This is a genomic window from Cytobacillus spongiae, assembly GCF_021390075.1.
In genome coordinates this window covers 2,421,170-2,536,512 of record NZ_CP089997.1, presented here as the reverse complement: position 1 = coordinate 2,536,512, position 115,343 = coordinate 2,421,170, and the positions used below count along the sequence as shown (strand labels likewise).

The following is a 115,343-nucleotide window of genomic DNA, read 5'->3' as shown; positions in this document are numbered from 1 at the left end:
TAAAATTCATAAAGATGAAAGTGTAGAATTCGAGGAAAAATCGCCTGATCGATTGAAAGAAATGCTCGGTCACCAGCCTCAAGAAGTGATTGGTGGAGCTTTGTTAGGTGTTGTCACGGGGACGGTCGGTCACCTCCTTACAAAAAAAGATAGAAAGTTGTCGAAATATAAGGTAAAATTTAGAAAGGAATGATTGGGAGAGGAATGGGGAACGTTGCAAACCGTGGAAGAGTATTTGCGTTTTCTACAAAGTAAAGGCTTTCAATTTCAGGAAGATGCCATCGGGTTTATCTACTTTGGGAAGCACTATACGAGTGCTTCAGATGAGTTAATCAATACGGCGATTGAATTCACCTTAAAGGCTCAACGAACATTTGATGGAAGTTTCTATATTTCCCTACTTGAAACCTTTGTTTCAAACAAAGTTAAAACCCGAAAACAAGCATTTCAGCTTGTTAAAGACAGGCAGATCATCGGCATATAAGTTAACAGGCTGCACATGTTGCAGCCTGTTTTTGTAAGTCCTTCCAAAGGCAACTAATTTAACGTTTTAGGCTTTATGGATAGCCGTGTTTTTTTCGGGAGTTCAGCAAAGATCATTCCGACAAAAATGAGTAGGCAACCGAAAAGGGCACTAGTCGACAGCCGTTCATCAGCCCAAATAAAAGCGGTTATGGCAGCGAATACAGGCTCCATCGCAAAGATTAATGCAACTCGTGTGGGTGTCGTGTATTTCTGGAAATTGGTTTGTGCAAAAAAAGCAAGTGCTGTTGCAAAAACGGATGTAATGATCAAGGCAACCATCACTTCTCTTTGTTGCAAAACCTCTGTTTGAAAAGCTAATTGCCAGTTTTCGTAGAAAAAGGCAAATAGAAAAGATAAAACTGACACGGTTACCACCTGTACGATTGTTAACAAAAGAGAAGGAAAAGATGCACTAAATTTTCCCGTAAAAATGATATGTAAGGCAAATCCAATCGCACAGAAAAATACAAGTCCATCTCCTATATTAAATGATGTAATACCCGTCATCGTTAATAAATACAGCCCGATTGTTGCAACTAATACACCTAGAATAGCGTTCATACTCGGACGATGCTTTAAGAAGATAAGAGAAAGCACTGGAACTAAAATAACACTTAAGCCAGTGATGAAGCCTGCTTTCGATGATGTTGTATATAGTAAGCCGACTGTCTGAAATGCATATCCTGTAAAAAGCCATAATCCAATAAAAGAGCCTGAGAGAATTACCTTTAGGTTCAATTGCTTCAGTTGCTGGCGTTCAAATAGCAATAACCATACCAATAACAGCAAAAACGCAAAAAAGAAACGAATCCCATTAAAGGTAAGCGGTTCTAAAAAGGAAATCGCTTGCTGGACGATGACAAAGGTGGCTCCCCAGATCAATGCAACCAGCAATAAACTTGCGTCAGCTCCCACCTTATGTTTCAAAGCTTGACTCCCCTTTCTCTTTGCTCCTTTTGACAGCTGCCCTTGCAAGCTCATCAGCCGCTTTATTTTCTGAACTCGGAATCCATTTCATAAAAAATAAGTCAAGTGTTGAAGCAAGTTCAAGAGCTTGCTCTAAGAGAGGAGCATAGGTTCGATTTTTAACAAACTCTTTTTCAATCGCCTGATTGACGAGCTGAGAATCGGTCCGAAAGGAAACAATAGAATAGTTCTTCTCAATGCATATTTTTAATGCGTGAATGAGTGCATAATATTCAGCTTCGTGGTTAGACATATTGGGAAGAGGGAGTGCATAGCGCTCGACCGTGCCGTTGACCTTAATGAAAATACCAGCACCACTTGGCCCAGGGTTACCTGCACTGGCACCATCAATATATACTTCAATCAAAATATAGCTTCCCCTTTCATCGAGCTTCATGAATTGTGTTTCTGAATAACGTTATTTAGGAAGGCAACAAAATCAAAAAAACAGATTACCGTCTATTATAACGGAATAAACTATAAATAGTGTATCATAATCCATGGAGAATTTTGTTTTTTACCCATGAAAAAGGAAGGGTTGAAGGCCATGAAATATAGACTTGAATGGAAATATAAAATAAAGGGTAAAAAGAGTATTCTTTTTACTTCTGAATGGTTGGACAAAGACCTAGCTTTGCTAGCTGGGCAAGATATTGAAGGCTCAGGAAAATGCGCGGAACTTTTCTATTATGACGAAATGGAGTCTTCCTGGACAACGAAAGAAATGAAGAAGCTTCTGTCTGAATTGGAGGATGAGCCTCATGATCTAGTGATTTATTTTGATGGGGGCTATCAGAAAGAAACATATCAAGGGGGGCTCGGAGCAGTTATCTATTACAAGCAAGGGAATAAAAAGTACCGAATTCGGGCAAACGAGCTATTTGATGAAATGGAAAGTAATAATGAAGCTGAATATGCTGCTCTCTATTTCTCGTTAAATGTATTGGAGGAAATGGGTGCCCATCATATGCCATGTGAAATTAAAGGGGATTCACAAGGTCTATTGATGCAGCTAAAGGGTGAGTGGCCTTGCTATGAGGAAAATCTCAATAAATGGCTAGATCGAATTGAAGAAAAGCTAAAAAAACTTTCGTTACTTCCAACCTACACGAATATATCACGGAAAGAAAATAAAGAAGCCGATCAGCTCGCAAGTCAAGCCCTTGAAGGGATAGAAATAAATAGTAAAATGCAAATCATCTAAACGTTGATTATGGAGGGTGGACTGATTTGAATCGAAGAAAGGTTCTCTCAGAAGTAGCAGAGCTAATGACAACCTACTGTGAAGGTTGTTTCTTACATAAGCATTTAAAAAATGAAAATGGTCGCAGGAATGCACATCGATTTTGCATTACTCAGTGCACAATTGGTGAAAGAATAAAGAAATATGGAGAAAAGCTGTAAGCACAAGAAAAATACTTTAGAGCGCCTTGGCTAGGGAAAGTAAGACAGTTTAGAATAGAAGGCGTTCTTTGCCTTCCATTTTGAAATGGCTAATGACCGGGTGATTGGTACTGGAGCTGGATGTTCAGGTACGTATTTACGATTGATAAAATTGCACAATTCCAAACAAATAAAAAGGCTGGCACGGATACCAGCCTTTGAACATTTATATGGACAAAAAATTAAAGTTTAACTACGTTAGAAGCTTGTGGTCCACGGTTTCCATCAACGATTTCAAAAGAAACTTCTTGACCTTCCTCTAATGATTTGAAACCATCACCTTGGATAGCTGTGAAGTGAACGAATACATCGTCTCCGCCTTCTACTTCGATGAAACCGAAACCTTTTTCATTGTTGAACCATTTTACTTTACCGTTTTGCATGTAACTTTTCCTCCTAAGCCTTACGAGACACTATTCTGTGTCTAAGCGAAAATATTATCATTTAAACAGGATATGTTTCACTATTATTTTCTAATATCGGAAATAAATTCTGTTAAATGATAACACTAATATACATGAATCTCTATTTTCAGTCAACAAATCCAGACCTATTTTACAAAAATGTAATATTTCTTTTAAAATTCAGATAATTTCTATATCTATAAATATATTATAATGAATGAATAGGAGAAAAGGTGTGGGTAAGAAGTTCGGCAAATTAAAAATGTCCTTTTAGAGGGGGATGAATCTTTACACTCGCTTTCCAAACAAAAGAAAGTTCTTTTGAAAACGCTCTAAGTTTGTTATCCTTTACATAAATGTAATATATTACAAGGTAGGTGTTCTTTTTGAAAAGAACTCAGGTTCAACCACATGGGAAACTAACTCCTTTAACTGTACCAGAAGTAGATGAATTATTAAATTCTTTCAAAATAGACCCACTTGATCAAGTTACGAATAAAAAGTCTATTCGAATTGAAGAAATCTGTCAGAAAATTGACGAGGCATCTCACCAAATGGAAATGATTTTTCAGGAGATTGCTAGAACGCGTTTGGTTCCTATTCAGGAGATCAAGCGAGAGATCCTCCCGACGATCATTCAAGCGGCTGAAATTCCTCATTTGTATCACTTATTCTATGAGCTAAATGAAAAAGATGAGTATACTTATCGACATACGATTTGCGTAGGGATTATTGCCACAATTATGGGGAAATGGCTTGGTTTAAACACAAAGGAAATGGAAGAATTAACACTTGGTGCAACATTACATGATATCGGAAAAACGGTGGTTCCAAAGGAAATTCTGAATAAGCCTGGTCCCTTAACACAAGAAGAATATGAAGAAATGAAAAAGCACACGATGTACGGGTATGAGCTATTAAAGCAAATTGATGGAATATCGGAGCGTGTGGCACTTGTCGCTTTACAGCATCATGAAAGGGAGGATGGAAAAGGCTATCCATTCCAATTGCAAGGACATGAGCTGGATGTGTTTTCAAAAATCGTTGCAATTGCGGATGTTTTCCATGCAATGTCATCTGCCAGAGTTTATCACCAAGCGGAGCCTTTTTATGTAGTTATTCAACAAATGAAAAAAGATGTATTTGGTAAATTTGACCCGAATATTATGCTGATCTTCCTCTTTAAGATGATGGACAGTCTTGTTGGAAGACGTGTGTTACTCACGGATGGGTCTATTGGCTCCATCGTAATGATCCACCCTTACGATCCTCTTAAATCATTGATACGATTGGATGATCAACTCATTGACTTACGCTATAATACCAGCCTTCAAATCGCGAGAATTTTAGATGACCGCTAAAAAAACATAAACATATTTCCTTCCTTATCACATATCTTTTAATAAATATGAGATAAAAGGGTGAGGATATGTATCGATTTTCCATTGAAGAAGAGGATTGGATATTGAGGTTCTCTCCCAATCTACAAATGGAAGAAGCCATAAAAAAAGCTGTTATTCACAGCATTATGCACTTAAGTAAACAGCTACCTAAGATTCCACATGGTGAATCATTCGCGATCTTTAATGATGAACAAGGATTGATGATTTTTAACGTGGAAAAAATTCCTTCGCTGATTCTTACTCTTGCTCATATCATTCCGAGAGATCGCTGGTATAAACAACAGAATACCCATCTCTTTCCATATGTAGATTAGCGCGAAAAGGGTAAACTAGAGTTATTCAACATCAGGTTTACCCTTTTTTCTCCAGAAATGCTTCACTCGATTTAAAGTGATAGTTAGCTGCTTCACCACACTTGATGACTTCGATTCTTTTTCCTCATACAAATGATTTGTCCGAACAAAGATGAACTGACTGATCTCTTCAATTACAATGAGTGTGACAAAACCAACAATTATCCAAGTGATCCACATAGCCATATTCTACCCTCCTAAAAGACAATACCTGTCCTCTATTATTCTATTTACATTCCCTTTTTTTAGAACCAGTAATCAGAAAGAACTTTACTCTTGTTATATGTTAAGCTTAAAATAGAAACTTAGATTTTTAACTGAAAATGACCTTGAAAAAAGAGCGAAATTAGTGGCATGTTGCCATTTAAATACATTCAATAGGATGAGTTAACTCTATCGTAAGTCGCTAATCGAATACTATTTTTATTATAGGAGCATAAAGATATGAAGTTAATAATTGCTGAAAAGCCTGATCAAGGATCGACACTCGCTTCTGTTTTTAAAACGAAAAAACATCAAGGATACATTGAAATTGTTCCGAATGATGTCTTTGTAAATGGTGCCTTCGTCACATGGGCAGTCGGGCATCTTTGTCAGCTTGTACCTCCTGAAGCATACGAAGCCAGCTGGAAGAAATGGTCGTTAGACACGCTGCCAATTGTTCCTGATCAATTCCAATATGAGGTTACACGGTCAAAAGCGAAGCAATATTCCATCATAAAAAATTTATTAAACCATCCTCAGGTTTCTGAAGTGATACATGCCGGTGATGCTGGGCGTGAAGGGGAACTCATAATACGCAATATCATCAGGCTTTCAGGCATTCGTAAACCGATGAAGAGACTTTGGATTTCCTCCTTGACACCGAAAGCCATCCTCGATGGATTTCGCTCTCTTAAGACCGAAGAAGATACAAGAAGCTTGTATTACGAGGCGTATACGAGAGCGTGTGCTGACTGGGTGGTTGGGATGAATGCTTCTCGCTTATATAGCTTGCTGCTACAAAAGCTAGGATTTTCTGATGTTTTTTCCGTTGGGAGAGTGCAAACCCCCACATTAGCATTAATTGTGAAGCGGGAAAAGGAAATTGAGAGCTTCCTTTCAGAGCCTTTTTGGGAAGTACAAGCCCAATTTAATGTAGAAGGGAAAAAGTATAAGGGGAAATGGGAGAAGGATGGCGATTCAAGGATTACCGATCAAGCATTGGCTAAAAAGATTGCCGCCTTTTGCGAACAAAAAGAAGCGGAAGTTATCTCGGTCGAGTGCGAAAAAAAAGAGTATATGCCACCTATGCTTTATAACCTTTCTGCCTTGCAAGCAGATGTCAACCGCAGGTATAAATTCTCTCCAAAGAAAACCCTCGATATTCTTCAAAAGCTATATCAAAAAGGGATCGTCTCTTATCCAAGGTCGGACTCTAGATTTGTAACGGAAGGGGAAGCAGAAGCATTTCCAGATATTCTACAGAAGCTGAACAATTTAAATGACTATGAGCATTTATTTCCTCTTCCGAATCCTTCCATTCAGGACAATAAACGATATGTGAATGATAAAAAAGTGACCGATCACTATGCCATCATTCCAACTGAACAGGTTCCTAACCTCGAGAAGCTGAACGCCGAGGAGCGAAAGCTATACGATTTGATTGCTCGAAGCCTAATTGCCGCCCACTATGGAAAAGCAATAACAGAATATACGACAGTTACAACTAGTGTAGATGGTAGAGCGCTTTTTGTTTCAAAAGGAAAGGTTCAAGTAGAGGAAGGCTATAGAAAGGTCATTCCATCGCAGGATAAAGAGAAAGACCCTCTTTTACCGCCATTAGAAAAGGGAGAAAAAGGGAAGGTCCAAGCGGTTGAGGTAAAGGAGAGTAAAACACAGCCTCCTAAGCGTTTTACAGAGGGTCAGTTAATTACATTAATGAAAACGGCTGGTAAGCATATTGAAGATAAGGAACTAGAAAAGGTGCTAATGAGTACTGAGGGGTTGGGAACAGAAGCAACTCGTGCAGGAATTATTACAATGCTGAAAGAGCGTGCCTATATCGAAATTAGTAAAAATATTGTTTATCCAACGGCCAAGGCGAAAATTTTAATTGAAGCGATTGGTGAGGAAATTCTGGCTTCACCTGAAATGACAGCAAAATGGGAGCAGCGTCTGAAGGAAATTTCGGAGGGGAGCGCAAACCCGAAGCAATTTATGGAGCAAACAAAGAAGATGATTGCGCATTTGATTTCCAGTACGATAGAAACATCAAACCAATGGGAATTTGCAAATGAAGACAAAGAGGAGTTTGTGCCTAGGAAGTCAAAGCAGAAACGAGCAGTCAATTTAGGGGCGTGTAAGAAATGCGCTGGCAGGGTTATTGATAAAGGTAGCTTCTATGGGTGCTCATCCTATAAAGAATCTAAATGTGATTTCACCATTTCAAAGAAAATTCTCGGAAAATCGATCACTCAAAAAAATGTCAAGCTGTTACTGACAGATGGGGCGACCGAAATGATTGAAGGGTTTAAGGGGAAGGAAAAATCTTTCAATGCAAAGTTGATATGGGATGAAAAGCAGCAAAAATTAAACTTCATGTTTGAAAATAGTCACAATTAATTGGTTTCATTACGTTATAACCTTGTTTCCAATTTGTGTGTATAGTAAAATTTTATTGATTATCTGTATTTTTTCGGCTCTGATTTAGGATATAGTTGTATTTACCTTCTAATAGACTCATGTTGGAGGCTAAAACAGAAGAATAAATAGACCATATTTTTTCAGTGCGTTAAGTAAATTAGGAGGTACGGAATGCCAACACCAAGTATGGAAGATTATATTGAACAAATATATTTATTAATAGAAGATAAAGGGTATGCTCGAGTTTCAGACATTGCGGAAGCATTATCCGTTCACCCCTCCTCAGTAACGAAAATGGTTCAGAAGCTGGATAAGGACGAATATCTTGTGTATGAGAAATACCGAGGGCTAATTCTTACACCAAAAGGAAAGAAAATAGGGAAAAGATTAGTTTATCGTCATGATTTATTAGAGCAATTACTTCGTACGATTGGTGTAAAAGAAGAGCAAATTTATGAAGATGTAGAAGGAATCGAACATCATTTGAGCTGGGACGCAATCGATCGAATTGGAGATCTAGTTCAATTCTTTGAGGAAGATGCTACAAGAGTAGATGAATTAAGAGAAATCCAACGTAAAAATGAAGAACAGCAAGACACCTAATCCTTTTGGATAGGTGTCTATTTTCTTTTTTTAAATGTGTAGCAGCACTTTTTTATGGCGTCAAGTGTGAAGAAAGAGTCGATTAGTGATAATTGGGGAGATCGTCAAAGCTTTTATTTTCGCTTAAGGAGACGACCGGCAGTTCATATGACTCACTATGCTGTTCATTCACAAAGGCCCCGCCAATAATACCTTCCTCTATTTCTTGAATGGCTTTTCGATAGGAGATTATTCGCCCCTCTGAGGTTTGAAAGCTGATTAAGTCTCCATAGTGATTGCGATAAACACCTACAATTTGCTCCTCTAGCATATAAATTCACCTTTCTATAATGGAAAATATCTAGTTATTTCTATTGTTACACGTTTATGATGAATATAATCAAAGGAAATCGCTATTCTATCTCGAATTGTAAGAGAAGACAACTATTTGCAGGGAGGAAGGACATGGCGCCATTTGATTGGAAAGAAGAATCAGAACGTGTGTGGAATCAGAAATCAGATTATTGGAGCTCCAATAGTAAAGAGATGTGGGATGCAGGTAGCCGTAAGGATATTGTTCCGTTTTTTATGAAGCATCTTCCAACTGGTAGTCATATTTGTGATCTTGGCTGTGGAGATGGATATGGATCATTAAAGCTTGTACAGGGAGGATACAGGGTTACGGGTGTAGATGTATCAGAAGAGATGATTGAGAAAGCAAAAATCGTGACAGAAGGAATGGATATATCATTTATCAAAGGGGATATTGCTCATTTACCGTTTGAGGATGAAGCATATGATGGAACCATGGCTATTAATAGCTTAGAATGGACAGAGAGCCCCTTGGCAGTAATTACGGAAATGAAAAGAATGGTTAAGACAGGCGGAGTGGCATGTATTGGGATTCTAGGCCCCACGGCTAAACCACGAGAAAATAGCTATCAAAGGCTATACGGAGAAAAGGTTGTATGTAACACGATCATGCCTTGGGAGTTTGAAAGGCTAGCCACCGAAAATGGTTGGGAGAAGATCGATGAACTAGGAGTATTTAAAAGAGGGGCAGATCAGCTCCCAAAAGGCTCGTTGTCAGGCGAACTCCAGCAGGCACTGTCCTTTATGTGGGTGTTTGTCTTAAGAAAGTCCAATTAATAGCAATTGACAAATTTGTATGAGGTGAACAATATGAACCGTTATTCAATTGAAGAATTTGTGAAGCAAACGAAGCAGCAAGATAAGGGTGAAGGCTTATTTGAGCTTGAAACCGAAAGAATGCTTGAAATTAACCTTTCGAATCAAATATGGGCAAAGTCGGGTGCAATGGTTTCTTACCGTGGACAAATAAAGTTTGAACGGGAAGGAATTCTTGAGCACGGGCTTGGAAAAATGTTTAAGAAAGCCCTGACTGGAGAAGGAACTTCACTTATGAAAGCAACAGGAAATGGAAAGCTATATCTTGCGGACCAAGGGAAGAAAATCTCTATTCTCCAGCTACAAGGTGAATCGATCTTCGTAAATGGAAACGATCTTTTAGCGTTTGAGCCATCCATCAACTGGGATATTAAGCTAATGAAGAGAGTGGCCGGTATGCTTGCAGGGGGACTATTCAACGTAAGACTTGAAGGAACAGGTATGGTAGCTATTACCTCACATTATGAGCCATTAACGCTACTCGTTACTCCAGACAATCCAGTATATACAGATCCAAACGCAACAGTTGCTTGGTCAGGCACATTAGAGCCAGAATTTGTAACAGACATCTCTTTTAAAACATTTCTTGGAAGAGGGAGTGGTGAATCCATTCAAATGAAATTTCAAGGAGAAGGCTTCGTAGTCGTTCAACCGTTTGAAGAAGTCTACTTAAGCCAGCAGTCCTAGAAAATCATCCGTTCGTATAAATAGAGCCTTACATATTCAAAAGAAATTCAGACAATAGGAAAGCTCATAGTGTATTGAGCTTTCCTATTGTCATTAATCACATTTTTTAGTGAGAGTTATTCCAATGAAGTAAAAATACCAAACTGACTGATTGGAGAGGAAGAAGCTTGAAGAACGCCCCAAGGAGTCAAGCGCCAGGAGCGGAATTCACGTTATTCCTCCAACCACTCTAGATCAAAAACGAGAATATCAAATTGTACATATTAAGGTTTGAAGAATTATGGTAAAGTGAAGACACATTGAAATAAGCGATGGATATCTATTTAAGAGGCTTTTAGAACGGGTTACTAGACGCTGCTAATTCCTCTATACATTACTGGGGGTACACATGAACGAATTAACGTATACAAAACTATTGAATTTAACCATTGAGAAATATTTAAATGAGAGTAGCTTAGAAGCTTATCAATTTATAACAGAAAATGAAAAAAAAGTGCCAGGGAAGCATGCGCAGATCTTTAATTTTAAATACGCTCTAGCAAGTGCTGCGGGACTAGAAAAAGAAGCATTAGATATTATGAAGGAAGCAGTGATTGACCATGGCTTTTGGTATTCATATGAATACCTTATGGATGATGACGATCTAAAGCCTCTACACCAATATGAAGAATTTCAACAGCTAGCACTTGTTTGTAAAGAGCGCGAGGAGGAAGCCAAAGCTAATTCAAAACCGATAGTAAAAGAGATCTCACCAAACAATGAAAGCGAAACCACACCCGTATTAGTTGCTTTACATGGAGATCAGGAAAATATCGAGCTTACTGAAAAACAGTGGGGAAGTGCTGTTCAAAAAGGGGCGAAGCTCGTATTGCCTCAATCGTCACAAATTCAATTCTCAAATGGGTATGAATGGAGTGATGTAGAGAAGGGAGCGGGGGAACTTCTCCAACATATTAGTAATTCAGAGAATAATCCTGTCTTATTAGGTGGATTTTCAGCAGGTGCACAAGTAGCCTTATACACGGCGCTCCATGAACAACTACATGTAAATGGATTAATTTTGGTTGCCCCTTGGCTTCCAAACGTAAAGGAATGGGAAGACAAGATCGTAAGGCTGAAAGAACAAAACATTCCATGCTATGTGATTTGTGGAGATCAAGATGAGGATTGCTTCGCTTGCACAAATACTTTTGTACAATTGCTTGAAGATCATCAGATTCCATACACCTATCAATTGCTTCCTGACTTAGATCATGATTATCCGAGTGATTTTGATGAATTATTAGCCGAGGCACTTACAATGATGATGAAATAATATGTATGAAGAAATGCCAGCTATTTCAGCTGGCATTTCTTTCTGTATATTCGAACTTGGTGGCTTTTCATAAGCAATTAGGCTGAATCATGTTGATTTTGAAGCTTTTTCATGGTTTTCTTGTACTTCTTTAACGAATAAAACCAGTCAGAATAGGAAGCTTTTGTTTGAAAATCCGTTGACACAAACATGACAGCGAAATAAGGGAGGAAACGATAATGTATAGACAAAGTCAAAATCAGGTGCATTTGAAGCAATAGAAGTACCCAATATCAATAAAACAGCTTGAGACATGGCAGCACTTCCGCTAACGGCTGGGTCAATTTGTGCCAAAGCTGCAAGCCCATTGCCAATAACAATATGTGAAGTTGTATCCAAGCTTATCCCTCCTTGACTTCCAATTGGGTAAAACTTTCACCATATTGATCTGCCATATATACAATTTTTTCGGCGGCTCCTTGTTGATATATACGAGAGAGATTCCGCTTAATTGATTGGGAAATGTGTTCATTTGCTATGATTTGTTGGACAGCATTCATCGTCTCTGAATGAGAATGAGCGATTAGAGCAGCTCCAATCTCAGAAAAATAATTGGCATTCTCCTCTTCTTGCCCAGGAATCGGTCTATACAATATTAAGGGAGCTTGTAAGGCTGAAACTTCTGTTAATGTAATTCCGCCAGGTTTAGTAATTATACAAGAAGAGATGGAAAGGAGCTCATGAATCCCTTCTACGTATGGATAAAGGCGGAAGTGTTTTGGATGTTTTAATAAAATCGGCTGCAGCTTCTCGAATAGCCCTTCATTTTTTCCACATACTGCAACAACTTGCAACGAAGGATTTTGTAAAAGTTGATGACATAACATTTTTACATCACGTAACACTCCATAGGCTCCTGCAAGAATCGTCACGATTTTCTTATGGGTAGAGAGGAAATGCTTTTTGTGTACCATCTCTTTGTCGATTTCTTGTTCAAACTCGCGGCGAATTGGAATACCAGAAACAGTGACCTTTTCTTTTTCCACTCCATACCATTGTAACGTTTGAGACACTTTCTCCGAGCTGACAAAATACTGATCTATTAGTGGATTAATCCAATATGGATGCGCACAGTAGTCTGTAATAACGGTAAAGGTTGGGATGGACATATTGAACTTTTTTAACAAATAGGGAGCGACGTGGATTGGAAATGTAGTGATGATAAAAGCTGGCTGATAAGTTCCTACTAAATGCAGAAATTTCTTTTGGCCTAAGTACTGAGAGAATTGTGTTAAGCCTTTGTCATGAAGCTTATTTGTACCATAATAAAACCATTTATAAAACTGGGTACCATAAGAAAAACTTTTCATTAATAATGCTTGTGTAATCGTTGAAAAAGCAGGGTAAGATTCTCCAAAAAGATCAGAAACGATCGGAGTGTAGCCTTTTTCCTTTAATTCTGCTGCTAGAACTTTGGCGGCTTGAACATGTCCGCTGCCGTAATGAGCTGTTAGAATTAATACAGTAGGACCCTTCAACATAAAAACCTCCATCACTTTTTCTACAGCTTACCATTCAGTTGTAAGGGAAATATGAAGGGACAACCATAAAATGTAAAGAAAATGAAAAAATTATTTAAATTTTCAGAGGAAAGAAATGAGTAGAATTAGTAGGGGATGAACCTACTAATTCCATTCATATGGAGTAGCTTGATACACAAAGTAATTTAACCAATTTGAAAAAAGAAGATGGGCATGTGAGCGCCAACTATTTATAGGCATTTCATTTGGATTGTCGTTAGGAAAATAATATTTGGGAAAGGGAATGGTTTCAAGCCCTTTTTCTCGATCTCTATTGTATTCATCCTCCAGTGTGCCTGTATCGTATTCTAAATGACCAGTAATCATAATATGTCTAGCATCTTTGGAACGAATGATAAGTGCACCTGCTTCATCTGATGAAACAAGTAACTGTAGTGCTGGATTGGTGAGAATTTCTTCGATAGAAACGTCTGTATATCTCGAATGAGGTGCGAAAAATACATCATCAAACCCTCTAAGTAGCTTATCCTTTCTATGCCTTATTGTATGAGGAAACACGCCAGTACATTTTTGAGCAAGCTCATATTTGTCGACACCGTAATGGTAATAAAGTGCGGCTTGGGCTCCCCAACAAATATGTAAAGTAGAAGTGACATTCTCTTTGCTCCAGCTCATAATTTTAGTCAGTTCATTCCAATAGGCGACCTTTTCAAAAGGAAGATGCTCGATGGGTGCACCGGTAATAATCATCCCGTCAAAGCGCCGGTCCTCCACTTCTGAAAATGCACAATAAAATTGATTTAAATGATATTTACTTGTATTTTTTGACGTATATGTTGATGTCTTGAGGAATGTTACATTCACTTGAAGGGGTGAATTTCCTAATAAACGCAGAAGCTGAGTCTCTGTTTTTTCTTTTTCTGGCATTAAATTTAGTATCAGGATATTTAACGGGCGTATATCTTGCCTTATGGCTCGATCTTCATCCATTACAAAAATATGCTCTGATTCTAAAATTTCACGGGCTGGAAGAAGCTTTGGAATCTTAATTGGCAACGCGTCATCCTCCTTATTTTTTTAATATTCTTATTATATAGACGATTGGGCGATGCCGCAATGCTTGAACTGAGTAAACACCAAGAATCGGCAATAATTGATACTTATAACAATCTGCTGGTGGTAAAATATATAAGAAAGGCTGTTTTCCTATACATGGTTGCTTTAGATACATGGGCAGTTTTCCGCTTCTTGATTGTCGCTTGACGAGGGGTGGGCGGTGAGCCTCTTCTTCTTTATCTGCGGGAGCTCACTTTATTATTGCTTTCGTATCCTTCCGCTCCAAACGGCTTGCCTTCGTTTGAAGAAGGGAATCTTACAACAATTCAATAGAAAATAGCCATAGGATTAGTCACTCGTAGGACAGAATGGGGGATCATAATGAAGACCAAGGTCAAATCAGATTTAGAAATTGCACAACATTCGAAGATGGAACCAATTAAGACAATTGCTGAAAAGCTAGGATTACATGAAGATGATCTTGAATTATACGGAAAATACAAAGCGAAAATCTCGTCTTCTGCACTAAAGCGAATTGAAACGAATACTAGCGGAAAGGTCATTCTCGTGACGGCTATCAATCCCACTCCAGCTGGGGAAGGGAAATCGACTGTGACGGTAGGGCTTGGTGATGCCTTCAATCGCCTTGGAAAGAAAGCGATGATTGCAATGCGTGAGCCTTCACTAGGACCAACGATGGGAATAAAAGGTGGTGCAGCAGGGGGCGGCTATGCTCAAGTCCTACCAATGGAAGATATTAACCTGCATTTCACTGGTGACCTACATGCAATTACGACTGCAAATAATGCATTGGCAGCCTTAATAGATAACCATTTACAGCAAGGAAATCAGCTTGAAATTGATCAAAGAAGAATTGTATGGAAACGTGCAGTTGACTTGAACGATCGTGCCTTAAGAAAAGTGGTTATCGGTTTAGGTGGTCCTATTCAAGGAGTGCCAAGGGAAGACGGATTTGATATTACTGTCGCATCTGAGATTATGGCTGTTCTTTGCTTAGCAAAGGATCTCCAAGACTTAAAGAGACGGCTTTCTAATATGGTCATTGCCTATAACCATCAGAAACAACCTGTTACGGCTGGAGATCTGGGTGTAGAAGGCGCCTTAACCCTCCTTTTAAAGGAAGCGGTGAAGCCGAATCTCGTTCAAACAATTGAACATACCCCAGCATTGGTTCATGGGGGACCGTTTGCAAATATTGCCCATGGCTGCAACAGTGTCATTGCCACGACAGCTGCTGCTAAGCTTGCCGATTATGTCGTTACAGAGGCTGGTTTTGGCGCAGATCTTGGAGCGGAGAAATTTCTACATATTAAAGCTAGAAGTGCTGGGATAAAACCAGAGGCAGTTGTAATTGTTTCAACTATTCGAGCATTGAAAATGCATGGAGGTGTAAAAAAGACCGACCTTGCAAATGAGAACGTAGAGGCATTAAGAGCAGGCTTTGCCAATTTGCAAAAACATGTTGAGACGATTCGTAACTTTGGACTCCCATTTGTTATAGCGATTAATAAATTTGTTACAGACACGGAAGAAGAAATCAAGACCTTATTAAGCTTGTGTGCCGAGGAGAATATGCCTGCTGCATTAACCGAAGTATGGGAGAAAGGGGGAGAGGGTGGCCTAGAATTAGCCGAAAAATTAATTGAAGTAACAGAGAAACATACAGATACCTTTACCCCTTTATATGAATTAAGTGATCCAATTGATGAGAAAGTGAGAGCGATTGTCCAGAAGGTTTATGGAGGAAAGGAAGTAGAATTCTCATCAAAAGCCAAAAAACAACTTGAGGACTTCGAAAAATTTGGCTGGAGTCACCTCCCAATCTGTATGGCAAAGACACAGTATTCACTTTCTGATGATCAAACGAAGATTGGAAGACCTGATGATTTCACCATTACTGTTAGAGAGTTTAAGCCAAGTATCGGGGCTGGTTTTATCGTCGCCTTAACTGGTGATGTAATGACCATGCCTGGACTGCCAAAGGAACCAGCTGCCCTGAAAATGGATGTCGACGAACAAGGGAATGCGGTCGGCTTATTCTAACTTGTAGGCTCTGTTTGAAAACAACGTATGATCTTGACGATGCGGCGCATCAACTAGATTCGTTTGATTCTGGAAGAAGTAGTTCACAGCAATTGCGTTTCTGTTTTTATAAATGAGGTGAAACCATGTTTGATCCGACAGCTTTTGAAAATATGAAGGTTGTACTAGAAGGTGCTGTATATGATAGGGATTTGAGTGGAGAGATTCTTGTGATCGATCGAAACGATCTGATCAATACCGCTAAGCTTTCCAGACGATATGAAATACAGTTTCGATTAAACCGGCAAAAGGATAACACTAATACGTGTACAATTATGTTGCACGCAGGTCTTGAACATATGGCAGCAGAGCTCTTGCCATCCGCTTTAAACGATAGGTTAGTAGGCTGTATGTTACAGATTCGTTTCTCTGCTCAGCATGTAAATAATAGGCAAGTCATAGAAAAGTTAAGGGCTACCGTCGATGAGATTTGGCAAGGAAGATCCATTCAGCAGACGATCACTTTCAATCCGATGAAACCGTCTGACCTTGTGACAAGTGAATTAACGGTTGATTTTAACCGGCTGATTCTTGAAGAACAAATCGATGATCTAGTGGATATGGTTGACTATATGCTGAAGACTCTAGCGCGTATCCCCGCAATCATCTAGCATATTCATACTCGTCTTTTAGCGAAATAGGGTATAATCTATGGACAGGAGGTGTTTGATTTGAGTATTTATCAATTTGAAGCAGATAAAGTAAACGGTGAGAAGGTATCCCTTCAAGATTATGAAGGAAAGGTTCTTTTAATTGTGAATACAGCTAGTAAATGCGGCTTCACTCCTCAATATAAGGGCCTGCAAGAGCTATATGAGACCTACAAGGATCAAGGGTTCGAAGTACTAGGTTTTCCAAGTAATCAATTTATGAATCAAGAGCCTGGAACCGAAGCAGAAATCCAAGAGTTCTGCCAACTAAACTTTGGGGTTTCTTTCCCTTTATTCGCAAAGGTAGATGTGAATGGAAAGGATGCGCATCCCCTTTACAATTACTTAACGGTTGAAGCACCAGGGATGCTTGGTGTCAAAGCGGTTAAATGGAATTTTACCAAATTCTTAATTGACCGAAATGGCAAGGTCATCAAAAGATTTTCTCCAAACACCAAGCCAGAAGAACTGAAAGACGATATTGAAAAACTATTATAAACAAAAAGCATCGAGGAAAAATCTCCTCGATGCTTTTTATTTCACATACCTTCTCTCAAAATGGGAAATTTGTAGAAAAAAGAAAATAATAATTTTTCAGAAAAATATTTACAATTTAACCAAAGAGAAATACGATTAAAGTGGAAATCATTCCTAATAAGGATGAGGGGAGAAGGTTCGATTGACATTAACGAAAAGCATTCAAGTTGTAGAATATCATGAAGGACTGGCTGCAGGAATTGCGAAAATGTGGAATATGAGCCGTGATAGCTGGGGCGGAGATTCACGTATACATACTGAAGAAGAGATTAAGAGAAAAGAAGAGAATTCGGGAAACATAGCATTATATTTAGCTGTTGAGGGGGATGAAGTTGTTGGGTATTGCAGCCTATGCCCATATAAAGAGGATGTTGGATCTTTATATATTCCTTTACTAAACGTACGGCCTGACTATCATGGAAAGAAAGTAGGCAAGCTGCTCGTATTAAAGGCTTTAGAAAAAACAATAGAGCTCAATTGGCCCCGATTAGATCTATACACTTGGCCAGGAAATACAAAAGCGGTCCCACTATACAAGAAAACAGGTTTCTTCTGGGAAGATCGTGACGATGTGACACACCTTATGAATTTCATCCCTTATGTTCTTCATACGCCGCTCTTAAAACCAATTTTTTCCGAGTTAGATTGGTATAAAGACAGTGTAAGAGAAATAAAGGTTCAGCCTGACGGCGCTGTAACAAATGGGTTTACCTTCTATGAATATGAATGGAAGAAGGGTGATCATTATGCTCGTGTTCAGTTTGAGCGTTCTGGCAGAGGAATGCGATTGATTGAGACCAATGATTTGGAAGTTGAACTTGCTTTAAGCGATCAAGAAGTGATTGAGGACGACACCGTACCATTCACACTTAGAGTGAAAAATAAAAAGAATACGCCATTCCCATTAAAGGCTGTTGCTCATTCACATGAGCGGATTGGGTGCGACTTCAAAGTTGAGAGATTAGTAGAGGACGAACTAACCATCACAGGAGATTGTCATATTCTCCATGGAGAGGAAGTCAGTATTTGGCACACACACCCAACACTTACTATAACGGTTTGGATTGATGGAGAAGCATGTGAATTAAAGCTAGGAATGAACCCGAAAAAACCAGCAAAGCTTAAAGGAAAGAAAGCTGGCAATCTGGCTTTCTTAGCAAAGAAAACTCATTTCCAAGTAGAAATTCAGAATAATTTTAAAGAAGCTGCACATTATCAGCTCTATTTCCCTGAGGATGAATTACTAGAGCTTGAGGTGGGTGTGTTCCAAGTAGAGTTAGCTGGAAATGAACGAAAAACGATTACCATTCCAGCGGTTATAAAAGAGTTTGGGTTTTACCAGCCGACAATTACCGTTGAAGCAATGAAAGCAAATGGTACGATTCTAAAATATACCGATAAAATCGGTATTCCGTTTAAAGGCTTTGGGGAAAAGTTTGGCGGTGAAACAGATGAATTCTGGAAAATTTGCAATGGGAATTATGAGGTGAATGTTAGAAAACGGGACGGACTCATTACTGCTTGTAGAGATTCTAAGCAGCAACAAGATGTTGCGTTCTTCCCATTGAAGCTAGGAAAGCCTTTTTCAACAGAGTTTACGAAGAAAAAGCCTACAAAGGTTGATTGGGATTATGATCATACCCAAATTACTTCTAAGCTTCAATATGATTCAGAAGCATTTCCAGGCCTTACACTCACATTAAATCTATCCCTATACGGGGAGGGGCTACTAAAGCTTAGTGGAGAAGTCGTCAACGATGGTGAAGTCGATTATGAACAAGTATTTACCGATCAAACCTTCTATCAAGAGCTTTCTGAGCCAGTTCTTCCAATTGAGAATGATGTGGTTAGCTTTAGCGAAAAGAAATTGCTAGGATTTGAAGAATTACGTTCACATAGTTTTACAGAGAATTGGGGCTTTTTTAACAATGAAGGGAACCCTTTTGGCTTTTGCTGGTCATCTGATAGTAAAGCATTTATCGAGAGCTGGCAATTCCATTTTGAAAACGAGCTTGGTGCTATTAAGAAAGGTGAAACAAAGACGATCCCTCCTGTCTATCTCTCAATCGGAGCTTTTCAAGAGTGGGAGGAGTTAAGAGTCTTTGCTACTGAAGGCGATACACTTGCCGGGAGTCGACTCGTTAAAGAGGGAGAAATCCAACTTGAGCCGATCGCGAAGTCCGATACAGAAGCCATTTCGATTAAACTTAAAAATTATCGAAACCAATATTTATCTGGTAATCTATCTCTCTATTTGGATGATGAGCACCTGAAAACTTTCCAATTCCATGATGATCATGAACAAACGGAATTTCATACGAAATTGCCAAAGGGAAGGAAGCAAGGTGCCACCATTCTTAAAGGGATTTTTACTGGAAAAAGCACAACCGTGTTAGCGGAAGAATTACTTCTTCTTCCGGGTGAATCTAAATTGTCACAACGCATAGAAGAAGGTGAAAAGAAAACATATGTCGTAAATAATGGGTGTATTACGATAAAAGCAGCTCCGGACTTTTTCCCTGGAATCTATTCCATGACTGTAAAAGGAGAGGAGTGGCTTGATACGTCATACCCACAAACCATCGCAAAAGGCTGGTGGAATCCATGGGGAGGGGGACTTAAAAATAGTCCTACGCAAGTAAGTACGTTTTCCCTTGTGAAAGAACCAACTGCTGTCGAGTTTGCGCAATTGCAGGATGAGCTTGGGAATGTGTGGAGTGGTGTCTCCTTAACGACAAAAATCAGCGAGCACAAAGACTGGAAGGGACTTGAGTTTGTGCAGTACTACGTTATGCTTCCAGACATCCCTGTTCTAGCAAGCTATACGGTAATTAACCAATCTGGCGGGAAAGATTTACAGGACCTTCAGTGGGGAACAGACCTCTTTTTACGTGGGGAAGAACATAATAAGCTTAAAGTCAATCATTTAGATCCATCCATTGAAAAAAGCTACTCAGCCGGAAATGAGGAATTTTTGATTCGTTTAAAAAACATGGCAATTGAATGTGAAGGACGAGAAGAGAAGCTTTATTTCATCCATCAAAACAACATGCACGCATATATGAATAAAGAAGTGTTTGAGGTTACGTTAGATCAAAAGGTAATGCAGAAGGAGACTGGAACATACACACTATCGCCGATGTTTATGTTCTTTGATCAGAGGGAATTGTCAAATGATAGCTTTGAAAAGCTAGCGAAGTTGAAATTTGTTAGGAAATGAAGGAGTTTTCATGAAAATCATTGATGCACACTTACACTATTCCAATATTCAATCCTTTAAAGAAACAGCAAGGGATCTTTCATTTGTTGAATATTCATATGAAGGAATCCAAAAAGAATATCAAGAAGCCAATGTCGTTCTAGGAATTGCTATGGGTTTGACAGAGACAGATGGGATGGGCTTTCCAGATGAAAGAGCCATAACGCCAATGGGATTAGATTTAGAAAGCGAAATCCCTGAAAATATAGTATATTGTGCTGGTATCAATCCTTACGATCTAAATGAGCAATCATTAAAACGATTGGAAGAGGAAATCCAAAAGCCAAATGTTGTTGGAATGAAAATCTATTTAGGCTATTACCCTTTTTATGCATATGATGAGGTCTATGAGCCGGTATACGAGTTAGCAGAGAAGTATCGCTTACCAGTTGTATTTCATACAGGAGATACCTACTCAGAACGTGGGTTATTAAAATATGCCCATCCACTAACAATCGACGAAGTTGCCGTCAAGCATCGAAATATTAATTTTATGATGGCTCATTTCGGTGATCCATGGGTATTGACTGGTGCAGAGGTCATTTATAAGAACCGGAATGTGTATGCTGACCTATCTGGATTAATTGTGGGAACAGAAGAGGTTCTAGAAAAACGTAAAAATGATTGCTTTATGGATCACTTACGCCATGCTCTCGTATTTGCAGATTCCTATGACAAGTTGTTATTTGGAACAGACTGGCCACTTATTCCAGTTGCACCCTATATCGAATTTATCAAAGGCTTCATCCCGCCAAAATATCATGAAGCCGTATTCTATCAAACTGCGATAAAGGTTTTCCCGAAAATCGAACCATTCTTAAAGTAAGAGGATAGACATTTATTAGAAAGCTGCAAAGAATGGGCACGGATGAAAGCAAATGAACCTATTCGTATAATATTGCGGAATTGAAAAAGGCACTTATGTAAAAAGGAATTCCTTTTTTACATAAGTGCCAATTCTATTTACTAGCATCAATAATTAGGACGTGATTTTCCAGCTAAGGTCGTAAGGGGAAGATAATCTCTTTGGTAGTGGAAATGCAGCTTCGATAGCTTCTGTTATTTCTTCTGCCATATTTAAAACAACGGATAATTCCGTGTTCTGCAAGACTTGATCTGCCAAAAAACCGCCAACATTGACGACGCCGGCAATTGAAAAATCCCCAATATGCGGTAGATTTTTACCAACTCCTGCACCAGGCTTTAATCCGCCTTCCTCAACATAAAACTTTCCAATGGAGCTAACCTTCCCAAGCATTGAGTCTATCACAATGATTATTTTGTTCTTAGGAATCTTTGCTAGTTTATCCTCTATATTTGTACCGTGAACGGTATCATTAATCGTACCAATGACATTTTGGTAGCCTCTCTTTTTTAAAAACGAGCCAACTAATGGCCCTAATGAATCCCCAGTTGAGCGATCCGTTCCAATACACAAAAAAACTACTTGATAATAACCTAACTGCTTTGGAATGACGTCCTTTAACGATTGAGATAATGCTAAAGCATTTAAGGGCTTTCGTAATGTGTTCAACTGGATCTACCCCCTTTTAATTTAAGAGAACGCGCTGTAAATAGACTAACTGATTTACATAAAATTAATATACATATAATAATATTAACATATATAATAAGAGAAAAGGTTTAATATTTTTAAATATTCAAAAAACTTTTCTGCACAATTCGCCAACATCATTTAGAAAAGTCATGATTCATGTTTACACACAGATTTGAATAGTATGGGAAAAAGGGGGTTGCATGATGAAGAAAATTGCGTGGGTTACCGATAGCACGGCCTTTCTAGATGAAGAATTATTTCACCATCCTGATGTATACGTTGTTCCAATGACTATATTAATTGATGGAATGGAATACGTGGATGGGAAGGATCTTACTCCAAGTCAATTGTTCGAGAAAATAAAGCAGTGTAAAACTCCACCGAAAACCTCCCAGCCATCTGTAGGAGCCTTTACAAAGCTCTATCAACAGCTTGCAAAGAACTATGATCAGGTCATTTCACTACTCGTTTCTGCCAAATTAAGTGGTACCGTATCGTCAAGTAGACAAGCCGCAAAGTTAGTTTCCATTCCAGTTCTCACCATTGACTCTAAGATCTTATCTTATCCTCTTTCAGTGTTAATTAAGCAGAGTATTAGCTGGAACTCTAAGGGGGTTGAAGGGTACGAAGAGGAAATCCATAAACTGATTGATACAAATGAGGCATATGTTCTCGTTGGGAGTTTAGAGCAACTTCATCGAAGCGGGAGAATGTCAGGATTAACATATGTAATGGGAAGTCTATTAAATGTAAAGCCAATTATATCTGTTGAAAATGGCCTGCTCCAGATGAAAGAGAAAGCAAGAACGATGCGAAGTGCCAAGGAAAAAATATACTCATATATTCGGAAATCACATCATGCGAATCAATTGAAAGAAATCTATCTTTTATATGGCCTGAATGATGCATTGGCAGAAGAATGGAAACAGGAACTTAAAAGAGAATTTCACGATGTCACAATAAATTGTTATCCACTTGGTTCAGTGATCGGCGTTCATGCAGGAGAACATACGATTGGTGTCAGTTGGTTTAACGGATTGGTATGAGTCAGTATTTTTGACTATAGATGGGAAGGAAACGGTGTTTTCAGTTCCTGGGGCTTGCTTTCAGAGGGGGCTTCATGCGTCCTAATCGGATGCTACTGTAGAAGCTTAGTGAACCGCCAATTCTTTTACTTACAATCACTAGATTTGGTTAGGTGCTACATTAAATTACCAATGGTCAAAAAAGTGCAGAAATGCACTTTTTTATCATTTTAATTGTATATTTAAGCAAAAGTGAGCGAACGCTCCTTTTATGAGCGAACGCTCCATCTCTTTGATATTTCGCTCCATTTTCGTGGATTTCGCTCCTATTCGACAAAAAGCCGCTCCATTTTAACTCATTTTCGCTCAGAGGAGGGTGTTTTTCGCTCAAAATCGGGTTTTTCAATTGATTTCTTCTTATCATTAGGGTGATTTATCCAAAGAAAGAGTCTGTTTACATGAAAAGAACCCTTAGCTTGATACCATTCTCACGTTTTTCACCCGAATCATTTACCTCATTAAGACCCTTCATGGTAAAATAGAAAGCATGTGAAAGTGGGGTATTCAAATGAAAGAACAGATACATAAGACAGAGCTATTCGTTCAACAAGCGCTAGCAATGGATTCTACAGGACATGATTGGCATCATATTGAAAGAGTAAGAAGAAATGCACTTTACATATGGGAAAAGGAAAAGCAAGGTGATCGCTTTGTAATCGAAATGGCAGCGCTTCTACATGATATACCAGATGAAAAGCTAAATGAATCAGCAGCATCAGGGGAAAAGAAGTTAATGGATTTTCTGCAAACGTTACATTTAGAGAAGGAGCTTCAGCAGAAAATAGTGGAAGTAATCGATTCTATATCATTTAAAGGAGGGCATAACCCGCCTCCATTATGGACGGAAGGAAAGATTGTTCAAGATGCTGATCGACTGGATGCGATTGGTGCAATTGGGATTGCAAGAACCTTTGCCTACGGAGGAAAGAAGGGGAGGTCAATGTATGACCCTTCAAAGAAAGCTAGGGAGCAAATGACAATGGAAGAGTACCGAAATGGAGACTCCTCAACGGTTCAACACTTTTATGAAAAGCTATTCAAGCTAAAAGACTTGATTCATACAGAAACGGCACGAGCGATGGCGGAAAAACGCCATCTATTTATGGAACAATTTTTAGAAGAATTTTACGAAGAATGGAATGGTCAGTTTTGAAAATGATATCGATAGAAAATGTGTCAAAGACCTACGGTGAAAAGGATTTATTCGATTCCATTTCCTTTACAATAGCTGAAAAAGAGCGTGTCGGCTTAATTGGAGTGAATGGTACAGGGAAATCCTCCCTCTTAAAAATAGTAGCGGGTATCGATCAACCTGACTCAGGTGAAATCTCTTGCGGGAAGGATTATAAAATTGCCTATTCCTCACAGCAGCCTGAATTAAATGGGGAGTTAACCGTGCTAGAGCAATTATTTGAAGGGGATGCTCCGATCCTTAAGCTTTTAAAGGAATACGAGCTGACACTACACGAGCTAAATAGCTTCCCAAATGATTCAGCCATTCAGGATAAGCTTTTTCAGTTACAAAAGCAGATGGATGCCCAGCAAGCATGGGATGCAAGTACAAATGCAAAAACGATTTTAACAAAGCTTGGCATTGAGGATTTTTACAAAAAGATTGGCGAATTATCTGGCGGGCAGAAGAAGCGTGTTTCACTAGCACAGACGTTAATTCAAACGGCTGATTTACTAATATTGGACGAGCCTACCAACCATTTAGACTTCGACTCAGTCAAATGGCTAGAAGAGTATTTAGGAAGGTATCAAGGAGCAATTCTTCTTGTTACCCATGATCGTTACTTCTTAGACCGCGTCACGAATCGGATTTTTGAATTAGATGGCGGGAATTTATATAGCTATAAAGGGAACTATGCCGCATTTTTAGAGGCAAAAGCCATTCGTGAAGAGAACGAAGCAGCAACGATTGACAAACAGAGGAACTTGTATCGCCGTGAACTAGAATGGATTCGCCGTGGCGCGAAAGCAAGAACAACGAAGCAGAAAGCCCGTATCCAGCGATTTGAAAAGCTTGATGATACATTAGCAGGTGTCAAAACGAGTGAAAAGCTAGACCTTTCCTTAAACGGCAGTCGTCTTGGAAAACAAGTATTTGAATTAAAGGATGCATCAAAATCATACGGGGGACAAGTACTATTAAATCATTACGACTTGCTTGTGAAGCCAGGAGACCGATTCGGGATTATTGGTAGGAACGGAGCTGGAAAATCAACGTTATTAAATATTTTAGCAGGCAACATTCCATTAGATGCCGGCGAGCGTGTAATTGGGCAAACGGTGAAAATTGCCTACTATACTCAGGAAAATGAGAACCTTGATGAAAATAAACGGGTTATCGAATATTTAAAGGAAACGGCGCAAGTAATTGAGACATCTGATGGAAAGACAATTTCAGCCACACAAATGCTTGAACGCTTCTTGTTTCCTTCCTATACACATGGAACAATCATTCGAAAATTGTCAGGGGGAGAAAAGCGCCGTCTGTACTTACTTAAAATCCTTATGACAGAACCAAATGTGCTGCTGCTAGATGAGCCGACAAACGACTTAGATACGCAAACGTTAACCGTGCTTGAGGATTATCTAGAGGAGTTCCCTGGCGTCGTCATAACTGTTTCCCATGATCGCTATTTTCTAGATAAAGTAGCAGAACAGCTAATCGTGTTAAATGGAGAAGGAAATATTGACTCATTCTACGGAAATTACAGCGATTACTTAGACAAGCAATCAGAAAAAGCAGTCACTAAGGAAGCGCGCAAAAAAGAGGAACCTCCCGTTGAACAAGTAAAGCAAAAGAAAAAGAAACTAACTTACAACGAACAGAGAGAGTGGGCAGAAATGGATGGGAAAATCGAGGCGGCCGAAACAAGACTCGAAGAAGTAGCGAAAGAAATGGAGAGCATTGGCAGTAATTTTGAAAAAGCTCAACAGCTCATGGCCGAAGAAGCAAGCTTAAATGAAAAGCTCGAGCACTTAATTGAGAGATGGAGTTACTTGTCTGAAATAGTAGAAAATAGCTAATCCTGCCTCCTCATCATGAGCACAACATATGATACCTCTATGTCGTTATGCTAAAATGAACGAAGATAACAATGTATTAATAGTGTAAAGGATGAGCGGAAATGAAGATTCAATCAATTGAACCGACACCAAGTCCCAATACGATGAAAATTATCCTAGATCAAGAGCTACCAATGGGAAAAAGCAATAATTATAAAAAAGACGCAAGCGATGGGGCTCCCCAAGTCATTCAAGATATTCTTCAAATTGAAGGGATAAAAGGAGTCTATCATGTAGCAGACTTCTTAGCTGTTGAACGTAATGCAAAATACGATTGGAAGGACCTTTTGCCTAAAGTAAGACAAAGCTTTGGTGAGTCGACTGAAGATCTACAACAGGAGAAGCAAACGATTGATGAGCATTTTGGAGAAATCAACGTCCAGGTTCAAATGTATAAAGGGGTTCCGATGCAGGTTAAGCTCTCTGATGGAACCGAAGAGCATCGCTTTGGCTTGCCAGAAGCATTTGCTAAAGCAGTTGCCGAAGTTCAAAATCCGAATGATAATGTTGTAATGACCCGTCGCTGGAAAGATTTAGGGGTTCGTTATGGTGAATTCCAAGAGGTTGGGAAGGATATTGTGGAGGAGCTTGCTGCTGCATATCCAGATGATCGATTGCAATCGATCATTCAGCAAGAGAAAAATCCGGAATCGAAAGCAACAATCACTTCAAGAAGTCGTCAGAGACTTTCAAATACAGATTTAGATCATCCAGATTGGCGCAAACGTTACCAGCTTCTCGAGCAAATGGAGGATCCGACAACAGAGCATCTTCAATTATTGGAAAAAGCTTTGCAGGATGAAAAGGCTTCGATAAGACGCTTAGCAACTGTATATTTAGGGATGATTGAAGACCCGTCCGTACTCCCATTGCTGTACAAAGCACTTAATGATCCTTCAGTTACGGTACGCCGAACAGCAGGAGATTGCCTGTCAGATTTAGGGTTTAAGGAAGCAATGGAAGAAATGATGGACGCCTTAAAAGATACAAGTAAGCTCGTGCGTTGGAGAGCAGCGATGTTTCTTTATGAAGTAGGAGATGAACAGGCTTTACCAGCGTTAATAGCTGCTGAAGATGATCCAGAGTTTGAAGTAAGCATGCAAATTAAATTGGCCATTGAACGGATTGAACACGGTGAACAAGCTAGAGGCTCTGTATGGAAACAGATGACTGAAGCAAGAAAGCAATGATAAGAAAGCACGCCTTAATGTCACAACAACATTAAGGCGTGTTTTTTAGTTGAAATTGGAGTGGTTTTTCTTCCAGTGAAAGGGGCTTAAATTGATAGCCTAACTCTTGAAGGGTATGGATTAGTTCAGGTAATGCTTCCATCGTCATTTTTGTATCATGCAGGAGAATAATAGGGGAGGTATCGTGCTTTTTAAGCTTGTTCACTTGACTTACGATTGAATGAACCATTTGTTTAGGCGTTTGACCATTCTTCCTCCAGTCATGGCTATCCACGTTCCAATCCCAATAAATATAATGAGCTTTATGTAAGTTGTGTTGCTGCTCCGGTGTTAAATGCGGATAGCTCCCAAATGGGACTCGAATTAACTTTGTTCCGGTTCCAGTAATCCGCTGTAATTCCTCGTTACAATCATCCATTTCGATAACAGGCGACATAGAATCCTTATAAAAGTCTTCTACTGTATGTGTGACGCCATGACAGCCGATGGTGTGTTTTTTTTCCCCTACAGTCCGAACAACATTCGGATAGTTAATCATATTTCCTTTTAGTAGGAAAAAAGTTGCTTCCACATTCAGCATGTCCAAAATTTGAACAATTGAATCTGTAAAACGCGTTGGTCCATCATCAAAGGTTAAATAGATAGTAGGCACTTCTTCAATAGAGAATCCATCGAGCATTTTAGTCGTTAGAGAAACTTCTTTTAAATGGTGTGTAAGACTAGGAGACTCAGCTTCTACTGTTTCCTCAAACGATATTTGCTCTGCAAATGAGGAGCTGAAAAACATGAAAAAAGTCATTAGAATTAAACTCAAGTATGTAGCTATTTGTCGATGGAATGCTTTCACTAGTGTCAAACTCCCTCTCTTATGCTAGTACTATATCATCATATGATAATTAAATAGGCGATAATAGGGAAAATTGTCGCATTTTGCAAGATATTTTTTTATTGTAAAAATTTTATGAAAATTATTGAAATTAGTAAATAAAAGGTCTATATTGGTAAGAAACTATTTTGGGGGAGGACGTTTCATGGCTAGAGACTTAAGAATTAAAAGTAAGGTGTTTAGTGAGGGAGAGAGGAAAGCGCCCAATCGAGCCATGCTTCGAGCAGTCGGGTTTACAGATGAAGACTTCTTAAAGCCAATGATTGGAATAGCGAGCACATGGAGCGAAGTAACTCCATGCAATATACATATTAATGATCTTGCATTTAAGGCGAAAGAAGGGGCGAGGGAAGCTGGAGGAGCACCACTTGTTTTTAATACGATAACAGTATCAGATGGAATTTCGATGGGGACAGATGGAATGAGATACTCATTGCCTAGTAGAGATCTTATTGCGGATTCAATTGAAACCGTTGTAGGTGGAGAGAGTCTAGATGGGTTTGTCGCGATTGGTGGATGTGATAAAAACATGCCAGGATGCATGATGGCAATTGCGCGAATGAATCTTCCGGCTGTCTTTGTCTATGGTGGAACGATCAAGCCAGGAAACTTGAAGGGGAAGGACATAGATATTGTCTCTGCTTTTGAAGGGGTCGGACAGTATAACAAAGGCTCGATTGACCGTGATGAATTACATCAAATTGAATGCCATGCCTGCCCTGGATCAGGTTCATGTGGAGGAATGTATACAGCAAACACGATGGCAAGTGCCATCGAAGCACTTGGAATGAGTTTACCTGGTAGCTCGTCAAATCCAGCGGAAACACCTGAGAAGCAGCAAGATTGCTATGTAGCAGGATCAGCCGTTTACAAGTTATTAGAAAAAGATATTCGACCTAGAGATATTCTAACGAAAAAAGCATTTGAAAATGCGATTACAGTAGTGATGGCCCTAGGCGGATCGACGAATGCAGTTCTACATTTGATGGCGATCGCACATGCAGCGGAGGTTGATTTGTCATTAGAAGATTTTAATAGACTTCAGAAAAAGGTTCCTCATATAGCCGACCTAAAGCCAAGCGGCAAATTCGTCATGCAGGATTTGTTTGAGGCAGGAGGCGTTTCGGCGGTTATGAAGATGCTCTTGGAAGAAGGTTTCCTACATGGAGATTGCTTAACAGTAACTGGAAATACATTAGCAGAAAATTTACAAGAAGTGAAGGACTTAAAGGAAGGGCAAAAAGTGATTTATCCAGTAAGTCAGCCATTAAAGGAAAAGGGACCGCTTGTTGTGTTAAAAGGAAATCTGGCTCCAAATGGTGCAGTTGCTAAAGTATCTGGACTAAAGGTAAAATCGCTAACAGGGCCTGCAAAGGTATTTAATGATGAAGAGTCAGCAACCGAAGCTGTGATCAGCGGCAGGATACAGGCGGGAGATGTATTAATTATCCGTTATGAAGGGCCAAGAGGTGGACCAGGAATGCCGGAAATGCTGTCCATTTCAGCTATTTTAGTTGGAAAAGGACTTGGGGAAAGTGTAGCTCTTCTAACTGATGGACGTTTCTCGGGAGGAACTCATGGGTTAGTTGTTGGTCATATTGCTCCAGAAGCGCAGGTAGGTGGTCCGATTGCATTCATTGAAGATGGTGATATCGTTACCATTGATAGTGAAAAGCAAGAGCTATCAGTCGCATTATCTCCTGGACAATTAGCGGAAAGAAAACGACTTTGGTCTCCTCCGCCGCTGTTAAAACGTGGAACATTGGCTAAGTACTCTAGACAGGTATCTTGTGCTTCGAAGGGTGCTGTAACCGATCTCTTTGAAGAAGTTTCGGAAGAAGTTCCCCTAAACGTATAAGTTAGCTCTCCTTCGTTGCATAATGGCTATTTTTTATAGTATGCTTACAATGCAATGCAAGTATGGGAGGGATGATGATATGTCAATGGCATATGAAGAATATATGAAGCAAATGGTGAAACCGATGCGAGAAGAGCTTGTTCGTACAGGATTTCAGGAGTTGTTAACACCTGAAGAGGTGGAACAATTTATGGAGAAAGCTGAGGGGACTACATTAGTTGTGGTGAATTCGGTATGTGGTTGTGCAGCAGGACTCGCAAGACCAGCAGCAACACAAGCTGTCCTGCGTGCTGAAAAACGACCAGACCACCTTGTAACGGTATTCGCTGGACAGGAAAAAGAAGCGACAGCTAAAATGCGCGAGTACTTTGAAGGGCTTGAGCCATCGTCTCCATCAATGGCGCTATTAAAAGGAAAAGAGGTTGTTCATTTCATCCATCGCTATGATATTGAAGACCATTCAATGGAAGCCATTATGGAGAACCTATTAGCAGCGTTTGAAGCACATTGTTAACGACAAAAGGATGTCATTTGACGTCCTTTTTGTTTGTCTATGAGGAATAGTTTTCTTTATTTCTATGTCAATTTTATACGGAAGAGTAGGTTATAATAAATGATCGTCACGACATCAGCAAGAGCAGATGAACAAACGGAGCAATATGCGAAGCACGTAGCAAACATATTAAGCTCCACCTATGTAACAAGAAAAAAGCAATCGGTGACCTCCATTCAATCGGTCTATCAAAGTGATGTCATAGTGGTTGGAAAAGGCAGAATTGAATTATTTCCATACGGAGAGGCGGATCCATTCTTTTTCCATCCCAATTCGGCCATGTTTCGATTGAAACGGCTTGTCAGAAATGAGCATGATCCATTTATTGAAGTGGCACAGCTACAAGAGGGCTCAAGTATTCTTGATTGTACATTAGGGCTTGCATCAGATAGTGTAACAGCAAGCTATGTTGTAGGTCCCACTGGGAGAGTAGTAGGAATAGAAGGAAATCCATACATAGCCTTTCTTGTTCAGAAAGGGTTACAGGATTGGGATTCTGGCATTCAATCAATGAATGAAGCGATGCGAAGAGTAGAAGTGATATCAGGTTTTGCAGAGAATTTCCTTAAAGAGCAGCCGGATAATAGCTATGATTGCGTCTACTTTGATCCAATGTTTGAAGAAAGTATCGTAACCTCAGTTGGAATCAAGGGTTTATCCAAATTTGCCGTCTATCATGAAATGACGGATCATCTCGTAAATGAGGCATTAAGAGTGGCAAAGCGGCGAGTCGTTTTAAAAGACCATTATCAAAGCAGCCGTTTTCAGAAGTTTGGTTTCAACGTAATCACAAGAAAATCAGCCAAATTCCACTACGGGTTTCTTGAGAAACCCCGAGACTGAAAGTTTTTAAAAAGTGAGTCGAGTCATTGAGGAAAATGGAGTGAGCTAGATACTATATGCATCTTCCTTGAAATGAGAAAGAGTGAAGGCTTCAAAAAACACGAGTGCCTTCCTCTTCTCCTCTAGCAACATTGGAATGAACTTCCTCGCTCGTAGATTCATAAAAAATATGGGAATCCCCGATTGACGTTCGCCACCCACACGATGATAATGAATTCACATGTTAATCTGTAAAAGCTAAAAATACAAAGTAAGCTAGAGAAATCACGCTTACGATCGTCATAAGAACCGATAATTCCATGCAATCCCACCTTTCGTTTTTCTTCGCGTAAATCCATTCATAGCTTTACCTGTTTTGTATAAAATATCAGAACGAATATGAAGCAAGCTTTGTAAAGTAGATATAATCTTTATATTCCCAATGAATTCATTTGCTAAACATTCAAATCACTTTTGTATTTGTCTATAAAAGGAGTATAATAGAATATATGAATCATTAAATGGTTTTCTTTCTAATAGTCTTTTAAATAGGCTATTTTCTAAAAGATTGTTGATTTGTGCTAGGGGAAATCCCGTTCTTTATACGAAGGCAAGCAGTTTGGTTCGGAAGGATACGAGACCTCTGCTGAGGCAGTGGGACAAGTGAACCCACGGGCGAAGCCGAGGGAGGCTAACTCGCCCGCCCCGGGGCAAGCTGTACCCTGGAGCGAAAACTGCCCATGTTTCAAAGCAACCATGTATACGGAAACAGTCATTAATAAAAATCTATAACTTCTGAAGAAGAAAGTGAAAAAGGGGAAGAAAGTTATGCCGATTTGGCTTCGTAAATCATTAGTCGTAATGGTAACCATTCTAACCTTTGGAATGGTTACACCGTCACAGGACTTTCTATTTGAAACTTCAAATCCAAACAAACCGACGAAACGTGATATATTCGAATCAAAAGGGACTGAAGTATATAAAGAAAGCATATATAGCACACAGGCCGAGATCCCAAGTCGACAAGATTATATGAGCCAAATATTAGTTGAGGCAGAAAACCAGTCCTATTTGAAATTTGGTCAGAGAATTAAACCGGTAATTGAGGACGAATTCCGCGGATACATTTTGCCAAAAATAGAAGAAGCCATCTCAAATGTAACAGCTACTTATACAGATGAAGAAATGTTGAAATTAACCATTTCTGAAGTGCCAGGTCGAGGACTTTCTGAGAAAATCTTTCATATCAAAAATGAAACAACTGAAGAAGACATCATTCGCTTCCATGTAAGGAGAGACAACCCTCCACAACAAGGACACTGGTTCAATTTTCATTATCACACATACCAAGATCAGTTTCAGACACATCATGATTTAGGCTCAATCTATTGGAATAAAAACACCCCGCCTAAATGGATGAGCTGATGTGAGGAGTAACCTCATCGGAAAGAAAATGCTATTCTTCTTTCTATGCTTTTTGCTATAGTAATTTTAGATGAACAAGGGAAACAGAAAGACTCGGCTTAATTTTCCGAGTCTTTCTATTCGTTAAAAATGCGAGACATTCGGGAGGAACAAAAGAACATGGCCATATTGCAAGGAATCATCGATACATATGCTCAATTTTTTAATTGGGAAATGTGGGCAGAAGTATTAACAAATCCGGTTAGCTGGGGATTGATCGGTACATTAGTCATATTAGAAGGTCTATTATCGGCAGATAACGCATTAGTTCTTGCTGTGATGGTAAAGCATTTACCACTGGAGAAACGGAAAAAAGCGTTATTTTACGGTCTGCTTGGTGCGTATGTTTTCCGCTTCATTGCAATAGGAATTGGTGTATTTTTAATAAAACTCTGGTGGGTGAAAATTCTAGGAGCTGGTTACCTAGCATGGCTGTCCATCAAGTACTTTATCGATAAAAAGAAGCATGCTGAAGCAGAGCATGAAGATGTCGAAGGAATTAATCAAAGTGGTCTGTTAATTCGCTTATTTGGAACATTTTGGGGGACCGTAGCAGCTGTCGAGCTGATGGATATCGCTTTTTCCGTTGATAGTGTGTTAGCTGCCTTTGGTATTAGTGAAGAAATCTGGGTGCTCTTACTCGGCGGAATGCTAGGTGTCTTAATGATGCGTGGTGTAGCTGGAGTATTTCTTAACTTAATTGATCGTATTCCGGAGCTTGAAACAGCTGCTTATGTATTGATTCTTATTATTGCAGTAAAGATGCTATTAAGTGTCTTTGGGGTTCATATTGATCATATTTATTTCTTTATGTTACTGGCGCTTACATTTGCTGGAACATTTGTGGTTCATGCTAGAAACAAAAAGAGAGCCGCTCAAGAGAGTAATGGATAAGAGGGGACAGGCGACACTCTAATTGTATAGTTATAGTCAGAAAAAGGAATCGAGAGCATATTCGGTTCCTTTTTGGTATATTTTTAGATGGGTTGTGAAAATTTCCGCTCCTGTTGCTTGCATTCCTGGGGAGCGTTCGGCAAGCCTCCTCGTCATTCGGCCTGTGGAGTCTTGGCTGTAACACTATTCAAGCGCCTTCCGCTCCAATCACCTAGCTTGGCTTTCGATATGGGAAAAAAAACCCCCAATCCACAAGCTCGTTCATTTAAGATAAATTGAGTTTTTCCAGAGTCTTATCAGAAATCTTTCCGCTCATTTTTTAGGTAAATCTTTCTTTATCATGTAATAAAGGAGCATATATACACCGCTTCCAATGAGGTAGATGAAACAGAACCATAAAATGGAATAAAGAAGTGATTGGTGAAATGAAAAGGAAAGAAATGAAATAATAAAGGACAATACAAATAAGTCTAGAAATACAAAATAGCTAGAACACATCACGTCTAGAACAAGCTCCAGATCTCGGTTAGTTTCTTTTTCAAATGGTCGTTTCATCCTTCCCACCTACCTTATGTGTGTACTTCACCATATGCAATAATCGACTTACATGTGAAGTGAATAGCAAATTTCTTAAGACTGGTGGAGAACGGAGAGAATGTGTGTGTGGGTTTGAAACCTTTTCTATGAATAATCGTAGTAAGTAGTATTCGAAATCGTACTATTTTCGACACGTTCGGTACAAATTGGAGGATGATCATGATGGGAACATATATGCATAAAGGGGAGATAGCCCATTTAACGGAAGGGATTTCCAATATTACGGTTGGACTAGGATGGGATCCAGCTATTCCTGCTAAGAGAGGATTTTTCCAAACATTTTTTGGATATTCCGATGAGGAAAATATTGATTGTGATGCTTCTGTTATTATGCTAGGACATGATGAGAAGCTAGCGGGTAGTAAAGATGTGATTACATTTGGGAATTTCATTAGCATAGACGGAAGTGTTCATCATACAGGTGATAACTTAACGGGAACAGGAGGAGGAGATGATGAGCAAGTCATCATTGACTTGAGTAGAGTCGCTCCACACATTCAAAAGCTCGTGTTTGTTGTCAATATCCATGATTCTAATAAGCGAAAGCAGCATTTTGGGTTAATCCAAAATGCCTATATTCGCATTGTTGATTCAGTAACGAACCAAGAATTGATTAAGTATAATTTAACAGATGATCAAACCCTTCATACGAGTTTACTAGTTGGTGAGATTTATCGGAAAGAAAGCGGTTGGGAATTTTTGGCTGTTGGAGAAGGAATGAAAGCAGCTACCATTAATGAGCTGGCAAGGATGTATCTATAAGAAAGGTGCATAGAAAGACTGCCTTTTCATAAACGGAAAATGAGCCTTCGCTAGCACTTAGCTGATGAACTCATTTCCCGTTTATTTAGTATTTGGGCAGCTAGTTTCCCCCTACGAAGATTAAATGGGACCGGCACTTACAGTCAGAGGACCCAAACCCTTTAACAGGATATTCTCCGTTATAATCCTTCCTTAATTTGTCAGACAATTGGCACTCTTCTAAAGAACTCTCATATGTTATAATTTTAGTAATTTCACCAAAAGGACGCAAATAATCAAAGTGCCACCTGAACCTTTTATGTAAGCGTTTATGTCTCTCAATTCGCTTTTCGATATGGCGTTTGGCGCTACCAACATATATATAAGTCCCTCTTTGAAAAAGAAATTCACCTAATTTTCCAACTTGAATCAATCTATTAGACTCTATTTCAAGAAAAATGGCATACAATGTGTGCGTAGGATCCATGTTTTTTTTCATAAAAAATTACCTCCATGAAAAGTCAGAAAGGGAGAGTGTCCATGAAAAGATGGCTCCTTATATTGGTAGTCTTCGTCATCTCCCTGACGTTATTAGGGAACTCACAGGCTTCCATCGACGGAATCTATTTAAAGTATTATCCAAAACATTCGGAGTTAAAGCAAGCTCTTGTGCTAAATTCCCCCAAATCGTTAGGGCATATTGTTATTTTACCAGATGAACCATTTGATCAAATAGAGGCAGCTTCCATCATCTCGAGAGTGGATAATCTCCCTTCCACATTATTAGAGAAGGTGCATGAGCACCATATAAAGCTGAAGTTGTTTCTTGGCAAGTTAACCGATAATCCTACTGCGCAGCACCTTCGTGGGATTATTCCAAGAGGCTATCAAGGAAACACTACATGGGATGATGTTCCTGGAATTGGTGGATCCAAAACAGTTCTAGTAAAAATTGGTCATAGCGAACAGGGGATGGGACATGGATCCGTTAATCTAGAATTACATGAGCTTGCGCATTCTATTGATCGCTATGTTTATCAAGAAATCCGCTACAATCAAGAATTTTTATCGATATGGAAGGAAGAAAAGAGGAAGCTATTTGAAAATAGACCGTACTTCCTTACATTCCCTGAAGAGTACTTTGCTGAAGCTTTTGCCATGTATTATTTAGGGGGAGCACCCCGGAGACATTTGAAAAGTACAGCGCCGAAAACATATGAATTTATGAAGACATTAGACTAGAAAGGATAGAATTCTAGTCTTTTTTTTTTAGCTTATAAAAGTTAAAATAAGTAGATAGTTTTGTCGAAAAGGGCGGGATGACATGAAACAATATCTACAATTATGTGAGCATGTGTTAAAGAATGGTGTAAGAAAGGAAGATCGGACAGGTACAGGAACGATTAGTACATTTGGTTATCAAATGCGATTTAACCTACAAGAAGGATTTCCGATCGTAACGACAAAGAAGCTTCATCTTAGATCAATCATTCACGAGTTGATATGGTTTTTAAATGGAGACACAAATGTGAAATATTTACAAGAAAATGGTGTCCGTATTTGGAATGAATGGGCAGACGAAAAGGGTGAATTAGGGCCGGTGTACGGTCATCAATGGCGCTCATGGACAGGGGCTGATGGCCAAACCATCGACCAAATCTCAGAGCTGATTCACCAATTGAAAACGAATCCAGATTCAAGACGATTGATCGTAAACGCATGGAACGTAGGGGATATTCCTAAAATGGCACTACCGCCATGCCATTGCTTATTCCAATTTTACGTTTCGGAAGGGAAGCTATCCTGTCAGCTCTATCAACGATCAGCAGATGTATTTTTAGGAGTGCCATTTAATATTGCTTCATATGCACTGCTTACGATGATGATTGCACAAGTGTGTGAATTGGAGCTTGGAGAGTTTGTTCATACATTCGGAGATGTTCACATTTATCAAAATCATCTAGAACAGGTAGAGCTTCAGCTTACAAGAGAGCCAAAGCCCCTACCAAAGATGAAAATCAACTCAGAAGTGAAGGATATCTTTAGCTTTTCTTATGAAGATTTCACGTTAGAAGGTTATGAAGCACATCCTCATATTAAAGGTGTGGTGAGTATATGATTTCGTTAATGTGGGCAATGGATGAAAATCGTGTCATCGGGAAAGACAATCAGCTTCCTTGGCATTTACCAGAGGATTTGAAATTTTTCAAACGAACGACGATGGGCCATCCTATTGCAATGGGGAGAAAAACATTTGAATCGATTGGAAAACCCTTGCCTGGAAGAGAAAATGTGATTATTACAAGAAACCAAAATTATGAACAGGAAGGATGTAAGATCCTTCATTCCATTGAAGAGCTTCTACACTATTCACAGACTCAAAACGAACTATTTATTATTGGTGGGGCAGAGATTTTTAGAGAAGCTCTCCCATATGCAGACCGTCTCTATTTGACGCAAATTAATCATTCCTTTGATGGGGATACTTTTTTCCCAAGCTTTGATAGGAACGAGTGGAAGCTCGTCTCAAAAGAGAAAGGTATTAAAAATGAGCAAAATCCTTATGATTATGAGTTTCAAATCTACGAAAAAGCATAAGGGGAAAGCAGTCGAAATCAGGCTGCTTTTCTTGCTGTTATTAGTAGGTGTTTCATGATTCAGTCAATTATGTTGGTGGAATGGGGTAAGTGCATTTCACTTCATACATGGTTTTCAGCTATTATTTTCATCATTCAGCATCAGGAGGAATCATATGCTTCGATTAATTACATGTTTTTTGTATATGAGTGGGTATTTAATTTATAGCCTACCGAAATTAGCGAAAATGAAAAGATTAAACCCACAATTGTCTGTTGCGGAAAGAGATCAAATCATTCACACGGTTCCAAAAAAATGGTCAAGAGTGATTATGCGCATAACTGGATCAGATGTGACGGTAAACGGAGAGCATCACATCCCTGAAGGTCCTGTTGTATTTATATGCAATCATGAAGGAAATTTCGATATTCCAGTACTACTAGGTTTTATTAATAAACCTTTTGGCTTTATATCAAAAATGGAAGTTAAGAAAGTGCCAATCATCTCAGCATGGATGGAAGTAATGAATTGTGTTTTTTTAGATCGAAAGGATCGCCGCCAAGCCATTCGTTCCATTCGTGAAGGGGTCAGTCTGTTAAAGGACGGTCACTCCATTGTCATCTTCCCTGAGGGGACTAGAAGTAAGGGAGGAGAAATGGGTCAATTTAAAGCGGGAAGCTTTCGTCTAGCAAAAGATGCAGGTGTACCAATCGTTCCTATTTCAATCAAGGGAACGTCAAATGTCTTTGAGAAAAACGGTCGTTTCATTAAACCAGCTGCCATCGAAGTATCCGTTCTCCCCGCTATTACAAGCTATGAGGACAAGGACTTAAAGGAGCTTGCATTTGAGGTTCAACAACTGATCATGAATGACCTCGCAAAGGAAAAGAAGGCATCGTGAAAAAAGAGACTCTACAAGGAGAGTCTCTTCGAAGGGTATCGAGTGGATTCTCGATACCTATTGTTATAATGGGTGAAGAAATGCAAAGGCGCTTATGTTTTTATAGTGTAACTAGTCAGCTACATACGTACTCAATTGATTCATCATCTCGTAGTATTCTGTTGGGTCACAAAATTCATCAACCTTTAAATTCGCGCGAATCCATTCAATCAACTCACTAGCTTCATTGAAAAACTCCCCGCTCGTATCGCTCTTACGGATCATATATCTCCCATTATCCTCATCAATCGTAATTTCCACAGGCAAAGCACTTTCTAAACTACAAAGGTTAAACTCCATTTATTAACGCCCCCTATGTTCCATATTCCTTATTTTGCTTATTATATGCGGGAATAAACCTAAACTATTCAGATTAGTAGTTTGAATTATGTAAATTTTATAAAAATAATCTTGTTTCATGGAATTTCCATGTTATAATTTACAAATTAAATGGATTAGAAATGAGGGTGGGATCTATGGAGCAGAAGGTGATGACAGGTCAGAAAAAGGTACAGCTAGAGGATATTTTAATCGCCTACCAGCAATTGAAGGATATTGTAGCCCACACACCGTTACAAAAAAATGAGCGGCTATCTGAAAAGTATGAATGCCAAGTTTACTTAAAAAGGGAAGATCTACAGCATGTACGTTCCTTTAAGCTAAGAGGCGCATATTATTCGATGAAGTGTTTGGTGGAAGAAAATGTCGTAGAAGGAGTTGTCTGTGCAAGCGCTGGAAATCATGCTCAAGGTGTAGCCTATGCATGCAGACAATTAGGGGTGTTTGGGAAAATATTCATGCCCACGACAACCCCCCGGCAAAAAATTAGCCAGGTTGAAATGTTTGGCAAGGAATACGTCGAAATCATTTTAATTGGTGATACCTTCGATGATGCTTATATTAGTGCTGTCGAGTGCGCAGAAAAAGAAAATCGAACCTTTATTCATCCTTTTGATAACGAAAAAGTCATCGCAGGCCAGGGAACTGTAGCTGTTGAAATATTGAATGATTGTGATGAGAAAATGGATTACCTGTTCGGAAGCATTGGCGGTGGAGGTTTGTTAGCTGGTGTGAGTACTTACATAAATAGCGTTTCCCCACAAACAAGCATCATAGGAGTGGAGCCTGAAGGGGCATCCTCAATGAAAGAATCGATAGAAAATGGGACAATTACAGTACTAGACAATATTGATAAGTTTGTCGACGGCGCTGCAGTTAAATGTGTTGGGGAAAAGACCTTTGCCATTTGCAAGGAAACCGTCGAAGATATTGTATCCGTTCCCGAGGGAAAGGTTTGTACAACCATTTTGGAGTTATATAATGAGCATGCAATTGTAGCGGAGCCTGCAGGAGCTTTATCAATCGCCGCACTTGAGTTCTACAGAGAACAAATCAAAGGGAAAACGGTGGTATGCATTGTAAGCGGTGGAAACAATGACATTGGTAGAATGCAGGAAATTAAAGAACGCTCTCTCCTTTATGAAGGCTTACTCTATTATTTCATCGTTAATTTCCCCCAGCGTGCAGGAGCCTTAAGAGAATTCTTAGATGAGGTGTTAGGTCCAACAGACGATATCTCAAGATTTGAATACACGAAAAAGAATAATAAAGAAAATGGACCTGCATTAGTAGGGATAGAGCTAAAGCACCCATCTGATTATCAAGGGTTGCTACAAAGAATGGAGAAAAAGGGATTTACTTTTATGGAAGTAAATAAAGATAGTAATTTATTTCATTTGCTTGTATAAGCAAAAGGATGATAAGAAAAGGCTGTTCTCTTATTTATTGTTGGAATTGACACATGGGCAGTTTTCCGCACCAGGATACTAGCTTTCCGCGGGGGAAGGAGGTTATCCTCTTGGGGCTTTCGACTTTGGGTTCTCTCAGCTGTCCCACTGCTCTCGCAGGCGCTTCTCATTCTTCCGTTTTAAGCTGCTAGCAAGGTAATTATACCTGGTATAAACTAACAACCACTAAGAAAAGAGCCTAAAAAAAGAGTGATAAATAGTTACTTCGGGCTGTAAGCAAATCCTGTTGCTTACAGTCTTTTTGGTGTGCCCCGGACGAACGTTGGACAAAATCGTGTCCGAAAATCAAACGCTATACCAAATACCCAAATGGTATGGAAAGCATGCTCATGACTCCTTTTGTCAGTGATATCCCTCACTTTTACACTTCTAATTTTAGATAAAAGGACTTGAAAAGCTGGTAAATATTCTGAGATGTGAACTTCTTATGAACATTAATAAGAAATTCCCAAACAATTGAAGAAAAGTACTATAATCAATGTAGATTCACTAGTCTATTAAAGGGAGATGTTCTACATGTTTTCAAACATCGGAGTTCCTGGATTAATTTTAATTCTTGTATTGGCATTAATTATTTTTGGACCGAAGAAATTACCAGAAATCGGACGTGCTTTTGGCCAAACACTGAAGGAATTTAAAAAGTCCACGCGTGAACTGACAAGTGACGTAATGGAAGAATTTGAAGATGATAAGAAGAAGGACCTTACTAAATAGGTGTGAGATTTATTCTTACACCTTTTTTTAACTAGAAGTTTTTTCTTCTATTCTTTCATAACGAATAGTACATCACTTAATTGGAATGAACAGGGGATTTGATTATGGAAGATAAAGAACTAAATTTAGTAGACCATTTAGGAGAATTAAGAAAAAGGCTGATAATTACAGTCGGGTTTTTCTTGGTTTTTTTCATAGTTGGATTTATATATGTAAAAGACATTTATAAGTGGTTCGTTCGTGACCTCGACGTGAAGCTGATTGCACTTGGGCCAAGCGATATCATCTGGGTTTATATGATGCTCGCCACCGTTTTTGCTGTGGCTATAACGATACCAGTAGCCGCCCTGCAAATTTGGTTATTTGTAAAGCCAGCATTAAAGCCGCTGGAAAGAAAAATCTCATTATCCTATATCCCAGCTCTGTTCGTCCTTTTCCTTGTTGGACTTGCATTTGGATACCTTGTCATTTTGCCATCTATTTTAGATTTTTTAGTGACACTTGGCGAGGATATGATGGCGACAAACTTTACAGCGGAGAAATATTTTAAGTTTATTTTTAGCATGACGATTCCATTTGGTATTCTATTTGAATTACCTGCAGTGGTAATGTTTTTAACTTCAATCGGAATCATTAATCCTTACGTGTTAAAAAAAGTTCGAAAGTATGCGTATTTTGCACTTGTCATTGTTGCGGCCGTTATCACGCCACCTGACTTAATGTCCGAAATTATGGTTGCCATCCCATTATTTTTACTTTATGAAATTAGCTTAAGCTTATCAAGGGTTGTGTATAAGCGGAAGCTGAAAAAGGAGCAAAAATGGACGGAGGAATTCGGCCTTGCAGAAGAAGAAAAGGAAGTAAGCTAGACTAACTTTCAATTGGATCGCAGGGGCATGGAATCTGGTTTGATTCTATGCCCCTGTTGTCTTTTCTATCATTCTCTAATAAAAATGCTGTAATCAATTTGATCTATCGCCTCTACAGCATCATAAAAATACCCCATTTTCATTTTATCCTCATTGGTTAGTTCAGTTTGTGTAGTCTGAATAAAATCTAACCAATCCTTTTCTAATCCATTTAACTCTTTTCCATAAACGTCTTTTATTTTTTCAGACAAGCGATCTTGATTGTATATTTCCTCAAACTTCTTCAATCCATATGTATCAATTAAATACGTAATAAAGGAACATGAATGTGTATAGTTCATCCATTGTAGCGTGTAGTCTTTCTGCTCTACTAAAGCAGGACGGAAATAGGCTTCGTCTTGGTTCAGGTCAGTTAATTTACTCAGTGGAATGACTTTGTTTGAATCGGTAAAATACTTCATTAACTTATGGGAATAAGAGAATTGTCCCCCGTGTTGATCTTCCATATAGGTCGCAAATCCCTCTTGGGTCAAATACCCCATATTATCGTCAAAATTGTTTCCGTAGCCAAGCAAGGAATGTGTGAGTTCATGTACGAGAGGATATTCATTTCTTCTATCAGAAAAGAGGATAATTTCTGATCTAAACCCCCATGATGGTTGGTTTCCTTTATTGAGAATGACGTTAATATGTTCTGATGGAATGTAGCTCGTTTGAATCGAGCTCTGAATGACATGATATGCGTCACTAATTTCTTGCTTGAAAGTTTCAATTCTTTCTTCTGAAACCTTGGCCGTATTATAGATTTTGAAGGTGACCATCCCATCCTCCGTCACGATGATCTGCTCATCCTCAGTTTCCTTCTCTTTTGGAACGGCTGAATCCTCAGAACAAGCAGACACAAATAAGAATGATAGAAAAAACAATCCTCGTAAATTGTACTTAAATCCTCCTAAAAAAAGTAAGTTTTTTACCTATACGTCCATGGTGGTTCAAAAGTTTCGTTTTACTCCTAGCTCAAGTGACTTTCCTAACTAGAAATACCTATTGTTTTGAGAACTTCAATTTTTGGTAAACAGAGGCTTTCTTGATTTCTGTTACAACAACTTCTGTTATCAGAGAATGTAATACAATCACCTTGTTGATATAGTTAAGAAAACTTTGTGAATTATTAGAAAATTAACAGACTAGATTGTGAGAGTATGCTAAATTATCGCTGATATCTGTTTTCTGATTTTTTTTGTTATGGGGGAGGGGGAATTGGGATGAAGAAAAAAACGGTATATGAAACAGTATTAGAAAAAGGATTTACTAGACGTGACTTTCTCAAAATGTGCACAGCTCTTTCAGCAACGCTTGGTTTAGATTTTTCCCAATCGGATCAACTAGTAGCTGCAATGGAAACGAAAGGGAGATTGCCGGTCATTTGGTTGCAATTCCAAGATTGTACGGGCTGTTCTGAATCGTTTATTCGTTCAACACACCCAAAAACTGAAAGCGTTTTACTGGATATGATTTCCTTAGAGTATTCAGAGGTGTTATCCGCTGCATCAGGTCATCAAGCAGAGGCGGCCATGAAGCAGGTGTTAAAGGATTATGAGGGAGAATATGTTCTTGCTGTTGAAGGAAGTATACCAGGTGATGCTGGGTATTTAACGGTTGCTGGCCATGATGCGAAAGAGACATTTCTTGAAATGGCAGAAGGGGCAAAGGCAATCATTTCATATGGAAGTTGTGCCTCTTGGGGAGGAATCCCAGCTGCATATCCTAATCCGACTGGGGCAAAGCCAATCACAAGCTTTGTTCAAAATAAACCAGTGATCTTAGTGCCAGGCTGTCCGCCGATTGCAGAGGTCATGACTGGTGTAATTGCTCATCTAATTACATTTGGACAGATGCCAGAACTCGATCATCTAGGCAGGCCGAAAGCTTTTTACAGACACCGTATTCACGATAAGTGTAATCGCCGTGCCTATTTTGATGCAGGCTTATTTGCTGAATCATTCGATGATGAAGGGGCGAAACAAGGCTATTGCCTTTATAAGCTAGGCTGTAAAGGACCAACCACTTATAACTCTTGTGCTGAAATGCGTTGGAATGGTGGCGTAAGCTATCCGATCCAATCTGGAAATCCATGTATCGGCTGCTCTGAAAATGGTTTCTGGGATAATGGACCTTTCTTTGTACGAAGAGCGAAGATTCCAAGCTCACAAACGACCATTAATCCTGACCAAGTTGGATTAGCGGCAATGGCAGCAACTGCAGTAGGTGTTGCTGCACATGCTACAGCGACTGTAATTAAGAAAAAGAGTGATGACAAACGGAGTGAAGAAGAATGAGTGAACGTATAGTAGTAGATCCAATTACGAGAATAGAAGGTCATTTACGAATAGAAGCGGATATAGATGAAAAAGGAATGATTCAAGATGCATATAGCTCTGGAACAGCGATACGTGGAATTGAACTAATCGTTAGAGATCGGGATCCACGAGATGTATGGGCATATGTGCAAAGAATTTGTGGAGTTTGCACAACCGTTCACGCACTTGCTTCGATTCGATCTGTTGAAGATGCTTTGCAGATTCAAATTCCTCGGAATGCTCATCTCATACGCGACATAATGAATGAGGCTATTTTTGTACATGACCATGTAGTGCATTTCTATCATCTTCATGCCCTAGATTGGGTGGATGTTGTCAATGCATTAAAGGCAGACCCAAATGAAACATCGAGAATTGCCCAGTCGATTTCAAGCTGGCCAAAATCTTCTCCAGGGTACTTTAAAGATGTTCAGAATAAAGTGAAGAAAATTGTCGATAGTGGGCAGCTAGGAATTTTTGCGAATGGATATTGGGGTCATAAAGCTTATAAGCTTCCTGCAGAAGTCAACTTATTGGCAGTGGCCCACTATTTAGAAGCCCTTGATTGGCAAAAAGAAATTGTAAAGATTCATACGATATTTGGAGGGAAGAATCCACATCCGCATTATGTAGTAGGCGGGATGGCGACACCTCTTGATATTAATAGCGATAATGGAGTACATGCTGAGAGACTTATGCATGTGTCGCAAATTATCGATCAAGCTAGGGAGTTTGTGAATCAGGTCTATATTCCAGACTTGTTGGCAATCGGTTCGTATTACAAAGACTGGACACATGGTGGAGGGCTGAACAACTACCTATGCTATGGTGACTTCTCAACAGGAAGCATCTATGAAACGGAGAAATATAGATTCCCAAGAGGAATTATTTTAGATGGTAATTTACAAGAGGTTCATGACGTTGACTTAAAGGACCCAGAGCAAGTTCAAGAGTTTATCGATCATTCCTGGTATACGTATGACGGGAAAGAAGGTGGGCATGGATTGCATCCTTGGGAAGGGGAAACTTCTCTGAACTACACAGGACCAAAAGCGCCATTTAAAACCTTAAATACAGAGGATAAGTATAGCTGGCTAAAATCACCACGCTGGAAAGAGAAACCAATGGAAACAGGTCCATTAGCTCGAATGATTGTAGGCTATGCAGCAGGAAAGGAAGAAATCGTTCAGATTGTGGATGAGACTCTGCAAAAGCTAGATATTCCTCTTACCGCACTGCAATCTGCCCTCGGAAGGACAATCGCGAGGGGGCTTGAAAGTGTCCTTGTTTCCAATTGGATGCGAAATGACATGGATGAATTATTTAATAATATTAAGAATGGCAATCAAGTTACCTTTGATCGAACAAAATGGGAGCCAAGCACATGGCCGAAGCAAGCGCAAGGAGTTGGCTGGATGGAAGCCCCCCGCGGTGCATTAGGTCATTGGATTGAAATTGAAAATCAAAAAACGAAAAATTATCAAGCTGTTGTACCAACGACTTGGAATGCATCTCCTCGAGATCATCAAAATCAAATAGGTGCATATGAAGCGGCCTTAAAAGGTACGCCGTTGTTAAATAAAGAACAGCCATTAGAAATATTACGAATTGTCCATTCATTTGATCCTTGCTTAGCTTGTGCCGTGCATTTAACAGATCTCGAAACGAAACAATCTACCGAAATTAGAATCGGTTAGGAGGGCTGACGGATGCCAAACCCGAATCCAATGCCAAATCAAAGCAGTGAAGTGATCTATAAGCCTGAGCGAGCACCGAAAGTAAGACCTGTAGATAAAAAGGTTGTAAAAGTCTATGTATGGGAGCTGCCTGTTCGAGTATTTCACTGGATCAATGCGTTAGCGATTGTATTACTCATGATAACTGGAATCTATATTGGCAACCCATTTTTAGGTGCTACCGTACCAGAAGAAGCCTATTACTCGAATGTCATGGGGTGGGCAAGATATATTCACTTCTTTTCTGCATTTATATTCACGATTAATTTAGTTGTTCGGTGGTACTGGGTATTTAAAGGAAATAAATATGCTACTTCTAATCCATTTCGCCGAGTGTTTTGGGAAGAAACATATGAAACGATTAAATATTATCTATTTATGAAAAATAAGAAGCATCATTACGTAGGGCATAACCCGCTAGCACAGTTAAGCTATTGGATTTTCATCGGAATCGGTTCACTAGTCATCATGTTTACAGGCTATTATTTATATTTTGAACCACAGCCTGAATCAATCTATGGCAAGTTTTTCTTTAGCTGGGTTCCCCTTTTATTTGGAGGGGATAGCTTTAGCATTCGATCCTTACACCATCTGGTCGCATGGGGATTTATGATTTTTATGGTTGTTCATATATATATGGCATTTCGTGAGGACTACCTACAACGCAATGGTACGATGTCATCGATTTTTACAGGATACAAAGTAGAACCAAAAAAAGCAGTTGGTGATGATAAAGATGAGTAAGCAGCTAGATAACAAGATAACGATATTAGGAATAGGCAACACACTCTACAAGGATGAAGGGATTGGTGTTCATAGCTTGCCAATGATAGAGGCAGCCCTCAAATCTGTGTCTAATATAGAGATCATCGAAGGGTCGACCGATGGAATGAGACTGCTTGGACCGATAGAGGACACAAACTACTTAATTGTCATAGATGCGATTAATGCTGGAAAAAAAGGCGGTACCATTATTTCACTTGAAGGTGAAGAGATTCCAGCATATTTTGGGATTAAAATGTCCATTCATCAGCTTGGATTTCAAGAGGTGCTGTTCGCGGCCAAAATAAGAGAAAAATACCCAAAAAATATTATGATGTTTGGCATGCAGCCAACAAGTTTAGAGCTAGGGGTAGAACTTTCCGAAACAAATCAACAAAAGCTCCCCACTTTAGTGGATCAAATTGTTAAGCAAGTATACCAGTGGAGAAGTGTCTCGTGAAACGGATTGATTTCTTTAGAGAAATGAGATTGGGTTTCTTAAAAACGGTACGATCAGTCTATGAACCTTTCGTTGAAGAAGACGTGGAAAGGCTCGGACATCTTGCCAATCGTGTTCTACAGATGAAATGGTATTTCTTATTTACGGAAATTATTCAGACCTCAAAAGTAGAACAAGTATTTATAGGCGGAAACCCATATTTTTTAACCTATGATGGTTGGAAAATGGAGGCATATAGTGGGATTTGTCCTTTTTGTTCCAGCCTCCTCTTCTACTCAAACCTATCTGCTACAGGAAAATGTTTTAAATGCGAGGAAACCTTTCATTTAGATCGTACAAATGGGGAATTGCTTCTAGAGGAGTACCCAATTAAAAAGACAGAGAATGGATATTATCTTGGTATTAGGGAATGAACGCTATGCATGAAATGGCATTAATGGGGGATATCCTCGAGATGATTCAGGAGGATTGTAAGAAACAACAGATTGGGATTATAGAAGAAATCGATTTAATCATTGGAGAAATTAGCCATGTGATGCCAGATGCGATTCAAATGGCATTTGAAGTATATCGTATACAAAATCCTCACTTTATCGATCCAAGAGCAGTATTAACGATACACTTTGAGAAAGCAGAAGCAAGGTGTGTGATCTGTCAAAGAAGCTATACACCAGATCAACGAATATCCGTATGCCCGAGCTGTCATACACCTTCTGGAAAAATCGTATCAGGTGAAACATTTCAAGTCTTATCATACGAGGGGAGATAATCGATGAAAGTCACATTAAGAACGGACGTATTAACCAACAACAACAAGGCAGCTGAATTTAACCGGCAACAATTTACGGAAACGAAGACGCTGGTTATTAATCTAATGAGCTCCCCTGGTGCAGGGAAAACCACCTTATTGGAAGAAACAGTGAAAGCTTTAGCAGGCAAGTATCGGGTTGCTGTAATTGAAGGAGATCTTGCAACAGAAAAGGATGCGGATCGAATTCGTGCATTAGGAGCTCAAGCAGTTCAAATTAACACCCATGGTGGCTGCCACCTTGATGCAAGGATGGTAGCAGCCACACTTGGAGAATTTGATTTGGATGAGATAGATATCCTATTTATTGAAAATGTGGGGAACTTAGTCTGCCCTTCAGGATATGACCTTGGGCAAAATCATAAGGTGGCCGTACTAAGCGTTCCAGAAGGCAACGATAAGATACCGAAGTACCCAACGATGTTTATGAGAACGGAGCTCGTACTTTTAAATAAAATTGACCTTCTTCCCTATCTAGATTTTGATGTGGATGTGGCACGCGAAGATCTATTGGCTATAAATCCCATCTCTGGCCTTCTTCCTTTATCGGCTAGTACAAAGGTAGGTATGGATGAATGGTTTACTTGGATTGATCAGGCGTATCAAACATGCATACAGTCTTAATTAAAATAAATGGAAGGGTCCAAGGTGTAGGGTTCCGGCCGTTTATTTTCCAGCTTGCAGAGGCACATCACATAAAAGGAACGGTACAGAACAACATGGATGGGGTAAAAATCATTGCATCAGGCAAACGAGGAGACGTATCGTATTTTATCCAAGATATTACACAGAAAGCACCGAGACTTTCGAAAATAGAACAAATCGCTGTCGAGACGATACCTGAGCAGAAGTTTTATGATTTCTCTATTATTGCCAGCAATCGACAAGGAAGCTCTAAGCTTGTTATTCCTGTGGATTCGGCCATATGCCCTGATTGCCTTTCAGAATTAAAAGACAAGAAGGATTTCCGTTATCGCTATCCCTTCATTAATTGTACGCAGTGTGGACCTAGATATACGATTATTGATGAGCTTCCCTATGACCGACCATACACATCAATGAAAGATTTTCCAATGTGCCGTACTTGCTCAGAGGAATACGAGGATCCAAGAAATAGGCGGCACCATGCCCAGCCGATTGCATGTTCGGACTGTGGTCCAGCTGTTCTTCTAGTTGATCAAAGTGGAGAGCCGCTTCCTGTAATGAATCCTATTTTAGAGACCATACAAATGCTGAAGCAAGGGAAAATTGTGGCAATTAAGGGATTAGGTGGATATCACCTTTGCTGCGATGCTCAAAACAGCGAGGCTGTATCCACATTAAGGAAGCGGAAGAATCGTCCGAACCGGCCACTAGCTGTAATGGCTTCATCCATTGAGAGAGTTACAGCGTTTGCAAATGTAACATCAGAGGAAGAACAACTCTTATTAAGTCCGGAAGCACCTATTGTTGTTATGACTAAGCATGAATCCTATCATTTAGCAGCAGAAGTAGCGCCTCATTTAACAACAATTGGAGTGATGCTGCCATACACCCCATTGCACCATCTATTATTTTTGAACAATGAGGAGTTAACACTCGTTATGACAAGTGCGAATCCGTCAGGGATACCAATAATCTATAGAGACACGGATGCGCAGAAGCTACTTATGGATATTGCTGACTATGTACTGATTCATAATCGAGAAATACTTCATCCACTGGATGACTCAGTCGTTCAAGTTTCAAATGGTTTGCCCGATCTTTTTAGAAGAGCGAGAGGATATGTGCCAGATCCGATAAGGGTAGACAATAATCTTTCAGGCTTCATTGCTTTTGGAGGCCAGCAGAAAAGCACCTTCACCATTGGACGAGACGGACAAGTGTTTATGGGGCCACACCTAGGTGATTTAGATAATATTGAAACCATCTCCCATTATCAGAATGAGCTGAAACATTTGATGAAATGGACCGGAGCTGAAACAAAGGTTGCTGTAATCGATGCTCATCCAACCTATCATACGAGATATATGAAAAATGAGTATTCTTTTGATGAAACGATTGAAGTACAACACCATCATGCACATATGGCAGCTTGTATGGGGGAAAATCAGTTAACTAAAAATTGTTTTGGAATCATTTTAGACGGGACAGGTTATGGCTTAGATGGAGCAGTTTGGGGATTTGAAGTGTTTTATGGAAATTACGAAAAGGTTAGTAGACTTGCACATCTCACTTACACTCCATTACCTGGAAATGAAAAGTGTATCAAAGAACCGTGGCGTAATGCAGTAGCAATGTTAATCGAGTTGTTTGGTGATGAAGGGGAGAAGCGAGCCGCAAAATTATTTCACTCTAAACAAAAGGAAATCCACATTCTGAGGTCAATGATTCAGAATCAGTTAAACCTGGTCTACGGAGGGACATGTGGAAGACTCTTTGATGCGGTCAGTGCGATTTGCGGAGTTTGTACCATATCAACGTATGATGGGGAAGCTGCCATTCGCTTAAGTGAATTTGCCTCACTTAAATTAGATGTTGGTACATATGCCTATGAGTTGAAAAATGAAAATGGAACTTATCAGTTTGACTTTTCAAAGATGCTGCTCCAAATTATTGACGATATCGAAAGCGGACAAAGTCTACCCAATATCAGTACTAAATTTCATGAAACGATTGTCTCTGCTTTAGCTGACTGTGTAACAAAGATTCAGAAGCAGATAGAAGATGTTCAGAAAACAGTTGTTCTATCTGGTGGCAGCTTCCACAACCAATATATTCGATCAAGATTGACAAGTACATTAACTGAAAAAGGCTTTAGGGTGTATACCCATCGAAAGCTACCTTGTAGTGATGCTGGTTTATCCTATGGACAAATCATGGTTGCACAAGCTAAAAGGAGGTCATAATCATGTGTGTAGGTGTTCCTGCGAAGGTCATCCAAAAACATGAATACCAAGCGCTAGTAGATGTCATGGGCTCACAAACGACCGTTGGGATTATTTTTATTCCTGATGTCGAGGTAGGTAACTATGTAATCGTTCATGCTGGCCAAGCGATGTCCATTATTGATGAGCAATTTGCTTTAGAAAGTGTGAATGAATGGAGGAAGCTGATTGATGCTCGAAATTCTTAAGCAATCCTCTAATCCTGATATTTGTATGCCATTGGTACAAGCAGTAAAAGAAAAAGCGAAGGAATATTATCATGTCTATGGGAGGAAGCCTGCATTTATGGAGGTTTGTGGTTCTCATACTATGGCACTTGCAAAGTCTGGCGTAAAGCAGTCATTAAAGGATGATGTGAATCTGATCTCAGGTCCCGGCTGCCCAGTATGTGTTACCGATCAGCAATCAATCGATGCAATGATTACCCTTGCAGATGGAGAAAACCGGATTATATGTACGTTTGGAGACATGATGAGAGTACCAGGATCTTCAGGGACGTTGATGGAAGCAAAGACGACGGGGAGAGATATCCGAGTCTTATATTCTCCAACAGATGCCATCCGAATTGCCTTGGAAAATCAAGATAAGCAAGTGATTTTTCTTGGGATTGGATTTGAAACAACGATCCCGATTCTTTCTATTTTAATAGAAGAAGCAAATCGACTTCAGTTGGGGAATTTTACTGTATGGATGACAACGAAGCTGGTTGAGCCGATTCTTCGCTACTTATTAGATGCAGGAGATGTGAGGTTAGACGGATTTATTTTACCAGGACATGTTTCCATTGTTCTCGGAGAAGATTCCTATCAATATCTCCCAAATGAATATGGAATATCAGGGGTCATTTCAGGGTTTGAGCCAGCCGAATTGCTAAGTGGGATCTACAAATTATTGAATCTATCATTAAAAAATCAACCATTAATAGAAAATGATCACCCATCAATTGTGACTAAGAGTGGAAATACAGTTGCGAAAGAATGGATGGATCGTTATTTCACACCATGCGATGAAGCATGGAGAGGTATCGGGGTAATTAAGGATAGCGGCCTAGACATAAAAGAAGAATTCTCTAGTTTTAATGCAAAAAAACGATTTCAAATTGAGATGAGAGAACCAAAGAAAACGAAGTGTCGATGCGGTGAAGTGATAAGGGGGCTCATTTCTCCAGAAGAGTGTCGTTTGTTTGGGAAAGCGTGTAATCCACTAAATCCGATCGGCCCTTGTATGGTGTCAGCAGAAGGAAGCTGCTCAGCATTCTATCAATTTATGAGGGAGAGTGTGTAATGGATAAGAAGATTAGTCTTGAGCATGGGGACGGGGGGGAACGAAGCCATCGATTAATAAAAGAAGTATTTGTTAAGGCGTTTGGTGATACGAAAGAAGCCATGCTAGATGCAGCTATCCTCACCCTTCCGAAAGCAACGATTGCCATGTCTACTGACACCTTCGTGATCAAGCCGATCTTCTTCCCTGGTGGTTCAATCGGGAAGCTGGCGGTAGCTGGAACGGTAAATGATTTAGCTGTGAGCGGTGCAAAGCCCATGTATTTAACATGTGGGTTTGTAATTGAAGAGGGTTTTTCAGTTGAGGATCTTAAAACAATCGTTGAGGATATGAAATCAGAAGCAATGAAGACTGGGGTAACTATTGTAGCAGGCGATACAAAAGTTGTGGAAAAAGGCAGTGCCGATGGAGTCTATATAAATACGACAGGAATTGGAGTCACAATAAGAGGCGAAGAAGCTCCGTCTTTTCAAGAAGGGGATCAAGTGATCCTAACTGGCACGCTCGGTGACCACGGAATTTCAGTATTAGCTGCAAGGGGCGATCTAGGATTTACAACCCATGTAAAAAGCGATTGTGCTTCTTTGAACCACATGCTTCTCTTAGTGCATGAAGCATGTGAATCGGTCCGAATTATGCGTGATCCAACTAGAGGAGGCTTAGCTACCACTTTAGTAGAGCTTGCTGAAGATTTTTCTCTTCAGATGGTCATTAAAGAAGAATCTCTCCCTATTAAAGCAGAGGTTCATGGAGCGTGTGACTTGCTGGGGTTTGATCCAATGTATGTAGCGAACGAAGGAAAAGCCATCATTATTATTGGAAAAGAAGACACTGAGCAGGCACTTGAGATTCTAAAGTCTTTTCCAGAAGGAGAAGAAGCAAAAGTAATAGGCACCATTTCACAGGTTGGGAAGGGACAGCTTCTTTTAGAAACACCAATTGGCTCCAAGCGTATGTTATCTCGATTATCAGGTATGATGTTCCCAAGAATTTGCTAAAAATATATATTTTTTGTTAAATTGCATATTTAGACATTCTTCGAGCCATACTTGAGTTATAATAAGTTCAAACGGGTGAAAAAGAGGATTGATATTTTGCTATTCAAGAGCCTAGAGTTCAAAAATGTTGTTGGACAGAAGGTCAAAGTTATTGAGATTCCAGTATTGGAGGAAGATAGTCCTTATAATTTCTTAATTCAAGTCCGTTTGCAATCCTTTATTACAATTCTTTACAAAGAGCATAGAGCAAAAACATGCTACTCTTTTAAAGAACATCTCAAAAGGGCCATAAAATGGCCGGTTTATGAAGAATTATTCAATAAAATTGAGATCAAAGATCATAATGCATAATTTTAGAGAACCAGTATTCATATTGGTTCTTTTTTTTGCTTGAGCTTTAGGTAAATGCTTACAAACAGAAGGAAAAAGTGATTTTTTACGTAATTAAAGGTGTTATGCTTTAATTTGCTCGAATATAACTAGTATAATACTATAAGAGAAAGAATTTTCCTTCTGGCTTCATGCCAGTAAAAGCCCTAAATAAAATGACCGATAAAGTTTGGTCAGTGAGATGAATAGGAAGTGAAAGATGATGAAAATTAAAGTAGTCACTGATTCAACAGTGGATCTATCAGATGAGCTAGTAAAAGAATATAACATTGAAGTAGTGCCATTGAATATCTATATTGATGGAGAGAGTTACCTCGATCGCGTCGACATTACACCCGTTGAATTTCTACATAAAATGAAAGAATCAAAGGAGCTACCGAAAAGCTCACAACCTGCAGTTGGTTCTTTTTTAGAAGTGTATGACCGATTAGGTGAAGAGGGTTACGAGGTCATTTCCATTCATATGACAAGTGGAATGAGTGGCACGGTTCAATCAGCCGAAAACGCCGCCGAAATGTCAAGTACAAGTGTAACGGTCATAGATTCTCGCTTTATCTCAAAGGCATTAGGATTCCAGGTAATCGAAGCGGCCAAGATGATAAAAGAAGGAAAAACTGTAGATGAAATCGTGCAACACCTAAATGAAGTTCGTAAGCATACTAGATTGTTTGTTGTAGTGGATACTCTTGAAAATCTCGTTAAAGGCGGTCGAATTGGAAAAGGGAAAGCACTAATTGGTTCAATGTTAAATATCAAGCCGATTGCATCCCTTGAAGGCGGCGCTTACAATCCTGTTTCAAAAGCGCGCAGCTACTCTCAAGTCGTTAAATTCCTCTCGAAGCAATTCGCTGAAGACGTGAAAGGAAAGACGATCAAAGGAGTGGGCATTGCACATGCTGAAGGGCTCGAACTTGCCAACAAACTAAAAGATTCTATTCAAGAGGTAACAGGCTATGATAAATGTACAATTGAATACACAACCCCGATCATCAGTACACATACCGGTCAAGGTGCGATTGGGTTTATGTACTATTTTGAGGATTCGGCTAACTAATTTGGAAAGAGTCACCAGGTGAAAATGTAGTAAAGTCCGAACGGTGCGCTCGTTCGGACAGGAACCCGGGTGAACGAGTCCGAAAAGAATGCAAGTTCGGACAGGAATCTAGGAAAAGCCTGCCCGCGAGTCCGAACCACTTCCCCCAGATCAAAAACAAACAATAAAAACACCAAATAGCTCAAAAAACTCCTCTATAAACTCAACTGCTCCCCCAAGGAAACCAAAGAGTACAAACGCCTAGCTTAAATTTGATTCGGCATTTTGGTTGGTGTCGGCTTGGCATATCCATCTTTATATTTCTCATCGATGTATTCACGGATTTCTTCGACAGATGCGCCTTCGTTATATTTAAGGATACTTTCAGCAGCTGTTTCAAGGCAGACGCCACATTTTGTTCCATGGTCATCCCAGACAATTGCTTCGGATGGCTTATTTTCATAGACGAAACAATCGTAGTTATCTTTATGGCCGACAGAATCTCCACACCCGCAATAGCATGGGATGTATTCAAGGAGCTCTTGGTTTTTGGCAGCTGCTTCATAAATGACCTTCATTTGCTCGGGTTTGTCATCAAGGAATTTCGGCAGGGTGCTGATGTTACTCGTTTCTTCACGTATGTCTCCTTTAGGAGCGTGTAATGCATGCTCTGAGTCATGCTCTTCATGATTCTCCTTATCTTTTTGAGCATCATTCGCCGCAGAACATCCAGAAAGAAGGGCTAGTACGGTGAAGAGAAATAGGAAATATTTTTTCATAGGATCCTCCCAATCGATAGATTCCATTCTATAGTACCATACTGTTTATCTGCTTAAGTATAAATGATTGAATTTGAGAATTTTTCCTAGTAGAGCAATAGATGCTTCAACTTTTGCATAGAGTATATATGCGGGGGTGGGATGATGAAAAATGTATTATTTTTCAGTGACTTTGGTGTAGATGATTTTGTTGCGATTATATATGCTTATTTCAATAAGGATATTAATATCGTTGGGGTTGTAGCTGATTATGGAAACGTCTCGAAGGATGATGCTGTTCGGAATGCAGCTTATCTTCGGGAGGTGACTGGTGTGGCTACTCCGATTTTTGGAGGGGCACATATCCCATTAACAGGTGAATTTCCAACTTATTATCCTGAGGTACACGGAGTTGAAGGGCTGGGGCCGATCATTCCAACTACAGAAGTATCCGCTGTGTTTGAGAACTTCGATGGGATAAAAAAAATAATTGAAAAATATAAAGACGACCTTTCAATCGTTAATGTAGGACGTTTGTCCTCCTTAGCGACAGCCTTTATCCTGTATCCAACGTACATGGAGGAAGTAAGTGAGTATTATATTATGGGAGGCGCTTTTCAAGTGCCAGGTAACATAACGGCAGTTGCTGAAGCGAATATTTATGGTGATCCATACGCAGCAAATATCGTTTTAAATATGGCTCCAAAAAGTGTGAAGATTTTCCCTTTAGATGTAACTAGGTCTGCCCTTGTTTCACCTATGGTTATCGACGACTTAGACGAATTCTACCAGCAGACGAACAATCATGTGGGGAAGCTCGTCAAGCCAATGGTCGATTATTACTATCAATTTTATAAAAAAAATGACCCAACAATAAGTGGTAGCCCACTACACGATTTGTTTACCCTTTGGGCTACGGTGAATGAAAAGGAAATCAGCTACAGCCGAGTACCTGTGAAGATAGTTGTGAATCAGGGCTGTGCTTTTGGTCAGACAATAGCTGATTTTCGAAAAACAATAGAAAAGGCAGATTATCCTTACCACGAGGTTGCCCTTCATTACAATTATCCCACTTTTATTCGGTCCTTTTATCAAACTATGAAAAAGGGGAGTAGTTAGAAGCATTCACACCATTGTCAATTAAATTTCTTTATTCTTTCCTATCTATTTGCTAGAATATAAGTCGATTATATAAAAATGATTGCAGGTGAAAAAATGAAATTACGATTCTTGGCTACGATTGCAGTCATAGGTGTGCTGCTATTAGCTGCTTGCGGACAAAAAGGGATAAAAGATGCTAAAAACTGGCCTGTTGAAGACTTTTCTTACCAAAATCAAAAGGGCGAAGCATTTGGTTTGAAGGATTTGGAAGGAAAAGTATGGGTGGCTGATTTTATCTTTACAAGCTGCGAAGACGTATGTCTTCCAATGACCTCTAATATGAGTAAGCTTCAAGAAATGGTAAAAGAAGAAGGAATTGAAAATATACAATTTGTTTCGTTTACTGTCGATCCTACTGTTGATTCTCCTGAAAAACTAAAAGAGTTCGGAGACACATTTAATGTAGATTACTCTAACTGGAATTTCCTTACGGGATATTCACAAGAAGAAATAACGGATTTTGCACGAGAAAGTTTTAAAACATTGGTTGTCAAACCACAAAATGATGACCAAGTTGGACATGGTACAGATTTCTATCTAGTTGGACAAGATGGGAAAATCTTAAAATACTACACAGGTCTAGCAAAAATCCCATTTGAAGACATCATTAAAGATATTAAAGCAGTACAATAGGCCTTTTTGGAGGTCTATTTTTTTTCATAAACGAAATAGATGTCTCTTAAGGTGACCAGTGGTATAATATGAATGAAATTATAAAGGAAGGTGATTACATGAGATTACCATTCACCTCTCTTTTTCTTTGCGTCTTTCTCATAAGTGCATGTCAATTGGATACACCAAATAAGGGTGGAAAAACAAATGTACCAAGGGAGTCAGCGATCGTATCAAAACAAGAGCTACCTCTTGACTTTATTCCGAAAGATTTTAAAATTGTGGCCGTAGGAGATTCACTTACTCAAGGTGTGGGAGATAGTTCAGATCGTGGCGGGTATGTTCCTTATTTAGAAGGGTATTTAAAGGAAAATAAGGCAGTGCAAGCAACGGAGTTTTCAAATTATGGAGTAAAAGGCAACCGAACGACACAGTTGTTGGAAAGACTACAGAAAAAAGAAGTTAAGACAGACATACAAGAAGCAGACCTTGTCATCATGACCATCGGTGGAAATGATGTAATGAAGGTGGTTCGAGAGAATTTCTCTAGCCTTGAATTAAAGGATTTCGAAAAAGAAAAAATAGCTTATGAAAAGAATTTAAAGAAAGTACTAGATTCTGTTCGTGAAAATAATCCAAATAGTGTAATTGTTCTTGTTGGGTTATATAACCCTTTCTCTCAATGGTTTGCCGATGTGAAAGAAATTGATCAAATTATTGAGGACTGGAATGAAACGAGCACCACAATCTTAGCTACTTATGAAAATACGTTTTTTGTAGAGATAGATGATCTATTTAAAGAGAATGGAGAAGCCATATTATTCACCGATTATTTTCACCCCAATGATAAAGGGTATGAGCTGATGGCACAAAGGCTTTATGAGAAATTAGGGAGTGAAGTGCTACAGAAATCATTAGAAGTAAAATATACAGCTTTAGAAAGAGGAGAATAAGGAAATATGAAGTATAATTGGAAAAAATTATTCCTCCTATTAGCGATTGTTAATATTATTGTGGTTATAACTTTCATCGTATTGTTGAACATGCCAGTCAAGCCTGAAGAAATAGATTTGGTTGAGAACACAAAGGAAGAGGTTCAATTTCATTTTACTACGAATAAACAAGACCTAAATCAAGTGATCAATCACCATATTGAAAGCTTAAAAGGTCCAATCGATTATGAGGTTTTGCTCAAAGATGATGTGGAACTGTATGGGACGATTCCGATTTTTACTCAAAATATCCAAATGAAGTTAACTTTTGAGCCCGTTGCCTTAGATAATGGTGATTTGTTGTTGAAACAAAAATCGATCTCCATCGGAGAATTGCCTCTTCCTGTATCACAGGTATTAAAGATGATTCGAGACAATTATCAGTTTCCTGATATGGTTCAAATCGATCCAAAGGAAGAGCAAATATATATCGCCTTACAAAAGATGAAATTGAAAAGTGATTTGAGCGTGAGAGTAGATGAATTTAATCTTCAAGAGGATCAAATTAAATTTAGCTTGCTAGTACCGACAGAATAAAAAAAGCCTGGCTCATTCAGAGATGCCCTGTAATAGTTAGACACCAATCTAACTATTACGGGGCATCTTAATACTCGAGTCAGGCTTTTGTTATTTTTCCATCTAGGATAAGAGTGAATTCCGCTCAAGTCGCTTGCTTTCCTTGGGCATACTTCATGCTACCTCGTCTCTGGTTCTGCGGGAACTTGACTGCTGCACAAAACCCCTTTGATCATCGCCTTCCGCTCCAATCACCGTTTCTAGCTCCCTTGAAACCTTTGCCTCGCCTATGAATGCCTCATAATTAACTTATAAGCAAACATTAGTTGAATAGAGTTTGTCTACAGTCTGTACCAATCTCGTAACATGAAATCAGCTTAGAATGCTAGCCTTTCAGAATGATGGCTTCTAATTGAGGATCATCCGACACAAAGCCGACAGCCACAATGGTGTATGCTTCATTTGGGTTTAGCTGAATTCCTGGTAATGAGAGTACTACATTCTTCGTTCCTGCTACTCTAGCTTCTAAATCCACTGTCATTGGACTAAGTCCTAAGTAATCGGTCGCTTCCTTAAAGGATACGTTTGGAAAAATGACATCTCTATTTTTTACGGCAATATCAACTGCAGGTGCATCTGGAGATAGGTGAATAAAGCGTGCTTTCGTTTCGCCTGCTGGTACTTGAGGCATATCCTCAAAAGCAGCTAATCGAAGCTTGCTTACAGGTCCTATAGCCGCTAACGTATAAAATTTGCCCGGTTCGACATGAACCTTTTTACTAATAACGGTAGAAACCATCGTTCCAGTGGGATAAATATCAATTTGATATCTACCAGCAGGTAACGACATGTATTTACTCGACTGTTTGTATTCGACGTTTTTTAAGATGGGGTTTCCATTTACATACACATCCACATTAGGTGCATCTGGAGAAGCGTGTAGGACCCTTACCATCGCAGGAGAATTCCCATTATTTGCTTCCATTCGCATCAAGTTAAGTGCTTTATGCAAACATTTTAAATGTTTTTGATAATAATGAATATGCATCGTTGGGTTGATGTATTTATAATAGCCTGCTAAAACATCATACAAGGCAGCCTCTTCTAAATAATGATGTTGATTTCTATTTTTAGCCATATCCCTCGCTCCTTCGTTCTGTGATTTTCACCTATATACCATATGCGTTAACGCATAAAGTGGTTCTTATTGAAAAAATATACTTTACAATCAGAATTATTTTCCATATAATAAGAATATTAACAAAAAGGTGGTGTTGTGTTATGAAAAAACGATTACATGTCTCTCTAATTGAATATACACAGCCCATCGGTAGAAGTGTCGAGATTTATTCGTAATCTTCATTTAATCCTTATGATGTTTACTACCCATGGGCTGTGTGCCTATGGGTTTTTATTTTGGCTAGGGGTAAGCTTCTAGCCTGCAAAAATGACAGTTTTTACACATAAGGAGAAGATTAAATGAATTTAACAAATCTAGGCTTTGATAAGCCATTACAATTGGCTTTTGCGCCATATGAAACAGAAGAATATATTGTAGGAAGAGTCACACTTGAGCATAAGCGGATGTATCGCGTTTGGACGGAAAATGGAGAGCTTCTATGTGAAGTATCAGGGAAATTTTCTTATCAGGCCCATCTTCGGGAGGATTTTCCAGCAGTAGGTGATTGGGTAGTTCTGAAGGCGAGATACGATGAGCAAAAAGGGACCATTCATCACATTCTTCCTCGAAAAAGTAAATTTTCAAGAAAATCAGCAGGCCATACAACAGAAGAGCAAATAGTTGCGACAAATGTAGATACGATCTTTCTAGTGAACTCTCTTAATGATGATCTTAATTTAAGAAGGATTGAACGATATTTGCTATTGACGTGGGAAAGTGGAGCAAATCCCGTTATAATCCTATCCAAAGCGGACTTATGTGAAAATCCGGCGGAGAAAATGGCTGAAGTGGAACAAGTTGCTTTAGGAGTTCCAGTCATAACCATTAGCACGATTCAAAACGAGGGGATGGACCTTCTTGCACCATATATCGGTGCTGGTCAAACAGTTGCCCTTCTAGGTTCTTCCGGTGTCGGGAAATCCACTTTAACTAACTTTTTGCTCGGGGAAGATAAACAAAAAGTATTGGAAATAAGAGAAGCGGATGATAAAGGCAGGCATACGACCACACATCGAGAGCTTGTATTTTTGCCAAATGGCGGGGTGCTCATTGATACTCCAGGGATGAGAGAGCTACAGCTTTGGGAGAGCGACCGTGGTGTAACTGAAAGCTTTCAAGATATCGAATCGGTAGCAGATTCCTGTAAGTTCCGTGATTGTCAGCATGATAATGAGCCAGGATGTGCGATTCGAAAAGCGATTCAATCAGGAGAGATACCGGAAGAAAGATTTCAAAGCTACCAGAAGCTTCAAAGAGAATTAGCTTATTTAGACCGAAAGCTTGATAAAAAAGCACAGCTTGAAGAAAAGAAGCGCTGGAAAAACATAAATAAAACGAGTAAAGCGAAAAATAAGCCGAAATAATCATACACAAACCTTTCCAAATGGAGAGGTTTTTTTTGCATTATTTCGTTTTTTTCTTTAATCTATGATGGAGGTGTTGATAATATGGAACAATTGAAGCATGAATTGGCTACATTTGCTGGTGGCTGCTTTTGGTGTATGGTTAAGCCATTTGACCAGCAGCCAGGCATTATTGAAGTAGTATCGGGATATACTGGGGGGCATAAGGATAAGCCTTCTTATGAAGAGGTGTGCTCTGAAACTACGGGGCATTATGAAGCAGTTCAGATTACGTTTGACCCAGACATTTTTCCTTACGAAAAGCTGGTTGAGCTCTTCTGGCAGCAAATTGACCCAACAGATGCAGGTGGACAATTCTACGATAGAGGACAGTCTTATCAAACAGCCATCTTTTATCACACAGAGAAACAGCGCGAACTAGCTGAGAAGTCCAAACAACAGCTAAAAGCAAGCGGGCGCTTTTCGAAACCAATTGTTACACCAATTGTGCCTGCTAAAGAGTTTTATCCAGCTGAAGAGTATCATCAATATTATTATAAAAAAAGTCCTGTTAGATATGATGCGTACCATAAAGGCTCAGGCAGAGCAGCATTTATTGAAAAGCATTGGAGGGATCAATAAATGAAGGAAGACTTAAAAAAGAAATTAACGAGTATGCAATATGAGGTCACTCAAAATAATGGAACAGAGCCGCCTTTTCGAAATGAATACTGGAATGAAACAAGAGACGGAATTTATGTGGACCTCGTTTCTGGCAAACCACTGTTCAGCTCAAAGGATAAATATGATGCAGGCTGCGGTTGGCCAAGCTTTACGAAGCCGATAGATGAGGAAGAAATTATTGAAAAAGAGGACCGAAGCCACTTTATGGTCCGAACAGAAGTAAGAAGTAAAAACGCAGATTCCCATCTCGGTCACGTATTCGATGATGGGCCAGGCCCAAATGGGCTACGTTATTGCATCAATTCAGCTGCCCTCCGCTTTATTCCAAAAGAGGATCTAGAAAAAGAGGGGTACGGCAAATTTCTATCATTGTTTTAATAACGTGGCAAGTTGCTTAAACTAGGTGATTGAAACGAAGGTGCTTGACTCCAGGGGATAAGCGTTACAACCAAGACTTTTTTTACAGCTGAATGCTGAAGGATGCTTGGTTTCCGAACGCCCCCGGAGAGCAAGCGCTTGAAGTGGAAATCATCTTATTCCACGATTGTCTACTCATACATGCCATTCACATAGTTCAAGTGAAGTGGTTTACTCCTTAACACATACAGGGTAAAAATCTCTTCTATTTACTTCCTTTAGATGTCATCCCTCCAGAAAGGACAAACTTCATTGCGTCTTCTGGCTTGATGTCCATCATTTCTACCTGATCTTTTGGTATTAAAAATGTAAAACCGGCAACCTGAAAGGTTTGTGGAACATAGACTGCAATATAGTCCTGCAATGGTTCGTAAAATCGTTCCAACTCGTCAGCTGTAATGAATCCGATACTTTTCATGGCTGTACCAGGAATCGTTACAAGTGCAACCTTAGAAAAAGACTTCTTTTCGCCTAAAAAAGAATGGACAGTATCTTTAATGACAGAATAAAGAGTCTTTACTAAAGGGATTTTCTCTAACAGGCGGTCTACGAGCCGAAATAGGGAGCCTGTTATGAACTTAGTAGACAGCCAACCTAAGACTGTGATGAGAGTGACGGTTAACATTAACCCAATTCCAGGGATATAATCCTCCTCTAAATACGGTTTTAGAATATTTCCAAGTAGACTATCTAAAAAAACAAACAGCTTATACAAGATGTAGAACACCACAATAATTGGAACAATGGTGAGAATTCCATTTACAAAATTCTTTAGTATACTTTTCATCGAATGATCCTCTAATCTCCTTACATTCTATGTTTCTTTACATATGACTATTTTCTAAATGTCTGTTGTTTTATACCAAAGTTAGATTACTTTCTATAGACGAGGGCTAGCAGCTTGGAGCGGAAGGATTCGAGACGCCTGCGGGAACGTGGGACAGGTGAGACCCACAGGCGAAGCCGAGGAAACTCACGGCTCGCCTCGCTGCAAACGAGTATTCTTGAACGGAAAACTACCTATGTATAAAAGCAACGATGCATACGAAAAAAGCCTTTCATTTTACAATACAATCATTCTACCCATTAGGCAAATAAATAATAAAAAATGGGCAAACGCACATACAGGTCAAGTACCTAATACATATCGTGTAGAGAACAAACAATGAAACAATAATAAGGAGGAAACCCATTATGAATTACGGATATGGTTATGGTTGTGACCCTTGTTACCAAGGTGGATATGCTTACCCTGCTGCAGTTGGAGGATATGGATTTAACGGTTTTGCGTTAATCGTTGTCCTGTTTATTTTATTGATTATCATCGGCGCTAGCTGGTACGGCAAGTGCTAATTGAATCATACGAAAAAGATGTCCACTGCTAACGTGGGCATCTTTTTTTCTTTATTGTGTAAAGCAACTGGGCTGTCAGCTGGAAAAGCGGGAGCGGATAGAGCCTCGGCTAAGCGTAGCAATGGAAGTTGATTGGACCAGATCTATTTCTACCTATTTTAAAGACAGAAAATTTAGATATAAAGCAATTCACGAACGTTATTTAATAAGATGTTGATTATAGTTCGTTTTTATTGTTGACGACACCGTTTTCATCTGATATAGTTACGAATGGGTTGAGAAATAACGAATACAGACAACGTCTGGGGGAAATCATTATGAAAACAAACTATGATGTAATCGTTGTCGGAGCTGGTCCGGCTGGAATATTTACTTGCTATGAATTATCCTTGAAAATGCCAGGAGCAAACGTATTATTAATAGATAAAGGTCACGATATTTATAAGCGAAATTGTCCAATTTTACAAAAAAAGATTGAAAAGTGTCCACCTGCTGCAGGTAGAAAAGAATTCGCAGGCTGTTTACCAGCATGTTCCATAACAAACGGGTTTGGCGGGGCTGGTGCCTATTCTGACGGGAAATTCAACATTACAAGTGAATTTGGAGGCTGGATGACCGATTATCTTCCCGATTCTCAAGTAGTCGATTTAATTAAGTATGTTGATCAAATCAACCTCGATCACGGTGCAACAGAGAGCATTACAGATCCGCTCACAGATAAAGTTCGTGAAATTGAACGCCGTGGTTATGCAGCTGGCCTAAAGCTGCTACGTGCTCAAGTTCGTCATTTAGGGACCGAGCAAAATCTAGAAATCTTAAAGAGTATCTATGAATATTTAAAAGAGAAAGTAGATATGGTATATAAAACAGAAGTAGAAGACTTGATTACAAGAAAAACAGATGACGGCCATGTAATTGAAGGAGTAAAGTTGAAATCTGGTGATTCTATATTTGCGGACAAAGTGGTCATTGTACCAGGACGTGATGGTTCGGTTTGGTTAACGAAGCTATTGAAATCACGCCGCTTAAAAATGATTAACAATCAAGTCGATATTGGTGTGCGAGTGGAGACCTCTAATATAGTAATGGAAGAAATCAATGAACATTTATATGAAGGAAAATTTGTGTTCAATACATCCGTTGGCACAAAGGTTCGAACATTCTGTAGCAATCCTGCAGGGCATGTTGTAGTCGAAAATCATTCAGGAATCATGCTTGCTAACGGTCATGCATATAAGGACCCAAAGCTAGGAAGTCCAAATACAAACTTTGCCTTATTAGTTTCACATACTTTTGCCGATCCATTTGATCAGCCAAATGAGTACGCACATGAAGTATCTCGCTTAGCAAATAGTCTGTCAAATGGGGGACTTATTGTTCAAAAATATGGAGATATCTTAAAAGGACGCCGCTCTACGCTTAAGCGAATTAGAGAGGGATTTTTAGAGCCTACTCTGAAAGAAGCTGTACCTGGAGATCTTGGTCTAGCCTTACCATACAATACAATGAAAAGCTTAATTGAAATGACTGAAGCACTCAATCATGTTACGCCAGGTCTGGCATCAGAACACACGTTATTCTATGGAGTAGAAGCAAAGTTCTATTCAGCAAGACCAAAATTAAATGAACGCTTTGAAACAGAAATTAACGGCTTATATGTTGGCGGAGACGGTGCAGGGGTTACTCGGGGACTAGCTCAGGCAAGCGCATGTGGTGTATGGATTGCAAGAGACATCGTTGAAAAGACGTCTACAAAAAACACAAAAGAAACCGTATTAGTCTAAATACGAGAAAAAATCAAATGTCAACATAGTAGCTTTTAGACTGAAGACACACTCGAAACATTTGAGTTTGTCCTCAGTCTTTTTTTGGGCTCTATAATTCTAAAGTCTATAAAAGAAGTATCACTAATGTGATTCCCTCTCCGTTTTAACAAGAATTAAATTCAAAGAGTTAACTTGCTTTCCTTCTATTTTTTTATTTGATAATTACGCTTGTATAATAATTAAATTCTTTGATCTTATCCGCTGATTGCACGCACTGCACCTGAAGCGGAAATATATCTTTTCCAACGAAAAACAGCTTTATATCGAAAACTCTCTTTTTTTTGTCAGATATTAAGGTTAATATGGTAAGAATAGTTAGACTATATGATATCCTAACCTAGATTACACTAGAATAGTTAGAAAAAAATAGCGAGTTGAGGTAGAGACTAATGAACATTCGGATCCTTGAAGAATCAGATGCCATTTTGTATCAACAATTACGTTTAGGTGCATTACAGACGAACCCTTCAGCATTTCGATCCACATACGCTAGAGAAGTTCACTTTTCTATTGAAACAGTTGCAGAGCGGATTAAACCAACGAAAAACAAATTTGTATTAGGTTCATTTGATTCTAATGGTTTTTTAGTAGGAACGGTTACGTTTATGCGTGAAGATCAACCTAGAACCGCACATAAAGGAAATATATTTGCTATGTATGTGTCACCTGAGAATAGAGGAAAGGGAATAGGGAAATCGCTGCTCGTTGAATTAATTAAGCATGCTAGTATATTGGACGGATTAGAACTTATTAACTTGACAGTCGTTTCAACTAACGATTCTGCAAAAAAGTTATATGAAACAATTGGCTTTAACGTATATGGAACTGAGCGAAAAGCATTTATTCACGAAGGGCAATATTATGATGAGGATTTAATGGTGTTAAGCTTACACTAACCTATTTTCCAGCAATTGTTGTTCTAAACAATAATCTTCTTTTTAAGGCAAGTGTTATGAGGAGTTAGATGTAGCAGAATCACGAATCACTTATTTTGTACATGGATAGGAGTAATAATCGTGCTATATATACGGAAAAATGCGAAAGCTTTGATTGTTGTAGTTCATGAGATTTATGGAATTAATCAGCACATTAAGGATTATTGTAGCCGATTATCTGAGCTGGACTTTGATGTGATTTGCCCAAACCTTCTAAATCAAGAAACTCCATATACATATCATCAAGAGAAATTAGCATATAAACATTTTATGGAATATGTAGGGTTTGAGAAGGCGAAAATGGATATCTTAGAGGTATTATTCGAAAGGAAAGAACCATATGAGAAGATATTTATGGTTGGATTTAGTATAGGTGCAACCATTTCCTGGTTATGTAGTGATGTCGATTTTCTTGACGGTGTAGTCGGATTCTACGGTTCTCAAATCCGAAATCATCTAGAGGTCAAGCCCGTGTGTCCAACGATGTTGTTTTTTCCAGAAAGGGAAAAATCCTTTTCGGTTGACGAGTTAATCCTAAATCTCCGTTCAAATAATGTTGAAACGCACAAATATAGAGGGCTCCATGGTTTTAGTGACTCCTATTCAGAAACATATCATTCTGAATCAGAGCAACAGGCATTTGATAGATTAGTCCATTTTTTGGAAACCTACTGAGCACTTATCTAATTTTATCTGAATATTAAATGAAACGCTTGGAAATTCTCTTTCCAAGCGTTCATTGTGCTATTCAAAAAGCTCGTTCTCACCATTCTATTTATCAGGCATAATCGAAACGATTTGAGCCGTTCGAACAAAGAACATTTCGTCGCCGATATGCATGACGATATGATCTGGTTTCACATCAAGTAATTTTCCTCTTAACGTATCCTTTGTTGTTTGGACAATTAATACTTTTCCCATTACCGTTTGTAATGTTTGAAATACATATGGTTCGAAATTATACATCGGCTGGGATGATGGCATCGCCATTTGTTGTCCTCCCATCATTTGGGCATACATTTGGTGATCTCTAAAGTTTGGCATCCTCATTCTCCTCCTAATTGTGGTTCTCTAAAAAATATGTAATGCCATCGTCAGTTGTATGGGCGAATGCTCAAAATGGGCTATCTCCTCTCATAGGCAAGGTGTGTGGTGAGCGCGTTATTCTATTTGTAGTAAAAAGGAATCTCCTATTCTTTTGAAATTTTCTTAGATTCTTTAGAAAGATTTTCAAATGGTATTCATATAAATTAATAAAAACTTCTAAAGTGCATGAAAGCGTTTTCTTCCTGCTGGGGGAATGGAGGGGTGTAATGGATCAATCGCATCTAATCAAGCCTATTCTCGATACGAATTATCCAATGATTGATTATGGAAAGGGGATTTACTTATTTGATCAAGATGGAAAAAAATATTTAGATGCTTCCTCAGGCGCTGTTACAGCAAATATTGGCCACGGGGTAGATGAAATTATAACTGCCATGCATGACCAGGCCAAGAGAGTATCGTTTGTTTATCGCTCTCAATTTACAAGTGAAGCGGCAGAACAGCTTGCTCGAAAAATTGCCGAAAGCACGATCGGTGATTTAAACTGGGTTTTTTTTGTGAATAGTGGTTCTGAAGCAACAGAAACTGCACTGAAAATCGCGATTCAATATTGGCAGGAAAAAGGGATTCAAACGAAAACAAAAGTACTTTCCAGGTGGATGAGTTACCACGGAATTACACTCGGTGCACTGTCCATGTCAGGGCATGCTGGAAGAAGAGCAAGATTTGTCCCACTGTTAGAGGATTTTCCCGTCATCCATCCTCCGTATTGTTATCGGTGTCCGTACAACCGAGAAGTCCCAAATTGTGGGTATGTATGCGCACAAGAATTAGAGACCGTAATCAAGCGAATTGGAGCGGACCAGATTGCAGGGTTTATAGCTGAACCGATTATTGGAGCTGCTGGCGGAGCCATTACCCCACCCAAGGAGTATTACCGGGTGATCAAGGAAATCTGTGAAAAATATAATATTCTATTCATTGCCGATGAAGTGATGACAGGGTTTGGTAGAACAGGAACGATGCTAGCTGTTGAACATTGGGATGTTGAACCAGATATTGTTACATTAGGAAAAGGTATGGGTGCGGGTTATGCTCCAATTGCTGCTGCACTTGTAAGTGAGCGAGTGATGGAGCCGATACTGGCTGGTTCTAAGACGATTATGAGCGGGCATACATTAAGTGCCAATCCACAGTCATGTGCCGTTTCATTAGCAGTTCTTGAATATTTAGAAAAGAATAAGATTATAGAAGACGTTCCAGCAAAAAGTGCTTATTTAGTAGAAAAGCTAGAGGAGCTGAGAAACGATTTTTCCTTTATCGGAGATATACGCGGAAAAGGTTTAATGATTGGCATGGAATTTGTTCAAAATCTACAAGACAAACAGCCGTTTCCAAGAAATATGCTTGTGACAAGTAACATCGTTGAAATGGCACAAAAAGAAGGGTTATTACTTTATCCTGCAGGTGCAGGGATTGACGGGATTCATGGAGACGCGATTCTGATCGCACCTCCTCTAACAATTACGGAGCAGGAATTAGATGAGCTTCTTTTGCTACTGAAGAAAACATTTCACTTACTTCAAGAATATATAGACAGGAATAAACCTTAATAATTGGAGCGAAATGATATGGAAAATTCTTTTGGGAAAATCACTGAACTAAGTCAATTACAGCATGTGTTTCACGATGAAATGACGCTGATGTTTGGAGGATTTGGCGGGGTCGGTTCACCTCCAACAATCATTGATTATATTTTGCAAAAGGGTACGAAGAAATTAACTCTGATAGGGAATGATACGGGTTTTCCTCATATTGGGATTGGGCAGCTAGTTGCAGCAGGAAGAGCTAACAAGGTCATTGCCTCCCATATTGGTTCAAATCCTATTGCAGGTCAGCTGATGAGTGAAGGGAAGCTTGAGGTTGAGTTCTCTCCACAAGGAATTTTGGCGGAGAGAATTCGTGCGGGAGGAGTAGGCATTCCAGCAGTTTTAAGTGATATTGGCGTCGATCATCCCATCGTCAAACAACACAAACAGCAACTTACATTAAAAGACCAAACCTATTTAGTTGAAACTGCGCTTACGGCAGAGGTTTCCATTGTGTATGCGAAACTTGCAGACCCATATGGCAACTTAGTCTACGACAAGAGTGCGCGCAATACGAATCCATTAGTGGCGATGGCCGGGGATATCACGATTGTAGAGGTAGAGGAATTTGTTCCATTAGGAAGTCTTAGCCCTGAAGAGATTGTTACGCCTGGCGTTTTTGTTGACTATTTAATTCCTTCTGAGGGGGTGAGTTGGAAATGGGCATGGGAATAGATATCCGCAACCGAATGGCCAAAAGGGCCGCACAGGAAATCAAAGAGGGAATGGTAGTAAACCTAGGTATTGGCATTCCGTCCCTTGTACCAAATCACCTGGCAAATGACCTTAACGTTATGTTTCATGCAGAGAATGGCATTACTGGAATGGGCCCAACACCAAGTTCGGGGCAAGAAGATGAGAATTTATGTAATGCAGGTGGATTTCCCGTGACCTTAATAGAGGGGGGATCTTACTGCGATAGCACAATTGCCTTTGGCATGATTCGGAGAGGCTATGTAGACCTAACCATACTTGGCTCTTTACAAGTAAGTGAAAAGGGAGATTTGGCTAATTGGATTGTTCCTGGAAAAAAAGTACCGGGAATGGGGGGAGCGATGGAGCTTGCTCAAAAGGCGAACAAGGTCATTGTTTTAATGAATCAATTGGATAAGCATGGCCATTCGAAAATCGTCAAAGAATGCACGCTTCCTCTTACATCTGCTAGATGTGTTGATTTGATCATAACGGATATGGCTGTGTTTTCCTGCGAAAATGAACAGCTTACTTTACATGAGATATATAAGCCATATTCGGTTGAAGACATCCGTAAGCATACAGATTGTCATTATTCCATTTCAGAAACGCTTCAGGTGATCGATTAAATAGAAAGGGGTTGTGGTCGATTGACAAATCCTGCACCAGCTGTACTTCAGTGGCTTTCTTCTAATAAAGATAGGGGCACTCGGTTTTTGCAACGACTTGTACAGGAGGGAAGTATTCGGGGAAAGGAAAGCCAGGCACAGGCGCTAATCATTGAAAAGTGCCGAAAGCTTGGGTTGTCCCTTGATATCTGGGAAATCGGTGATGAGGTTCTTTTTAAGCATCCTGCCTATTGCTCGGATCGAAAGGATTTTTCGGGAAACCCAAACGTAGTCGGGGTCCTTAAAGGAACGGGGGGCGGAAAATCTCTCATCTTAAACGGTCATATCGACGTCGTTCCACAAGGGAACATGGAAGATTGGGAGGATGATCCGTTTAGTGGGAAGGTGAAAGATGGTAGATTGTATGGAAGAGGTTCAACAGATATGAAGGGTGGGTCTGTTGCATTATTATATGCACTTGAAGGAATCATTTCTTCTGGAGTTAAGCTAAAAGGAGATGTGATTTTTCAAAGTGTGATTGAAGAAGAAAGTGGAGGAGCGGGTACGCTTGCAGCCGTCATTCGAGGCTACCGTGCAGATGGTGCGATTATTCCTGAGCCGACGAATATGAAGCTTTTTCCTAAGCAGCAAGGCTCGATGTGGTTCAGAATTACCGTAAAAGGTAGGTCAGCCCATGGCGGCACTCGATATGAAGGGATAAACGCCATTGAAAAGGCCGTCTTAGTGATTCACAAGTTGCAAGATTTAGAGAAACGGCGAAATGAAAAAATGGTAGATCCTCTTTTTAAAGATATACCGATCCCCATTCCAATTAATATTGGCAAACTTCAAAGCGGTGAATGGCCATCTTCTGTCCCCGATCAAGCGGTTATTGAAGGGCGTATCGGAGTAGCTCCAAGTGAAGAGATGAAACAGGCCGAAAAAGAATTAATGGATTGTTTAGAAGAATTAACAGCGGATGATGATTGGTTCAAACTCCATCCACCTCAAGTCGAATGGTTTGGTGGACGGTGGCAACCGGGAAGCTTAGAAAAGGATCATCCGTTAATGAATACTCTTTCAGAGAACTACGAAAAAATGGTAGGAGAAAAGCCGAAAATTGAAGCTTCTCCTTGGGGAACAGATGGCGGGATCCTTACAAATGTTGGAAGTACACCTGTAGTTGTTTTTGGGCCAGGAGTGACAGAGGTAGCCCATGATGCTGATGAATATATCGAATTAGGAGAAATGTTCCGAGCAGCCGAGATATTGGCATTAACGATTTTGGACTGGTGCGGTGTTGATACAAAGGCGGAAGGGGAATAGAAAATGGGAAGTATTCATATGAAAACAGCCATTCCTGGACCTAAGGCTCAGGAATTATTAAGAAGAAAAGAAAAACATGTACCACGAGGCCCATTTAATACACTTCAAACGTTTGCAGCTTTTGGTGAGGGGGCAATATTAATCGATATCGATGGAAATACGTTCTTAGATTTTGCTGGGGCAATTGGGTCACTTAATACGGGACACTGCCCGCCGAGAGTCGTAGAGGCACTGAAAGAGCAAGTGGATCAATACCTACACCCATGTTTTCATGTCATGATGTATGAGCCATATATTGAATTAGCCGAAATGTTAAATGAAATCACTCCTGGAACCCATGAAAAAAAGACTTTCTTCTTAAATAGCGGAGCAGAAGCGGTGGAGAACACAGTGAAAATTGCGAGAAAGTATACAGGTCGAAAAGGAATCATTTCTTTCGAACGAGGATTTCATGGGCGTACGTATATGGCTATGTCCTTAACAAGTAAAGTAAGACCTTATAAATATCAATTTGGTCCATTTGCACCAGAGACGTATAAATGGCCTTTTCCTGCCTATTTCCGATCAGAAGGGATGAGCAGACAGGGCCTTGACGATGCGTTACTTCGTCGGTTTGAAAGCTTTTTCTTAAGTGAAGTACCTCCAGAAGAAATCGCAGCGGTCATTATGGAGCCTGTTCAAGGAGAAGGAGGCTTCCATATCCCTTCTAAAGAATTTGTTCAAGGAGTCAAAAAAATATGTGAAACATATGGCATATTATTTATAGCTGATGAAGTCCAAACAGGCTTCGGCCGAACAGGAAAAATGTTTGCGATGGAACATTTCGATGTCATTCCTGATCTCATGACCATGTCTAAGTCGATAGGCGCAGGATTGCCAATAAGTGCTGTAACAGGGAGAAAGGAGATCATGGATGCTCCGAATGTAGGAGAAATTGGTGGTACGTATGGCGGGAGCCCATTAGGATGTGTCGCTGCCATTGAAGTGATTAAAACGATACAGGAGGAAAATCTTATCGAGCGGGCGAATCAGATTGGTGAAACTTTTACTAAGAGAATGAACGAGTTAAAATGTAAGTATGAAGTTATTGGCGACATTCGGACGCTCGGGGCAATGTGCGCCATTGAATTTATTCGTGACAAAGAAACAAAAGAACCGAATAAAGAACTCGTACAACAAATCCTAGCGAAAGCACACCAAAGAGGTCTTATTATTATGAGCGCTGGTCTTTATGGAAATATCGTCCGCCTCTTAACACCGTTAGTCATATCAGATGAGCAACTAGACGAAGGACTAACCGTACTAGAACAAGTAGTAGCGGAATGTTGTGAGTAAGGAGAGGATCGAATGAAACAATTACTATGGGTAAACGGGGAACATGTCGGAACAGAGAATTTTTATACATTAACAAGTCCCTATAATGAAGAAATTCTTGCAGAAGTAGCCATAGCGGATGAAGAGCAAGTGAAGGATGCTATTTCAAGTGCAGAGCACGCAGCAAAGATTCTTAGGAATATGCCAGCTTACGAGAGAGCAGGGATACTTGAAAGGCTTGTCAGTCTACTTAAGGAAGAGAAAGAGAGTTGTGCACGATTAATTGCCCTTGAAGCCGCTAAACCTTTAAAGGCAGCAAGAGGTGAGGTAGAACGTACAATTATGACGTATCAGTTCGCTGCCCAAGAGGCTAGGAGGCTATATGGGGAAACGATTCCAATGGATGCAGCTCCAGGTGGAGACGGACGTGTAGCGTATACAATGAAAGAGCCTTTAGGGGTAATTGGAGCCATTACGCCATTTAATTTCCCTATGAATCTAGTAGCACATAAGCTTGGACCTGCGATTGCTGCTGGAAATTCGGTCGTATTAAAGCCAGCAAGTCAAACGCCATTGTCCGCTTACAAAATCGCTCAGCTCTTTGAGAAAGCTGGCCTTCCGAAAGGTGCCTTAAATGTTGTAACGGGCAGCGGAAAGAAGGTCGGGGACTTTCTATTAGCAGATGATCGTGTGAAGATGATTACTTTTACAGGTAGCCCTGAGGTAGGTAAACACATTCGCGAGCATGCCGGTCTAAAAAAAGTGACACTTGAACTAGGTTCGAATTCTGCCGTGATCGTGGATGAGGACGCGAATCTAAGCAAAATTATTCCACGAATTGTGTCCGGTGCTTTTGCTTATCAAGGACAGGTATGTATATCGGTCCAACGAATTTATGTTCATGAATCCATCTATCAAGAGTTTGTTGAGCAATTTGTAGAGGAAGCAAAGAAACTAAAGCTAGGTTCCCCGCTGGATGAGGATACGGACATATCAGCGATGATTTCCCGAGACGATGTCAAGCGTGCGGGAAGCTGGGTTGAGGAATCCATTCAAAACGGAGCAACCCTCGCGCTAGGCGGAGTCGAAGAGGGGACGGTTTACCATCCAACTGTGCTGTTAAATGTACCTTCCGATGAAAAAGTCTCCTGTGAGGAAATGTTTGCACCAGTTGTTCATATCAATCCGTTTTCCGATTTTCAAGAAGCGATTAATTATGTGAATGACTCGAACTATGGCTTGCAGGCTGGGGTATTTACAAACAATGTGACCAAAGCATTCACAGCTGCCAAGGAGCTACATGTCGGTGGCGTAATGATCAATGACTTTCCAACCTTCCGGGTCGATCATATGCCGTATGGTGGAGTGAAGATGAGCGGAATGGGGAGAGAAGGCATTAAATATGCAGTAGAAGAAATGACTGAATTAAAGCTAGTAAGCTTTAAACTAGATTAATGGTTTGGCCTGACCTATTTCGGTCAGGCCTTTCATTTCGGCTCTATAACCGATCGATATATGTTACACTTAATGGAACTAGGTGGAAAAAACGACACAACACCTAGGTGTGAACAAAAGGGGGAAAGCAAATTGAATCAATTTTCCTATACGAGTCAACTCCATGAACAAACGTTTACGATGGACCTATATATTGACCCGTTTAATAAAAGAGTAAGGGTAGATGATTATCTTGGAGATTTGAATAGGGTTATGGAGAAGGCAGAGGAAATAGCCGCTCAACAAAATGCAGAGAAGCTGATTTTTAAAGCGAGAAAAGAACATTTTACCCCATTAATGGAACATGGATTTCAGCCTGAAGCTATGATTGATCAGTTTTATTTAGGATCTGATTGCTACTTTTTCGCAAAGTATTTCACTGCAGACCGAAAAATGAATGACCATTGGATTGCAGAGGATGATATCGTCGAAAACGTTCAAAAGCTGGCTAGGTCAACGGATGTCATTCAGCCTCCAATGGAATATGTGTTAAAGAGAGTAGAAATGGAGGATGCAGAAAAGCTTGCCGCCCTCTATCGGGAAGTCTTTCAAATCTATCCAACCCCGCTTCATGATCCTGAATATATTGTCAAGACGATGGAGGAAGGAACAATCTATTATGCCTTTCAATATGATGGAATCATGGTAAGTGCAGCATCTGCAGAGGTCAATTCCTTTTATAAAAATGCGGAGCTAACCGACTGTGCCACACTCCCCTCTCATCGAAAGCATGGATTAATGAAAATTTTACTAGAAAAGCTGGAAGAGGAACTCAAGGAAAACGGGATCTTTTGTGCATATTCAATTGCAAGGGCTCTTTCATTTGGGATGAATGCTGTTCTGCATCAGCTAGGCTATCGTTATCGAGGGCGCCTAATGAATAATTGTTTTATTTTCGATAAATTAGAAAATATGAATATGTGGGTGAAGGATTTATCCAAGCAATAGACAAATATTTGGCAGTTGGTGACAAGTTTTCGGCATCGGCTCATACATTAATGTAAAAGGCTGGTGAGACGAATGTATAAAGTAAATGAAATTACAAATGAGGTCCTAACATCGATATTAAAAGGAATTGATGAAGGGATTCATGTCGTTAATACGGAAGGGATGACCATCTTTTATAATGAGGTGGCAGCTAGGCACGATGGGTTGAATATCTCTGAGGTCATCGGAAAGCCGTTATTGACAGTGTTTCCTTCATTGGACAGAGATTCTAGTACGCTGTTGCAAGTCATGAAAACGAGAAAGGCCATTTTTAACCAAGCCCAATCCTATGTGAATTTTCATGGAAAGCGAATTGAAACGATGAACACAACGATGCCGATTATTGTTCAGGACCAGCTTGTTGGTGCAGTAGAAATTGCAAAGGATTACTCACGGATTAAATTGCTATCTGAAAAACTCCTCGATCTTCAAAAGAAAATTCAACATCCTCATGATAAAAAAAATCAAAGTACTGTAAATTATACGATTGATCATATTCTAACAATCAATCCCTCTTTTATACGCATAAAGGAGGAAGCGAAAAAACTAGCAAAATCCCAATCATCCATTCTTGTATACGGAGAAAGCGGCTCGGGGAAAGAGTTATTTGTTCAAGGGATTCATGAAGCTTCACTCAGAAAGAATGAACCGTTTATTGCACAGAACTGCGCGGCTATTCCAGAATCCCTGTTAGAAAGCATTCTGTTTGGTACTTCAAAGGGAAGCTATACAGGTGCAGTGGAGAGAGCTGGTTTATTCGAAATAGCCCATAAAGGTACCCTTTTTTTAGATGAGCTTCATACGATGTCTCATGAATTACAGGCAAAGCTGCTACGTGTATTAGAAGATGGAATCGTCCGCAGAGTAGGGAGCGGGAAAAGTAGCTATGTTGACGTTCGGGTCATTGCTGCCATGAACGTAGACCCACAAAAAGCAATCGAAGAAGGTGTCCTGCGGCCGGACTTATTTTATCGGTTAAATGTCCTTAGCTTTCAGCTACTTCCGTTAAGAGAAAGAAAAGAAGACATCATGTATTTAGGTCATCATTTTATTGATCAATACAATAAGCTTCTTCATAAGCGAGTGAAAGGGGTTAACGATCGAGTAGAGGCAATATTGCTTGATTATCCTTGGCCTGGGAACGTGAGGGAGCTTAAGCATGCCATTGAATATATGGTCAATATATCCGAAGAAGAAACGTTAACAGAAAAGCATTTGCCGTTTATGGTGAAAAATCATTATACGGAGCAAAGCCATGTAAAGGATCACAATTCGCTTGCACTGAGAGAACACGTAGTTGCCTTAGAAAAATCCCTCATCGAAAAAGCATTACGGAAGTGTGACGGGAATATAAAGAAGGCTGCGAAACTATTAGAGATACCAAGACAAACGCTTCAATATAAAATGACCAAGTATCGATTGAAGTAGTGCCGAATTTTGAGCACTGATTACGAAGTCCTTTTCTCCCTTTAGCCTTTAGATACGGAGTTACTGTAGCTGCTCCACTTGGCACGGAAATTGCATACATACATTGTAAAGGCTAAAGGGGGAATTGATTTGAAGACTCATTTATATCGACCAAAGCGTCATTGGAAGGATATTGAACTATGGAAGGATGTAACGGAAGAACAGTGGAATGATTGGCTATGGCAATTAACGAATACAGTAAGAACCCTAGATGATTTAAAGAAAGTAATCAATCTAACACCTGAGGAAGAAGAAGGTGTTAAAATCTCTACAAAAACAATCCCGTTAAATATTACTCCATATTACGCTTCTTTAATGAATCCGGATGATCCTCGTTGTCCAATTCGTATGCAATCCGTTCCAATCTCAGAAGAAATCAAAAAGACGAAATATGACCTGGAAGATCCGCTTCATGAGGATGAAGATTCACCAGTTCCAGGACTTACCCATAGATATCCAGACCGCGTATTATTCCTTGTTACAAACCAATGCTCCATGTATTGCCGCTATTGTACGCGACGTCGCTTCTCCGGGCAAATTGGTATGGGTGTACCAAAGAAGCAGCTTGACGCTGCGATCGCTTATATTGAAAGTAAAGAAGAAATTCGTGATGTGTTAATCTCAGGGGGAGACGGTCTATTAATTAATGATAAAGTACTAGAATATATTTTGAAAAAACTCAGGGAAATAGACCATGTGGAAATCATCAGAATAGGTACACGAGCCCCAGTAGTATTTCCGCAGCGCATTACGGAAAATCTCTGTGAAATATTGAAGAAATACCATCCAGTTTGGTTAAACACGCATTTCAACACATCGATTGAAATAACTGAAGAATCAAAAAAAGCATGCGAGATGCTTGCTAATGCTGGGGTTCCTCTTGGAAATCAATCGGTTATTTTAGCGGGAATCAATGATAGTGTTCCGATTATGAAAAAGCTCATGCATGACCTCGTAAAAATTCGTGTAAGACCATACTATATTTACCAGTGTGATCTCTCAGAAGGAATCGGTCATTTTAGAGCACCTGTTTCAAAGGGGCTAGAGATTATTGAGGGCTTGAGAGGACATACGTCTGGCTATGCTGTTCCAACCTTTGTCGTAGATGCTCCAGGCGGGGGAGGGAAGATTTCTGTCCAGCCAAATTACATCATTTCACAAAGTCCGGACAAAGTAGTATTACGAAACTTCGAAGGGGTGATCACCTCCTATCCAGAGCCAAAGAACTATGTACCGGATCGAGCCAATGACTACTTCAAAGGAATATATCCTGAATATGAAAACTATCAATCAAATGTGGGGATTGCTGGCGTAATGAATGATCAGAAGTTTAACCTTGTACCAGACGATCTGCAGCGGCTTGATCGAAGAGAAAAATATATGGAAGATCCAACCCATTCATCATTAAAGGACAAACGGGACCGACGAGACGAAATGAAAGAAAAGAAATTCACAAGCGAGCAACAGAAATACGAAGAAAAGAAGGCTGCTCATGAGTAAGAATGTCATTTGTGACTGGTGCAATGCTGATGCGTCGATAGATCGTGGAACCGTCTATTGGGAGCTTCCAGATGGAACACGTGCCATTCAAATAACGAACACCCCAACCGTCGTATGCCCAAGCTGTGAAATGCACTACCAAACCAATGAACTAACAAAGGAAATTGAAGATCAACTCTTTCTCGTCGACACAAAGCAAATTGGAAGCACAATCAACTTCGAAGAGCTAATGAAATTACCAAGACTGTTGAAGAGAAATTATTTTGATTTTTCTTCGTAGCAAAATATATATGGCAAGAAAAGGCACTCAAATGGGTGCCTTTTCCTTGGTGGAAACTTATAATTATTAATATAAAAAGGTAAAGTGGGATGAGGAGATCTTTATTTGATTAATGCGTAGAAGACTAATACTGTGCTATAGACAATTCAAAATCCCTGCTTTTCAAAGCTTAATGTTTTCTACTTCATAACCGAATCATTTAGGATTGATGAGGGTAAAACTAAATTGTAGGAACATAAAAGAGCAGGGTGTATAATCCCTGCTCTTTTGAAATTAATTATTTATTAATTAATTATTAATTATTAGGAGAGGGTTCTGTTTTTTAGGAAAGAAATTAACCATTTGTTTAACAAATAATGTACTTTGTTTTTAAAAGGAATAAGATTAATATTAAACATTCCAAGTAACGTAGGACCAACAATTATTGTAAATAAGATGGCATTCTTTAAATATGGGTTGAAATCAATAGTTTGGATATAAGGAATGGAATAAACAATGAATGCTATTATTAAAGCTACAACGAATAATAAAATATTTGTCATCCATTTTGAAATAAAATTAGCAGCACTCATTAAATTCTGCGAGGTTGTCGCAATCTGTTGTTGAACAAGTTCATTTTGTTTTTTTAACTCATTGATCTCTTGATCTTTAATCATATTTAATTCATCTAGACTGCGTTTTTCTTCATTTCTTATTTCCTCAAGAATTTCTTGTACAGTTCCAATACTTATAGCTTTGTCATCCCCTAGTGTCTTTTCCATAAGGAAGTAAGGGGCACTTTGTCCATATCTTAGCCTCACAACGTCTTCCTCTGAAATGCTACCTGTACTTTCTAAAACACCAACAGTCTCTATATATCTACTCCATAAGTGTTCTTGTGGATTAGATGCAGCAAACGTTTGAGCTACCAGTCTTTTTCTCGGTAAGTCCGGTGCATTTGAAGGATTTTTTAACCACACCAGATTAGTCAGAATCGAGTCATGTAAGGCTGGAGGAATAATTCTTGGATTGTCTTCATCAAAGGAATAATTCTTCACATGTTGTGCTAATGTATAATTGTTAGTAATAAATACAGCTCTAGAATTTTCTACATCTTGAGACCTTTTACCTCTTCTCAATCTAGCAATAGCAGAAATGGATTGAACATCTCGTTCTCTTGCTATTTCATTTCGATAAGTCATATTTTCCTTTAGGTGTTTATCTAAACCTTCATGTGATATAACATAAGAGTAGTTATCAAAGGCAACTCCTTCATTAACTTTAATATGCAGTTTATCTTCAAGTTCGTTCTCAAGAGCATATATAATTCTTTCAATGTCAGCTGGGCCATAACCTTTATTTAAAAAATGATTTACAGTACCATGATTATCAGTTTTACTAGAGGTTAGATTCTTTTTACACCATTCCAATATTCCGATAATTTCATCTATATTGTGGCGGAAAACTCTTAAAATAGCATTATTAGAACGTAACATTTTAATTAATTCTAAACAGGGATCTTGCCTTGCTTCGCCAGCATATCCTAATGCATATATTAGAAATGTAGAATCAAAATAAACCTCAGTTCCTTTGAATTTCATGTTAACTTTTGTAATGTCATTCTTATAATAAAGGGTATTGGTTAACATAATACCTTTTACAATATCAATTAAGTATTCAAATGAAACTGATCCTTTATTATGTGCATCAATTATATATTGTGAAATTATGTAATCCATCTCTTCCATTTTCTCAAATCTGGGATTTTCATTATTAAATTGAGATGGGGAAAGTGAAGTTTCCAAGATTGCTAACTGATGATTCTCTAAATATAGCTGTAACGCATTCTCAGTTGTTGATTCATCGACTTTTTTATTATATTTTTCCTCTGAAAACTTTATTATACTAGTAAGTAGCATCTCGTGTTTTTCAAGTATTTGTCTTTTGATTTTTTTGAAATCAGAGTCACTAAGGCGATTATAATCTGGAACTAATATATTTTTTTTGATGTTTACATAACCCTGTCGGACCAACTTATTTCGTAGTATAGTATTAACTACATTTATTGGTATATCTATTTTAAAATGGTCAATTATTACTTTTTTAACGTCGTTTGCAGAGATAGTATCTACAGATAATATGATAAGTGCTTCTTTTACAAAAGGAACAAAATGATCGTAATAGTCAATGTTATGATTATAGTTTACATTAATAATTGCCAACGACAAAATTTGATTTCTATCCATTAAATCCTCCAAAATATTACAAATTAATAATAATATAGTAACACATAAAAAATTCATTAAAAAGAATATTTATAATGGTCGAAGGGGAATTATGATTATTAGGAAATGTTTTTGAACAAAAAACTCATCCTTTTAAAGTTTTAGTAGTAAATTAGGTCATTTTCGTTAAAAAAATGATAAATTTCTTCCAGAATCGAGCGCGTATATCTCTTAATGAGTATTTATTGTTTTAGCCGTTAATGTTTTGAATAAGCTCGACTAAAAAACAACAGAGGGTTCTATTTATTGCGTAGTACAACCTTACTAAGTAATAGCAAAGCCTTGTCTCAAGGTAGTAGTCTTTTAGTGTTTATCATACGTACTCTATAAAACGCAGATTCTATCTTCGTCATTGATGCTACAAGCTTGAGGAGGTAGTTCGAAGATAGAGTGAAGCTGCTTTAAAGGAATATTTCTAAAAGAAAACTTTTACTCATTACCAATCAAACTCTCTTTTCTTCCAGATAGTCTAAACTCCCTTTTTATCCATCCAAGCCCTCATTGTTTTCCTTCTAATAATACGGAAATCCCCTATATAATCCATTACAGACAATAAAAACCCATGAAAAGGCACTTCAAAATGAGTGTCTTTTTGCATGTGCTTTACCATTCAAACAAAATAAAGGGTAGACGCTAGAGGATTTGTTGGAAAATGTCGAAGGATAATCCTATAAATACATTGGTAATACCAATATAATTAAAGGTAATACCAAATAGGGAGGTGTGACAGTTGAAGGAGCGGTCTTCAGATGTTATTGAGCAGCGTTTGATTAAATCGATCTTAGAAGGTGAGCTTACGGCAGGGGAGTCACTACTCGCAGAAAGAGAATTAGCAAGTCACCATCAGGTAGGAAGACCAACGATTAGAGAAGTGTTGCAACGATTGGAAAAAGATGGATGGATTTCGACCCGTAAAGGAATGCCAGCGGTTGTAAATGACTACTGGAAGCATGGGAATTTAATGACAATTGTCAGAATCCTCAGTTTATACAAAGAAATTCCAGATCCGTTTATCGAACATATGCTTGAGCTGAGAATTTCCCTATCACCAACATATACAAAGGATGCGGCCACTTCCCAACCAATCAAGGCGATTTCCTTGTTCGCTAATTTGGATGAATTAGAGGACGATGAACAATCATTTGCTATGTTTGATTGGCAATTGCATAAAGGGCTAGCAAGCCTTTCTCCGAATCCTGTCTATTTATTAATATTAAATAGCTTTCAAGATATCTATATTCATATGGGCATGAAATATTTTAGTGTACCTGCCCATCGAAAGGAATCAAGAGCATATTACGACTTACTGCTCAAGAGTTTCCTCCAAAATGATGTGAATGAAACGGAAAACCTATCAAGAAAGATGATGGCAAAGAGCTTAGAACTGTGGAAGGCAAAAGATAATGAGGAGTGAGTTAAATGAGCAAGGGTTTATATAAAGATTTCTTTTATCATTTTGATATTTTAGTCATGATCATTCTGTTTATTGGGATTAGCGTTGGAATTGTAATAACTGGCTTTCAATACAGTCTAATAGGGTTTTTTATTGCGGGTCTCGTTACGTTTATGTTTAGCGAATATCTTACCCATCGGTTCCTCTTTCACTTAAAAGCACCAAAGAACTCTTTTTTTCTGAATTTATTGAAACGCTTACATTATGATCATCATAAATACCCCAACGACTTGAAGCTGTTATTTTTACCGATATGGTATAGCATTCCAAACCTTTCGATCTTAGCGATCATTTGTTTCTTCGTGACTGGATCAGTTGTCGGAACACTAGCATTTAGCCTTGGACTCATTCTAATGTTCCTTTTCTATGAGTGGAAGCATTATATTGCACACCGCCCGATCAAGCCAAAGACAAGATTGGGAATTTGGGTGAAGAAAACACATATCCTTCATCATTATAAAAATGAAAACTACTGGTATGGTGTCTCAACCCCATTTGTTGATGTAATCTTTGGAACATTGAAAGATGAGAAGCAAGTGGAAACAAGTCAAACAGCAAAAGACCTAGAACAGAGAGGTTGATAATCATTCAGTAGGTGATGTCACCTAAGTGATTTATCTAACAATTATTCACAATTTCTTCATCCTTTTTTCACAACTTCCTTTTAAGCTAGCTCTATAATAGGGTATAGGGTAAAAATAATAAGAATGAGTTTGTGTTAGGGGGATTATAGATGCAAATAGCACTAATGGTTATGCTAGCAGCTGCTATGTTTGTTTTGTTCTTTTGTGGATATTTTACAGGAGTTATTAAAGAAAAATACGGAAAAAGCTGGCTTTACGCCGTACCTATATCAGTAGCGATCTTACTTTTCAACGTGATCTGGGCACTAGTGGAAATGGCCAAATCAGACCGCTTCTTATAAGTTTTTTAGAACCCATTTGTTTACGAGGTTGTATTGCTCTCGCTTATACAATTGTATGACAGTTTCTAGAGGAATGGACTAAGAACCAACCACGTTGCCGATGGTTGGTTTTGTTTATATTCCGAAAGGTTAATTTGCTGATAAAATGGGAATTTCGCTGATATATTGAAAAAATCGCTGATAAAATGGGGGTTTTCGCTGATATATTGAAAAATCCGCTGATATATCGCTTCTATTCGCTGATATCGTCCGATTGCACCGATCTGATTCCCTAGCGTCAGCCCCTTTCGCTGAAGTATATTCAACCCGCTTTACTAGACGTAACCTTTTTCGTCTTTTATAGTAGAATAAAGCATATTTGTAAGAAAATCATAGGAAGGCGATCGATATGTCAAAATCCTTTTATCACTTTTTAATGAAATACCGGCATCCGAAGCCACCAGATGCCATTAGTCAATTTGCAAATGATGCGTATGAAGACCATAGTTTTCCGAAAACCGCCAGTTTGTATGAGGAAGTGACTTCTTATTTAGAGATGAATGGCCACTATTTAGCAAGCATGTCTATATTCGATGAGGTCTGGGAACAGTATAGACTTCATGTCGAAGGCTAAATAGATGTGAATAGTATGGAGAAAAAGGGTGTCTCTTAATGGGGACAGCCTTTTTTCATTGCTTCGTTGCGACAATTGGGACGTTTTATAGCCGTTTGCATATACTATCGTAATCAAAAATCATTCACGACGATCATTGAGAGGATGGAGGATATGAGTAAACGGAAAAAACCAAAATACAATATCGGTGATACAGTCGTGATCACGATGTATGGAACGGTCGGCAAAGTAACAGATGTAAAATGGCTGGATGGCATGTATGTATACGAAGTCAATAAAAGTGAAGGGCTTTATATGGAATCGAGCTTACAAATGCTTTCAGAGTATGAAGGGACGATTCTAGAAAAGGAGCAAATAGATATCGAATATAAGTTTTTTTTCGGAGATTTGGTTCAAGTAAAGGATTATGGAACGGACCTCTTTAAAGTGGTAGGCTTTCGGACGGAAATTTGGCGTTACAAGAAGGATGCATGGGAAGAGGTCATCTATGAGCTTTCCCGAATATCCGATGGGGAATGGCTAGAAGCAAGTGAAGAAGAACTGACACTATTGGCTGATGCAGAAACAGCAGATGCCTTCATTCAAAAGCTGGGTTTACTTTATCAAGTAAACCAGAACCTTCAGCCTCCAGCTGTTCAACTGAATGAACCTAATCAAGTGTTTCGACAGGCGGAACGAGAGCTTATTGACAAGCAGAAGAAAAAACAAGTAGTTATTGATGGATTGCTAGATATGTATAATGATTACCAAAGACTTTTTCAAGCATTTGGCGATCAAGAATATCAACAAATAACGAGAATCATCCTTCATAAGCTAAAACAGATTATTGAAGAGAAGCCTCGAAGCTAGCTATTCAATGTAAATAAAAGAAAGATCAAGTATGGAATTCCTCCCCATTTCAACACAGTGAACACTAGATTCGTTATTCTTTCAAAAAAAGCAATCGTCGTACTGTTCTCCGCATTTACATCTTCAGTAAAATCTACTAGAAACTGCTGAAATGTATTCATCCAATCAAACCTCCTAATTTCTTTCTATTTACTACCAATCTATGCTCGTCTATTAAAAACATGACTGGAAATAAGAAATCTATTAAACTAAAAAATGAACATGAGAGATTCAGCGAAACAATATGCTGTCATTCAGAAAGCACTAACTAACCAAGCTGGCGGATCATTTAGTTGTGAAATTTTATCAGAAAATTGCATGAATAGTTAACTAAGAACATACAATTTGGAACAAAGGGGGCGATGCGATGAAGGAAATTGAAGTAGTAATTGATACAGAGGAAATTGCTGAATTTTTCTTTCAGGAGCTACTTAAGAGAGGGTTCGTTCCTTCAGAAGGGGAGCTAGAGGAATTAGCGGATATTACCTTTGAATACTTATTAGACAAATGTATCATTGATGAAGAAATGGAAAATGACACATAAGAAACGAGCAAAATAGAATAAAAAATGACGAGGCTTCTCGTCATTTTTTATTTAATCTTCTTTAAAGAGTTCATGACTTAAGCTGTCTATGGTAGACAAGAAGGAATATTGCATGAATACTTGTTCGGTTAAATCAAAATCAGTAACTTCTGGTAGTGTGGATAGTAACCCTATCGATTCACTAGAAGACTCTCCCTTGAACCAATCTTGCTTCTCGTGAAAGGAGTGCTGAACATTCTCCCATGCATCGAGGAGCTTCGGACTATATAATTTTCTTTTTTCATCATGCTGATCAGAGAACAACCAATTCCAATAATCACTCCGAGAACCACTATGCTCCTTCTTCCTTGCAACATCCTCTATTCCTTCTAAGTTCTGTTTGTTAGAGAATAAAATTTGATAAAGCTTCTTACCTGTATGGATCCGCTCATTTACTCGGTTGAAATGCTGAACCGTAATACCGTAGAGCCGATGGTGAGTAGATTTTTTCGCTCGTATGGGAAAAAGCACAGATGTAAACCCTACATTTTCTTGTAGCTGGAAAGGCAGCTGCTGAATGACCGATTTCGATTGGTATTTCCCGCGGATAATTCTGCTTTCAAGCATGTTTTGCTCATTAATAATCATGGCTATTGTAATGAGTGGCGACGATTGGTTAGATAAGAAGGAGGACCAAATGTATTGCATAAATGGGGAAACATGAAACGCATTAAGCAGCCGGCTATAGTCTTTCCCCTGTTTTTTACTATATTCATATAATCGTAGCTGCGGGTAGGCATCTTGAAATATATAAGCGTTGCACTGTTCAAGAAACAGAAAATAGTCTGCTTTCAGAGGGGAAGGAATTAGATCATCAAGATAAGAGCTTTTTAGGTCCGTCATATAATAGCCGCCATTTCGCGAGACCATATGGGCAAGAAAGGCCCAATGAATTTCTGGATTTCTTTTATAATATTCATAATAGGCTATTGTCCGAGTGACATTATTGAGGTTCCGCTGCTTCAGTTCCCCTTTTATTTCATTTACAATTGCTCGTTCAACTGGGTCTAAGATGATCAGAGGAGACAGGGCAAAGACTGGAGTAAATTCTTGTTGGAAAGATTGAATCTCTTCTTTTGATAAAATCTGTTTTCCTGGTATGATTAATGGTTTTTTTTGAAATAGAATGTCAGTTAGCTTTGAAAATATTTTCATAAAAAACCTCCAAATCGTTGAAACCTTTTTCTTTTCATACCGTAGAATAGATGTATTGAAAAAAAGGGAGGACAACCGGATGTTAAAGAAAATTCTAAAATCCGTATTAAAAGAGTCCAGGCATAGAAAATATAGTTCAAGTGATGCTTGGAAGCGCCGTCATCATCATCGACATTCCCATTTAGGACATCATCATTATAAGCGGAAGCACAAAAGCGGTAGCATCTTTTCGAGCTTTAGCAGCTTCTTTAGCAGTTAACTATTATTATCTTAATAAAGGAAGCTACAATTTATGTTAAAAGCATTTGTCCTAATTGCTTCAGGTTTATTGGAAAAGCCATTTGCAGCTGGAAAAGTCATCAATGATCGGTATACAATCAAGCAATATTTAGGAAAAGGTAGCTATGGGATTAGTTATTTAGTAATGGACCAACTAACAAATCGTTTCGTCGTATTAAAAACGCTACGACTGCATAAACGATTAACTTTGAGAGGGAAACAGTCATTTCAGCGTGAAATGGACCTTTTAAAATCAATCGAGCATCCAGGTTTCCCGCAATTTTATGAACACGGAATGTATGAAAGCACTCCTTTTTATACAATGGAATATATAAATGGAAAAACATTTGAGCAATTAATTTTTAAAGAAGGAAAAGTCTATACCGAACGAGAAGCATTTCATATTGGATATCAGTTACTTACATTAATAGATGTTCTACATAAGAATGGCATTGTTCATCGTGATGTCCGTATCCCAAATGTAATGCTTGATGACCTCGAGCAAATAAGACTCATAGACTTCGGACTAGGGAGACACTTAACGGATCAAAAGGATTCATTTCGCTTTGTAGGAAAAGAGGATCCGCGTAAGCAAATAGATCCTGCAAGTGATTTTTACGCACTTGGCCACTTCATCTTATTTCTGCTTTATTCAAGCTATCAAGCACCTGAACAAACCACAGAAAAGAGCTGGGAAGAAGAGTTAAATTTAACACCCAGTGGCAAGACAATGATTAAGAGGTTATTACAGATTGAATCACCATATCAATCAGTTCAGGAAGTTCAATGCGGCTTTCAACAATTTTAGGTAGGAGGGTATATAGTATGTCATTTTTTAATAAGGTTTTTGCAAGTGTAGGGATTGGTTCTGCAAAAGTAGATACAAAGCTGGAGAAGGAAAGATTATTTCCAGGTGAGGAAGTGAAAGGAATTGTTGAGATTCAAGGTGGAAATGTCGAGCAAAACATTGATGAAATTTATTTATCCCTGCATACCACCTATATTAAAGAGCATGATGATAAGAAATATACGGCAACAGGTTTAATTGACCGCTTTCGTTTAACAGAGCGTTTTACAATTAAGCCAAATGAAAGAAAAGAGATTCCATTCTCATTTCAATTGCCATTAGATACACCGCTAACACTTGGTAAAACGAAAGTATGGGTTGCAACAGGACTTGATATTAAAAATGCCGTTGACCCTGGTGATAAGGATCATGTGATGGTGCAGCCTAACTCATTAATGAATGCGGTATTAGAGGCTGTAGCTGATCTTGGGTTCCGCTTGCGAGAAGTAGAATGTGAGCAGGCATCTAGAAAAGTAAGAGGTCGTCTTCCGTTTATCCAAGAGTTTGAATTCGTCCCTGTGTCAGGAGCATTTAGAGGGAAGCTAGATGAAATTGAACTCGTATTTTATCCAATTTCCGAAAATCAAACAGAGATTCTCATGCAAGTTGATCGCCGTGCACGAGGACTTGGAAGCTTTTTAGCAGAAGCATTGGAAATGGATGAAAGCTATGTTCGATTAAATGTAAGCTCAAGTGACATTCCTTCTCTAAAGGAAAAGTTTTATTCAGTAATTCAGCGATATTCTTAAAGTGGTAGTCACAATTGAAAAGTAGACAATAACCAAATACAAAAGCCAGCTCAACAGAGGCTGGCTTTTGTGTTATTTTTTTAAATCAGCAGGGGAGAAAGCACCAGGAAGGAGCTCATTTACTGTTGTTTTTTCGATGTCACCCTTTAGATTTGTCATAATGACTTCCATATGTGGTTCACACAATTCGGATATTACTTGACGGCAAGCTCCACATGGCGGTGTTGGGCGATCTGTATCCGCTACAATCACTAACAAATCGAATTCTTTCATGCCGTCGGAGTACGCTTTAAAAAGAGCCGTTCTTTCCGCGCAATTACAGAGGCCATATGATGCATTCTCGATATTCGCGCCAGTAATCACTTGACCATCTTTTGTTCTTAAAGCTGCACCCACTTTAAATTTTGAATAAGGAACATAGGCAGCTTCTCTTGCTTTTTTGGCTTGCTCAATAACTGTGGATTCATTCATTTCCATTCACTCTCCACTAAAAAGGATATTTGAATCTATGAAAATAGTTTCGCGATATAGGTAAAGGCTACTCCGCCTAGATAAACGCCCAATATTCCAACAATCCCTGCAAATACAGATGGTGCAGGAAGGGGGAGCTTTAACCCTTTAAATACAAGTCCAATAATTATTCCAGCAAGTAAACTTAAGAAAATTTCTTTCATTTTCGCACCTACTTAATAGTTTGATGTAGAAATTTTTCCTTTTAAGATGGACACTCCAGAGCTAGCTCCAATACGAGTAGCGCCTGCTTCAATCATCGCTTCTGCATCTTCTAGGCTTCTAATGCCGCCAGAAGCTTTTACACCGATATCTGGTCCAACGGTCTTTCTCATTAACGCAATATCCGAAGCAGTAGCTCCTCCACTTGAAAAACCTGTAGATGTTTTCACAAATTGTGCACCAGCTGCAACAGCCATTTGACATGCACGGATCTTTTCTTCCTCTGTTAATAAGCATGTTTCAATGATCACTTTCACAAGTGTCCCATTAGCCGCTTCAACTACAGCACGAATATCATCTTCTACTAGCTTGTCATTTCGATCCTTTAAAGCGGCGATATTGATTACCATATCAATTTCTGTTGCACCCTTTTGAATCGCATCTTTTGTTTCAAATGCTTTTGTCTCTGGGCTATTTGCTCCAAGAGGGAAGCCAATTACTGTACATACATCCACTCCAGTTCCTGCTAACAAGGCAGAAGCTGCTTCAATCCAAGTAGGATTTACACATACGGACGCAAATTGGAATTCCTTTGCTTCGTGACAAAGCTTTTCAATTTGTTCTTTAGTTGTTTCAGGTTTTAATGCTGTATGATCAATCATTTTTGCTAGGTTCATAGTCCATTTCCTTTCCGTTCCATTCAAGTTTAGAATAACATTCCAGCAATAGCTGCACTTAGTAGAGAAGCGAGCATACCAGCTAAAACGGCTCTCATTCCTAGTTTAGCAATATCATTTCGGCGATTTGGTGCTAGATTTCCTAAACCACCTAATAAAATTCCCATTGACGAAACATTGGCAAATCCACAAAGGGCAAAGCTGATAACCGCAACTGTTTTCGGAGAAAGAGCTTCAATTTGCGGTGCGAAAGAGCTGTAAGCTACAAATTCGTTTAAGATTAGCTTTTGACCGATGAATCCACCAGCTTGTACGGCTTCACTCCAAGGAACACCAATTGCAAAGGCGATCGGAGAGAAAAGAACTCCAAGAATTTTTTCAAGTGTTAACCCATCATAGTTAAAGATTCCACCAACAGCACCTAAAATTCCGTTGACTAGAGCGATTAATGCGATGAATGCTAATAGCATGGCACCAATGTTCAAAGCAAGCTGTAAACCAGTGCTTGCACCACGTGCAGCAGCATCAACTACGTTTACAGATTCAGTATCCTTTTCCATTGTTAAGTCATCAGATGATACGGACGCTTCTGTTTCTGGAATCATGATTTTTGCAATAATAAGACCTGCAGGTGCAGCCATAAAGCTTGCTGCTAATAAGTATTCAAGTGGTACTCCTAATAGGGAATAACCGATTAATACAGAACCTGCAACGGAAGCTAATCCACCGGTCATGACAGCAAATAATTCTGATCTTGTCATTTTGGCTAAATAAGGACGTACAACTAGTGGTGCTTCTGTTTGTCCAACAAAGATATTGGCAGCAGCCGATAAAGATTCAGCTTTACTCGTACCAAGAAGCTTGGATAATCCTCCACCTAAGAATTTAATAACAAGCTGCATGATTCCTAGATAGTAGAGAACTGAAATAAGCGCTGAGAAGAAAATAACAACTGTTAATACTTGAAAAGCAAAGATAAACCCTATATTGTCTGCGGCAAAAAGTCCTCCGAATAAGAAGTTAATCCCTTCATTCGCATAATTGACAATTTCGTTCACGCCTAATGATAACTTTTCTAATCCTTTTTTACCTGCATCCCATTTTAATACGATAAGTGCAAACCCAAATTGAATGGCAAGTCCTCCCAAAATTGTGCGGAGTTTAATCGCCTTTCGATTGGTTGAGAAGATAAACGCGATTGCAAGAACAACTGTTACGCCCATCATACCCCATAAAATGTTCATCGAAGCTCACCTCTATTAGTAGTCTAGTTTGTAATTGAAGAAACCGTTGTGATAACGTTTTCATGTGCGAGAAAAAATGAAATTTGTTTCAAGTTGATTATTAACTTAGTGATCATGATCAGTACATTAACAATATAACAGGTAGAGTGAACTTATGTAAACACTTTCATGAACAAATGTAAAAATAAAATTATTTCCATACACAATTTTGACAAAAAAAGCTATTTTACAAATAGGAGTGTGATCACACTTTCAATCTATAGACCGTATATAGTATTTAATATGTGCAATGAATGAAACTCAGTTGAATAAAAAAAAGACTGAAGGCAAACTCAAATTCTTCAAGTTTGCCTTCAGTCTGGGGCGTTGGTTTTCATGGTTTTCGTGTTTGTATAATATGTCACGGTATTTATTGACTCCGTTTATTGAGGAGGAATTTTGCTGTGAATTGATCTGTTACGAGTACGTTGGCGTAGCTTCCTTGCAATGCGCCATATATCCCATCAATTTTGTTTGCTCCACCTGCAACCAAGATGGAATATTCTTTGTTTTTCAGCTCATCTAGCTCAATTCCTAAAGTTCGTGTGTTAAGCTGTTCATTGCAAATTTGGCCGTCTAAGTCAAAGAATCTTGAACAAATGTCCCCAACCGCATTTTTGTAAATGACCTCAATATCCTCCTCGGTGAAGTATCCAAGTTGAAACAACAATGACTCTGATTTGATCGGTCCGACGGTATAAAGGGCAATATTACAGTTTCTGCCCATTTGCAGGATTTTATGAATATGACGGTCAGCTTCCATCGCTTGTTTTACTACAATGTGATCAACTATCGCAGGTAATGGAAGGTGATGCGGGGTTGTTCGAAATGCTTTCCCAAATAAATATAGAATTTCGTTCGCATACGTATTTGTTTCTGAATGGCTCACGCCGCCTTTTAATTGGACAACCTTTACATCCTTGACTGCCTTTTCCTTTAGTTCCACAGCAGTATGATAAAGGGTGGTTCCCCACGTAACACCGATTGTATCGCCATCTTGAACGATTTCATTTAAATAACTGGCTGTTTTTTCCCCTAAGTACGTTTTAATGACATGATCTTCGTATTGTGGAATGTGAGTTACAATTGCTTTTTTTAAATTGAACTTTTGTTCAAGTTGAGTCGCCAAGTTTGCAATGTCCTCTTCAGGATCAATGATTTTAATTTGGACGATACCTTCTTCTTTTGCTAATTGGAGCAATCTCGACACAGTGGGGCGAGATACTCCTAATTGCTTTGCGATATCTGATTGATTGTAATCAAGTAAGTAATATAGCTTAGCAGCTTCAATTATTTTCGATTTTCGTTCTTCAACCATTCTCATCATCACCTAAATTATGATTTCTCTATCTATGTTACCGTTTACATGATAAGTTAATAGTAAGGGAATAAATGTAAAACTGCAACTGTAATTTTGTTCAAATAGAAAATGAAGGGGGGAATATCTGAATTTTTTCTAGAAAAAGCATAGTTCAGTAAGAATTCATATTCACATGAATATATGTTCTGGTAAAAGAAAAAAGAGCAAAAAATGAGGTCACCATTAAATGTAGCGGTGGATTTTGGATCAATGGTTGCTCCATTCCTTATGACCTTGACTATTCCTAAACGATTAATATACTTTACAACCAAAAGAAATACCTAATATTGGTTATATATTCCTGGATTGCTGCGATTGAAAAAAACAGGCTGGTGAGCCGGCCTGTAATTTCTTTGGTCTATTCCTTCCATTCCTGATTTGAAATGATTCCATGTACCTTTAACTTTTGGAGTTGAAGAAATTGAATTTGGTATTTGACGGTCCAGGAGAAAATCTCATAGTCAAATAGTTTTGCTTGCTGAATAAACGATTTGGATAAAATTTTTTGATGGACTGCGAGAAAGGAAGTAAAGCTGCGGTAGGATGCTAGTTGAATCATATCGAGGGGCTTGCTTAATAAAATGCCAATGTCAATATGGGGACAGAGCTGTTTGAATTTCTTTAATTCATTTACATGAAAGGACTGAACCTTGAACATGTGAGGCTCCATTCCTCCTTCAATTGCAGCAGAAATCATTTGTGATAGGATACTGGTCATTGTTGGATCGTTTTCTGGTGATTTCATTTCAATTAATAACCCGATTCTCCCACCATATTCTTCAATAACTTCTGATAACAATGGAATCCGTTCATTTTCATATATGGGACTGAACCAGGAGCCAGCATCGAATTTTTTTAACTCAGTAACAGTCAATTCATTAACAAAGCCTTCACCATTAGTCGTTCGTGTAACATCTGCATCATGAATAACGACCAACTCAGAATCTTTACTTAAGCGAATATCCAATTCGATGTAGTCAAATTTAAGATCAATCGCTTTATTAAAAGCGGCCATCGTATTTTCTGGAGCGTAATTTGAAGCTCCACGATGGGCAATTGATTGAAAAGGAAAGAGTGGCTGAAATGCGTAGGAAAGGATAGAGGCTATTAAGCCAATAATGATAGAAAAAAGAAGAGGCTGTTTCAAAAATTCTTTAACCCTCAAAGGTCATCTCCCCTCATTCGTGATGTTATTACATTTTATGCAGAGAAAGGACGTTTTGATTACCCGATTTCATGAATAATGCCTGCTTACACAATCTTTGTTGTTCTTTTTTTAGCAGACGGATGTGTAAACAGGGAATCCGATCGCTGAATTGAAATCGACAAAACTAGAAGGGATTCATCAAAGGAATCGACAGGTCCAATATGTAATTGTATTTGTCAGAGATAGCTGAAGAGGAGAGGGATATTGATGCAATTAACGAAAATAAAGCAAGCCACATTTGATGTAACCATTTTTCAAACGCCTGTTTTTCGTCAGCGTAAAGGATATAAGCAAGTGTATCGACTTACTGTAGAGGGAAGGTCACATAAGGAATGCGTACAAAATACATTTCGACAGTTTAATGTCCCTGACCGAATGCCAAAAGATTTTCACGGGCGTTTTCTATCAACTGGAGATATTCTATTAATTGATGAAGGGCGTAGAGGGCAATTTTATTATCAGCTCAAGCCTGGTGGGTGGGTGGAAGTGAATCGAATCATGGTGAGGTAATATGAGAAGGAGAGCAAACGTGCTCTCCTTATTCAGTTATGTTTGAGCCAGGACTATTTTTTCGTTTATTTGAGGTGAGCTCTTTCCCATGTGCTTCATGTTCTGCAACAATATCTTTGGCCGGAATATGATTGTTTTTCTTAGGTGCATTTACGCGGTTGCGATGCTTTTTTCCCATGTCTGTTATCCCCCTTTATTTTTGTCCCTTAACTTTTGGTTTTTTTGATGTATGAGGCGCCGTTCCCGATCTGGAAGACGGATTTGTTTCATTTGCATGTTCGATAGCCTGGGCTATTTTTTTACTCATCTGTTCTTTAGGCATGATTACCCCTCCTTTGGAAAAGCTATAGATAGTTTTCCCGGAAGTACGAAAATCATGCTGAATGAAAGTTTTTCAGTAATGAAAGAGTATGATATAGTTTTGGGTGAAAGCATGTTAAGAATATTGGAGGTTATAATGATGAGTATTCATATTGGTGCAAAGGAAAATGAGATCGCAGAAACGGTATTATTACCTGGAGATCCTCTACGTGCAAAATACATAGCTGAGAATTTTTTAGAAGGTGCTACATGTTATAATGAAGTTAGAAATATGTTTGGATACACAGGCACTTACAAAGGGAAGCGCGTGTCTGTACAAGGAACTGGAATGGGTGTACCTTCTATTTCTATCTACATCAATGAATTGATGCAAAGCTATAATGTCCAAAACTTAATCCGAGTGGGAACATGTGGTGCGATTCAAAAGGATGTAAAGGTTCGCGATGTAATTTTAGCGATGACTGCTTCAACTGATTCTCAAATGAATCGTTTAACATTTAACGGGATTGATTTTGCTCCAACAGCTAATTTTGATCTTCTAAAGAAAGCGTACGATGCGGGCCAGGAAAAAGGCTTAAATTTGAAGGTTGGAAATGTTTTTACCGCAGACATGTTCTATAACGATCACGCAGAGCATGAGAAATGGGCACAATATCAAATTTTAGCCATCGAGATGGAGACGTCTGCACTTTATACACTAGCAGCGAAATATGGTCGGAAGGCACTATCTGTTTTAACTGTAAGTGACCATATTATTACTGGAGAAGAAACAACTTCTGAAGAGAGACAGACTACATTTAATGAGATGATTGAAGTTGCTTTAGAAGCCGCGTTAAAGGAATAACCAACTAAAACTGCTCCTTTTCTAAGGGCAGTTTTTTTATTAATGTAAAAAGATACAAAGTGCTTCAAGTAGCGTAAAATAACTGCACTTGTAGTAATAGAAGAGTCCAATTTCTCATCGTTTATCCTTCTTTAAATTAGGAAATAAATAATATTGGAATCATGATTTTTCATGTTATAGTAAGTATATTGTATTTTAGTATAGCTAATAGAGACAGGTGAATGATGTTGAAGAAATTGATATGGATCGTAGGAATCTCTTTCCTATTAACAGGATGCAGTCAGATGGATGATCTTTTAACTAAGCTTCCATTTGTCAATATGGGAGAAAATAATCCTGAACTAGTGGTTGAAGAAGAACCAGCTAACGTAGAAGAACAGCCGGCACAAACACCTGCTGAAGATAAGGAAGATGCTCTAGTATTGAGCTCGGCTTTTTTCAATGATGTAAAAGTTGTCGATGGTCGCAATATTATTCAAAACCCCGAAAATTTATTAGCATTAGTAAATAAAACTTATGGTTTACCATCTACTTATGTTCCAGCAGATTTAGTCCGGCCAAACGTGCCATTCTCATTTGGGACCGAGGAGCTGGAGAAGAGTAAGCTTCGACAAGAGGCAGCTCAAGCACTGGAGGCGATGTTTGCAGAGGCTAAAAAGAGTGGTGTGAATTTATTCGCTGTTTCTGGGTATCGCTCTTCTGATCGTCAATCGGCCCTTTTTCAGGCAGAAGTAAGCAAAGTGGGAGAAGAAAAAGCTGTACAAGCTGTTGCATTTCCAGGGAATAGTGAGCATCAAACAGGGTTAGCGATTGACATTTCTAGTCATTTAGTGAATTTGCTCTTGGTTGAAAAATTAGGGGAAACGAAGGATGGGAAGTGGCTTGCTGATAACGCCTACCGTTTCGGTTACATTCTTAGATATCCAAAAGGGAAAGAGTCAATTACAGGCTACCAATATGAACCCTGGCATTTTCGTTTTGTAGGGGAAGAAGCGGCGAAGGTTATGTACGAAAAAAACTTAACAATGGAAGAATATTTTAATATGGTAGAAAAAATATAAGGAGAGTGACCATTTTTGGTCCTCTCCATTTCTGATTATGCGGCAAATACGGATATATTCCTTGTTATTGCGGATATAATTATCATTTCAAGAATATCCTCTTCATTTCGGCTGATATAGTGAGATTTCCCAGGTATACATCTCAATTCCAGATGTGGAGTCACTAACAGACCATAAAAAATACTTTTTTAGCTGTTTGTACATTTTTTTTTGTTAATTGATTTAAAAAAATGTTATTCTAAACATTAAGGATTTTACATATGAAGATTGTTTCTAAGTGAGAAAGTGGTGAACCGTTTGGAAAATGAGAATTTAAACCAAGACGCTTCGAACAACCCATCTGGTTTCATTCAAATGAAGAAATTTCATTTTGTCATGCTAATGTTCTTTATCGTATTTCTAGCAGCTGGAATTACGACATTTGCATTGGCATTTGGGGATGAAAAGGCAGTTGATGTCGGAGTGGAACGCAATGAGTTTGATAAGCTTTATAGTACGTATGATACACTTCAAAAAAGCTACTATAAGGAATTAGATCAAACGAAGCTAGTTGATGGTGCGATTAACGGGATGTTAGAAGCCCTTGAAGATCCTTATTCCGATTACATGAACGAGGAAGAAGCGAAAAGCTTTCATCAAAGCATTTCCTCATCATTTGAAGGGATTGGAGCAGAAATACAAGAGAAAGATGGGTATATTCTGATTGTTTCACCGATTAAAGGCTCCCCAGCTGAAAAAGCGGGTTTAAAACCAAATGATAAAGTTTTGCAAGTAGATGGGGAAAGTATTCAAGGTCTAAGTACGACAGAAGCCGTTATGAAAATTAGAGGTGAAAAGGGTACGACAGTTGAATTACTTATTCAACGTCCAGGTATGGAAAGTACAATGACTATTCCAATCGTTCGTGACACCATTCCGATTGAAACGGTATATGGAGAAATGCTCGAAGATGGAATTGGCAAAGTGCAAATAACAACCTTTTCTACGAACACGACAAAAGAGCTTGTAGATGTGTTAAATGACTTACAGCAGCAAGGGATGAAAGGGTTAATTCTTGACTTAAGGCAAAATCCTGGAGGATTACTCGATGAAGCAGTGAAAATATCGAGTCTATTTGTTCCTGAAGGAGAAGTAGTGCTACAGGTAGAAGACCGCGAAGGTAAGAAAAAGCTATTTAAGTCATCGAAGGACAATAGCAATCCGAATCTACCATTAGTCGTTGTTATAGATAAAGGAAGTGCTAGTGCTTCTGAAATTTTATCAGCAGCGGTGAGTGAATCGGCAGGAATTCCGTTAGTAGGGGAAAAATCCTTTGGGAAAGGGACTGTCCAACGAGCACAGGATTTCTCGGATGGATCGAACATTAAGTTTACAACGGAAAAATGGTTAACACCAAAAGGGAATTGGGTTCATGAGAATGGCATTAAACCGGATTATGAAGCGGCTCTTCCTGAATATGCATCCTTGCCAATTGTTAATCCAGAAGCCGAATTAACGTTGTCGTCTTCTTCAAATGATGTGAAAACTGCTCAGAAAATGCTAAAAGCATTAGGCTATGATCCAGGCAGAGAAGATGGGTTTTTTGACGAGAAGACAAAGGCAGCGGTGATTCAATTTCAAAAAGCAGAAAAGTTGGATCCGACGGGAACGTTAAAAGGGGATGCAACCATTAAGCTGATGGATAAACTTAGAGATAAAATGAAAGCAAATGATACACAAATCTTAAAAGCAATAGAAGTTTTAAAACAACAGCTAAAATAAAAACAATTTATGTTTGTACGTAAGCTAGAATCTTGAGATGGAATATGCTAGTAGCTTTCGGAGTGTGCGCTCCGAAACTCGACAACAAAAGGGGTTTAATTTCTTCGCCTTATCATCACAAAAAAGCACTCCAAAAATTTGGAGTGTTTTTTTCATCTTCCCACCGGGGAAAGTAAGAACATTGAAGTATAGATTTCAATTGAATATCCAACAATGTGACTAACCCCAATGATGTTGAGGTGATATAGTCGTGATGAAACAATTAAAGATGCTGATTGTAATGGTAGTTCTGTTATTATCCGCTTGCATCCATGATCAGCTTAGTCAGCAAGAACGAGTACCGAAAATGGAAGAAACAGAAAAGCAAGAACAAGTACCAATCCGTGAGAGCAAAGAGAAGGTGGAAACAACTAAAGACGTAAAGCCCTTTGAGCTTCCCACGTATCACAAAGTAAAAAATTTTTTATTAATAGGTGTGGACTCGCGAGGTGAACCTTCCTCACGATCTGATGCGATTATGGTAGCTAGGTACAATCCGAGAGACCAATCAGTTAAGCTCGTATCTCTAATGAGGGATAGCTATGTAGAAATTCCTGGTGGGGAGCTTCAGTTTAGCAAATTAAACCATGCTTATTTTATTGGCGGCGAGCAATTGTTAAAAGAAACCATTGAGGAAAACTTCCAAATTCCAATTGATTATACGGCCGTCATTGATTTTCAAGGATTTGTAAAAGTGGTCGATCTTATTGCTCCGGAAGGAATTGAGGTGGAGCTTACACAAGAAATGATTGATGATCGAGGATTCTCCGGGGGACCTGGGAAACGAAAGCTTCACGGAGATGAGCTCTTATCTTATGTTCGCTTTAGACACGATGCGATGAGTGATTTTGGAAGGGTAAATAGGCAGCAAGAAGTTTTAGTGTCATTAAAAAATCAAGCTCAAGAGGAGCTAGGAAGCATGAGAGGAATTATCAAGCTTCCTGGCATTTTAAAAGAGATGATGGTCCATATGGATACAGATCTAAATTGGGATGATTATTTTGCGATAGGAGCAACTTTTCTTGCAAAACCAGTAAAACAAGTCGACACGCTACGAATTCCTGTAGCCAATAGTTTCGAAAATAGACATTATGAGCATGTAGGTGCTGTGCTTGAACTAGACTTTAATGAAAATCAGCAGGCACTCGATGAATTTTTTCAATCTCAGCCAAATAATCAAAACTAAAAGAGCTTGAGGGATGTGAACTCTCGAGCTCTTTCTAGAGTTGCAACTCCTCCAATGGTAAGATAAGAAAGAATCGATTGAAAAATATCTTGAAAATGGGGGGATTAGAGTTGTCAGCTACATTTGAATTATCAAAAGAGCAAAAAGAGCAAATGACAGAAGCAATCAAAGAATTTTTTTGGAACAGTCGAGACGAAGAAATTGGGGACCTTGCAGCGATTCTAGTACTTGATTTTTTCATGAGCGAGTTGGCTCCACTGTTTTACAATAAAGGAGTAGCAGATTCACACCAATTTATAAGTGAAAAGCTGGAAGATTTGTTTGAAATTCAAAAGTAGTTCATTACATATTGTTTGTAAGTAGAATTAAAATCAGATAAAATTATGAGCTGTAAATTGAGGTGAAAACATGAAGCAATATGTCCAATTTAATGAACAGCTCAAACAAGAGATACATGCTTTTGAGGAAGCCTGTGAGAACTTAGGCAAAAGAGTGGAAGAAAAGTACCAAGAACCGTTTCATCTTTACCATGAGAAATTATTAATTGAGCTCATTCGCGAAAAAAAGGGGAAACGCTCTTCGAAAGAAAAGGTATTTGATCAAGATTACGACTCCTTTTTGGAAGTTGCAATTGAAGTGGAAGATGAATATTACCCGAATGCGACGATTCCAATTTGGAAATGTAAAGGCGAATGGTTTCAAAAAGTAGGGTATTTTACCAAACATACATTAGAAGATCTTGAGCAAAAATTAGAAACTATTTTATCAGAAATGATAGAGGAAAGACGAGAGGGTTCTGAATAATGGGGAAAGTGGAAATTTATGTTCTTTCAGGATTTTTAGGGAGTGGGAAGACAACTTTGTTGAAGCGGCTTCTCCAAAACGAAAAAGAACAGAATCGCAAAGTAGCTGTGATGATGAATGAACTTGGGAAAGTATCAATCGATTCAAATGCAATTGAAGAGGATGTCCCTTTAAAAGAGCTATTAAATGGCTGTATTTGCTGTACGATTCAAGATGAACTAGAAGCACAATTACAAGGGCTGCTCCTGGATGAGAAGCCAGATGTTATCTATATTGAAACAACTGGTGCTGCTCATCCTGTTGAGGTTCTTGATGCCGTATTGTCTCCATTATTTGCAGACAAATTGGATGTTAAAGGAATTGTCTCGGTCGTTGACGGAGCAAGATGGGTTGAGCGGAAGAAATTAAGCCCTCAAGTGCAGCAATTATTAATTGAACAAGTGCGTCATGCTGACTTATTACTAGTAAATAAAACAGACGAGTTAACACCGTCTGAACAGGCTAATATTTCGCTCGAAATTCAATCCTTGAACATGCATGCTCGGCTGATTTTAACTAATTATTCAAAAGTATCTTTAAAAGAAATCAGATCAATAAATGCTGGGAGTAAAAATGAGGTTCAAAAATCTCATGTAGCAGCTGACCTAAACTTATCTACATTTGTTTATCGCTTTCAGCATTCGATTAACCAATCAAAGTTCGAAGATTTTTTAAGAGCATTACCAGATTCTATTTACCGCATAAAAGGGTATGTGAAGTTTACTCAATCACAATATCCAACATTGTTTCAATTTTCATATGGGATGCCATTGTATATGCAGGAATATATGAACTTACCTTTAAACCTTGTATTTATCGGAGAGGGTATTCAATGGCGTGAAATAGAGGAGCAATTAGCCCTTTTAGAAAAAGAAAGATAATCTTTAAAGAGGCTGGGAAACTAGTTTTAAATAATTGTAAAAACATTCAACAAATGAATACCAGTCCTATTAGGTTAATGATTGATTAACATAATCACCTAATCGTATGGGTCTATTATTGAGTGAAAACCTTATGTCCCAGCCTTTTTATTATGCTTTCTCTCCAAACTTTATATAAGTTTTTTCATCTTCAATAAGTCCGCATACGCCGCATTGTACACGGTACTTGGGACCCTGATACCCACGATGAAATGGGCTTAATTGCTCTTGTGAATATTCTTCCACTACATTTCCTGTCTGCGGATCAAGCTTTACTGATTGAGGAATCTGTTGAATAAGATTAAAACGGCTTTTGTTTGTTTTGCAGTTCGGACAACGATAGGGAGCAGTCATTTCTCATATCTCCTTTCAGGTTTGACTCATCTCTATTTTTTGCATAGTTAAATAAGAATATGTAACAATACGTTTGAAGGGTTATATGGATAACAACGCTATCAACGTATTAGTTGGAGGAATTTAATCAGTGAATTGGACTCATTTATTACAGAAATATCGCCAAATATGGAATAATCGAACGCTCGAAACGATGGATCAATCAGAAGAACTCACATTGAAAGAAGCGATCATGAGAGAGCTAAAGGATGAGAATACCCATCCGCGTGTGAGAAAAACAGTAGAAGAAAAATTTTTTCTAGCAACAAACAGAATTACCGAATCATCATTGACTGACATCGAGAAGCTGAAGCTTATTGAATTACATATTGAACAAGCCAATGATATAAGAGGTGTATAAATGACAGGACATCGTATTAATTGCGAGAAAGGAATCTAACTCCCCAGTGATGTAATGCTGGGGTATTTTATTGTGCAGAAAAGCTGGAAGGAAAAAGTGCAATAGTTGTTGAGCAAACGACTTGTGATAAAAACGAAGAAACAAAACACTTGAAATTATACCCTTAGTGGTATATTATCTTTTTGTAAGCTGTTAGAGAGTAACATGAGGTGAATACGGTGTTTATATATATATTCTTTCTAATATTTATTGTGTTCTTGTTTCTCCGTCGTTATATACCTGTGAAAAATCTTCCATTGCTGTCTGCAGAGAATAGTCTACCTGAAATGGTCAAAGTAGATGTGCGAGATTTTCAAGATTCAGCGAATAAACCTATATATGGTGCCATTAATATTCCTTGTGGATATTTAGGAAGGTATATGGATGAGATTCCGAATAAGAAAATAGTCATTATTGCTTCAAATCAATTGGAGAAAAATTTCGGAGCTAGATTCTTAAGAAAATATGGCTTTCAAGTGGAAGGGTACACACTAATTGATTCATAGCAGGAGTTGGTGGAATGTACGATGAAAAAGATGCGATGAATCGCTTTAAAAGTATCGAACGACAAGTAAGAGGGATTGTACGCATGATGGATGAAATGAAGGACTGCAAGTCTTCCATAACCCAATGATCCGTGATACGTTCAGAAGTTGATAAAACAATCGCTTTAATTGTCAGCAAGAATTTAGAGCAATTTCTAGTAATTGAAAGGAAAAAAGGAAAAGAAACAGTTGACACAGTAAATGAAGCAAATCAGCTTCTTGTCAAAAATAGATAAAGAGAGGAATAAAAAGATGGATCAATGGTTTCATTTACTCATTATTATTATAATCGCCTTATTTCTTTGGAGTCGCTTTAAGCCTGCCGTAGGTGTGAACCAAATTTCAATGAAAGATTTAAAAGAAATCGTGCAAAGGAAGCCTAAGAGTGTTCAGTTTGTAGATGTACGGACTCCTGCTGAATTTAATGGGAATCATATGAAAGGATTTATGAATATCCCTCTTGATCAATTAAACAATCAAATAGCTAATTTAAACAAAGATCAAGAAGTGATTGTCATTTGTCAAAGTGGGATGAGAAGCTCTAACGCTAGTAAAATACTAAAAAAACATGGTTTTGCCCATATTACAAATGTAAAAGGCGGAATGTCCGCTTGGCGTTAGGTGAAAGGAAGTTATCAATGAAGAATATGACAACTACTGAGGTTCTGAATGCTATTCAAAATGGTGAAGCTATACACATTGTAGACGTGCGAGAAGTAGATGAGGTTTCTGCTGGAAAAATTCCAGGCGCCTTTCATATCCCCTTAGGATTGCTCGAATTTCGAATGCATGAATTAGATAAAAATACCGAATATACAATTGCCTGTCGTTCAGGAGCTCGGAGTAGTAGAGCAACACAGTTTTTAGAATATCAAGGATACAAAGTGACGAACATGGAAGGCGGAATGATGTCCTGGAATGGACCTGTCGAGTAATTATAGATTGCCATATAGAAAAGAGGCTCTGCAAGGGTTAACACGTGACCTTCGCAAGAGCCTCTTTGTTTATCTATTGAACAAATACTCCTACCTTCTTAAGAAATAAGCGAATGAATAAGGCGTGCCCAAGTTATATTGTTTTTTTTAGGTATTTTTTCACTGATTGTTGTTTTTTATCAGGTAAAACTATCTTCTTCATACGAAGTCGAACAGTTATAAGAAGAAGATGCGTGACGACTGCAGGGAGCAGTGGGACATGTGCGACCCCTCTCAGTCGAAGTTAAGGAGGCTTACCGCCCGCAACGCGGCAAGCGGTTACCCTAGAACGGAAAACTGCCCTTGTTTCAAAAGGAACAATGTACTCGAATTCGATGTTTTTATATGGTCACATTGTCATAATCAACCTATCATTTATTCAAATATCACGATTACGGTTGATTTCCAACGATGAGCCGTTGTTTATGGGATACACATTCAAATGGTAGCGTTTACACTCACTAAATGAGCGATATACACATGAATTTCCTTGAAGTGGTTGAATATGGATGTGTGCATGGTAGTATTAAGACGTTCCTTCAAAAGAGAACAAAATACGAACAACATGGGAGAGGTAACATGTTAAATAAAAAGAAGATTGCCTTTATAGGCGCAGGATCAATGGCAGAAGCAATGATTGCCGGTATAACTAAAGCAGGGATCATTCCGAATCACCAAGTATACGTCTCGAATCGGAAAAATGAAGCTCGGCTAAACGAATTAGCATTAGCTTATGGGGTGAACGGGGTAAAGCAAGACCGTCTTCCGTTTGAACAAATTGATATCTTTATCCTAGCTATGAAACCAAAGGATGCAGAGGTGGCAATAGACTTCTTAAAGAGTCATATCCATTCAAATCAATGTGTGATCTCAGTTCTTGCGGGAATTTCCACTTCCTTTTTTGAAAATCACCTACACATCGACCAACAAGTAATCCGAATCATGCCAAATACATCAAGTATGATTGGTGAATCAGCCACCGCACTATCCTCAGGCAAATACACTACAAAACAAAACATTCAATTCGCAATCCAATTATTCAAGTGCATTGGAGAGGTCTATGAAATCGAAGAAAAAGACATGGATATCTTTACTGGGATGGCTGGTAGTGGACCAGCATATTTCTACTACTTAATGGAGCATATGGAAAAAGCAGTTCGGACTTCTGGATTAAACGAAGACATGACTCGAAGAATTATATCTCAAACCATTATTGGAGCAGCCAAAATGGTACAGCGCCAAGAGGAGACACCTAGTGAGCTTCGAGAAAACGTAACTTCTCCAAATGGAACAACTGCAGCAGGGCTTGCCGCTTTGGAACAACATGGTGGGGGAAAAGCCATTACCCAAGCCGTAAAAGAAGCTGCTAGTCGTTCCAAAGAAATTAGTTCTGAATTGGAAACATTTCCTCAAGGAAAAACCAAATTACAAGCTATTTAAACCATTCAATTGGAGTGATATCATGACCCCGGAACAAAAGAAGAAACGGGTGGTAATAAAAATCGGGAGTAGCTCCCTCACGAGTAGACACGGTGAGATTAGCAGAAAAAAGCTAGAAAAGCTAACAGAAGAAATTGTAGAGCTGAAAGATGCTGGGCATGAAGTGGTTCTCGTTTCTTCAGGAGCTGTAGCAGCTGGTTATCGGAAATTAGGATGCATAGTTAGGCCAACAAGTCTTCCTGAAAAGCAAGCAGCAGCTTCTATAGGTCAAGGACTCCTTATGGAATCCTACTCTGAATTATTCCTATCACACGGATACGTCGCATCACAAATTCTCATTACAAGAAGCGATTTTTCTGATGAAAATCGATACAACAATGTTCGAAATACGATCCATGTATTGCTCGAGCGAGGCATTATTCCAATCGTAAATGAAAATGATACGGTTACCATTGACCGGTTAAAGTTTGGAGATAATGACACTCTTGCTGCGAAGGTAGCTGGCTTAATCCAGTCGGATCAGCTGATTATTCTCTCAGATATCAATGGGCTTTATGATGCGGACCCTCGGAAGAACCGTGACGCAAAGCTATTAGAGAACGTGTATCATATCACTCCTGAAATTGAAGCAGGAGCTGGAGATTCTGGAAGCACAATTGGCACTGGAGGAATGCGTTCCAAAATTGATGCAGCGAAAATTGCCATGGCTTCAGGCATTACCACTTTCCTTGGTAAAGCAGGTAAACCCAATATCATTTGTGATGCAGTTAGTGGGAGAGCCATGGGGACTTACTTCCAAGTGACAGATCCAACAATAAATTTAAACCAAAAAAAGCAATGGATCGCGTTTCATTCGGGACCAGAAGGCGAAATTCATACAAATGAGGCGGGAAGAGATGCGATCCTCATGAAAAAAGAAAGTTTGCAAACGAACTTCGTAAATAAAGTGGTTGGTAATTTTCCTAAAGGGGCAGTTGTTCGAATCATAGATGAGGAGAACGAAGAAATTGGTCTTGGGGTAGTTAATTTTTCTGCGAATGACATTCTTGATCCAGAAAGAAGAGAAGAAGATCGTGTTGTCATCGATGTACAGGATATGGTCTGTCATTTAGATATTTCAATACCCGTAGGACTATAAATGGAGGAGGTTTGATATGCCGATTATATCAAATGATATCAATGTAGAAGCTCAAGCCATTGAAGCAAAAAAAGCAGCAAAAACGCTAGGTTTATTAACAACAGAAGCGAAAAATGAAGCATTAATAGCCATTTCGGATCGGTTAGAGAAAGAATATGAATATATATTAAATGAAAATGAAAAGGATTTGGCAAATGGACGAAAAGAAGGTTATGAAACAGCATTTATGGATCGCTTGGCCTTATCGGAAAATCGAATCTATGAGTTTGCTAATGGGCTCCGTGAAGTAGCTCGCTTAAAGGATCCGACAGGCGAGACGTTATCCAACTGGACACTAGAAAACGGATTAGTTGTCGAAAAGGTGACAGTTCCCCTTGGTGTCATTGGGATGATATATGAAGCTAGGCCAAATGTAACAGTCGATGCAACGGGTCTAGCAATAAAGTCTGGAAATGGGATTGTACTAAAGGGAGGCTCTTCTGCGATTCATTCGAATCAAGCCATAGTTTCAGTGATTCATCAAGCGCTTGAGAAGACAAAGGTTCCTAAAGAAGCGGTACAATTTGTTTCAAGTAGGAATCGAGAAACAACCAAGCAATTATTCACCATGAATGAGCACATTGATGTGTTAATTCCCCGTGGCGGTGGCTCTTTAATACGTGCTGTTGTCAATGAAGCAACCGTACCAGTATTAGAAACAGGTGTTGGAAATTGTCACATTTATATTGATCATGAAGCAGATGAAGAGAAGGCATTAAACATTCTTGTGAATGCCAAGACAGCTCGCCCTGCTGTATGTAATGCAGCTGAAACGGTGATCATTCACCGAAATTGGCTCGAGAACCATAAAGAAGCACTCATTAAGAAGCTAGATGAAGAACATGTCATTGTCCATGGTGATGAGTATGCAGTTTCCGTTATTCCACATGCGACTATTGCAGAAGAGAAGGACTGGAAGGATGAGTACTTAAGCTTAGATATTGCTATGAAAATAGTAGATAATATAGATGAAGCGATCGAACACATTGATCGATATGGAACGAAGCATTCAGAAGCAATTATTACAGAAAACAAAGAAACAGCCGCTATTTTTATGAAACGAGTGGATGCTGCTGCCTTATATCATAATGCTTCGACAAGGTTTACCGATGGAGGAGCTCTTGGTTTTGGTGCAGAAATTGGAATATCTACACAAAAGCTTCATGCGAGAGGACCAATGGGATTACCTTCACTAACGACCGTGAAATTCTTAATGCATGGAAATGGACAGATCCGTTAATCGACATACAAGAGGCTGGGACATATGTATTTCTGTCAATGAACTATCCGAACGATCAGGAGTTATCTCTTTGACTAGTTCGGGTATTTTTGTTTGTTCGGAAAACACATTCTTTAAAAATAGTGAATAGAGCGGAAGACACTCGACTACTAAGGGAAATAGAGGAAAGGCTGAGACACCAAAGCGCAGCGAGGAGGCTCAGCTTCCTCTCCGAGGAAAGCAAGTGTCTGCAGCGCAGGTGGAACGAACTTGTTTTTACAACCTAACTATTTGAATAAAGTCATCGTTCGTTTTTGAGAAGGAGTCATTTAGATATGTCCCAGCCTCTTTCTTACCTCTAGTCAAGAGTTTTTTATCATATTTATATATGTTTGAAGACTGATTCTTGGAGGGGGGGAGGGAGTTCTCTCACTCAAAAATCATTTATCCATGCCAAATAGACCTAACGAGGTGTATTTTTTCGAAAGGTCAGGTATGGTATAGTATAAACAACTTATTTACGAACAGATTAAACTGCTTCGTAATTATAGGTAATGTTGTGTGTGATGAGATGAAATGCCACTTTCAAAAATTTATTCACGCACGCGATTGACGCAACTTTATGGGGCTTTCCTTGAGGTTGCGTTTTTAATTTGTCGTAATACTCTACAATATGGGTTTGTCTTAGTACGAAGTTTAATCATCGGTTGAATCATAAAGAATATGATTTTTCGTAGCTTGTTATTACCTCGTTTTTTTTGGAGAAAGAGCATTCCTTCTAAACATCCTTTATAATTAAAATGGAAAGTAAGGACAAATCAAGTTTTCAAAGGGATTTCACATTTTTTTCACAAAACTACGATATAATTTTTTTAAATAAATGGATGTGTGACCTTTATAAAGGAGTATCAATGAATGAGAAAAAGTATACAATTGGGTCTGTTTCTAGTGTTTCTCACGCTCGGTTTGTCTGCCTGTTCAAACGAGGTATATGAGGAGATTCCACCTGAGAAAGATCTATTCATTACAGTTAACATTAAAGAGATGACAATTAGCTTTATCGACCAAAAAGAAGAAAAAGAACTAACAAAATGGCAAATGAAGAAGCCATACACTGGGGGATTGATGCTTCCTGATCAAGATACGCTATTACTATACGGGAAACAGGTGGAGACCGTTGATCTATTCTCCATTAGTAAAGGAGAATTAATTGAAAGCTGGGACACTGGAAAAGGACTTGCAAATGCCATCGTATTGGACAATCAATCAGAAATCGTATTTGCTGATCAAATAAAAAGCCAAATTCGCTTTTTTAATTTATCAGGAAAAGAGACTGGACAAGTGACTTCTCAAACAAATCCACTGACTATATTGGAAGGAAGGAAAAGTGGAAAGCTGTATGTCATCAGCTATCATGACAAGGAACTGTTAGTTATAGATCCTGACAAAAAAGAAAGATCCTCAAGCTTTATGATTCATCCATCAGCTGCAGGGGCTTTCTTGAAAGAAAGTAGTCAAGAGCTTTGGATAGGTGGTCATGGTGAAGGGGTAGAGATTGAGTCGGATATTCATGTATATGATTTGAGGGATGGTAGGTTAAAGAAAACCATTTCTGCACCTTTAATGCCCGTGAATTTTGTGGGGAACGAAAAATATGTTTTTGTTCTGAGTCATGGAACAAGTACACTATATAAGCTGAATGTAAATGGAGACATAGAGGGTTCGATTAAAATTGGAGCTAATCCGTTTGAGTTGATGTTAGATCATAATCAATTGGTTATTGCAGGCTACGATAGCGATGATCTTCACCTTGTAGATCCTGAAACACTTGTTATCCATAACACGATTAAGGTTGGAAAAGGACCTTTTCAGATTATTCAAAGGGAGATTGAAAATAAATGATTCCTACGATTCGTGTATTGATTGTAGATGATGAAGAAGATATGCGTCATCTTATTCAAATGTATCTAGAAAACTCTGGCTTTGAATGCTACCAGGCTGCGAATGGAGAAGAAGCTGTAAAGGTGTATCAAGAGAAAGCGATTGATCTCATCCTACTTGATATTATGATGCCAAATGGTAGTGGCTTTGAGGTATGCGAAAAGATTAGACAAGCTTCGAATGTTCCCATCATTTTTTTATCAGCAAAAGGAGAAGAGTGGGATAAAGTGAAAGCCCTGCAGCTCGGCGGAGATGATTATTTAGTGAAGCCCTTTAGCCCTGGGGAGTTAATTGCACGCATTCATGCACTTCTTCGTCGTTCGGGTAGTGTGAAGCAGGAATTTGAAACACTTCAAATAGGTGACATTTCTATTGATAAGAAAGCAAGAAGAGTGCTAGTCAAAGATGAAAATATTTTACTAACATTAAAAGAATTTGAACTTCTATTATTTTTCATTAAACATCAATCACATGCATTAAGCAGAGAACAGCTCCTTGAAAATATTTGGGGAATGGATTATATCGGTAGTCTTCGCACAGTTGATACGCATATAAAGACGTTAAGGATGAAGCTTGGAAAAGCGGATTACATTCAAACGGTATGGGGGATTGGCTATAAGTTCGAGGTGCCATCTTGATGAAGGAATTTACGAGGAGCCTTTCAACTAAGCTATGGTTAACCATTACAACGGCAGTTCTGGTTACGATCGTTTATTCCTATCTGCTATCTAATTTATTCTATGAAAAACTGTATGTTGAGAATATAGAAGCATCGTTACAGGAGGAAGGGAATCGATTAGCTTTAGATTATTCGGGTGGTCCGTTAACAGATGAACTAAAAGAAAAGATTAATTGGTATAATACAAAAACGGAGACAGATGTATTTATTGTTAGCAATCCAAGAGAACTGAGTGCTTGTCTTCCTTTTGATATCGACCATGAAGCATTAATTGGGCCAGAAGAACGGGAACAGCTCTTAAAAGGAGAAGCTATTCAGAAAACCGGGTTTGAAGAGCGGTTTGATCGAAAAATTGTCGCTGTCATTATTCCATTAGTAGATGAGAACCGTCTTGAAGGAATCATTTATTTATACATACCATTGGCGAAAATTTCTGAACTAACCAAAGACTTTTCAATTCTATGGCTTCTATTTGCCATGGTTTTCTTAGTCTTCGCACTGTTCTTTGGCTCCAAGCTAGTTAACCGCTTAACGAAGCCATTGAAAGACATGAAAAGTGCTGCAATTCGTGTATCTAAAGGAGATTATACGGCAAGGGTAAAACGTCAAACCAACGATGAAGTAGGTCAGTTAGCAGATGCATTTAACCATATGGCAACGTCTATTCAAAAGGAAGACGAACGAAAAAAAGAATTTCTTGCGAATGTATCACATGAATTGCGGACACCAATCAGCTATGTTAAAGGATATAGTGAAGCCTTAATGAAGAATATTGTCAAAACAGAAGAGGATCAAGCGAAGTATCTTCAACTTATGTACCGTGAGTCAGGAAGAATGGAGAGACTTGTAGGAGATTTATTAGACCTTACTAAGCTAGATACAGATGAGTATAAATTAATAAAAATGCCTCTATCATTAGCACAGCTAATTGAAGATGCGGTACAAAAGTATCTACCAGTTATGAAAGAAAGGGAATTAGATTTTTCTTATGATTTAGACCCTGACATAATTATCGAAGCTGATGAAGGTAGAATTGAACAAGTCATTCAAAATATTATGGACAATGCTCTTCGATATATAAATAAGGGTGGAATTCATATAGAGCTAGTTCAAAAACATGACACGTGTATGTTGAAAATTATGGATACAGGTATAGGGATTCCGAAAGAAGATCTAAGTCAAATAAAGCATCGTTTTTATCGAGTAAATAAAGCAAGAACTCGTACAGATGGAGGAACAGGGTTAGGCCTTGCGATTATTGATAAGATAATTGAGCTACATGGAGGAGATCTTAGCTTTGAAAGTGAGGTAGGGAAAGGAACAACGGTAATCATTGTCCTTCCAATGCTGTTACGTTATGATTAAAATATCCACAAATATTTACATTAAGGAGTTTATGATGAAGAAAACTAATTTATTTATGCTATCTTTTTTACTATTGTTCGTATTAGGTGCGTGTTCACAGGAACCAATGGACGAAGAGCCAACATTCTTAGATGTGAAGTTAAGCTTAAGTTCTGAAAAAGTCATGCCAAATGAGCCGGTTACATTCGAAGCATTAGTTACTTACGGAGAAGAAAAAGTGAATGATGCAGATGAAATGACCTTTGAAATTTGGCTTGCCAATAGCGAAGACCATGAAAAAATTGAAATCGAAAAAGGGGAAGATGGTGTCTATTCACTAGAGAAATCCTTTGATGTGGAAGGAACCTACTATGTCATTTCCCATGTAACCGCAAGAGGCATGCACATGATGCCGAAGAAAGAATTTGTTGTCGGACAGGCAAGCGCACCTGAAGAAGATGCTTCCTCTTCTATGGATATGGAAGAATCTGAGACGGAAGAAGGATCAGATCATAGTAATCATTAATCAAGAGACATACATGATTGTGTAAGGAAAAGGCTTGGGATGTGAACATTCCTGGCCTTTTTCTTTGGCTGTGTTATAGCTTAGTGTTGGTTTTTTCAATCAGTTGATTGTAGCGAGAGGTGCGAGACTCCTTTAGGAAAGCAGTTCTGGGAGACCCCGCAGGAGCGTTAGCGAAGAGGATGCTTTCGGGTTCGCCCACGGAAAGGGAGTGCCTGTAGCAGAAATCAACAACGAAATTCACCACAGCCTTTTCTTTTATAAAAGTTATCCCTCCATATGCTAAGTGAGTATTTGGAATAAACTACTTTGCGACTAGTAGAAAAGTTGATATGTTTGTTACTTTACAGAAATATTCGTAAAAATTCAGCCCTTATATCCATAGCTGTCAATCATTATTTTATCTATAATGAATGGAAATAGAAGAATTACTCCCCATCTTTCCCAAATGAATGGATAATCTATTTTAATCGTCTCAACCGTTGCAAAGCTTACTGTTTATTCGAATGATAGATTGTTGTTGTGAATCTATCATTTTTTTATGGGAAAATTATCCGTAAATATGACAAAAAACACGTGCTAAGATGTGGAGGTAACACAATATGCCCTTTCAAGGAGGAAATCATTTTGAAGAAAAAAGTAGTTCTTTCAGTCGCTGCAACAGCGGCCCTATTAATGACAAATCCAGTAGCTGATAAAGCAGACGCAGCCTTCCACATACAAACAAAGGGAGAAGCAAAAACGTATGTTTTTAGCGAGAAATTGAGTAATGATCAAATTAATCGTTGGTTACAAAAATATTTTTCTCATTTACCTACTAGTTGGAAAAATGCCGAGATTAAGACTACAGAAGCTGAAACAAACCAACCTGTTGAACAGCCTAAACAATCTGCAGATCTGAACAAGCCAACAGCGCCGGTAACTAATCAAGAGTCAGCTCAAACCGAACAGACTCAAAAACAACAAACACCAAACAACAATCAAGCTACCTATTCGCTTAGTGCTTATGAGCAGCAAGTAGTCGAACTAACCAACCAAGAGAGAGCTAAGCAAGGTCTTGCACCTTTGAAAGTAGACCTTTCGTTAAGTAAGGTCGCTCGTGAAAAATCACAAGATATGAAGACAAATAATTATTTCTCACATACAAGCCCTGTCTACGGCTCACCATTTGATATGATGAAGCAATTTGGTATTAGCTATCGTTCAGCTGGAGAAAACATTGCAAAAGGACAGCAAACTCCTGAAGCAGTAGTCAAAGCTTGGATGAACAGTGATGGACATCGTAAAAATATCATGAGTACAAGCTTTACGCACATTGGTGTTGGCTATGTAGCAGAAGGAAACTATTGGACTCAACAATTTATCGGAAAATAACATAGGAAAATTAAACAGTTTGGGACCGAGACCTAACAATCGGTCCCATTTGTTAAATGGAGATACTAGAAAGTATAGGGTGTTTATTCATAAGCTTGCTTTCCAGTATCGTTTGCCTTGCTGCGTCGTCAGGAGCTTTGCTGTCATGCTAATTCCAATGAGCCAATTGCCGTCCGCTCGGGTCACATTCTCAACTACTCTAAAGGTATTTCTACAACAGATTCAGAAGGATTAGCTTTCTGAATAGGGGCTTTAATAATAAATAGTCCATCCTTAAAGAAATGAGACAGGTCCTTTTCTATAATGGGAACTGGAAGGGCTATCCGTTTTTCAAACCTTTGGTTATATCTCTCCTTTAGAAAATAAGTAGCTTTAGGCTTGAATGTTTCACATTTCCCTTCAATAATAAAAGCGGAGTCTTCTATACGAACAGATAGATCGGTAGTGTTTACACCTGGAACTTCAAATTCAATGATTAATGTTTCGTCAATTTCATACATATCACTACGGGGAAACGTTTCTTTCTTGTTAAAGAAAGATTTTGCTTGATGACTTGATGTATTTACATCTTGATCTGGGCTGTTTTCGATCGTAAAAATATGATCCCAAAAATTCCGTTGCTGGTATTTTTGGCTGAGATCTACCCATTTTTGGAGTTGTTCTAGATCCATATCATTCCCTCCACATTTATAATATTTCATTTACATCAATTTCTGAGTATTGCAAATCGATATTTTTAGGCATTTTCACCTCAAGCGTCTCATCTTTAAAGTGTGCAGTAGATCCTTTCTTTTTGACAATAGTGGGCAATGTAATCGTTTGTTTATCATTTAGCTCGGGAATATGCTCAATAATGAGTTGATTTGACGTATGGTAAATTCGTAGCTGATTTAGCCAGTCTCGTTGTTTAATTGGGATACGGGCATATACATAATCATGTGTTTCATACACTGATGCATTTAGAGGAGATGAAGTATGGCTCGACGTTTTCGACTGATCTACACCTACATCTGATTGCAAAGGGTTCATGCCTTTCATGATATCCTGTGGATTAAATCCACCATCCATTTGCTGAGGCATCATTTTCTTCATCATATCTTGTACATAGGTTTCGATTTCCTGAGGGTTCATTTGTTGCATCATATTTTTCATATCTTTATTAAAAGGCAAGATATTCCAAGGGAACATCAAAACCCCTCCTTTCTTCCGTTCACCAAAGCCGACTTCTTTTGATAGTTCATCTTATGCATACACCAGCCTAAAAGTTAGTCATCCACTAGAAAAGTTATAATTTGCACATATACCTTGTTTCCTTTTAATATAATGGTATAAAGACAAGGCTCTTTCATCATGTATCATAAAAGGATGAGGTTGGTAATCCTATCTTGTAGAGCCAATAACAAAAAATGTGGGGTAATAATTAGTGAGACAAAAAACAGCCTTGATTACTGGTGGAGCGAAAGGAATCGGCCGAAGCATTGCCTTTCAGCTTGCAGAAGATGGAATCAATGTAATTGTAAATTATAGAAATAGCCAACAAGAGGCAATTGCATTAGGAAATGAGCTTTCAGAGAAATATGGAACGAGAAACTGGACCCTTCAAGGGGATATTTCCAATCTAGCTGACTGCCAAAGAATGGTGTCAGAGGCACTAGCCATAACGTCCATTGATATTCTTATCCACAATGCAGGCCCTTACATATATGATAGAAAAAAGCTAACAGATTATAGCTTTGAGGAATGGAAC

General features: G+C 38.8%; 129 protein-coding genes and 2 pseudogenes (2 of these 131 running past the window's edge). 98 read left to right on the top strand and 33 right to left on the bottom strand.

Annotation, left to right across the window (positions count from 1 at the left end):
• Together LS684_RS12870 and LS684_RS12865 are read left to right on the top strand one after the other, a co-directional pair.
• Positions 1-193 carry the final stretch of a divergent PAP2 family protein gene (locus tag LS684_RS12870; RefSeq protein WP_233806494.1) on the top strand. The gene continues 308 nt to the left of window position 1, outside the view, so the window shows 193 of its 501 coding nt (coding positions 309-501); its start codon lies beyond the left edge, outside the window; it ends in the stop codon at positions 191-193.
• Positions 194-214: 21 nt separating this feature from the next.
• Positions 215-484, top strand: a complete 270-nt coding sequence (locus LS684_RS12865) for a DUF6123 family protein (protein ID WP_233811649.1) — start codon at positions 215-217, stop codon at positions 482-484.
• Between the two features lie 53 nt (positions 485-537).
• Here LS684_RS12865 and LS684_RS12860 read toward each other — a convergent pair whose 3' ends face one another.
• Entirely contained in the window at positions 538-1,452 is a 915-nt protein-coding gene (locus LS684_RS12860; RefSeq protein WP_233806493.1) for a DMT family transporter, read from the bottom strand.
• The gene (locus LS684_RS12855; RefSeq protein WP_233806492.1) at positions 1,442-1,858 is read right to left on the bottom strand and encodes a reverse transcriptase-like protein; all 417 of its coding nucleotides are present in this window, start codon (positions 1,856-1,858) and stop codon (positions 1,442-1,444) included. The genes LS684_RS12860 and LS684_RS12855 overlap by 11 nt, the downstream gene beginning before the upstream one ends.
• A 180-nt stretch (positions 1,859-2,038) precedes the next feature.
• Between LS684_RS12855 and LS684_RS12850 the strand changes: the two genes are divergently transcribed.
• Positions 2,039-2,695, top strand: a complete 657-nt coding sequence (locus LS684_RS12850) for a reverse transcriptase-like protein (RefSeq protein WP_233806490.1) — start codon at positions 2,039-2,041, stop codon at positions 2,693-2,695.
• A 26-nt stretch (positions 2,696-2,721) separates the two neighbouring features.
• Positions 2,722-2,895, top strand: a complete 174-nt coding sequence (locus tag LS684_RS12845; RefSeq protein ID WP_233806488.1) for a zinc-finger domain-containing protein — start codon at positions 2,722-2,724, stop codon at positions 2,893-2,895.
• Between the two features lie 221 nt (positions 2,896-3,116).
• Here LS684_RS12845 and cspD read toward each other — a convergent pair whose 3' ends face one another.
• Positions 3,117-3,317 (bottom strand): cold-shock protein CspD, encoded by a 201-nt coding sequence (gene cspD, locus LS684_RS12840; RefSeq protein ID WP_233806486.1) that lies wholly within the window; start codon positions 3,315-3,317, stop codon positions 3,117-3,119.
• A gap of 407 nt (positions 3,318-3,724) precedes the next feature.
• Between cspD and LS684_RS12835 the strand changes: the two genes are divergently transcribed.
• Both LS684_RS12835 and LS684_RS12830 read left to right on the top strand, forming a co-directional pair.
• Entirely contained in the window at positions 3,725-4,699 is a 975-nt protein-coding gene (locus tag LS684_RS12835; protein WP_233806485.1) for an HD-GYP domain-containing protein, read from the top strand.
• 68 nt (positions 4,700-4,767) lie between these two features.
• The gene (locus LS684_RS12830) at positions 4,768-5,055 is read left to right on the top strand and encodes a hypothetical protein (protein WP_233806484.1); all 288 of its coding nucleotides are present in this window, start codon (positions 4,768-4,770) and stop codon (positions 5,053-5,055) included.
• A gap of 21 nt (positions 5,056-5,076) precedes the next feature.
• On the opposite strand, the gene LS684_RS12825 is transcribed toward LS684_RS12830, so the two are convergent.
• Positions 5,077-5,280 (bottom strand): hypothetical protein, encoded by a 204-nt coding sequence (locus LS684_RS12825; RefSeq protein ID WP_233806483.1) that lies wholly within the window; start codon positions 5,278-5,280, stop codon positions 5,077-5,079.
• A gap of 258 nt (positions 5,281-5,538) precedes the next feature.
• On the opposite strand from LS684_RS12825, the gene LS684_RS12820 reads away from it, so the two are divergent.
• Together LS684_RS12820 and mntR are read left to right on the top strand one after the other, a co-directional pair.
• Entirely contained in the window at positions 5,539-7,698 is a 2,160-nt protein-coding gene (locus LS684_RS12820; protein ID WP_233806482.1) for a DNA topoisomerase III, read from the top strand.
• Between the two features lie 192 nt (positions 7,699-7,890).
• Complete coding sequence (mntR, locus tag LS684_RS12815) at positions 7,891-8,322, top strand: transcriptional regulator MntR (RefSeq protein ID WP_233806481.1); 432 nt, start codon at positions 7,891-7,893, stop codon at positions 8,320-8,322.
• An 82-nt stretch (positions 8,323-8,404) separates the two neighbouring features.
• On the opposite strand, the gene LS684_RS12810 is transcribed toward mntR, so the two are convergent.
• Positions 8,405-8,632 carry a DUF3892 domain-containing protein gene (locus LS684_RS12810; RefSeq protein ID WP_233806480.1) on the bottom strand — a complete coding sequence of 76 codons (228 nt, stop codon included), beginning with the start codon at positions 8,630-8,632 and terminating at the stop codon, positions 8,405-8,407.
• Between the two features lie 134 nt (positions 8,633-8,766).
• Between LS684_RS12810 and LS684_RS12805 the strand changes: the two genes are divergently transcribed.
• From LS684_RS12805 to LS684_RS12795, 3 genes are all read left to right on the top strand, one after another.
• Positions 8,767-9,450 carry a class I SAM-dependent methyltransferase gene (locus tag LS684_RS12805; RefSeq protein ID WP_233806478.1) on the top strand — a complete coding sequence of 228 codons (684 nt, stop codon included), beginning with the start codon at positions 8,767-8,769 and terminating at the stop codon, positions 9,448-9,450.
• Positions 9,451-9,483: 33 nt separating this feature from the next.
• The gene (locus tag LS684_RS12800) at positions 9,484-10,176 is read left to right on the top strand and encodes an AIM24 family protein (RefSeq protein WP_233806476.1); all 693 of its coding nucleotides are present in this window, start codon (positions 9,484-9,486) and stop codon (positions 10,174-10,176) included.
• Between the two features lie 388 nt (positions 10,177-10,564).
• Entirely contained in the window at positions 10,565-11,491 is a 927-nt protein-coding gene (locus LS684_RS12795) for an alpha/beta hydrolase (protein WP_233806474.1), read from the top strand.
• Positions 11,492-11,638: 147 nt separating this feature from the next.
• Here LS684_RS12795 and LS684_RS12790 read toward each other — a convergent pair whose 3' ends face one another.
• The 3 genes from LS684_RS12790 to metA form a co-directional block, all read right to left on the bottom strand.
• Positions 11,639-11,869 carry a metal-dependent hydrolase gene (locus LS684_RS12790; protein WP_233806472.1) on the bottom strand — a complete coding sequence of 77 codons (231 nt, stop codon included), beginning with the start codon at positions 11,867-11,869 and terminating at the stop codon, positions 11,639-11,641.
• A 2-nt stretch (positions 11,870-11,871) separates the two neighbouring features.
• A complete protein-coding gene (locus tag LS684_RS12785) occupies positions 11,872-13,011 on the bottom strand; it encodes an MGDG synthase family glycosyltransferase (protein WP_233806469.1) in 1,140 nt (379 codons plus the stop codon).
• Between the two features lie 144 nt (positions 13,012-13,155).
• Entirely contained in the window at positions 13,156-14,067 is a 912-nt protein-coding gene (gene metA / locus LS684_RS12780) for a homoserine O-acetyltransferase MetA (protein ID WP_233806468.1), read from the bottom strand.
• Between the two features lie 381 nt (positions 14,068-14,448).
• On the opposite strand from metA, the gene LS684_RS12775 reads away from it, so the two are divergent.
• The 5 genes from LS684_RS12775 (at position 14,449) to LS684_RS12755 (ending at position 21,442) form a co-directional block, all read left to right on the top strand.
• The gene (locus LS684_RS12775) at positions 14,449-16,131 is read left to right on the top strand and encodes a formate--tetrahydrofolate ligase (RefSeq protein WP_432418772.1); all 1,683 of its coding nucleotides are present in this window, start codon (positions 14,449-14,451) and stop codon (positions 16,129-16,131) included.
• Positions 16,132-16,256: 125 nt separating this feature from the next.
• A complete protein-coding gene (locus LS684_RS12770) occupies positions 16,257-16,781 on the top strand; it encodes a hypothetical protein (RefSeq protein WP_233806467.1) in 525 nt (174 codons plus the stop codon).
• Positions 16,782-16,841: 60 nt separating this feature from the next.
• Complete coding sequence (locus LS684_RS12765; RefSeq protein ID WP_233806466.1) at positions 16,842-17,318, top strand: glutathione peroxidase; 477 nt, start codon at positions 16,842-16,844, stop codon at positions 17,316-17,318.
• A 181-nt stretch (positions 17,319-17,499) separates the two neighbouring features.
• Positions 17,500-20,577, top strand: coding sequence for a GNAT family N-acetyltransferase (locus LS684_RS12760; RefSeq protein ID WP_233806465.1), 3,078 nt, complete (start codon positions 17,500-17,502; stop codon positions 20,575-20,577).
• Between the two features lie 10 nt (positions 20,578-20,587).
• A complete protein-coding gene (locus tag LS684_RS12755) occupies positions 20,588-21,442 on the top strand; it encodes an amidohydrolase family protein (RefSeq protein WP_233806464.1) in 855 nt (284 codons plus the stop codon).
• 153 nt (positions 21,443-21,595) lie between these two features.
• On the opposite strand, the gene yyaC is transcribed toward LS684_RS12755, so the two are convergent.
• Complete coding sequence (yyaC, locus tag LS684_RS12750; protein ID WP_233806463.1) at positions 21,596-22,150, bottom strand: spore protease YyaC; 555 nt, start codon at positions 22,148-22,150, stop codon at positions 21,596-21,598.
• Positions 22,151-22,374: 224 nt separating this feature from the next.
• Here yyaC and LS684_RS12745 point away from each other — a divergent pair, with 224 nt between their 5' ends.
• The 4 genes from LS684_RS12745 to LS684_RS12730 all read left to right on the top strand — a co-directional run bounded on the left by LS684_RS12745 (position 22,375) and on the right by LS684_RS12730 (position 27,524).
• Complete coding sequence (locus LS684_RS12745; protein ID WP_349293057.1) at positions 22,375-23,220, top strand: DegV family protein; 846 nt, start codon at positions 22,375-22,377, stop codon at positions 23,218-23,220.
• Positions 23,221-23,761: 541 nt separating this feature from the next.
• Positions 23,762-24,412 (top strand): HD domain-containing protein, encoded by a 651-nt coding sequence (locus tag LS684_RS12740; RefSeq protein WP_233811646.1) that lies wholly within the window; start codon positions 23,762-23,764, stop codon positions 24,410-24,412.
• Positions 24,409-26,295, top strand: a complete 1,887-nt coding sequence (locus LS684_RS12735; RefSeq protein WP_233811645.1) for an ABC-F family ATP-binding cassette domain-containing protein — start codon at positions 24,409-24,411, stop codon at positions 26,293-26,295. Before LS684_RS12740 ends, LS684_RS12735 begins: the two co-directional genes overlap by 4 nt.
• Before the next feature lie 101 nt (positions 26,296-26,396).
• Complete coding sequence (locus tag LS684_RS12730; protein ID WP_233806462.1) at positions 26,397-27,524, top strand: conserved virulence factor C family protein; 1,128 nt, start codon at positions 26,397-26,399, stop codon at positions 27,522-27,524.
• A 31-nt stretch (positions 27,525-27,555) separates the two neighbouring features.
• On the opposite strand, the gene LS684_RS12725 is transcribed toward LS684_RS12730, so the two are convergent.
• Positions 27,556-28,371 carry a polysaccharide deacetylase family protein gene (locus LS684_RS12725; RefSeq protein WP_233806460.1) on the bottom strand — a complete coding sequence of 272 codons (816 nt, stop codon included), beginning with the start codon at positions 28,369-28,371 and terminating at the stop codon, positions 27,556-27,558.
• A gap of 184 nt (positions 28,372-28,555) precedes the next feature.
• Between LS684_RS12725 and ilvD the strand changes: the two genes are divergently transcribed.
• The 5 genes from ilvD to LS684_RS12700 all read left to right on the top strand — a co-directional run bounded on the left by ilvD (position 28,556) and on the right by LS684_RS12700 (position 34,001).
• Complete coding sequence (gene ilvD, locus LS684_RS12720; protein ID WP_233806458.1) at positions 28,556-30,268, top strand: dihydroxy-acid dehydratase; 1,713 nt, start codon at positions 28,556-28,558, stop codon at positions 30,266-30,268.
• Positions 30,269-30,347: 79 nt separating this feature from the next.
• Positions 30,348-30,782 (top strand): BrxA/BrxB family bacilliredoxin, encoded by a 435-nt coding sequence (locus tag LS684_RS12715; protein WP_233806456.1) that lies wholly within the window; start codon positions 30,348-30,350, stop codon positions 30,780-30,782.
• Between the two features lie 99 nt (positions 30,783-30,881).
• Positions 30,882-31,664, top strand: coding sequence for a class I SAM-dependent methyltransferase (locus LS684_RS12710; RefSeq protein ID WP_233806453.1), 783 nt, complete (start codon positions 30,882-30,884; stop codon positions 31,662-31,664).
• A gap of 807 nt (positions 31,665-32,471) precedes the next feature.
• Positions 32,472-33,068, top strand: a complete 597-nt coding sequence (locus tag LS684_RS12705) for a YpjP family protein (protein ID WP_233806451.1) — start codon at positions 32,472-32,474, stop codon at positions 33,066-33,068.
• Between the two features lie 159 nt (positions 33,069-33,227).
• Complete coding sequence (locus LS684_RS12700; RefSeq protein WP_233806449.1) at positions 33,228-34,001, top strand: TerC family protein; 774 nt, start codon at positions 33,228-33,230, stop codon at positions 33,999-34,001.
• A gap of 312 nt (positions 34,002-34,313) precedes the next feature.
• Here the strand turns inward: LS684_RS12700 and LS684_RS12695 are convergent, their stop codons facing one another.
• Positions 34,314-34,556, bottom strand: coding sequence for a hypothetical protein (locus LS684_RS12695; protein ID WP_233806447.1), 243 nt, complete (start codon positions 34,554-34,556; stop codon positions 34,314-34,316).
• 204 nt (positions 34,557-34,760) lie between these two features.
• On the opposite strand from LS684_RS12695, the gene LS684_RS12690 reads away from it, so the two are divergent.
• On the top strand, positions 34,761-35,360 hold the full coding sequence (locus LS684_RS12690) for a TerD family protein (RefSeq protein ID WP_233811644.1): 600 nt from the start codon (positions 34,761-34,763) through the stop codon (positions 35,358-35,360).
• A gap of 100 nt (positions 35,361-35,460) precedes the next feature.
• On the opposite strand, the gene LS684_RS12685 is transcribed toward LS684_RS12690, so the two are convergent.
• Entirely contained in the window at positions 35,461-35,838 is a 378-nt protein-coding gene (locus tag LS684_RS12685; RefSeq protein WP_233806445.1) for a GIY-YIG nuclease family protein, read from the bottom strand.
• 41 nt (positions 35,839-35,879) lie between these two features.
• On the opposite strand from LS684_RS12685, the gene LS684_RS12680 reads away from it, so the two are divergent.
• The 4 genes from LS684_RS12680 (at position 35,880) to LS684_RS12665 (ending at position 38,817) form a co-directional block, all read left to right on the top strand.
• On the top strand, positions 35,880-36,581 hold the full coding sequence (locus LS684_RS12680; protein ID WP_233806444.1) for an anthrax toxin lethal factor-related metalloendopeptidase: 702 nt from the start codon (positions 35,880-35,882) through the stop codon (positions 36,579-36,581).
• Between the two features lie 82 nt (positions 36,582-36,663).
• Positions 36,664-37,458: a thymidylate synthase gene (locus tag LS684_RS12675; RefSeq protein ID WP_233806443.1), complete on the top strand. Its 795-nt coding sequence runs from the start codon at positions 36,664-36,666 to the stop codon at positions 37,456-37,458.
• Positions 37,455-37,937, top strand: a complete 483-nt coding sequence (locus tag LS684_RS12670) for a dihydrofolate reductase (RefSeq protein WP_233806442.1) — start codon at positions 37,455-37,457, stop codon at positions 37,935-37,937. The genes LS684_RS12675 and LS684_RS12670 overlap by 4 nt, the downstream gene beginning before the upstream one ends.
• A gap of 154 nt (positions 37,938-38,091) precedes the next feature.
• Positions 38,092-38,817 (top strand): lysophospholipid acyltransferase family protein, encoded by a 726-nt coding sequence (locus tag LS684_RS12665; RefSeq protein ID WP_233806441.1) that lies wholly within the window; start codon positions 38,092-38,094, stop codon positions 38,815-38,817.
• 111 nt (positions 38,818-38,928) lie between these two features.
• On the opposite strand, the gene LS684_RS12660 is transcribed toward LS684_RS12665, so the two are convergent.
• Positions 38,929-39,156: a hypothetical protein gene (locus tag LS684_RS12660; protein WP_233806440.1), complete on the bottom strand. Its 228-nt coding sequence runs from the start codon at positions 39,154-39,156 to the stop codon at positions 38,929-38,931.
• 176 nt (positions 39,157-39,332) lie between these two features.
• On the opposite strand from LS684_RS12660, the gene ilvA reads away from it, so the two are divergent.
• From ilvA to tatC, 3 genes are all read left to right on the top strand, one after another.
• Positions 39,333-40,604 (top strand): threonine ammonia-lyase IlvA, encoded by a 1,272-nt coding sequence (ilvA, locus tag LS684_RS12655; protein ID WP_233806439.1) that lies wholly within the window; start codon positions 39,333-39,335, stop codon positions 40,602-40,604.
• A gap of 576 nt (positions 40,605-41,180) precedes the next feature.
• A complete protein-coding gene (gene tatA, locus LS684_RS12650) occupies positions 41,181-41,378 on the top strand; it encodes a twin-arginine translocase TatA/TatE family subunit (RefSeq protein ID WP_233806437.1) in 198 nt (65 codons plus the stop codon).
• A gap of 104 nt (positions 41,379-41,482) precedes the next feature.
• Complete coding sequence (tatC, locus tag LS684_RS12645) at positions 41,483-42,247, top strand: twin-arginine translocase subunit TatC (protein ID WP_233806435.1); 765 nt, start codon at positions 41,483-41,485, stop codon at positions 42,245-42,247.
• Between the two features lie 68 nt (positions 42,248-42,315).
• Here tatC and LS684_RS12640 read toward each other — a convergent pair whose 3' ends face one another.
• The gene (locus tag LS684_RS12640; RefSeq protein ID WP_233806433.1) at positions 42,316-43,173 is read right to left on the bottom strand and encodes a gluzincin family metallopeptidase; all 858 of its coding nucleotides are present in this window, start codon (positions 43,171-43,173) and stop codon (positions 42,316-42,318) included.
• Between the two features lie 339 nt (positions 43,174-43,512).
• Here LS684_RS12640 and LS684_RS12635 point away from each other — a divergent pair, with 339 nt between their 5' ends.
• From LS684_RS12635 to LS684_RS12575, 13 genes are all read left to right on the top strand, one after another.
• Positions 43,513-44,586, top strand: a complete 1,074-nt coding sequence (locus LS684_RS12635) for a hydrogenase small subunit (protein ID WP_233806431.1) — start codon at positions 43,513-43,515, stop codon at positions 44,584-44,586.
• Entirely contained in the window at positions 44,583-46,304 is a 1,722-nt protein-coding gene (locus LS684_RS12630; RefSeq protein ID WP_233806429.1) for a nickel-dependent hydrogenase large subunit, read from the top strand. The genes LS684_RS12635 and LS684_RS12630 overlap by 4 nt, the downstream gene beginning before the upstream one ends.
• A gap of 12 nt (positions 46,305-46,316) precedes the next feature.
• Complete coding sequence (gene cybH / locus LS684_RS12625; RefSeq protein ID WP_233806427.1) at positions 46,317-47,087, top strand: Ni/Fe-hydrogenase, b-type cytochrome subunit; 771 nt, start codon at positions 46,317-46,319, stop codon at positions 47,085-47,087.
• Positions 47,071-47,565 carry a HyaD/HybD family hydrogenase maturation endopeptidase gene (locus tag LS684_RS12620; protein ID WP_432418771.1) on the top strand — a complete coding sequence of 165 codons (495 nt, stop codon included), beginning with the start codon at positions 47,071-47,073 and terminating at the stop codon, positions 47,563-47,565. Before cybH ends, LS684_RS12620 begins: the two co-directional genes overlap by 17 nt.
• Positions 47,562-47,978 (top strand): hypothetical protein, encoded by a 417-nt coding sequence (locus tag LS684_RS12615; protein ID WP_233806423.1) that lies wholly within the window; start codon positions 47,562-47,564, stop codon positions 47,976-47,978. Before LS684_RS12620 ends, LS684_RS12615 begins: the two co-directional genes overlap by 4 nt.
• A 5-nt stretch (positions 47,979-47,983) precedes the next feature.
• Positions 47,984-48,334, top strand: coding sequence for a hydrogenase maturation nickel metallochaperone HypA/HybF (locus LS684_RS12610; protein ID WP_233806421.1), 351 nt, complete (start codon positions 47,984-47,986; stop codon positions 48,332-48,334).
• A 3-nt stretch (positions 48,335-48,337) separates the two neighbouring features.
• Positions 48,338-48,997, top strand: a complete 660-nt coding sequence (gene hypB, locus LS684_RS12605; RefSeq protein ID WP_233806419.1) for a hydrogenase nickel incorporation protein HypB — start codon at positions 48,338-48,340, stop codon at positions 48,995-48,997.
• A complete protein-coding gene (gene hypF, locus LS684_RS12600; RefSeq protein WP_233806417.1) occupies positions 48,982-51,261 on the top strand; it encodes a carbamoyltransferase HypF in 2,280 nt (759 codons plus the stop codon). Before hypB ends, hypF begins: the two co-directional genes overlap by 16 nt.
• Positions 51,262-51,263: 2 nt before the next feature.
• Positions 51,264-51,488 carry a HypC/HybG/HupF family hydrogenase formation chaperone gene (locus tag LS684_RS12595; protein WP_233806415.1) on the top strand — a complete coding sequence of 75 codons (225 nt, stop codon included), beginning with the start codon at positions 51,264-51,266 and terminating at the stop codon, positions 51,486-51,488.
• The gene (hypD, locus tag LS684_RS12590) at positions 51,472-52,584 is read left to right on the top strand and encodes a hydrogenase formation protein HypD (RefSeq protein ID WP_233811643.1); all 1,113 of its coding nucleotides are present in this window, start codon (positions 51,472-51,474) and stop codon (positions 52,582-52,584) included. Before LS684_RS12595 ends, hypD begins: the two co-directional genes overlap by 17 nt.
• Positions 52,584-53,582 carry a hydrogenase expression/formation protein HypE gene (hypE, locus tag LS684_RS12585; protein WP_233806413.1) on the top strand — a complete coding sequence of 333 codons (999 nt, stop codon included), beginning with the start codon at positions 52,584-52,586 and terminating at the stop codon, positions 53,580-53,582. The genes hypD and hypE overlap by 1 nt, the downstream gene beginning before the upstream one ends.
• Positions 53,583-53,678: 96 nt before the next feature.
• Positions 53,679-53,933: a DUF2535 family protein gene (locus LS684_RS12580; protein WP_233806411.1), complete on the top strand. Its 255-nt coding sequence runs from the start codon at positions 53,679-53,681 to the stop codon at positions 53,931-53,933.
• Positions 53,934-54,171: 238 nt separating this feature from the next.
• Positions 54,172-55,026: a DegV family protein gene (locus LS684_RS12575; protein WP_233806409.1), complete on the top strand. Its 855-nt coding sequence runs from the start codon at positions 54,172-54,174 to the stop codon at positions 55,024-55,026.
• A 245-nt stretch (positions 55,027-55,271) separates the two neighbouring features.
• Here the strand turns inward: LS684_RS12575 and LS684_RS12570 are convergent, their stop codons facing one another.
• Positions 55,272-55,784, bottom strand: coding sequence for a PCYCGC motif-containing (lipo)protein (locus LS684_RS12570; RefSeq protein WP_233806407.1), 513 nt, complete (start codon positions 55,782-55,784; stop codon positions 55,272-55,274).
• Between the two features lie 141 nt (positions 55,785-55,925).
• Between LS684_RS12570 and LS684_RS12565 the strand changes: the two genes are divergently transcribed.
• From LS684_RS12565 to LS684_RS12550, 4 genes are all read left to right on the top strand, one after another.
• Complete coding sequence (locus LS684_RS12565; protein WP_233806406.1) at positions 55,926-56,882, top strand: nucleoside hydrolase; 957 nt, start codon at positions 55,926-55,928, stop codon at positions 56,880-56,882.
• Positions 56,883-56,978: 96 nt separating this feature from the next.
• Positions 56,979-57,557: an SCO family protein gene (locus LS684_RS12560; protein WP_233806405.1), complete on the top strand. Its 579-nt coding sequence runs from the start codon at positions 56,979-56,981 to the stop codon at positions 57,555-57,557.
• Positions 57,558-57,655: 98 nt separating this feature from the next.
• A complete protein-coding gene (locus tag LS684_RS12555) occupies positions 57,656-58,489 on the top strand; it encodes an SGNH/GDSL hydrolase family protein (protein WP_233806404.1) in 834 nt (277 codons plus the stop codon).
• Between the two features lie 6 nt (positions 58,490-58,495).
• Positions 58,496-59,065: a YpmS family protein gene (locus LS684_RS12550; protein ID WP_233806403.1), complete on the top strand. Its 570-nt coding sequence runs from the start codon at positions 58,496-58,498 to the stop codon at positions 59,063-59,065.
• 364 nt (positions 59,066-59,429) lie between these two features.
• On the opposite strand, the gene LS684_RS12545 is transcribed toward LS684_RS12550, so the two are convergent.
• Positions 59,430-60,182, bottom strand: coding sequence for a DUF4397 domain-containing protein (locus LS684_RS12545; RefSeq protein ID WP_233806402.1), 753 nt, complete (start codon positions 60,180-60,182; stop codon positions 59,430-59,432).
• A gap of 341 nt (positions 60,183-60,523) precedes the next feature.
• On the opposite strand from LS684_RS12545, the gene rsgA reads away from it, so the two are divergent.
• The 3 genes from rsgA (at position 60,524) to msrB (ending at position 62,629) form a co-directional block, all read left to right on the top strand.
• The gene (rsgA, locus tag LS684_RS12540) at positions 60,524-61,588 is read left to right on the top strand and encodes a ribosome small subunit-dependent GTPase A (protein WP_233806401.1); all 1,065 of its coding nucleotides are present in this window, start codon (positions 60,524-60,526) and stop codon (positions 61,586-61,588) included.
• Positions 61,589-61,672: 84 nt separating this feature from the next.
• Positions 61,673-62,209 carry a peptide-methionine (S)-S-oxide reductase MsrA gene (gene msrA, locus LS684_RS12535; protein WP_233806400.1) on the top strand — a complete coding sequence of 179 codons (537 nt, stop codon included), beginning with the start codon at positions 61,673-61,675 and terminating at the stop codon, positions 62,207-62,209.
• Positions 62,210-62,629, top strand: a complete 420-nt coding sequence (gene msrB / locus LS684_RS12530) for a peptide-methionine (R)-S-oxide reductase MsrB (protein ID WP_233806399.1) — start codon at positions 62,210-62,212, stop codon at positions 62,627-62,629.
• A gap of 244 nt (positions 62,630-62,873) precedes the next feature.
• Here msrB and LS684_RS12525 read toward each other — a convergent pair whose 3' ends face one another.
• Positions 62,874-63,455 (bottom strand): DUF502 domain-containing protein, encoded by a 582-nt coding sequence (locus tag LS684_RS12525; RefSeq protein ID WP_233806398.1) that lies wholly within the window; start codon positions 63,453-63,455, stop codon positions 62,874-62,876.
• Positions 63,456-63,931: 476 nt separating this feature from the next.
• Here LS684_RS12525 and LS684_RS24305 point away from each other — a divergent pair.
• From LS684_RS24305 to LS684_RS12505, 4 genes and pseudogenes are all read left to right on the top strand, one after another.
• A pseudogene (locus LS684_RS24305) lies at positions 63,932-64,021 on the top strand (YjcZ family sporulation protein); the annotation flags it as partial.
• Between the two features lie 317 nt (positions 64,022-64,338).
• The gene (locus tag LS684_RS12515; RefSeq protein ID WP_233806396.1) at positions 64,339-65,805 is read left to right on the top strand and encodes an NAD(P)/FAD-dependent oxidoreductase; all 1,467 of its coding nucleotides are present in this window, start codon (positions 64,339-64,341) and stop codon (positions 65,803-65,805) included.
• A 431-nt stretch (positions 65,806-66,236) separates the two neighbouring features.
• Positions 66,237-66,743 carry a GNAT family N-acetyltransferase gene (locus LS684_RS12510; protein WP_233806395.1) on the top strand — a complete coding sequence of 169 codons (507 nt, stop codon included), beginning with the start codon at positions 66,237-66,239 and terminating at the stop codon, positions 66,741-66,743.
• Positions 66,744-66,863: 120 nt separating this feature from the next.
• Entirely contained in the window at positions 66,864-67,457 is a 594-nt protein-coding gene (locus tag LS684_RS12505) for a dienelactone hydrolase family protein (RefSeq protein WP_233806394.1), read from the top strand.
• 96 nt (positions 67,458-67,553) lie between these two features.
• On the opposite strand, the gene LS684_RS12500 is transcribed toward LS684_RS12505, so the two are convergent.
• Positions 67,554-67,826: a YuzF family protein gene (locus tag LS684_RS12500; RefSeq protein ID WP_233806393.1), complete on the bottom strand. Its 273-nt coding sequence runs from the start codon at positions 67,824-67,826 to the stop codon at positions 67,554-67,556.
• A gap of 269 nt (positions 67,827-68,095) precedes the next feature.
• On the opposite strand from LS684_RS12500, the gene LS684_RS12495 reads away from it, so the two are divergent.
• The 10 genes from LS684_RS12495 to LS684_RS12450 all read left to right on the top strand — a co-directional run bounded on the left by LS684_RS12495 (position 68,096) and on the right by LS684_RS12450 (position 79,147).
• Positions 68,096-69,442 carry an aspartate aminotransferase family protein gene (locus LS684_RS12495; protein ID WP_233806391.1) on the top strand — a complete coding sequence of 449 codons (1,347 nt, stop codon included), beginning with the start codon at positions 68,096-68,098 and terminating at the stop codon, positions 69,440-69,442.
• A gap of 18 nt (positions 69,443-69,460) precedes the next feature.
• Entirely contained in the window at positions 69,461-70,153 is a 693-nt protein-coding gene (locus tag LS684_RS12490) for a CoA transferase subunit A (protein WP_233806389.1), read from the top strand.
• Entirely contained in the window at positions 70,138-70,800 is a 663-nt protein-coding gene (locus tag LS684_RS12485; RefSeq protein WP_233806388.1) for a 3-oxoacid CoA-transferase subunit B, read from the top strand. Before LS684_RS12490 ends, LS684_RS12485 begins: the two co-directional genes overlap by 16 nt.
• Positions 70,801-70,821: 21 nt before the next feature.
• Complete coding sequence (locus tag LS684_RS12480; protein ID WP_233806387.1) at positions 70,822-72,105, top strand: peptidase; 1,284 nt, start codon at positions 70,822-70,824, stop codon at positions 72,103-72,105.
• Positions 72,106-72,108: 3 nt separating this feature from the next.
• Positions 72,109-73,440 (top strand): 4-aminobutyrate--2-oxoglutarate transaminase, encoded by a 1,332-nt coding sequence (gene gabT / locus LS684_RS12475; RefSeq protein ID WP_233806386.1) that lies wholly within the window; start codon positions 72,109-72,111, stop codon positions 73,438-73,440.
• Between the two features lie 12 nt (positions 73,441-73,452).
• Positions 73,453-74,874, top strand: coding sequence for an aldehyde dehydrogenase family protein (locus LS684_RS12470; protein ID WP_233806385.1), 1,422 nt, complete (start codon positions 73,453-73,455; stop codon positions 74,872-74,874).
• A gap of 132 nt (positions 74,875-75,006) precedes the next feature.
• Positions 75,007-75,861: a putative beta-lysine N-acetyltransferase gene (ablB, locus tag LS684_RS12465; RefSeq protein ID WP_432418770.1), complete on the top strand. Its 855-nt coding sequence runs from the start codon at positions 75,007-75,009 to the stop codon at positions 75,859-75,861.
• A gap of 72 nt (positions 75,862-75,933) precedes the next feature.
• Positions 75,934-77,328 (top strand): sigma-54 interaction domain-containing protein, encoded by a 1,395-nt coding sequence (locus LS684_RS12460; protein ID WP_233806384.1) that lies wholly within the window; start codon positions 75,934-75,936, stop codon positions 77,326-77,328.
• A 129-nt stretch (positions 77,329-77,457) separates the two neighbouring features.
• Positions 77,458-78,867 (top strand): lysine 2,3-aminomutase, encoded by a 1,410-nt coding sequence (gene kamA / locus LS684_RS12455; RefSeq protein WP_233806383.1) that lies wholly within the window; start codon positions 77,458-77,460, stop codon positions 78,865-78,867.
• Positions 78,860-79,147 (top strand): YokU family protein, encoded by a 288-nt coding sequence (locus tag LS684_RS12450; RefSeq protein ID WP_233806382.1) that lies wholly within the window; start codon positions 78,860-78,862, stop codon positions 79,145-79,147. Before kamA ends, LS684_RS12450 begins: the two co-directional genes overlap by 8 nt.
• A gap of 302 nt (positions 79,148-79,449) precedes the next feature.
• On the opposite strand, the gene LS684_RS12445 is transcribed toward LS684_RS12450, so the two are convergent.
• Entirely contained in the window at positions 79,450-81,372 is a 1,923-nt protein-coding gene (locus LS684_RS12445) for a hypothetical protein (protein WP_233806381.1), read from the bottom strand.
• Between the two features lie 769 nt (positions 81,373-82,141).
• On the opposite strand from LS684_RS12445, the gene LS684_RS12440 reads away from it, so the two are divergent.
• The 5 genes from LS684_RS12440 to LS684_RS12420 all read left to right on the top strand — a co-directional run bounded on the left by LS684_RS12440 (position 82,142) and on the right by LS684_RS12420 (position 85,251).
• Complete coding sequence (locus LS684_RS12440) at positions 82,142-82,825, top strand: GntR family transcriptional regulator (RefSeq protein ID WP_233806380.1); 684 nt, start codon at positions 82,142-82,144, stop codon at positions 82,823-82,825.
• 5 nt (positions 82,826-82,830) lie between these two features.
• On the top strand, positions 82,831-83,445 hold the full coding sequence (locus tag LS684_RS12435; RefSeq protein WP_233806379.1) for a sterol desaturase family protein: 615 nt from the start codon (positions 82,831-82,833) through the stop codon (positions 83,443-83,445).
• A 152-nt stretch (positions 83,446-83,597) separates the two neighbouring features.
• On the top strand, positions 83,598-83,789 hold the full coding sequence (locus LS684_RS12430; protein WP_233806378.1) for a hypothetical protein: 192 nt from the start codon (positions 83,598-83,600) through the stop codon (positions 83,787-83,789).
• Between the two features lie 388 nt (positions 83,790-84,177).
• On the top strand, positions 84,178-84,402 hold the full coding sequence (locus LS684_RS12425; RefSeq protein WP_233806377.1) for a YozE family protein: 225 nt from the start codon (positions 84,178-84,180) through the stop codon (positions 84,400-84,402).
• 153 nt (positions 84,403-84,555) lie between these two features.
• Positions 84,556-85,251 (top strand): hypothetical protein, encoded by a 696-nt coding sequence (locus LS684_RS12420; protein ID WP_233806375.1) that lies wholly within the window; start codon positions 84,556-84,558, stop codon positions 85,249-85,251.
• On the opposite strand, the gene LS684_RS12415 is transcribed toward LS684_RS12420, so the two are convergent.
• Positions 85,248-85,412, bottom strand: coding sequence for a hypothetical protein (locus LS684_RS12415; protein WP_233806374.1), 165 nt, complete (start codon positions 85,410-85,412; stop codon positions 85,248-85,250). The genes LS684_RS12420 and LS684_RS12415 overlap by 4 nt on opposite strands.
• A gap of 245 nt (positions 85,413-85,657) precedes the next feature.
• On the opposite strand from LS684_RS12415, the gene LS684_RS12410 reads away from it, so the two are divergent.
• The gene (locus LS684_RS12410; RefSeq protein WP_233806373.1) at positions 85,658-85,834 is read left to right on the top strand and encodes a YozD family protein; all 177 of its coding nucleotides are present in this window, start codon (positions 85,658-85,660) and stop codon (positions 85,832-85,834) included.
• Positions 85,835-85,885: 51 nt separating this feature from the next.
• Here LS684_RS12410 and LS684_RS12405 read toward each other — a convergent pair whose 3' ends face one another.
• Positions 85,886-87,028: a DUF2515 family protein gene (locus LS684_RS12405; protein ID WP_233806372.1), complete on the bottom strand. Its 1,143-nt coding sequence runs from the start codon at positions 87,026-87,028 to the stop codon at positions 85,886-85,888.
• Between the two features lie 79 nt (positions 87,029-87,107).
• Between LS684_RS12405 and LS684_RS12400 the strand changes: the two genes are divergently transcribed.
• From LS684_RS12400 to LS684_RS12390, 3 genes are read left to right on the top strand one after another with little or no spacing between them, the layout of a single operon-like run.
• On the top strand, positions 87,108-87,287 hold the full coding sequence (locus LS684_RS12400) for a hypothetical protein (protein ID WP_233806371.1): 180 nt from the start codon (positions 87,108-87,110) through the stop codon (positions 87,285-87,287).
• A gap of 33 nt (positions 87,288-87,320) precedes the next feature.
• Positions 87,321-88,115 carry a serine/threonine protein kinase gene (locus tag LS684_RS12395; RefSeq protein ID WP_233806370.1) on the top strand — a complete coding sequence of 265 codons (795 nt, stop codon included), beginning with the start codon at positions 87,321-87,323 and terminating at the stop codon, positions 88,113-88,115.
• A gap of 17 nt (positions 88,116-88,132) precedes the next feature.
• Entirely contained in the window at positions 88,133-88,903 is a 771-nt protein-coding gene (locus LS684_RS12390) for a sporulation protein (RefSeq protein WP_233806369.1), read from the top strand.
• Positions 88,904-88,975: 72 nt separating this feature from the next.
• On the opposite strand, the gene LS684_RS12385 is transcribed toward LS684_RS12390, so the two are convergent.
• The 6 genes from LS684_RS12385 to LS684_RS12360 all read right to left on the bottom strand — a co-directional run bounded on the left by LS684_RS12385 (position 88,976) and on the right by LS684_RS12360 (position 94,060).
• Positions 88,976-89,374: a cytidine deaminase gene (locus LS684_RS12385; protein WP_233806368.1), complete on the bottom strand. Its 399-nt coding sequence runs from the start codon at positions 89,372-89,374 to the stop codon at positions 88,976-88,978.
• 35 nt (positions 89,375-89,409) lie between these two features.
• A complete protein-coding gene (locus LS684_RS12380; protein WP_233806366.1) occupies positions 89,410-89,577 on the bottom strand; it encodes a XapX domain-containing protein in 168 nt (55 codons plus the stop codon).
• A 12-nt stretch (positions 89,578-89,589) separates the two neighbouring features.
• A complete protein-coding gene (deoC, locus tag LS684_RS12375; protein ID WP_233806364.1) occupies positions 89,590-90,252 on the bottom strand; it encodes a deoxyribose-phosphate aldolase in 663 nt (220 codons plus the stop codon).
• Between the two features lie 29 nt (positions 90,253-90,281).
• Positions 90,282-91,496 (bottom strand): NupC/NupG family nucleoside CNT transporter, encoded by a 1,215-nt coding sequence (locus LS684_RS12370; RefSeq protein WP_233806363.1) that lies wholly within the window; start codon positions 91,494-91,496, stop codon positions 90,282-90,284.
• A 409-nt stretch (positions 91,497-91,905) separates the two neighbouring features.
• On the bottom strand, positions 91,906-92,859 hold the full coding sequence (gene deoR, locus LS684_RS12365) for a DNA-binding transcriptional repressor DeoR (RefSeq protein ID WP_432418825.1): 954 nt from the start codon (positions 92,857-92,859) through the stop codon (positions 91,906-91,908).
• A gap of 394 nt (positions 92,860-93,253) precedes the next feature.
• Positions 93,254-94,060, bottom strand: coding sequence for a glycerophosphodiester phosphodiesterase (locus tag LS684_RS12360; protein ID WP_233806361.1), 807 nt, complete (start codon positions 94,058-94,060; stop codon positions 93,254-93,256).
• A gap of 243 nt (positions 94,061-94,303) precedes the next feature.
• On the opposite strand from LS684_RS12360, the gene LS684_RS12355 reads away from it, so the two are divergent.
• Positions 94,304-94,612 carry a YodL domain-containing protein gene (locus tag LS684_RS12355; protein ID WP_233811641.1) on the top strand — a complete coding sequence of 103 codons (309 nt, stop codon included), beginning with the start codon at positions 94,304-94,306 and terminating at the stop codon, positions 94,610-94,612.
• 28 nt (positions 94,613-94,640) lie between these two features.
• Here LS684_RS12355 and LS684_RS12350 read toward each other — a convergent pair whose 3' ends face one another.
• Positions 94,641-94,790, bottom strand: coding sequence for a hypothetical protein (locus tag LS684_RS12350; protein ID WP_233806360.1), 150 nt, complete (start codon positions 94,788-94,790; stop codon positions 94,641-94,643).
• Between the two features lie 15 nt (positions 94,791-94,805).
• Positions 94,806-94,934: a hypothetical protein gene (locus tag LS684_RS24130; protein WP_267930225.1), complete on the bottom strand. Its 129-nt coding sequence runs from the start codon at positions 94,932-94,934 to the stop codon at positions 94,806-94,808.
• A gap of 138 nt (positions 94,935-95,072) precedes the next feature.
• On the opposite strand from LS684_RS24130, the gene deoD reads away from it, so the two are divergent.
• The 7 genes from deoD (at position 95,073) to LS684_RS12315 (ending at position 101,548) form a co-directional block, all read left to right on the top strand.
• A complete protein-coding gene (deoD, locus tag LS684_RS12345; RefSeq protein ID WP_233811640.1) occupies positions 95,073-95,777 on the top strand; it encodes a purine-nucleoside phosphorylase in 705 nt (234 codons plus the stop codon).
• A 284-nt stretch (positions 95,778-96,061) separates the two neighbouring features.
• Entirely contained in the window at positions 96,062-96,838 is a 777-nt protein-coding gene (locus LS684_RS12340; protein WP_233806359.1) for a M15 family metallopeptidase, read from the top strand.
• A 297-nt stretch (positions 96,839-97,135) separates the two neighbouring features.
• Complete coding sequence (locus LS684_RS12335) at positions 97,136-98,599, top strand: lmo1851 family serine protease (RefSeq protein ID WP_233806358.1); 1,464 nt, start codon at positions 97,136-97,138, stop codon at positions 98,597-98,599.
• Positions 98,600-98,852: 253 nt separating this feature from the next.
• The gene (locus LS684_RS12330; RefSeq protein ID WP_233811639.1) at positions 98,853-99,824 is read left to right on the top strand and encodes an LCP family protein; all 972 of its coding nucleotides are present in this window, start codon (positions 98,853-98,855) and stop codon (positions 99,822-99,824) included.
• A 110-nt stretch (positions 99,825-99,934) separates the two neighbouring features.
• Complete coding sequence (locus tag LS684_RS12325) at positions 99,935-100,162, top strand: DUF2164 domain-containing protein (protein WP_233806357.1); 228 nt, start codon at positions 99,935-99,937, stop codon at positions 100,160-100,162.
• Positions 100,163-100,232: 70 nt separating this feature from the next.
• Positions 100,233-100,628 (top strand): hypothetical protein, encoded by a 396-nt coding sequence (locus LS684_RS12320; protein ID WP_233806355.1) that lies wholly within the window; start codon positions 100,233-100,235, stop codon positions 100,626-100,628.
• Positions 100,628-101,548, top strand: a complete 921-nt coding sequence (locus LS684_RS12315) for a CobW family GTP-binding protein (RefSeq protein ID WP_233806353.1) — start codon at positions 100,628-100,630, stop codon at positions 101,546-101,548. Before LS684_RS12320 ends, LS684_RS12315 begins: the two co-directional genes overlap by 1 nt.
• 150 nt (positions 101,549-101,698) lie before the next feature.
• Here LS684_RS12315 and LS684_RS12310 read toward each other — a convergent pair whose 3' ends face one another.
• Positions 101,699-101,941, bottom strand: coding sequence for a DNA alkylation repair protein (locus LS684_RS12310; protein WP_233806351.1), 243 nt, complete (start codon positions 101,939-101,941; stop codon positions 101,699-101,701).
• Between the two features lie 130 nt (positions 101,942-102,071).
• On the opposite strand from LS684_RS12310, the gene LS684_RS12305 reads away from it, so the two are divergent.
• From LS684_RS12305 to LS684_RS12270, 8 genes are all read left to right on the top strand, one after another.
• On the top strand, positions 102,072-102,341 hold the full coding sequence (locus tag LS684_RS12305) for a hypothetical protein (protein WP_233806349.1): 270 nt from the start codon (positions 102,072-102,074) through the stop codon (positions 102,339-102,341).
• Positions 102,342-102,559: 218 nt separating this feature from the next.
• Positions 102,560-102,886 carry a rhodanese-like domain-containing protein gene (locus tag LS684_RS12300; protein ID WP_233806346.1) on the top strand — a complete coding sequence of 109 codons (327 nt, stop codon included), beginning with the start codon at positions 102,560-102,562 and terminating at the stop codon, positions 102,884-102,886.
• 14 nt (positions 102,887-102,900) lie between these two features.
• Entirely contained in the window at positions 102,901-103,014 is a 114-nt protein-coding gene (locus LS684_RS24220) for a metal-sensing transcriptional repressor (RefSeq protein WP_349293055.1), read from the top strand.
• A 163-nt stretch (positions 103,015-103,177) separates the two neighbouring features.
• Entirely contained in the window at positions 103,178-103,546 is a 369-nt protein-coding gene (locus LS684_RS12290) for a rhodanese-like domain-containing protein (RefSeq protein ID WP_233806345.1), read from the top strand.
• Between the two features lie 17 nt (positions 103,547-103,563).
• A complete protein-coding gene (locus tag LS684_RS12285; protein ID WP_233806344.1) occupies positions 103,564-103,860 on the top strand; it encodes a rhodanese-like domain-containing protein in 297 nt (98 codons plus the stop codon).
• A gap of 618 nt (positions 103,861-104,478) precedes the next feature.
• The gene (gene proC, locus LS684_RS12280; protein ID WP_233806343.1) at positions 104,479-105,339 is read left to right on the top strand and encodes a pyrroline-5-carboxylate reductase; all 861 of its coding nucleotides are present in this window, start codon (positions 104,479-104,481) and stop codon (positions 105,337-105,339) included.
• A 22-nt stretch (positions 105,340-105,361) separates the two neighbouring features.
• Positions 105,362-106,477, top strand: a complete 1,116-nt coding sequence (proB, locus tag LS684_RS12275; RefSeq protein ID WP_233806342.1) for a glutamate 5-kinase — start codon at positions 105,362-105,364, stop codon at positions 106,475-106,477.
• 16 nt (positions 106,478-106,493) lie between these two features.
• Positions 106,494-107,756, top strand: a complete 1,263-nt coding sequence (locus LS684_RS12270) for a glutamate-5-semialdehyde dehydrogenase (protein WP_284701561.1) — start codon at positions 106,494-106,496, stop codon at positions 107,754-107,756.
• A gap of 508 nt (positions 107,757-108,264) precedes the next feature.
• On the opposite strand, the pseudogene LS684_RS12265 reads toward LS684_RS12270, so the two are convergent.
• Positions 108,265-108,490, bottom strand: a pseudogene (locus LS684_RS12265) (IS110 family RNA-guided transposase); the annotation flags it as partial.
• Between the two features lie 160 nt (positions 108,491-108,650).
• Between LS684_RS12265 and LS684_RS12260 the strand changes: the two are divergent.
• From LS684_RS12260 to LS684_RS12240, 5 genes are all read left to right on the top strand, one after another.
• The gene (locus LS684_RS12260; RefSeq protein WP_233806341.1) at positions 108,651-109,637 is read left to right on the top strand and encodes a YncE family protein; all 987 of its coding nucleotides are present in this window, start codon (positions 108,651-108,653) and stop codon (positions 109,635-109,637) included.
• Positions 109,634-110,314: a response regulator transcription factor gene (locus tag LS684_RS12255; RefSeq protein WP_233806340.1), complete on the top strand. Its 681-nt coding sequence runs from the start codon at positions 109,634-109,636 to the stop codon at positions 110,312-110,314. Before LS684_RS12260 ends, LS684_RS12255 begins: the two co-directional genes overlap by 4 nt.
• Positions 110,314-111,720 (top strand): sensor histidine kinase, encoded by a 1,407-nt coding sequence (locus LS684_RS12250; protein WP_233806339.1) that lies wholly within the window; start codon positions 110,314-110,316, stop codon positions 111,718-111,720. The genes LS684_RS12255 and LS684_RS12250 overlap by 1 nt, the downstream gene beginning before the upstream one ends.
• A 31-nt stretch (positions 111,721-111,751) precedes the next feature.
• A complete protein-coding gene (locus LS684_RS12245; protein WP_349293054.1) occupies positions 111,752-112,225 on the top strand; it encodes a FixH family protein in 474 nt (157 codons plus the stop codon).
• Positions 112,226-112,849: 624 nt separating this feature from the next.
• A complete protein-coding gene (locus LS684_RS12240) occupies positions 112,850-113,596 on the top strand; it encodes a CAP domain-containing protein (RefSeq protein WP_233806338.1) in 747 nt (248 codons plus the stop codon).
• Positions 113,597-113,790: 194 nt separating this feature from the next.
• On the opposite strand, the gene LS684_RS12235 is transcribed toward LS684_RS12240, so the two are convergent.
• Complete coding sequence (locus tag LS684_RS12235; protein WP_233806337.1) at positions 113,791-114,267, bottom strand: Hsp20/alpha crystallin family protein; 477 nt, start codon at positions 114,265-114,267, stop codon at positions 113,791-113,793.
• A 16-nt stretch (positions 114,268-114,283) separates the two neighbouring features.
• Positions 114,284-114,784: an Hsp20/alpha crystallin family protein gene (locus tag LS684_RS12230; protein WP_233806335.1), complete on the bottom strand. Its 501-nt coding sequence runs from the start codon at positions 114,782-114,784 to the stop codon at positions 114,284-114,286.
• A gap of 235 nt (positions 114,785-115,019) precedes the next feature.
• Here LS684_RS12230 and LS684_RS12225 point away from each other — a divergent pair, with 235 nt between their 5' ends.
• Positions 115,020-115,343, top strand: the start of a protein-coding gene (locus LS684_RS12225) for an SDR family oxidoreductase (RefSeq protein ID WP_233806333.1). The gene runs 453 nt beyond the window's last position; only the first 324 of its 777 coding nucleotides appear in the window; its start codon is at positions 115,020-115,022; its stop codon lies off the right edge, out of view.

Bases quoted from the DNA above. Each gene is read 5' to 3' on its own strand.
- LS684_RS12850 (WP_233806490.1), top strand. From the start codon at position 2,039: ATGAAATATAGACTTGAATGGAAATATAAAATAAAGGGTAAAAAGAGT.
- cspD (WP_233806486.1), bottom strand. From the start codon at position 3,317: ATGCAAAACGGTAAAGTAAAATGGTTCAACAATGAAAAAGGTTTCGGT.
- LS684_RS12830 (WP_233806484.1), top strand. From the start codon at position 4,768: ATGTATCGATTTTCCATTGAAGAAGAGGATTGGATATTGAGGTTCTCT.
- LS684_RS12825 (WP_233806483.1), bottom strand. From the start codon at position 5,280: ATGGCTATGTGGATCACTTGGATAATTGTTGGTTTTGTCACACTCATT.
- LS684_RS12820 (WP_233806482.1), top strand. From the start codon at position 5,539: ATGAAGTTAATAATTGCTGAAAAGCCTGATCAAGGATCGACACTCGCT.
- mntR (WP_233806481.1), top strand. From the start codon at position 7,891: ATGCCAACACCAAGTATGGAAGATTATATTGAACAAATATATTTATTA.
- LS684_RS12810 (WP_233806480.1), bottom strand. From the start codon at position 8,632: ATGCTAGAGGAGCAAATTGTAGGTGTTTATCGCAATCACTATGGAGAC.
- LS684_RS12805 (WP_233806478.1), top strand. From the start codon at position 8,767: ATGGCGCCATTTGATTGGAAAGAAGAATCAGAACGTGTGTGGAATCAG.
- LS684_RS12800 (WP_233806476.1), top strand. From the start codon at position 9,484: ATGAACCGTTATTCAATTGAAGAATTTGTGAAGCAAACGAAGCAGCAA.
- LS684_RS12795 (WP_233806474.1), top strand. From the start codon at position 10,565: ATGAACGAATTAACGTATACAAAACTATTGAATTTAACCATTGAGAAA.
- LS684_RS12785 (WP_233806469.1), bottom strand. From the start codon at position 13,011: ATGTTGAAGGGTCCTACTGTATTAATTCTAACAGCTCATTACGGCAGC.
- LS684_RS12775 (WP_432418772.1), top strand. From the start codon at position 14,449: ATGAAGACCAAGGTCAAATCAGATTTAGAAATTGCACAACATTCGAAG.
- LS684_RS12770 (WP_233806467.1), top strand. From the start codon at position 16,257: ATGTTTGATCCGACAGCTTTTGAAAATATGAAGGTTGTACTAGAAGGT.
- LS684_RS12755 (WP_233806464.1), top strand. From the start codon at position 20,588: ATGAAAATCATTGATGCACACTTACACTATTCCAATATTCAATCCTTT.
- LS684_RS12745 (WP_349293057.1), top strand. From the start codon at position 22,375: ATGATGAAGAAAATTGCGTGGGTTACCGATAGCACGGCCTTTCTAGAT.
- LS684_RS12730 (WP_233806462.1), top strand. From the start codon at position 26,397: ATGAAGATTCAATCAATTGAACCGACACCAAGTCCCAATACGATGAAA.
- ilvD (WP_233806458.1), top strand. From the start codon at position 28,556: ATGGCTAGAGACTTAAGAATTAAAAGTAAGGTGTTTAGTGAGGGAGAG.
- LS684_RS12715 (WP_233806456.1), top strand. From the start codon at position 30,348: ATGTCAATGGCATATGAAGAATATATGAAGCAAATGGTGAAACCGATG.
- LS684_RS12710 (WP_233806453.1), top strand. From the start codon at position 30,882: ATGATCGTCACGACATCAGCAAGAGCAGATGAACAAACGGAGCAATAT.
- LS684_RS12705 (WP_233806451.1), top strand. From the start codon at position 32,472: ATGCCGATTTGGCTTCGTAAATCATTAGTCGTAATGGTAACCATTCTA.
- LS684_RS12700 (WP_233806449.1), top strand. From the start codon at position 33,228: ATGGCCATATTGCAAGGAATCATCGATACATATGCTCAATTTTTTAAT.
- LS684_RS12695 (WP_233806447.1), bottom strand. From the start codon at position 34,556: ATGAAACGACCATTTGAAAAAGAAACTAACCGAGATCTGGAGCTTGTT.
- LS684_RS12690 (WP_233811644.1), top strand. From the start codon at position 34,761: ATGGGAACATATATGCATAAAGGGGAGATAGCCCATTTAACGGAAGGG.
- LS684_RS12685 (WP_233806445.1), bottom strand. From the start codon at position 35,838: ATGAAAAAAAACATGGATCCTACGCACACATTGTATGCCATTTTTCTT.
- LS684_RS12680 (WP_233806444.1), top strand. From the start codon at position 35,880: ATGAAAAGATGGCTCCTTATATTGGTAGTCTTCGTCATCTCCCTGACG.
- LS684_RS12675 (WP_233806443.1), top strand. From the start codon at position 36,664: ATGAAACAATATCTACAATTATGTGAGCATGTGTTAAAGAATGGTGTA.
- LS684_RS12670 (WP_233806442.1), top strand. From the start codon at position 37,455: ATGATTTCGTTAATGTGGGCAATGGATGAAAATCGTGTCATCGGGAAA.
- LS684_RS12665 (WP_233806441.1), top strand. From the start codon at position 38,092: ATGCTTCGATTAATTACATGTTTTTTGTATATGAGTGGGTATTTAATT.
- LS684_RS12660 (WP_233806440.1), bottom strand. From the start codon at position 39,156: ATGGAGTTTAACCTTTGTAGTTTAGAAAGTGCTTTGCCTGTGGAAATT.
- ilvA (WP_233806439.1), top strand. From the start codon at position 39,333: ATGGAGCAGAAGGTGATGACAGGTCAGAAAAAGGTACAGCTAGAGGAT.
- tatA (WP_233806437.1), top strand. From the start codon at position 41,181: ATGTTTTCAAACATCGGAGTTCCTGGATTAATTTTAATTCTTGTATTG.
- tatC (WP_233806435.1), top strand. From the start codon at position 41,483: ATGGAAGATAAAGAACTAAATTTAGTAGACCATTTAGGAGAATTAAGA.
- LS684_RS12635 (WP_233806431.1), top strand. From the start codon at position 43,513: ATGAAGAAAAAAACGGTATATGAAACAGTATTAGAAAAAGGATTTACT.
- LS684_RS12630 (WP_233806429.1), top strand. From the start codon at position 44,583: ATGAGTGAACGTATAGTAGTAGATCCAATTACGAGAATAGAAGGTCAT.
- cybH (WP_233806427.1), top strand. From the start codon at position 46,317: ATGCCAAACCCGAATCCAATGCCAAATCAAAGCAGTGAAGTGATCTAT.
- LS684_RS12620 (WP_432418771.1), top strand. From the start codon at position 47,071: ATGATAAAGATGAGTAAGCAGCTAGATAACAAGATAACGATATTAGGA.
- LS684_RS12610 (WP_233806421.1), top strand. From the start codon at position 47,984: ATGCATGAAATGGCATTAATGGGGGATATCCTCGAGATGATTCAGGAG.
- hypB (WP_233806419.1), top strand. From the start codon at position 48,338: ATGAAAGTCACATTAAGAACGGACGTATTAACCAACAACAACAAGGCA.
- hypF (WP_233806417.1), top strand. From the start codon at position 48,982: ATGCATACAGTCTTAATTAAAATAAATGGAAGGGTCCAAGGTGTAGGG.
- LS684_RS12595 (WP_233806415.1), top strand. From the start codon at position 51,264: ATGTGTGTAGGTGTTCCTGCGAAGGTCATCCAAAAACATGAATACCAA.
- hypD (WP_233811643.1), top strand. From the start codon at position 51,472: ATGCTCGAAATTCTTAAGCAATCCTCTAATCCTGATATTTGTATGCCA.
- hypE (WP_233806413.1), top strand. From the start codon at position 52,584: ATGGATAAGAAGATTAGTCTTGAGCATGGGGACGGGGGGGAACGAAGC.
- LS684_RS12575 (WP_233806409.1), top strand. From the start codon at position 54,172: ATGATGAAAATTAAAGTAGTCACTGATTCAACAGTGGATCTATCAGAT.
- LS684_RS12570 (WP_233806407.1), bottom strand. From the start codon at position 55,784: ATGAAAAAATATTTCCTATTTCTCTTCACCGTACTAGCCCTTCTTTCT.
- LS684_RS12565 (WP_233806406.1), top strand. From the start codon at position 55,926: ATGATGAAAAATGTATTATTTTTCAGTGACTTTGGTGTAGATGATTTT.
- LS684_RS12560 (WP_233806405.1), top strand. From the start codon at position 56,979: ATGAAATTACGATTCTTGGCTACGATTGCAGTCATAGGTGTGCTGCTA.
- LS684_RS12555 (WP_233806404.1), top strand. From the start codon at position 57,656: ATGAGATTACCATTCACCTCTCTTTTTCTTTGCGTCTTTCTCATAAGT.
- LS684_RS12550 (WP_233806403.1), top strand. From the start codon at position 58,496: ATGAAGTATAATTGGAAAAAATTATTCCTCCTATTAGCGATTGTTAAT.
- LS684_RS12545 (WP_233806402.1), bottom strand. From the start codon at position 60,182: ATGGCTAAAAATAGAAATCAACATCATTATTTAGAAGAGGCTGCCTTG.
- rsgA (WP_233806401.1), top strand. From the start codon at position 60,524: ATGAATTTAACAAATCTAGGCTTTGATAAGCCATTACAATTGGCTTTT.
- msrA (WP_233806400.1), top strand. From the start codon at position 61,673: ATGGAACAATTGAAGCATGAATTGGCTACATTTGCTGGTGGCTGCTTT.
- msrB (WP_233806399.1), top strand. From the start codon at position 62,210: ATGAAGGAAGACTTAAAAAAGAAATTAACGAGTATGCAATATGAGGTC.
- LS684_RS12525 (WP_233806398.1), bottom strand. From the start codon at position 63,455: ATGAAAAGTATACTAAAGAATTTTGTAAATGGAATTCTCACCATTGTT.
- LS684_RS12515 (WP_233806396.1), top strand. From the start codon at position 64,339: ATGAAAACAAACTATGATGTAATCGTTGTCGGAGCTGGTCCGGCTGGA.
- LS684_RS12510 (WP_233806395.1), top strand. From the start codon at position 66,237: ATGAACATTCGGATCCTTGAAGAATCAGATGCCATTTTGTATCAACAA.
- LS684_RS12500 (WP_233806393.1), bottom strand. From the start codon at position 67,826: ATGCCAAACTTTAGAGATCACCAAATGTATGCCCAAATGATGGGAGGA.
- LS684_RS12495 (WP_233806391.1), top strand. From the start codon at position 68,096: ATGGATCAATCGCATCTAATCAAGCCTATTCTCGATACGAATTATCCA.
- LS684_RS12490 (WP_233806389.1), top strand. From the start codon at position 69,461: ATGGAAAATTCTTTTGGGAAAATCACTGAACTAAGTCAATTACAGCAT.
- LS684_RS12485 (WP_233806388.1), top strand. From the start codon at position 70,138: ATGGGCATGGGAATAGATATCCGCAACCGAATGGCCAAAAGGGCCGCA.
- gabT (WP_233806386.1), top strand. From the start codon at position 72,109: ATGGGAAGTATTCATATGAAAACAGCCATTCCTGGACCTAAGGCTCAG.
- LS684_RS12470 (WP_233806385.1), top strand. From the start codon at position 73,453: ATGAAACAATTACTATGGGTAAACGGGGAACATGTCGGAACAGAGAAT.
- LS684_RS12460 (WP_233806384.1), top strand. From the start codon at position 75,934: ATGTATAAAGTAAATGAAATTACAAATGAGGTCCTAACATCGATATTA.
- LS684_RS12450 (WP_233806382.1), top strand. From the start codon at position 78,860: ATGAGTAAGAATGTCATTTGTGACTGGTGCAATGCTGATGCGTCGATA.
- LS684_RS12445 (WP_233806381.1), bottom strand. From the start codon at position 81,372: ATGGATAGAAATCAAATTTTGTCGTTGGCAATTATTAATGTAAACTAT.
- LS684_RS12435 (WP_233806379.1), top strand. From the start codon at position 82,831: ATGAGCAAGGGTTTATATAAAGATTTCTTTTATCATTTTGATATTTTA.
- LS684_RS12430 (WP_233806378.1), top strand. From the start codon at position 83,598: ATGCAAATAGCACTAATGGTTATGCTAGCAGCTGCTATGTTTGTTTTG.
- LS684_RS12425 (WP_233806377.1), top strand. From the start codon at position 84,178: ATGTCAAAATCCTTTTATCACTTTTTAATGAAATACCGGCATCCGAAG.
- LS684_RS12420 (WP_233806375.1), top strand. From the start codon at position 84,556: ATGAGTAAACGGAAAAAACCAAAATACAATATCGGTGATACAGTCGTG.
- LS684_RS12415 (WP_233806374.1), bottom strand. From the start codon at position 85,412: ATGAATACATTTCAGCAGTTTCTAGTAGATTTTACTGAAGATGTAAAT.
- LS684_RS12410 (WP_233806373.1), top strand. From the start codon at position 85,658: ATGAAGGAAATTGAAGTAGTAATTGATACAGAGGAAATTGCTGAATTT.
- LS684_RS12405 (WP_233806372.1), bottom strand. From the start codon at position 87,028: ATGAAAATATTTTCAAAGCTAACTGACATTCTATTTCAAAAAAAACCA.
- LS684_RS12400 (WP_233806371.1), top strand. From the start codon at position 87,108: ATGTTAAAGAAAATTCTAAAATCCGTATTAAAAGAGTCCAGGCATAGA.
- LS684_RS12395 (WP_233806370.1), top strand. From the start codon at position 87,321: ATGTTAAAAGCATTTGTCCTAATTGCTTCAGGTTTATTGGAAAAGCCA.
- LS684_RS12390 (WP_233806369.1), top strand. From the start codon at position 88,133: ATGTCATTTTTTAATAAGGTTTTTGCAAGTGTAGGGATTGGTTCTGCA.
- LS684_RS12385 (WP_233806368.1), bottom strand. From the start codon at position 89,374: ATGAATGAATCCACAGTTATTGAGCAAGCCAAAAAAGCAAGAGAAGCT.
- LS684_RS12380 (WP_233806366.1), bottom strand. From the start codon at position 89,577: ATGAAAGAAATTTTCTTAAGTTTACTTGCTGGAATAATTATTGGACTT.
- deoC (WP_233806364.1), bottom strand. From the start codon at position 90,252: ATGAACCTAGCAAAAATGATTGATCATACAGCATTAAAACCTGAAACA.
- LS684_RS12370 (WP_233806363.1), bottom strand. From the start codon at position 91,496: ATGAACATTTTATGGGGTATGATGGGCGTAACAGTTGTTCTTGCAATC.
- deoR (WP_432418825.1), bottom strand. From the start codon at position 92,859: ATGAGAATGGTTGAAGAACGAAAATCGAAAATAATTGAAGCTGCTAAG.
- LS684_RS12350 (WP_233806360.1), bottom strand. From the start codon at position 94,790: ATGGGAAAAAAGCATCGCAACCGCGTAAATGCACCTAAGAAAAACAAT.
- LS684_RS24130 (WP_267930225.1), bottom strand. From the start codon at position 94,934: ATGCCTAAAGAACAGATGAGTAAAAAAATAGCCCAGGCTATCGAACAT.
- deoD (WP_233811640.1), top strand. From the start codon at position 95,073: ATGAGTATTCATATTGGTGCAAAGGAAAATGAGATCGCAGAAACGGTA.
- LS684_RS12340 (WP_233806359.1), top strand. From the start codon at position 96,062: ATGGATGATCTTTTAACTAAGCTTCCATTTGTCAATATGGGAGAAAAT.
- LS684_RS12330 (WP_233811639.1), top strand. From the start codon at position 98,853: ATGAAACAATTAAAGATGCTGATTGTAATGGTAGTTCTGTTATTATCC.
- LS684_RS12320 (WP_233806355.1), top strand. From the start codon at position 100,233: ATGAAGCAATATGTCCAATTTAATGAACAGCTCAAACAAGAGATACAT.
- LS684_RS12315 (WP_233806353.1), top strand. From the start codon at position 100,628: ATGGGGAAAGTGGAAATTTATGTTCTTTCAGGATTTTTAGGGAGTGGG.
- LS684_RS12310 (WP_233806351.1), bottom strand. From the start codon at position 101,941: ATGACTGCTCCCTATCGTTGTCCGAACTGCAAAACAAACAAAAGCCGT.
- LS684_RS24220 (WP_349293055.1), top strand. From the start codon at position 102,901: ATGTACGATGAAAAAGATGCGATGAATCGCTTTAAAAGTATCGAACGA.
- LS684_RS12290 (WP_233806345.1), top strand. From the start codon at position 103,178: ATGGATCAATGGTTTCATTTACTCATTATTATTATAATCGCCTTATTT.
- LS684_RS12285 (WP_233806344.1), top strand. From the start codon at position 103,564: ATGAAGAATATGACAACTACTGAGGTTCTGAATGCTATTCAAAATGGT.
- proC (WP_233806343.1), top strand. From the start codon at position 104,479: ATGTTAAATAAAAAGAAGATTGCCTTTATAGGCGCAGGATCAATGGCA.
- proB (WP_233806342.1), top strand. From the start codon at position 105,362: ATGACCCCGGAACAAAAGAAGAAACGGGTGGTAATAAAAATCGGGAGT.
- LS684_RS12270 (WP_284701561.1), top strand. From the start codon at position 106,494: ATGCCGATTATATCAAATGATATCAATGTAGAAGCTCAAGCCATTGAA.
- LS684_RS12260 (WP_233806341.1), top strand. From the start codon at position 108,651: ATGAGAAAAAGTATACAATTGGGTCTGTTTCTAGTGTTTCTCACGCTC.
- LS684_RS12255 (WP_233806340.1), top strand. From the start codon at position 109,634: ATGATTCCTACGATTCGTGTATTGATTGTAGATGATGAAGAAGATATG.
- LS684_RS12250 (WP_233806339.1), top strand. From the start codon at position 110,314: ATGAAGGAATTTACGAGGAGCCTTTCAACTAAGCTATGGTTAACCATT.
- LS684_RS12245 (WP_349293054.1), top strand. From the start codon at position 111,752: ATGATGAAGAAAACTAATTTATTTATGCTATCTTTTTTACTATTGTTC.
- LS684_RS12235 (WP_233806337.1), bottom strand. From the start codon at position 114,267: ATGGATCTAGAACAACTCCAAAAATGGGTAGATCTCAGCCAAAAATAC.
- LS684_RS12230 (WP_233806335.1), bottom strand. From the start codon at position 114,784: ATGTTCCCTTGGAATATCTTGCCTTTTAATAAAGATATGAAAAATATG.